General features: G+C 37.7%; 125 protein-coding genes (2 of these 125 only partly in view). 82 read left to right on the top strand and 43 right to left on the bottom strand.

Going from position 1 to position 115,343, the window contains the following annotated elements:
• On the top strand, positions 1-4,905 hold the 3' portion of the coding sequence (locus BCL90_RS10245; RefSeq protein WP_121283889.1) for an alpha-2-macroglobulin family protein. 1,443 nt of this gene lie to the left of the window's left edge; only the last 4,905 of its 6,348 coding nucleotides appear in the window; its start codon lies off the left edge, out of view; the stop codon is at positions 4,903-4,905.
• Between the two features lie 240 nt (positions 4,906-5,145).
• Here the strand turns inward: BCL90_RS10245 and BCL90_RS10240 are convergent, their stop codons facing one another.
• Together BCL90_RS10240 and BCL90_RS10235 are read right to left on the bottom strand one after the other, a co-directional pair.
• A complete protein-coding gene (locus tag BCL90_RS10240; RefSeq protein ID WP_121283888.1) occupies positions 5,146-5,820 on the bottom strand; it encodes a LytR/AlgR family response regulator transcription factor in 675 nt (224 codons plus the stop codon).
• A 213-nt stretch (positions 5,821-6,033) separates the two neighbouring features.
• A complete protein-coding gene (locus tag BCL90_RS10235) occupies positions 6,034-7,572 on the bottom strand; it encodes a sensor histidine kinase (RefSeq protein ID WP_208529790.1) in 1,539 nt (512 codons plus the stop codon).
• Positions 7,573-8,291: 719 nt separating this feature from the next.
• On the opposite strand from BCL90_RS10235, the gene BCL90_RS10230 reads away from it, so the two are divergent.
• From BCL90_RS10230 to BCL90_RS25680, 8 genes are all read left to right on the top strand, one after another.
• Positions 8,292-8,639, top strand: a complete 348-nt coding sequence (locus BCL90_RS10230) for a Spx/MgsR family RNA polymerase-binding regulatory protein (RefSeq protein ID WP_121283887.1) — start codon at positions 8,292-8,294, stop codon at positions 8,637-8,639.
• 68 nt (positions 8,640-8,707) lie between these two features.
• Positions 8,708-9,448: a carboxypeptidase-like regulatory domain-containing protein gene (locus tag BCL90_RS10225; protein ID WP_121283886.1), complete on the top strand. Its 741-nt coding sequence runs from the start codon at positions 8,708-8,710 to the stop codon at positions 9,446-9,448.
• 116 nt (positions 9,449-9,564) lie between these two features.
• The gene (locus BCL90_RS10220; RefSeq protein WP_121284592.1) at positions 9,565-11,550 is read left to right on the top strand and encodes a M1 family metallopeptidase; all 1,986 of its coding nucleotides are present in this window, start codon (positions 9,565-9,567) and stop codon (positions 11,548-11,550) included.
• Between the two features lie 210 nt (positions 11,551-11,760).
• A complete protein-coding gene (locus BCL90_RS10215; RefSeq protein WP_121283885.1) occupies positions 11,761-12,168 on the top strand; it encodes a RidA family protein in 408 nt (135 codons plus the stop codon).
• Between the two features lie 307 nt (positions 12,169-12,475).
• Entirely contained in the window at positions 12,476-13,084 is a 609-nt protein-coding gene (locus BCL90_RS10210) for a class I SAM-dependent methyltransferase (RefSeq protein WP_121283884.1), read from the top strand.
• A 23-nt stretch (positions 13,085-13,107) separates the two neighbouring features.
• Positions 13,108-13,329, top strand: coding sequence for a VF530 family protein (locus tag BCL90_RS10205; protein WP_121283883.1), 222 nt, complete (start codon positions 13,108-13,110; stop codon positions 13,327-13,329).
• Between the two features lie 140 nt (positions 13,330-13,469).
• Positions 13,470-13,868 (top strand): hypothetical protein, encoded by a 399-nt coding sequence (locus BCL90_RS10200; protein ID WP_121283882.1) that lies wholly within the window; start codon positions 13,470-13,472, stop codon positions 13,866-13,868.
• A 78-nt stretch (positions 13,869-13,946) separates the two neighbouring features.
• A complete protein-coding gene (locus BCL90_RS25680; protein WP_165902645.1) occupies positions 13,947-14,117 on the top strand; it encodes a hypothetical protein in 171 nt (56 codons plus the stop codon).
• Positions 14,118-14,440: 323 nt separating this feature from the next.
• Here BCL90_RS25680 and BCL90_RS10195 read toward each other — a convergent pair whose 3' ends face one another.
• A complete protein-coding gene (locus BCL90_RS10195; RefSeq protein ID WP_121283881.1) occupies positions 14,441-15,346 on the bottom strand; it encodes a prohibitin family protein in 906 nt (301 codons plus the stop codon).
• A 761-nt stretch (positions 15,347-16,107) separates the two neighbouring features.
• Between BCL90_RS10195 and rpsL the strand changes: the two genes are divergently transcribed.
• From rpsL to BCL90_RS10160, 6 genes are all read left to right on the top strand, one after another.
• On the top strand, positions 16,108-16,521 hold the full coding sequence (rpsL, locus tag BCL90_RS10185; RefSeq protein ID WP_029278631.1) for a 30S ribosomal protein S12: 414 nt from the start codon (positions 16,108-16,110) through the stop codon (positions 16,519-16,521).
• A 17-nt stretch (positions 16,522-16,538) separates the two neighbouring features.
• Positions 16,539-17,006, top strand: a complete 468-nt coding sequence (rpsG, locus tag BCL90_RS10180) for a 30S ribosomal protein S7 (protein WP_056097505.1) — start codon at positions 16,539-16,541, stop codon at positions 17,004-17,006.
• A 129-nt stretch (positions 17,007-17,135) separates the two neighbouring features.
• A complete protein-coding gene (gene fusA / locus BCL90_RS10175; protein WP_121283879.1) occupies positions 17,136-19,250 on the top strand; it encodes an elongation factor G in 2,115 nt (704 codons plus the stop codon).
• Between the two features lie 137 nt (positions 19,251-19,387).
• Positions 19,388-19,693 carry a 30S ribosomal protein S10 gene (gene rpsJ / locus BCL90_RS10170; RefSeq protein WP_008244591.1) on the top strand — a complete coding sequence of 102 codons (306 nt, stop codon included), beginning with the start codon at positions 19,388-19,390 and terminating at the stop codon, positions 19,691-19,693.
• Positions 19,694-19,793: 100 nt separating this feature from the next.
• Positions 19,794-20,036: a hypothetical protein gene (locus BCL90_RS10165; RefSeq protein WP_134380457.1), complete on the top strand. Its 243-nt coding sequence runs from the start codon at positions 19,794-19,796 to the stop codon at positions 20,034-20,036.
• Between the two features lie 126 nt (positions 20,037-20,162).
• Positions 20,163-20,438 carry a hypothetical protein gene (locus BCL90_RS10160; protein ID WP_134380460.1) on the top strand — a complete coding sequence of 92 codons (276 nt, stop codon included), beginning with the start codon at positions 20,163-20,165 and terminating at the stop codon, positions 20,436-20,438.
• 428 nt (positions 20,439-20,866) lie between these two features.
• Here the strand turns inward: BCL90_RS10160 and BCL90_RS10155 are convergent, their stop codons facing one another.
• Both BCL90_RS10155 and BCL90_RS10150 read right to left on the bottom strand, forming a co-directional pair.
• Positions 20,867-21,061, bottom strand: coding sequence for a YtxH domain-containing protein (locus BCL90_RS10155; RefSeq protein ID WP_121283876.1), 195 nt, complete (start codon positions 21,059-21,061; stop codon positions 20,867-20,869).
• A 10-nt stretch (positions 21,062-21,071) separates the two neighbouring features.
• Complete coding sequence (locus BCL90_RS10150; protein ID WP_121283875.1) at positions 21,072-21,434, bottom strand: hypothetical protein; 363 nt, start codon at positions 21,432-21,434, stop codon at positions 21,072-21,074.
• Between the two features lie 190 nt (positions 21,435-21,624).
• On the opposite strand from BCL90_RS10150, the gene BCL90_RS10145 reads away from it, so the two are divergent.
• Positions 21,625-24,234 carry an MGH1-like glycoside hydrolase domain-containing protein gene (locus BCL90_RS10145; RefSeq protein WP_121283874.1) on the top strand — a complete coding sequence of 870 codons (2,610 nt, stop codon included), beginning with the start codon at positions 21,625-21,627 and terminating at the stop codon, positions 24,232-24,234.
• Positions 24,235-24,355: 121 nt separating this feature from the next.
• Positions 24,356-25,699: a deoxyguanosinetriphosphate triphosphohydrolase gene (locus BCL90_RS10140; RefSeq protein WP_121283873.1), complete on the top strand. Its 1,344-nt coding sequence runs from the start codon at positions 24,356-24,358 to the stop codon at positions 25,697-25,699.
• A 225-nt stretch (positions 25,700-25,924) separates the two neighbouring features.
• Here BCL90_RS10140 and BCL90_RS10130 read toward each other — a convergent pair whose 3' ends face one another.
• Positions 25,925-26,536, bottom strand: coding sequence for a hypothetical protein (locus BCL90_RS10130; protein ID WP_121283871.1), 612 nt, complete (start codon positions 26,534-26,536; stop codon positions 25,925-25,927).
• 173 nt (positions 26,537-26,709) lie between these two features.
• On the opposite strand from BCL90_RS10130, the gene BCL90_RS10125 reads away from it, so the two are divergent.
• The 35 genes from BCL90_RS10125 (at position 26,710) to BCL90_RS09955 (ending at position 49,263) form a co-directional block, all read left to right on the top strand.
• Positions 26,710-27,966, top strand: a complete 1,257-nt coding sequence (locus BCL90_RS10125) for a prephenate dehydrogenase (protein WP_121283870.1) — start codon at positions 26,710-26,712, stop codon at positions 27,964-27,966.
• A gap of 9 nt (positions 27,967-27,975) precedes the next feature.
• The gene (locus tag BCL90_RS10120) at positions 27,976-28,563 is read left to right on the top strand and encodes a hypothetical protein (protein WP_121283869.1); all 588 of its coding nucleotides are present in this window, start codon (positions 27,976-27,978) and stop codon (positions 28,561-28,563) included.
• A 195-nt stretch (positions 28,564-28,758) separates the two neighbouring features.
• Positions 28,759-29,592 (top strand): sulfite exporter TauE/SafE family protein, encoded by an 834-nt coding sequence (locus tag BCL90_RS10115; protein WP_121283868.1) that lies wholly within the window; start codon positions 28,759-28,761, stop codon positions 29,590-29,592.
• Positions 29,592-29,987: a DUF1634 domain-containing protein gene (locus BCL90_RS10110; protein ID WP_121283867.1), complete on the top strand. Its 396-nt coding sequence runs from the start codon at positions 29,592-29,594 to the stop codon at positions 29,985-29,987. Before BCL90_RS10115 ends, BCL90_RS10110 begins: the two co-directional genes overlap by 1 nt.
• Before the next feature lie 19 nt (positions 29,988-30,006).
• Positions 30,007-30,390 carry a hypothetical protein gene (locus BCL90_RS10105; RefSeq protein ID WP_121283866.1) on the top strand — a complete coding sequence of 128 codons (384 nt, stop codon included), beginning with the start codon at positions 30,007-30,009 and terminating at the stop codon, positions 30,388-30,390.
• Between the two features lie 279 nt (positions 30,391-30,669).
• Positions 30,670-31,287: a 50S ribosomal protein L3 gene (rplC, locus tag BCL90_RS10100; protein WP_121284591.1), complete on the top strand. Its 618-nt coding sequence runs from the start codon at positions 30,670-30,672 to the stop codon at positions 31,285-31,287.
• A gap of 4 nt (positions 31,288-31,291) precedes the next feature.
• Complete coding sequence (gene rplD / locus BCL90_RS10095) at positions 31,292-31,921, top strand: 50S ribosomal protein L4 (RefSeq protein ID WP_121283865.1); 630 nt, start codon at positions 31,292-31,294, stop codon at positions 31,919-31,921.
• Between the two features lies 1 nt (position 31,922).
• Positions 31,923-32,213 carry a 50S ribosomal protein L23 gene (gene rplW, locus BCL90_RS10090; protein WP_025145221.1) on the top strand — a complete coding sequence of 97 codons (291 nt, stop codon included), beginning with the start codon at positions 31,923-31,925 and terminating at the stop codon, positions 32,211-32,213.
• 20 nt (positions 32,214-32,233) lie between these two features.
• Positions 32,234-33,058 (top strand): 50S ribosomal protein L2, encoded by an 825-nt coding sequence (gene rplB, locus BCL90_RS10085; protein ID WP_121283864.1) that lies wholly within the window; start codon positions 32,234-32,236, stop codon positions 33,056-33,058.
• Positions 33,058-33,324 (top strand): 30S ribosomal protein S19, encoded by a 267-nt coding sequence (gene rpsS / locus BCL90_RS10080; protein WP_010599906.1) that lies wholly within the window; start codon positions 33,058-33,060, stop codon positions 33,322-33,324. Before rplB ends, rpsS begins: the two co-directional genes overlap by 1 nt.
• A 7-nt stretch (positions 33,325-33,331) precedes the next feature.
• Positions 33,332-33,694, top strand: coding sequence for a 50S ribosomal protein L22 (rplV, locus tag BCL90_RS10075; protein ID WP_121283863.1), 363 nt, complete (start codon positions 33,332-33,334; stop codon positions 33,692-33,694).
• A gap of 7 nt (positions 33,695-33,701) precedes the next feature.
• Complete coding sequence (gene rpsC, locus BCL90_RS10070; RefSeq protein ID WP_025145218.1) at positions 33,702-34,553, top strand: 30S ribosomal protein S3; 852 nt, start codon at positions 33,702-33,704, stop codon at positions 34,551-34,553.
• A 40-nt stretch (positions 34,554-34,593) separates the two neighbouring features.
• Complete coding sequence (gene rplP, locus BCL90_RS10065) at positions 34,594-35,016, top strand: 50S ribosomal protein L16 (RefSeq protein ID WP_010599903.1); 423 nt, start codon at positions 34,594-34,596, stop codon at positions 35,014-35,016.
• 73 nt (positions 35,017-35,089) lie between these two features.
• The gene (rpmC, locus tag BCL90_RS10060) at positions 35,090-35,302 is read left to right on the top strand and encodes a 50S ribosomal protein L29 (RefSeq protein WP_025145217.1); all 213 of its coding nucleotides are present in this window, start codon (positions 35,090-35,092) and stop codon (positions 35,300-35,302) included.
• 13 nt (positions 35,303-35,315) lie between these two features.
• Positions 35,316-35,570 carry a 30S ribosomal protein S17 gene (gene rpsQ / locus BCL90_RS10055; protein ID WP_010599901.1) on the top strand — a complete coding sequence of 85 codons (255 nt, stop codon included), beginning with the start codon at positions 35,316-35,318 and terminating at the stop codon, positions 35,568-35,570.
• A gap of 1 nt (position 35,571) precedes the next feature.
• Positions 35,572-35,940: a 50S ribosomal protein L14 gene (gene rplN, locus BCL90_RS10050; RefSeq protein ID WP_010599900.1), complete on the top strand. Its 369-nt coding sequence runs from the start codon at positions 35,572-35,574 to the stop codon at positions 35,938-35,940.
• A 1-nt stretch (position 35,941) separates the two neighbouring features.
• A complete protein-coding gene (rplX, locus tag BCL90_RS10045; protein ID WP_029278653.1) occupies positions 35,942-36,283 on the top strand; it encodes a 50S ribosomal protein L24 in 342 nt (113 codons plus the stop codon).
• Positions 36,280-36,846 carry a 50S ribosomal protein L5 gene (gene rplE, locus BCL90_RS10040; protein ID WP_086547740.1) on the top strand — a complete coding sequence of 189 codons (567 nt, stop codon included), beginning with the start codon at positions 36,280-36,282 and terminating at the stop codon, positions 36,844-36,846. Before rplX ends, rplE begins: the two co-directional genes overlap by 4 nt.
• A complete protein-coding gene (gene rpsN / locus BCL90_RS10035) occupies positions 36,846-37,115 on the top strand; it encodes a 30S ribosomal protein S14 (protein ID WP_025145214.1) in 270 nt (89 codons plus the stop codon). The genes rplE and rpsN overlap by 1 nt, the downstream gene beginning before the upstream one ends.
• A 155-nt stretch (positions 37,116-37,270) precedes the next feature.
• On the top strand, positions 37,271-37,669 hold the full coding sequence (gene rpsH / locus BCL90_RS10030; RefSeq protein ID WP_010599896.1) for a 30S ribosomal protein S8: 399 nt from the start codon (positions 37,271-37,273) through the stop codon (positions 37,667-37,669).
• Between the two features lie 18 nt (positions 37,670-37,687).
• Complete coding sequence (rplF, locus tag BCL90_RS10025) at positions 37,688-38,245, top strand: 50S ribosomal protein L6 (RefSeq protein ID WP_121283862.1); 558 nt, start codon at positions 37,688-37,690, stop codon at positions 38,243-38,245.
• A 5-nt stretch (positions 38,246-38,250) separates the two neighbouring features.
• A complete protein-coding gene (gene rplR / locus BCL90_RS10020; protein WP_090501109.1) occupies positions 38,251-38,604 on the top strand; it encodes a 50S ribosomal protein L18 in 354 nt (117 codons plus the stop codon).
• A 17-nt stretch (positions 38,605-38,621) separates the two neighbouring features.
• Positions 38,622-39,140 (top strand): 30S ribosomal protein S5, encoded by a 519-nt coding sequence (rpsE, locus tag BCL90_RS10015; RefSeq protein WP_010599893.1) that lies wholly within the window; start codon positions 38,622-38,624, stop codon positions 39,138-39,140.
• 4 nt (positions 39,141-39,144) lie between these two features.
• Positions 39,145-39,324, top strand: coding sequence for a 50S ribosomal protein L30 (gene rpmD, locus BCL90_RS10010; protein WP_010599892.1), 180 nt, complete (start codon positions 39,145-39,147; stop codon positions 39,322-39,324).
• A 104-nt stretch (positions 39,325-39,428) separates the two neighbouring features.
• Entirely contained in the window at positions 39,429-39,875 is a 447-nt protein-coding gene (rplO, locus tag BCL90_RS10005; RefSeq protein ID WP_121284590.1) for a 50S ribosomal protein L15, read from the top strand.
• Positions 39,876-39,882: 7 nt separating this feature from the next.
• A complete protein-coding gene (gene secY / locus BCL90_RS10000; RefSeq protein WP_121283861.1) occupies positions 39,883-41,223 on the top strand; it encodes a preprotein translocase subunit SecY in 1,341 nt (446 codons plus the stop codon).
• Positions 41,224-41,231: 8 nt separating this feature from the next.
• Entirely contained in the window at positions 41,232-42,017 is a 786-nt protein-coding gene (gene map, locus BCL90_RS09995) for a type I methionyl aminopeptidase (RefSeq protein ID WP_121283860.1), read from the top strand.
• A 71-nt stretch (positions 42,018-42,088) separates the two neighbouring features.
• Positions 42,089-42,307, top strand: coding sequence for a translation initiation factor IF-1 (gene infA / locus BCL90_RS09990; protein WP_010599888.1), 219 nt, complete (start codon positions 42,089-42,091; stop codon positions 42,305-42,307).
• Position 42,308: 1 nt separating this feature from the next.
• Positions 42,309-42,425, top strand: coding sequence for a 50S ribosomal protein L36 (gene rpmJ / locus BCL90_RS09985; RefSeq protein WP_010599887.1), 117 nt, complete (start codon positions 42,309-42,311; stop codon positions 42,423-42,425).
• A 68-nt stretch (positions 42,426-42,493) separates the two neighbouring features.
• Positions 42,494-42,871, top strand: a complete 378-nt coding sequence (gene rpsM / locus BCL90_RS09980) for a 30S ribosomal protein S13 (RefSeq protein WP_010599886.1) — start codon at positions 42,494-42,496, stop codon at positions 42,869-42,871.
• A gap of 152 nt (positions 42,872-43,023) precedes the next feature.
• On the top strand, positions 43,024-43,413 hold the full coding sequence (gene rpsK / locus BCL90_RS09975) for a 30S ribosomal protein S11 (protein WP_121283859.1): 390 nt from the start codon (positions 43,024-43,026) through the stop codon (positions 43,411-43,413).
• 61 nt (positions 43,414-43,474) lie between these two features.
• On the top strand, positions 43,475-44,083 hold the full coding sequence (rpsD, locus tag BCL90_RS09970) for a 30S ribosomal protein S4 (protein ID WP_029282720.1): 609 nt from the start codon (positions 43,475-43,477) through the stop codon (positions 44,081-44,083).
• 85 nt (positions 44,084-44,168) lie between these two features.
• Entirely contained in the window at positions 44,169-45,161 is a 993-nt protein-coding gene (locus tag BCL90_RS09965; protein ID WP_025145205.1) for a DNA-directed RNA polymerase subunit alpha, read from the top strand.
• 94 nt (positions 45,162-45,255) lie between these two features.
• Positions 45,256-45,780, top strand: coding sequence for a 50S ribosomal protein L17 (gene rplQ / locus BCL90_RS09960; protein ID WP_121283858.1), 525 nt, complete (start codon positions 45,256-45,258; stop codon positions 45,778-45,780).
• 513 nt (positions 45,781-46,293) lie between these two features.
• A complete protein-coding gene (locus BCL90_RS09955) occupies positions 46,294-49,263 on the top strand; it encodes a glycoside hydrolase domain-containing protein (RefSeq protein ID WP_121283857.1) in 2,970 nt (989 codons plus the stop codon).
• A 306-nt stretch (positions 49,264-49,569) separates the two neighbouring features.
• Here the strand turns inward: BCL90_RS09955 and BCL90_RS09950 are convergent, their stop codons facing one another.
• Together BCL90_RS09950 and BCL90_RS09945 are read right to left on the bottom strand one after the other, a co-directional pair.
• A complete protein-coding gene (locus BCL90_RS09950; protein ID WP_121283856.1) occupies positions 49,570-50,202 on the bottom strand; it encodes a gluconate 2-dehydrogenase subunit 3 family protein in 633 nt (210 codons plus the stop codon).
• A gap of 10 nt (positions 50,203-50,212) precedes the next feature.
• Positions 50,213-51,949, bottom strand: a complete 1,737-nt coding sequence (locus BCL90_RS09945; protein WP_121283855.1) for a GMC family oxidoreductase — start codon at positions 51,947-51,949, stop codon at positions 50,213-50,215.
• A 288-nt stretch (positions 51,950-52,237) separates the two neighbouring features.
• Between BCL90_RS09945 and BCL90_RS09940 the strand changes: the two genes are divergently transcribed.
• The gene (locus tag BCL90_RS09940; RefSeq protein WP_121283854.1) at positions 52,238-53,425 is read left to right on the top strand and encodes a class I SAM-dependent methyltransferase; all 1,188 of its coding nucleotides are present in this window, start codon (positions 52,238-52,240) and stop codon (positions 53,423-53,425) included.
• A 186-nt stretch (positions 53,426-53,611) separates the two neighbouring features.
• Here the strand turns inward: BCL90_RS09940 and BCL90_RS09935 are convergent, their stop codons facing one another.
• Positions 53,612-53,971, bottom strand: a complete 360-nt coding sequence (locus tag BCL90_RS09935; protein ID WP_121283853.1) for a DUF1304 domain-containing protein — start codon at positions 53,969-53,971, stop codon at positions 53,612-53,614.
• Positions 53,972-54,424: 453 nt separating this feature from the next.
• Here BCL90_RS09935 and dnaK point away from each other — a divergent pair, with 453 nt between their 5' ends.
• On the top strand, positions 54,425-56,335 hold the full coding sequence (gene dnaK, locus BCL90_RS09930) for a molecular chaperone DnaK (protein WP_121284589.1): 1,911 nt from the start codon (positions 54,425-54,427) through the stop codon (positions 56,333-56,335).
• 1,097 nt (positions 56,336-57,432) lie between these two features.
• Here dnaK and BCL90_RS09920 read toward each other — a convergent pair.
• The 4 genes from BCL90_RS09920 to BCL90_RS09905 all read right to left on the bottom strand — a co-directional run bounded on the left by BCL90_RS09920 (position 57,433) and on the right by BCL90_RS09905 (position 61,321).
• Complete coding sequence (locus tag BCL90_RS09920) at positions 57,433-58,332, bottom strand: nucleotidyltransferase family protein (RefSeq protein ID WP_121283851.1); 900 nt, start codon at positions 58,330-58,332, stop codon at positions 57,433-57,435.
• Positions 58,333-58,446: 114 nt separating this feature from the next.
• Entirely contained in the window at positions 58,447-60,021 is a 1,575-nt protein-coding gene (locus BCL90_RS09915; RefSeq protein ID WP_121283850.1) for a helicase HerA-like domain-containing protein, read from the bottom strand.
• A 98-nt stretch (positions 60,022-60,119) separates the two neighbouring features.
• The gene (locus BCL90_RS09910) at positions 60,120-60,419 is read right to left on the bottom strand and encodes a chaperone modulator CbpM (RefSeq protein WP_121283849.1); all 300 of its coding nucleotides are present in this window, start codon (positions 60,417-60,419) and stop codon (positions 60,120-60,122) included.
• Between the two features lie 5 nt (positions 60,420-60,424).
• Positions 60,425-61,321 carry a DnaJ C-terminal domain-containing protein gene (locus BCL90_RS09905; RefSeq protein WP_121283848.1) on the bottom strand — a complete coding sequence of 299 codons (897 nt, stop codon included), beginning with the start codon at positions 61,319-61,321 and terminating at the stop codon, positions 60,425-60,427.
• 763 nt (positions 61,322-62,084) lie between these two features.
• Here BCL90_RS09905 and BCL90_RS09900 point away from each other — a divergent pair.
• The 4 genes from BCL90_RS09900 (at position 62,085) to BCL90_RS09885 (ending at position 64,938) form a co-directional block, all read left to right on the top strand.
• Positions 62,085-63,161, top strand: a complete 1,077-nt coding sequence (locus BCL90_RS09900) for a PAS domain-containing sensor histidine kinase (RefSeq protein WP_121283847.1) — start codon at positions 62,085-62,087, stop codon at positions 63,159-63,161.
• Between the two features lie 39 nt (positions 63,162-63,200).
• On the top strand, positions 63,201-63,851 hold the full coding sequence (locus BCL90_RS09895; RefSeq protein ID WP_121283846.1) for a response regulator: 651 nt from the start codon (positions 63,201-63,203) through the stop codon (positions 63,849-63,851).
• Positions 63,852-63,972: 121 nt separating this feature from the next.
• A complete protein-coding gene (locus tag BCL90_RS09890; RefSeq protein WP_121283845.1) occupies positions 63,973-64,491 on the top strand; it encodes an RNA polymerase sigma factor in 519 nt (172 codons plus the stop codon).
• Positions 64,492-64,560: 69 nt separating this feature from the next.
• Positions 64,561-64,938: a response regulator gene (locus BCL90_RS09885; protein ID WP_121283844.1), complete on the top strand. Its 378-nt coding sequence runs from the start codon at positions 64,561-64,563 to the stop codon at positions 64,936-64,938.
• A 147-nt stretch (positions 64,939-65,085) separates the two neighbouring features.
• Here BCL90_RS09885 and BCL90_RS09880 read toward each other — a convergent pair whose 3' ends face one another.
• Together BCL90_RS09880 and BCL90_RS09875 are read right to left on the bottom strand one after the other, a co-directional pair.
• Complete coding sequence (locus BCL90_RS09880) at positions 65,086-65,580, bottom strand: hypothetical protein (RefSeq protein ID WP_121283843.1); 495 nt, start codon at positions 65,578-65,580, stop codon at positions 65,086-65,088.
• Entirely contained in the window at positions 65,570-66,028 is a 459-nt protein-coding gene (locus BCL90_RS09875; RefSeq protein ID WP_121283842.1) for a sigma-70 RNA polymerase sigma factor region 4 domain-containing protein, read from the bottom strand. The genes BCL90_RS09880 and BCL90_RS09875 overlap by 11 nt, the downstream gene beginning before the upstream one ends.
• 148 nt (positions 66,029-66,176) lie before the next feature.
• Here BCL90_RS09875 and xth point away from each other — a divergent pair, with 148 nt between their 5' ends.
• Positions 66,177-66,953 carry an exodeoxyribonuclease III gene (gene xth / locus BCL90_RS09870; RefSeq protein WP_121284588.1) on the top strand — a complete coding sequence of 259 codons (777 nt, stop codon included), beginning with the start codon at positions 66,177-66,179 and terminating at the stop codon, positions 66,951-66,953.
• A 757-nt stretch (positions 66,954-67,710) separates the two neighbouring features.
• Here the strand turns inward: xth and BCL90_RS09865 are convergent.
• The 6 genes from BCL90_RS09865 to BCL90_RS09840 all read right to left on the bottom strand — a co-directional run bounded on the left by BCL90_RS09865 (position 67,711) and on the right by BCL90_RS09840 (position 73,039).
• Positions 67,711-67,977: a hypothetical protein gene (locus tag BCL90_RS09865; protein WP_121283841.1), complete on the bottom strand. Its 267-nt coding sequence runs from the start codon at positions 67,975-67,977 to the stop codon at positions 67,711-67,713.
• Positions 67,977-69,092, bottom strand: a complete 1,116-nt coding sequence (locus BCL90_RS09860; RefSeq protein WP_121283840.1) for a M42 family metallopeptidase — start codon at positions 69,090-69,092, stop codon at positions 67,977-67,979. The genes BCL90_RS09865 and BCL90_RS09860 overlap by 1 nt, the downstream gene beginning before the upstream one ends.
• A 106-nt stretch (positions 69,093-69,198) precedes the next feature.
• Positions 69,199-69,606: a GNAT family N-acetyltransferase gene (locus BCL90_RS09855; RefSeq protein ID WP_244095000.1), complete on the bottom strand. Its 408-nt coding sequence runs from the start codon at positions 69,604-69,606 to the stop codon at positions 69,199-69,201.
• Between the two features lie 2 nt (positions 69,607-69,608).
• A complete protein-coding gene (locus BCL90_RS09850; protein WP_121283838.1) occupies positions 69,609-70,211 on the bottom strand; it encodes a hypothetical protein in 603 nt (200 codons plus the stop codon).
• Positions 70,212-70,225: 14 nt separating this feature from the next.
• Positions 70,226-71,365, bottom strand: a complete 1,140-nt coding sequence (locus BCL90_RS09845; protein WP_121283837.1) for an MFS transporter — start codon at positions 71,363-71,365, stop codon at positions 70,226-70,228.
• A 132-nt stretch (positions 71,366-71,497) separates the two neighbouring features.
• Positions 71,498-73,039 carry an acyl-CoA carboxylase subunit beta gene (locus tag BCL90_RS09840; RefSeq protein WP_121283836.1) on the bottom strand — a complete coding sequence of 514 codons (1,542 nt, stop codon included), beginning with the start codon at positions 73,037-73,039 and terminating at the stop codon, positions 71,498-71,500.
• Positions 73,040-73,699: 660 nt separating this feature from the next.
• Here BCL90_RS09840 and BCL90_RS09835 point away from each other — a divergent pair.
• The 3 genes from BCL90_RS09835 (at position 73,700) to can (ending at position 76,420) form a co-directional block, all read left to right on the top strand.
• Positions 73,700-74,002 (top strand): hypothetical protein, encoded by a 303-nt coding sequence (locus BCL90_RS09835; RefSeq protein ID WP_235526092.1) that lies wholly within the window; start codon positions 73,700-73,702, stop codon positions 74,000-74,002.
• Positions 74,003-74,153: 151 nt separating this feature from the next.
• A complete protein-coding gene (locus BCL90_RS09830; protein WP_121283834.1) occupies positions 74,154-75,761 on the top strand; it encodes a SulP family inorganic anion transporter in 1,608 nt (535 codons plus the stop codon).
• A gap of 2 nt (positions 75,762-75,763) precedes the next feature.
• Positions 75,764-76,420 carry a carbonate dehydratase gene (gene can, locus BCL90_RS09825; protein ID WP_121283833.1) on the top strand — a complete coding sequence of 219 codons (657 nt, stop codon included), beginning with the start codon at positions 75,764-75,766 and terminating at the stop codon, positions 76,418-76,420.
• 63 nt (positions 76,421-76,483) lie between these two features.
• Here can and BCL90_RS09820 read toward each other — a convergent pair whose 3' ends face one another.
• The 8 genes from BCL90_RS09820 to BCL90_RS09790 form a co-directional block, all read right to left on the bottom strand.
• Complete coding sequence (locus BCL90_RS09820; RefSeq protein WP_121284587.1) at positions 76,484-76,744, bottom strand: hypothetical protein; 261 nt, start codon at positions 76,742-76,744, stop codon at positions 76,484-76,486.
• 183 nt (positions 76,745-76,927) lie between these two features.
• The gene (gene pruA / locus BCL90_RS09815) at positions 76,928-78,562 is read right to left on the bottom strand and encodes an L-glutamate gamma-semialdehyde dehydrogenase (RefSeq protein WP_121283832.1); all 1,635 of its coding nucleotides are present in this window, start codon (positions 78,560-78,562) and stop codon (positions 76,928-76,930) included.
• Between the two features lie 232 nt (positions 78,563-78,794).
• Positions 78,795-79,520, bottom strand: a complete 726-nt coding sequence (locus BCL90_RS09810; protein ID WP_121283831.1) for a LytR/AlgR family response regulator transcription factor — start codon at positions 79,518-79,520, stop codon at positions 78,795-78,797.
• Positions 79,517-80,380, bottom strand: a complete 864-nt coding sequence (locus BCL90_RS09805; RefSeq protein WP_166792113.1) for a sensor histidine kinase — start codon at positions 80,378-80,380, stop codon at positions 79,517-79,519. The genes BCL90_RS09810 and BCL90_RS09805 overlap by 4 nt, the downstream gene beginning before the upstream one ends.
• A 266-nt stretch (positions 80,381-80,646) precedes the next feature.
• Positions 80,647-82,068 (bottom strand): S41 family peptidase, encoded by a 1,422-nt coding sequence (locus BCL90_RS09800; RefSeq protein WP_121283829.1) that lies wholly within the window; start codon positions 82,066-82,068, stop codon positions 80,647-80,649.
• A 75-nt stretch (positions 82,069-82,143) separates the two neighbouring features.
• Positions 82,144-82,320: a hypothetical protein gene (locus BCL90_RS25675; protein WP_166792114.1), complete on the bottom strand. Its 177-nt coding sequence runs from the start codon at positions 82,318-82,320 to the stop codon at positions 82,144-82,146.
• 132 nt (positions 82,321-82,452) lie between these two features.
• Positions 82,453-83,262 (bottom strand): S41 family peptidase, encoded by an 810-nt coding sequence (locus tag BCL90_RS09795; RefSeq protein WP_121283828.1) that lies wholly within the window; start codon positions 83,260-83,262, stop codon positions 82,453-82,455.
• Positions 83,263-83,310: 48 nt separating this feature from the next.
• Entirely contained in the window at positions 83,311-83,865 is a 555-nt protein-coding gene (locus BCL90_RS09790; protein ID WP_121283827.1) for a hypothetical protein, read from the bottom strand.
• Positions 83,866-84,144: 279 nt separating this feature from the next.
• Between BCL90_RS09790 and BCL90_RS25670 the strand changes: the two genes are divergently transcribed.
• The 12 genes from BCL90_RS25670 to BCL90_RS09755 all read left to right on the top strand — a co-directional run bounded on the left by BCL90_RS25670 (position 84,145) and on the right by BCL90_RS09755 (position 91,519).
• Positions 84,145-84,309, top strand: a complete 165-nt coding sequence (locus tag BCL90_RS25670) for a hypothetical protein (protein WP_166792115.1) — start codon at positions 84,145-84,147, stop codon at positions 84,307-84,309.
• Between the two features lie 29 nt (positions 84,310-84,338).
• Positions 84,339-84,530 (top strand): hypothetical protein, encoded by a 192-nt coding sequence (locus tag BCL90_RS09785; RefSeq protein WP_121283826.1) that lies wholly within the window; start codon positions 84,339-84,341, stop codon positions 84,528-84,530.
• Between the two features lie 52 nt (positions 84,531-84,582).
• Entirely contained in the window at positions 84,583-84,723 is a 141-nt protein-coding gene (locus BCL90_RS25665; RefSeq protein ID WP_166792116.1) for a hypothetical protein, read from the top strand.
• Between the two features lie 654 nt (positions 84,724-85,377).
• Positions 85,378-85,542: a hypothetical protein gene (locus tag BCL90_RS25660; protein WP_166792117.1), complete on the top strand. Its 165-nt coding sequence runs from the start codon at positions 85,378-85,380 to the stop codon at positions 85,540-85,542.
• 17 nt (positions 85,543-85,559) lie between these two features.
• Positions 85,560-85,727 (top strand): hypothetical protein, encoded by a 168-nt coding sequence (locus tag BCL90_RS25655; protein WP_166792118.1) that lies wholly within the window; start codon positions 85,560-85,562, stop codon positions 85,725-85,727.
• 41 nt (positions 85,728-85,768) lie between these two features.
• Positions 85,769-85,909 carry a hypothetical protein gene (locus tag BCL90_RS25650; RefSeq protein ID WP_166792119.1) on the top strand — a complete coding sequence of 47 codons (141 nt, stop codon included), beginning with the start codon at positions 85,769-85,771 and terminating at the stop codon, positions 85,907-85,909.
• A 196-nt stretch (positions 85,910-86,105) separates the two neighbouring features.
• The gene (locus tag BCL90_RS09780) at positions 86,106-87,266 is read left to right on the top strand and encodes an HlyD family secretion protein (protein ID WP_166792120.1); all 1,161 of its coding nucleotides are present in this window, start codon (positions 86,106-86,108) and stop codon (positions 87,264-87,266) included.
• Between the two features lie 64 nt (positions 87,267-87,330).
• A complete protein-coding gene (locus tag BCL90_RS09775; RefSeq protein ID WP_121284586.1) occupies positions 87,331-89,532 on the top strand; it encodes a peptidase domain-containing ABC transporter in 2,202 nt (733 codons plus the stop codon).
• Between the two features lie 15 nt (positions 89,533-89,547).
• Positions 89,548-89,871 (top strand): helix-turn-helix domain-containing protein, encoded by a 324-nt coding sequence (locus tag BCL90_RS09770; protein ID WP_121283824.1) that lies wholly within the window; start codon positions 89,548-89,550, stop codon positions 89,869-89,871.
• Between the two features lie 75 nt (positions 89,872-89,946).
• Positions 89,947-90,126 carry a hypothetical protein gene (locus BCL90_RS09765; protein WP_121283823.1) on the top strand — a complete coding sequence of 60 codons (180 nt, stop codon included), beginning with the start codon at positions 89,947-89,949 and terminating at the stop codon, positions 90,124-90,126.
• 62 nt (positions 90,127-90,188) lie between these two features.
• Positions 90,189-90,371, top strand: coding sequence for a hypothetical protein (locus tag BCL90_RS09760; protein ID WP_121283822.1), 183 nt, complete (start codon positions 90,189-90,191; stop codon positions 90,369-90,371).
• A 56-nt stretch (positions 90,372-90,427) separates the two neighbouring features.
• Positions 90,428-91,519 (top strand): peptidase associated/transthyretin-like domain-containing protein, encoded by a 1,092-nt coding sequence (locus BCL90_RS09755; protein ID WP_121283821.1) that lies wholly within the window; start codon positions 90,428-90,430, stop codon positions 91,517-91,519.
• Positions 91,520-91,560: 41 nt separating this feature from the next.
• On the opposite strand, the gene BCL90_RS09750 is transcribed toward BCL90_RS09755, so the two are convergent.
• The 8 genes from BCL90_RS09750 to BCL90_RS09715 all read right to left on the bottom strand — a co-directional run bounded on the left by BCL90_RS09750 (position 91,561) and on the right by BCL90_RS09715 (position 98,439).
• On the bottom strand, positions 91,561-92,025 hold the full coding sequence (locus tag BCL90_RS09750; RefSeq protein WP_121283820.1) for a 4'-phosphopantetheinyl transferase family protein: 465 nt from the start codon (positions 92,023-92,025) through the stop codon (positions 91,561-91,563).
• A complete protein-coding gene (locus BCL90_RS09745; RefSeq protein WP_121284585.1) occupies positions 92,015-92,275 on the bottom strand; it encodes an acyl carrier protein in 261 nt (86 codons plus the stop codon). Before BCL90_RS09745 ends, BCL90_RS09750 begins: the two co-directional genes overlap by 11 nt.
• A complete protein-coding gene (locus BCL90_RS09740; protein ID WP_121283819.1) occupies positions 92,268-93,545 on the bottom strand; it encodes a beta-ketoacyl-[acyl-carrier-protein] synthase family protein in 1,278 nt (425 codons plus the stop codon). Before BCL90_RS09740 ends, BCL90_RS09745 begins: the two co-directional genes overlap by 8 nt.
• Positions 93,538-93,984, bottom strand: coding sequence for a 3-hydroxyacyl-ACP dehydratase FabZ family protein (locus BCL90_RS09735; RefSeq protein WP_121283818.1), 447 nt, complete (start codon positions 93,982-93,984; stop codon positions 93,538-93,540). Before BCL90_RS09735 ends, BCL90_RS09740 begins: the two co-directional genes overlap by 8 nt.
• Positions 93,985-94,014: 30 nt before the next feature.
• Positions 94,015-95,067: a type III polyketide synthase gene (locus tag BCL90_RS09730; protein ID WP_121283817.1), complete on the bottom strand. Its 1,053-nt coding sequence runs from the start codon at positions 95,065-95,067 to the stop codon at positions 94,015-94,017.
• On the bottom strand, positions 95,064-95,777 hold the full coding sequence (locus BCL90_RS09725) for a methyltransferase domain-containing protein (RefSeq protein WP_121283816.1): 714 nt from the start codon (positions 95,775-95,777) through the stop codon (positions 95,064-95,066). The genes BCL90_RS09730 and BCL90_RS09725 overlap by 4 nt, the downstream gene beginning before the upstream one ends.
• Positions 95,778-96,908: an NAD(P)/FAD-dependent oxidoreductase gene (locus BCL90_RS09720; protein ID WP_121283815.1), complete on the bottom strand. Its 1,131-nt coding sequence runs from the start codon at positions 96,906-96,908 to the stop codon at positions 95,778-95,780.
• A gap of 391 nt (positions 96,909-97,299) precedes the next feature.
• Positions 97,300-98,439 carry a sterol desaturase family protein gene (locus BCL90_RS09715; protein ID WP_121283814.1) on the bottom strand — a complete coding sequence of 380 codons (1,140 nt, stop codon included), beginning with the start codon at positions 98,437-98,439 and terminating at the stop codon, positions 97,300-97,302.
• Positions 98,440-98,921: 482 nt separating this feature from the next.
• On the opposite strand from BCL90_RS09715, the gene lpxK reads away from it, so the two are divergent.
• Genes lpxK through BCL90_RS09700 form a run of 3 tightly spaced genes read left to right on the top strand, consistent with a single transcriptional unit; the run spans position 98,922 to position 102,778 of the window.
• A complete protein-coding gene (gene lpxK / locus BCL90_RS09710) occupies positions 98,922-99,983 on the top strand; it encodes a tetraacyldisaccharide 4'-kinase (RefSeq protein WP_121283813.1) in 1,062 nt (353 codons plus the stop codon).
• Entirely contained in the window at positions 99,955-100,770 is an 816-nt protein-coding gene (locus BCL90_RS09705; protein ID WP_121283812.1) for a purine-nucleoside phosphorylase, read from the top strand. The genes lpxK and BCL90_RS09705 overlap by 29 nt, the downstream gene beginning before the upstream one ends.
• Before the next feature lies 1 nt (position 100,771).
• The gene (locus BCL90_RS09700; RefSeq protein WP_244095001.1) at positions 100,772-102,778 is read left to right on the top strand and encodes a putative porin; all 2,007 of its coding nucleotides are present in this window, start codon (positions 100,772-100,774) and stop codon (positions 102,776-102,778) included.
• A gap of 70 nt (positions 102,779-102,848) precedes the next feature.
• On the opposite strand, the gene BCL90_RS09695 is transcribed toward BCL90_RS09700, so the two are convergent.
• Together BCL90_RS09695 and BCL90_RS09690 are read right to left on the bottom strand one after the other, a co-directional pair.
• Positions 102,849-103,556 (bottom strand): porin family protein, encoded by a 708-nt coding sequence (locus BCL90_RS09695; protein WP_121283811.1) that lies wholly within the window; start codon positions 103,554-103,556, stop codon positions 102,849-102,851.
• A 284-nt stretch (positions 103,557-103,840) separates the two neighbouring features.
• Complete coding sequence (locus BCL90_RS09690) at positions 103,841-105,022, bottom strand: asparagine synthetase B (RefSeq protein WP_121283810.1); 1,182 nt, start codon at positions 105,020-105,022, stop codon at positions 103,841-103,843.
• A gap of 233 nt (positions 105,023-105,255) precedes the next feature.
• On the opposite strand from BCL90_RS09690, the gene BCL90_RS09685 reads away from it, so the two are divergent.
• Positions 105,256-105,717, top strand: coding sequence for a peptidylprolyl isomerase (locus BCL90_RS09685; protein WP_121283809.1), 462 nt, complete (start codon positions 105,256-105,258; stop codon positions 105,715-105,717).
• A 143-nt stretch (positions 105,718-105,860) separates the two neighbouring features.
• Positions 105,861-106,403, top strand: coding sequence for a DUF5606 family protein (locus BCL90_RS09680; protein WP_121284583.1), 543 nt, complete (start codon positions 105,861-105,863; stop codon positions 106,401-106,403).
• A gap of 58 nt (positions 106,404-106,461) precedes the next feature.
• Here BCL90_RS09680 and BCL90_RS26115 read toward each other — a convergent pair whose 3' ends face one another.
• Entirely contained in the window at positions 106,462-106,590 is a 129-nt protein-coding gene (locus tag BCL90_RS26115; protein ID WP_262707550.1) for a hypothetical protein, read from the bottom strand.
• Between the two features lie 83 nt (positions 106,591-106,673).
• Entirely contained in the window at positions 106,674-107,147 is a 474-nt protein-coding gene (gene rlmH, locus BCL90_RS09675; protein WP_121283808.1) for a 23S rRNA (pseudouridine(1915)-N(3))-methyltransferase RlmH, read from the bottom strand.
• A gap of 111 nt (positions 107,148-107,258) precedes the next feature.
• Here rlmH and BCL90_RS09670 point away from each other — a divergent pair, with 111 nt between their 5' ends.
• The 3 genes from BCL90_RS09670 (at position 107,259) to BCL90_RS09660 (ending at position 111,149) form a co-directional block, all read left to right on the top strand.
• Positions 107,259-109,073 carry a MutS-related protein gene (locus BCL90_RS09670; protein WP_121283807.1) on the top strand — a complete coding sequence of 605 codons (1,815 nt, stop codon included), beginning with the start codon at positions 107,259-107,261 and terminating at the stop codon, positions 109,071-109,073.
• 252 nt (positions 109,074-109,325) lie between these two features.
• Positions 109,326-110,663: a GH1 family beta-glucosidase gene (locus BCL90_RS09665; protein WP_121283806.1), complete on the top strand. Its 1,338-nt coding sequence runs from the start codon at positions 109,326-109,328 to the stop codon at positions 110,661-110,663.
• Between the two features lie 54 nt (positions 110,664-110,717).
• On the top strand, positions 110,718-111,149 hold the full coding sequence (locus tag BCL90_RS09660; protein WP_121283805.1) for a putative signal transducing protein: 432 nt from the start codon (positions 110,718-110,720) through the stop codon (positions 111,147-111,149).
• A gap of 757 nt (positions 111,150-111,906) precedes the next feature.
• Here the strand turns inward: BCL90_RS09660 and BCL90_RS09655 are convergent.
• Together BCL90_RS09655 and BCL90_RS09650 are read right to left on the bottom strand one after the other, a co-directional pair.
• Entirely contained in the window at positions 111,907-114,189 is a 2,283-nt protein-coding gene (locus tag BCL90_RS09655; protein ID WP_121283804.1) for an aconitate hydratase, read from the bottom strand.
• Between the two features lie 191 nt (positions 114,190-114,380).
• A protein-coding gene (locus BCL90_RS09650; protein WP_121284582.1) for a bifunctional aconitate hydratase 2/2-methylisocitrate dehydratase crosses the window boundary here: on the bottom strand, positions 114,381-115,343 show its final stretch. The gene runs 1,803 nt beyond the window's last position; 963 of the gene's 2,766 nt are visible here — the last part of the coding sequence; its start codon lies beyond the right edge, outside the window — the gene reads right to left on this strand; the stop codon is at positions 114,381-114,383.

Raw genomic sequence — 115,343 nt, 5'->3', positions numbered from 1 at the left:
ACGGCAATGGCGGTTATTAACAGGCGCAATATTGATAATCATGAATATTTTGTTAGTCAGTCGAATAATGGTGCGCCTTTAAAAAACGTAACGATCAGGCAACGGAGATATGATTACAATACGCGTAAATATATTGATGGTGAATTGTTAACTACAGATGGGAATGGTTACGCCAGTACCGCCGAAACCCAGTCTGGAATGAGTGCCGCATTATTAAAGCTTGGTAATGATGAATTGCAGATCAACATTAACAATTATAATAGCTACCGGGATGACGAAGATGAAGAACGTGTAATTCTATTTACCGACAGACCGATCTACCGCCCGGGACAAACCATTTATTATAAAGGATTGTGTTTGAACATCCTGAATGGAAAGAATAAAATTGCCGTAAATAGGGCCGTTGATATTTCCTTTAATGATGCCAATGGAAAAGAGATTACCAAAACGAAATTGATGAGTAACGATTACGGCACATTTCAAGGTTCGTTTACCATCCCGATGGGCATATTGAACGGTCAGATGGAAATTGAAACCGAATATGGCCGCATTGCTGTACAAGTTGAAGAATATAAACGGCCTACTTTCGAAGTGGTTTTTGATAAACCCAACAAACACTATAAGCTGAATGATAGCATTAAAGTAGAGGGTAAAGCCAGTTCTTTTTCAGGCTATTCGGTGAGCAACGCGAAGGTAAACTATAAAGTTTTCCGGAGAGTGATGGATGATTACAGGCTCAGCTACGAACAACGGAGTGTTATTTATGGCTCAAGGATGTATGCTGAAAGAAAACAGGTAGCCATCGGCAAAACAAGCACCAAAGCAGGAGGTAAATTCGAGATTACTTTTTTTGCAAACGTTACGGATACCAGAGCAAATTATAGCTACGAAATTGTGGCTGATATCACTGATTTAAATGGCGAAACCCGTTCGAAGACGACTACTATAAATGTTGGAAAGAAAGATATAACACTTAATATCAATGCAGAGCAAGTTGTGTACTTGAGCAATAAAACAGATAGTATCTCTTTTTCGGTTACCAATTTAAACAATGAAGCCATTAAGGCTGATGTTAAAGCAGAGTGGAGTTTATTGGAGGCACCATCAAGGCTGATGAACAAAAGTCCTTTTTATCCCGAAAATTATGCCATGAGCAAGGAAGATTTTATTAAGAACTTTCCCCATGATGATTATAACAATGAACTCGAAGTAGCCAAATGGCCTGTAAAATCAGTAGAATTTAAACAAAACCTTAGTGCCAAAAATGGACGTGGAAACTTAAGTTTTAGTCAGAAAGACCTGAAGCCAGGTTATTATAAAATCAGCTTAACGGCTGTAAATGGGCAAAATGATACGGTTACTGTAGATAAATACCTGGTGATTTATCATGCAGTACCTGCGGTAATACAATCAAACATCGAATGGATTACACCAGAAGTTACGGTGGTTAAACCAAACGAAAGCGCTGTATTCCGTTTGGCAGGTTTGGCAGAGAACAGCAAGGCTTATTACGAAGTTTATTATCGCGATAGCATAGCCGAAAAAGTGTGGATCAATTTATCACCAAAACAAACCATTGTTAAAATACAACCAAAAGCCAATTACGAGGATGGTTTTGCAGTACAGTTTACCATGGTGCATCAAGGTACTGTTTACAACTCCATGCAACAGGTTAAAATTGTTGATCCGCAGAAAGAACTGAACATCCGCTTTTTAACCTTTCGTAATAAATTACAGCCCGGTGAAAAGGAAAGCTGGAAACTGCAGATCAGTAATAACAAGGCAGAAAAACAAATGGCCGAAATGGTAGCCACACTTTATGATGCCAGTTTGGATGACCTTAGGCAGATGAACTGGAATACCAATTTGCAAACCAGTTTTAATTATGGTTCTTATAACTGGAATTTCAATGCAAACAATGTTGCTAACCCAGGTTACCTATGGTTTTTAAGACAGGACAGAGATTATAGCGTAATTAACCGGGGCTATGAAAACCTTAATCTGTTTGGTTATAACTATTATGGCGGATACAACTCTGGTTACCGGAACTACATTAGCAATTTACAAAGGGCTAAACAAAAAGACTTATCTAAGGAAGGGTTAAAAAAACTGGCGGAGTTAGAAAATGGTAAACTAATTTATGGGGTGGTGTTCGATAGTCAGGGCGAAATACTGCCGGGCGTACAGGTTAGCGTAGGTAAAATGGTAACTACCACCAATGTTTTTGGCATTTACACCATTAATGCCAAAGCAGGGGAGACACTTAATTTTTCTTTTATCGGCTTTAAGCGCTATTCTATAAAAATAGGCAGTAAAAAACGGGTTGATGTAACGCTGAAAGAAGATGGGAATGCTTTAAATGAAGTGGTGGTTACTGGATATGCTACACAAAAAAAGCAAAATATGACTGGTTCGGTTGTTCAGATTAGGGGTGTTGCCACTTTACAAAGTGCCCCAGTTGCGGCCAATGCAATTTATGGTAGCAGATCTGCCGATGGGATGATCTTTCCAATGGCAGCTGAAGATAAGTCAGCAACGCTACGTCAGGAAATTGAGCCAGTTAAAAACACAAACGTAACCCCACGCACCAACTTTAACGAACTTGCATTTTTTTATCCGCGGTTGTTAACTGATGCAAAGGGCGAAATCAAGATCGAGTTTACCATCCCCCAAAGTTTAACACGCTATAAAATGATGGGTTTTGCACACACCAAAGATTTAAAAACGGCATCTATCACTAATGAATTGGTTACCCAGAAACAATTGGCCATTGCCATAAATGCCCCACGCTTTTTCAGGGAAGGAGATACGATTTTATTAAGTGCCAAGCTGAATAACCTTGCTGGTAAAAAACTGTCTGGCAATGCCAGTTTAGCACTTACCGATGCCTTAACAGGAAAACCGATTCAGATTTTTGGTTCAAGTGATAAATCGGAAAAAACTTTTGAAGTGGATAATGAGGGCAATACCTTTTTAAAATGGATATTAATTATTCCATCAGGCATTAGTGCTGTTACCTATAAAGTTTTAGCGCAAAGTGGCAATTTTAGTGATGGTGAAGAAAATACCATTCCGGTCTTAGCAAATGCCATGTTGGTTACCGAAAGTATGCCCATAAATGTGCGCGGCAACACCACCAAAACTTTCGACTTTGAGAAGCTGGAGAAATCAGGCACCTCAAAAACCTTACGCAATCAAAGTTTAACCTTTGAGTTTACCTCAAATCCGGTTTGGTATGCGGTGCAGGCCTTACCTTACTTGATGGAATATCCGTACGAGTGTGCTGAACAAACTTTTAGCCGCTTTTATGCCAATAGTTTTGCAACGGGAATTATTAATTCGTCGCCAAAAATTAAAACGGTTTTTGAACAATGGAAAAACACCAATAACGGCGAAGCATTGTTATCTAACCTGGAGAAAAACCAGGAATTGAAATCGATTTTGTTAGAAGAAACTCCCTGGGTACGCAATGCAGATAATGAAAGCGAACGTAAGAAACGTTTGGCTACACTTTTCGACTTAAACAGAATGACCTATGAGTTAAAAGCCAATTTTGAGAAGTTAGAAAAAATGCAGTTTAATAATGGTGCTTTCCCATGGTTTAGTGGCATGCGGGAAGATCGTTACATTACCCAGCACATTGTTTTAGGCATGGGCCAGTTAAAAAAGCTGAAAATGGTTGATGAAAAGGCTTATCCGAAATTTAATGCTATGCTCAATAAAGCCATTATTTATTTAGATGCGGAATTCGTTAAGGACTATAAGGATGAAGTGAAGGGGAAACGCTCTGGCTACTTGCCGTTACACTATCTTTTTGCCAGAAGTTATACCAATCAAAAAAATACTACTGCCGATTTTACAAAAGCTAAAGATTTTTACCTCAAAAAATTGGTTGCCAACTGGAAAACCTTTGATACTTATCAACTGGCACAAACAGCATTGGTTTTAAATAGAAACGGCAATAATGTAGAAGCGAAAAAAATCATTACGCTGTTAAGTCAAACCGCACAACAAAACGACGAACTGGGAATGTACTGGGCTAACAACAAAGCAGGTTGGTGGTGGTACCAAAGTCCGGTTGAAACGCAGGCTTTATTAATTGAGGCTTTTGATGAAGTGTCCAACGATACCAAAGCGGTAGAGGAAATGAAAATCTGGTTGCTCAAAAATAAACAAACCAACGATTGGCAAACCACAAAAGCTACTACAGCTGCCTGTTATGCATTATTAATGAAAGGTACCGATTTATTAAGCGAAAGTAATGAACCAGAAATCACCATTGGCAGTCAGAAATTAGCAGAACTGCAGCAACCCAATGCTACAAAGGAGGCCGGAACCGGTTATCAGAAAGTAAGCATTGCAGGTGTGGATGTTAAGCCTGAAATGGGTAGGGTAGAGGTTAAAAATAATAATCAAACCATAGCCTGGGGTGCCTTATACTGGCAATATTTTGAGAAATTGGATAAAATCACATCGGCCAATACCGGGGTCCAAATCAAAAAACAATTATTCATCCAGAAAGCCAGCGATAAAGGCGATTTGTTAACGCCGCTTACTACCAGCAATGTTTTGGCACCAGGTGATTTGCTGAAAGTACGCATAGAAATTTATTGCGATAGAGATATGGAATACATTCATTTGAAAGATATGCGTTCATCAGGTTTCGAGCCCGTAAATGTGATCTCCCAGTATAAATATCAGGATGGTTTGGGTTATTATGAAAGCACTAAAGATGCTTCAACCAATTTCTTTATCAGTTACATGCCAAAAGGAACTTATGTATTCGAATATCCTTTAAGGGTTACTCATGCCGGCAATTTTTCGAATGGGATTACCAGTTTGCAAAGTATGTATGCGCCAGAGTTTACCACTCACACTGCAGGAATCAGGGTAAATGTAAAATAAATGGGTTACAAACCTACAGATTACTTAGATGCACTCAGGTGACTTAGGGGGTTATCTTTTTTGGAAAGCAGGGTTTGGAGTACTTGGGTTATTAAAGTCCTGCTATCCGCTTCAAAGCCTCGGTTCGTGCCTCACCTTCGGGTTTTACGCTACTATCAGGTTTATTTAACAATGGTTCTGAGTTTCATATCGCTGTTCCAGACCTTACAGGTGTCCAAAGACTTTAAGGTCTAAATCGCATTAAGTAAGTTGTATTCCACCATAGGTAGCCCCAATGGGTATAATTTTATCTCCTATCCAAATTTGGCTGCGGTCAAATTTGGATACTTTGTTTTTAGCCACAATAAAAGCCCGGTGACAGCGGATAAAATCTGTTTTTGGCAACAGCTCAGCAAGGTCATTTATGGTAATGCGTGAGCTCAGTAATTTATCCTTAAGCTGGATCTGCGTGTAATTTCCCGAGGCTTCCACATAACAGATTTCGTCTAAATTAACCTTAATTTGTTCATAACCATCTTTTACAAAAATGTATTCCGTTTTAGCTTCCTGTTTCTGGTTACGCAGGTTAAATAGTTCGTGTGCCTTATTGCAGGCCTTCAAAAAACGCGAAAGTGAAAAAGGTTTTAACAAATAATCAACAGCGTCAAGTTCAAAACTTTGCACCGCATGTTCGGTATAAGCTGTTGTAAAAATCACCATCGGGGGCTTGCTTAAACTCTTTAAAAAATCAATGCCACTGATATCGGGCATTTTAATGTCGAGAAAAATCAGGTCAACCTTATTATGCTGAAGATAAGTGATGGCTGCAAAAGCATCAGTAAAGGTTTCCTGCAAGGTGATAAATGGAACTTTTGAGGCATGCGATTTTATAATGTCTAATGCAATTGGTTCATCATCTATAGCAATGGCAATCATTTTTGGTTGGTCTATTTGTTTTTTCTGTCATGCTGACGAAAGAAGCATCTCTAGTAGTTCAAAGGCGATCGTTTCGACAGTAGCGGAGAAATCTTTTAAACATGGGTCAAAGATTTCTCCATTACGCTGCGCTCCAGTCGAAATGACGAATCGGCCAAATTTATAAATTTAAATTATTTACTCGTTTATTTGATTTCTGAAAGATACATATCACTAATCCAACGTCAAAGTCAAATGAACAAAAAACTCGTTTGCACTTTCACGGATAATTAATTCGTGTTTTCCATAATAAAGTAATGATAAGCGTTGTTTAACATTTTCGAGCCCAATGCCACTTTTTAATTTTTCAGGATCATTATCGGCCTTGATGTAAATGCTGTTGCTTACATCGAAATATAAAGTCTTTTCTTTTGTCTGCAATGTAATTTTGATATACGATGGCTGTTGCAAACTGATCCCATGTTTAAATGCATTTTCGATAAAGGGTATCAACAACATTGGCGTAATCTGCAAATTGTTTAATTGTTCTTCAATATGGGTATCAATCCTGATATCCGCAGAACGCGAGGTACGGAGCTTTTGTAAATCAATGTAATTGTTCAGGTATTCTACTTCCCGGGTTAGCGAAATTTTATCCTGCGTATTTTCGTGGAGCATAAAACGCATCATATCACCCAGTTTTTGAATACCCTCGCCCGTTCTTTCTGCATTTTCCTGTAAAGCGGTTCCAAAAAGGGTGTTTAAAGCATTAAACAAGAAGTGTGGGTTAATCTGCGATTTTAAGAAATTCAGGTTTGCATCCGATTTGCCCAGCTCTGTTTTCAGCATCTGGATTTCGCTCAGTTTTTCAAATTTATGTTTGTAAACATACCAGGCAGATGGTGTGGTCATGCAGATTAAACAGATTGCATTTAAAATTAAGGTAATTGGCACAACTTCGCCATTGCGCATAAAAGGAATAAGAATGATTAAGAGCAAAAGTGAAACAATAATGGTTAAACCTACATTGCCCCAAAAATACCGGCCAAAGCCTTTAAAATCCTTTCTTAGGTTTGGAATGATGTAATAAATGGCACAAAAGGCAATAAAAATATTTACAGGTGGCACAATAATCCAGATCACCAATAACTCATAATCTATCTTAACAGAAAGTACCGCGGTGAAAATCATGAGCGTAATCAGCCAGATTTTTGTACTCACAAATATCTCTGAAACAATATTCTGGTTGTAACTCTTTAAAAAAAGAATTTTATTAAAAAGCTCCATGCCACGCTCATTAAAATAGGCATAAGCGTTAAAAAGCAAGTAAATAAAAAATATATAGGTAAAAGCTTCTCCAAAAAACATGTCGTAACCGCGGTCTATATCATCATATTCCACAAGGCGGTAAGCTTCGGAATAGGTGTTGGCAATCATCCATCCAATAATAGAAAACCCAGTAACCGCAATGGTCATGATCAGGTTCATGGTTACGTTACGGCCCTTTGCCAATTGAGGCATAGAAACAAAATTGAAAAGCAAAAAACTGAAGTAAATGATACTGATCTTGAATATTTCGGGAAGAAAGAAATTCGCCATGATGCTATACTCAACCGAATTTTCAGAAAAACGGTAAGATCCGCCAGAACCATAAGTGGTCTGCGTGCAGATGCTGATCAATGCAAGGATGTATAATGTAGTAGAAATCCAAAACTCAAGCTGGTTGATGTTTTTAGATTTGATTGCAGATGAATTACCTGAAAGAATTTCCATTTTGTTTTAATTAATGGTACAATTTTACAAAGAGAACTGCTCACAATATTTAAAATGTGATGGATGGGGCAAAAAATGTGACGAATGATCAGAATTTATAGAATTGCAGGATTTTAAGGTCGGTTTGACAAGCCAATAATTGAAGCTATATCATAAGTGTAAAATTATCATCCTGAGGGTTAATTAATTGTTTAAAATCAATATGAATGACGTAAAATTGTTTTCTCTTGTCCTACGGCGCAGTCTTGCCTCGGCTCACCGCCGCCGAAGGGCTCTTTCTTTTTGGCATCAAAAAGAAACAAAAAATGCCGGCTGAAAATTTTTCTTTTGAAGGCAGTTCTGCAGCAAGAACAGTGCAGCCCGAAAAATTTGTTAGGCCGGATTTAAGTAGAACGGGGATACAGTGCTATGGCCTAGCTGGATGGAAATGCGAAAGCAGTTAAAATGCTGATTAATAATAATTTAAAAATAACGTCAATGGTAGCTTGTCGAAGGACCTCTAGTAAATGTATTAAAGGCGTTTCGAAAGGCTCAACGTGACAAATTCGATGGGAAATACAATTTATGAGACAGCCTCGTTCGCGAAAATCAATAATTCAACTTTGTGTCGGATAGTAATATCCAACACCACAGATAAACAATTTTATTATCTTTGAAACGGATTGCTGGATTGGTTTTTCCATCGTCCATTATACATTTTCTATCTTACATTATTCAATATGACCGTTTACGGAATTCCAAATTGCAATACAGTTAAAAAGTCGCTTGATTGGTTAAAAGCACATCAGATTGATTTTGAATTTCACGATTTTAAGAAAAAAGGCATTACCAGCGAAAAGTTAAACGAATGGTGTAATACTTTCGGCTGGGAAACGGTTTTAAACCGTAAAGGCTTAACCTGGAAGAAACTGACTAAAGAGGAACAAGCCAAAATTGATAACCAGGATTTGGCGATCGCTTATTTAAAAGAAAATACCAGCGCCATAAAACGCCCGATTATTGAGCAAAACAACAAAGCCATATTAATTGGATTTGACGATGAAAATTATTTAAAAACACTAACCTGATTCATTTGTTCTAATGTTAAAGTTTGTTAAATGCAGCTTTTAAATGTCGAACTAAGTTACTTTTGAGTATGTACAAACTGATCATTTTTCTATTGCTTGCCTTGCCAATTGGCGTTTTTGCACAAACGGTAACTACAGGTACAGTTTTCGATTATTCGAAAAAAACACTCTCACTGCCTGGCGTTTCCATCAGAAACCTGAACAGTAAAAAATCTACCAGTACCAATAAAGAAGGTAAATACACCATTGCAGCCAACATTGGCGATCTGATTGAATTTTCGGCAGTAGGGTATCATACCGACACGCTTTATTTAACCAATCTGCTAAACAGGACCATCTACCTTCCGGTAAAATCGAACAGTTTAAAAGATGTCGATATTACTGCGGTCCGCATGAATAGCCAGGTAACTGACGCTAAAGATCCCCTGGCAGAAAAATACACCTTGCTTAATACCGGGGGCAACCTAAACCGTAAGCGTATGAAAGATAAGGTGGGTGGCTTGAACCTGAATTTGGGTTATGGTAAATATAAAAGACAGCAGCGTAAAGAAGCCGATTTAGAAGAAAAGGAAATGTATCAGGATGAAATCGACGAAAACTTTACGCCAAAGGCCATCACTGATCTTACCAAACTGGAAGGTGAAGACCTTAAAAATTTTATGATCATTTATAGACCTTCAATAGAAGCTATAAAGGCTGAAAGACCTTTTCGTTATTCTTTTTACATCTCACGTGCTTTTGTAGCATGGAAAAAATTAAGCCCGCAGGAAAGAAAATTGCAGGATTTGCCGAAATTAAAGGCTAATTAAGTCTCTTTACAGATATTAATTACATTATAACCGTTATTGGTAACATTATAACCATATATAAATCTATATGTGGTTATTTTTTATATTTACCGCAGTATTACAACCTTATTATGATCATGAAATTGACTAAACTGATTAATTTTGGTTTGGTTTGTTGTGTTTTTGCTTTTTCAGCATCAGCCCAACAAGCTACAACCCCTTCACCAGCAAGTAACTATAATCCCGCTGAAGCATTTGGACCACTATTTTATACCCAAAACGGAAATGAATTCCGCTCGGCAATTGGAGCGCCAGGACCAAAATACTGGCAAAACCATGTTGATTATAACATTACCGCCAACCTGGATGAAACCAAGAACATGGTTAGCGGAACAGTTACCATTACCTACAAAAACAACAGTCCCGATAAATTGCCTTATTTATGGTTGCAGTTAGATCAGAATACTTTTAAAGAAACTTCACGTGGTTATGCCGTTACCGCTTCACTTAGCCGTTATGGCGCACAGGGCGAAAAATTTGATGGTGGCTATAAACTCCAGAACATCAGCGTAGCTCAAAAAGCAGGAGCGGTAAAATTCACTTCTATCGTTGAAGATACCCGTATGCAGATCCGTTTGGATCAGCCTTTGGCCGCTAATGGCGATTTGATAACCATTAAAATGGATTATTCATATATTGTACCTAAAGAAGGATCGGACAGAACAGGTCATTTAACTACAAAAAACGGTGAAATTTTTGCCATTGCGCAATGGTTTCCGCGCATGTGTGTGTATGATGATGTAATCGGTTGGAATACTTTGCCATATTGGGGCGGGGGAGAGTTTTATTGCGAATATGGCGATATCAACTTTGCCATTACTGCACCGGCGAGCCATATCGTAATGGGTTCGGGCGAGTTATTAAACCCTGCCGAAGTTTTTACGCAAGAGCAGTTAAAAAGATGGAACGCGGCTAAACTGAGCGATGCTACTGTTCACATCCGGAGCGAAGCAGAAGTAACCGATCCGAAATCACGTCCGGCGAAAGATAAATTAACCTGGAAGTTTAAAATCACCAATGCACGCGATGCGGCCTGGGCTTCATCAAAAGCATTTGTATTAGATGCCGCAAGGTATAAACTGCCAAGTGGCAAAACAGGTTTGGCAGTTTCTGCACAACCGGTAGAAAGCAATGGTATTGATTCTTATGGCCGTGGAGTGGAATATGTAAAATCAACTATCGAACATTATTCATCGAAATGGTTCGAATATCCTTATCCAATGGCTGTTAACGTAGCGACCAATATTGGTGGTATGGAATATCCTGGTATTGTTTTCTGTGGATGGACTGCTAAAAAGGCCAGCGCATGGGGTGTAATCGATCACGAATTTGGGCACACCTGGTTCCCGATGATTGTAGGTTCTAACGAGCGTAAATACGGTTGGATGGACGAAGGTTTTAATACTTTCATCAACGGTATTTCTAAGAAAAACTTTAATAATGGCGAATACGCGGGCCCTCCGGCTGATTTGCACAGAATTGGTAAAATTGTGATCGGTAACCCGATTTATGAAAATATTATGCAGATACCTGATGGTATGGCTGAAAGAAATATCGGTGTTAACTTATACAGTAAGCCGGGATGGGGGCTGGATATTTTGAGAAACCAGATCTTAGGCGAAGACCGTTTTGATTATGCTTTCCGCCAGTACATTAAAAATTGGGCATTTAAACACCCAACACCGTTCGATTTCTTCCGTTCAATGGAAAATGGAGCGGGCGAAGATTTGGCCTGGTTCTGGAGAAGCTGGTTTTTAAACAGCTGGAAAATGGATCAAGGCATCGCTAGCGTTGAGGCCGTTAAAAAAGACGATAAATTGGTAGGCTACAACATTAAAGTGGTAAACTTAGAGAAAATGCCGATGCCAATCATTCTTCAGGTTAAAACCAAAAGCGGAAAAACTGAAACGGTAAAAGTTCCGGTTGATGTTTGGATGAAAAATACAAGCTGGCTGGTTCGTTTCCCAACAACTGAAGAAATTGAATCGGTTACTTTAGATCCGGATAAAGTATTGCCAGATTCAAATCCTGATAACGATACGTGGACCGCTACAGGCAACTAAGCCAATGTTATTAAATTAAGTGCTGCGGTTGTCAGTCTGAGCGTAGTCGAAGACTTCTTGAGTTTTACCCTTTTAGCTTAATGGGCAACCGAGCTTACATTAAATAAATTCCAGACCTCCTGATTTTAAAAGATCAGGAGGTTTTTTATTGCAAACTGCCGACGATTTACGGGAAACTATCAGATAATTTAGCAGTATAAAATTACAGATATGGCAGAACCTATTTTAGAAATTACCAATCCCGAAGGTATATACGATCCCCGTCCACATGGTTATTCTCACCTTGCCTCCGTTCCGGCTGACCGTCAGCTGGTATTTGTTGCAGGTCAGGGCGGCAGTAGAACAGACGGCATTTTAAGTGATGATTTTAGGACACAAGTTGTTATTGTATTCGAGAATATTGCTTTAGCCTTAAAAAGCAGAAATTTAACCATGGCCAACATTGCAAAACTGACTACTTTGGTGGTAGATTACGATGATGCCAAACATGAGATCCTGATCGAAGAATCGAACAAAATATGGCCCGACCAAAAATTCCCGGTAAACACGCTTATTCCTGTACAAAGATTGGCCTTAAATGGCATGTTAATTGAAATTGATGCTACGGCTGTTGGTTAATTTATAAACCCGTTTACGATTGTTGTTAAACTGGTATTGTTTTGGAAATTAAGGGTTCAATATCTTTCGCTCCATTTTAGGAAGCAGGCCGTTCATCTTAAACCTGATAGTAGCGGGCATTCCGTCCCGATTTTATATCGGGATCAAGAGGGATAAAGCGGATGGCAGGGCTGCATTTGCCAAGTACCATTGTACGCTTGTTTCCAAAAAAAAATGATTAATTTGTTGTTACTAAAGCATGAGGTGATGGATATTTTAAATCCCTGAATTAAAAATTAACATCAATAATAATCGAAAATTTATACGGATGGAAAAAGGAGAACGCAAAAACGTTTACAAAGTTTACAACAAGATAGGCAGCTGGTTTGCCGAAAACCGTTATGTTGATTTGGTAGAAAAAACTTATTTAAATGATATCCTCCAGCACCTTGCAACAGATGCAAAGGTTTTAGACCTGGGCTGCGGTGATGGAAAACCCATATTGGAATATTTTATTAACAATGGGGTAAATGTTTTAGGGGTTGATGCCAGCAAGCAAATGATTGAGCTGGCCAAAATCAATTTTCCATCTACCAGGTTTCTGTTAAAAGATATGCGTGAACTCGATCTCGACGAAAAATTTGATGCGATTATTACCTGGCACAGTTTTTTTCATCTTCCTGCCGATGATCAGCCGGATATGTTTGCAATTTTTAAACGTCACCTTAAACCTTACGGTATTTTGCTGTTTACCTCTGGAACGGAGAGGGGAGAAGCATGGGGCATGAATGGTGGCGAAAATCTTTTTCATGCTTCTTTGGATACCGCTGAATATCAAACCCTGCTTCAGGCAAATCAATTTGAAGTGCTTAGGCACAAAGTAAACGATCCCGATTGCGGGGGTGCAAATGTTTGGATGGCCCAGTACAAACCCTGATAATTTTGCCTTAACTTTGCTCCATGGCCGAACAGCAAAAAAATAATCCTTTACACGGTATCACTCTGGAAAAAATAGTAACCGATCTGCAAACGCATTACGGTTGGGAAAAACTGGGATCATTGATCAGGATCGATTGTTTCAATAACAACCAAACCATAAAATCGAGCTTAAAATTTTTAAGAAGAATGCCCTGGGCCAGAAAAAAGGTTGAAGATTTATACCTTGATACGTTTAATAAATGATGGAATGAGTGCGTTTAGAAGGAGTGAATGGCTAGTCTAATCCAATGTCTCTCATTCAATCATGCTTTTATTTAATCATTTCTCTTTCCTTTGCAACCTTTTCTCTAAAGCCATCGTCATCTTGATCTAAACCATATCAAATGAAAAATATTATCTGTTCTTTTTTGCTGGCGATCATTTTAAGCAGTTGTGCTTTATCAACCGCGACAACCTTCTATTCCATGTCGCGTGGTAAAATAGATATTCCTCAGAAAGAAACTTATAGCGTAGTGTATCAGGCAAATTTTGGAGATGGTTTAATGGCCGATATGGCTTACACCACTGAAAGTGGAAAACAGACAGAACTAAAAGAAATTAACGGTGCATGGGAAAGGACTGTAACCTTAAAATCAGGAACACATGTTCGGCTTACAACTTTTGCTACTGCTAAGCATAAATCTAAAGGCGAATATAAAATCCTAGTTGACGGAAAGGTAGTTTCTGAGTATGTATTGAGTGGAAGAAAGCTAGAATATACTTTTGCTTTCGATCTGCCATAATTCATTAAATCTTCATTTTGCTTTTCGAGATTTAATAAAAAAAATAACAAGGTTTATTCATTATTAATCAACTTGAAAATGAAAGCAATTAAAGTTTTAAGCATCGCTTTATTAGCCATGTTTACCTTTGCAACGGTTAATGCGCAAACTGCAGCACCTGCAAAACCAACTACAGAAAAATCTATGACTAAAAAAAGTCATAAAAAACATCATCATAAAAAACACACAAAAAAAGTAGCTAAAGCTTAAAAAAGGAAAGTCTTTCAGGTAAAACTGGAAGACTTTTTTGTTTCAGTTCGTGAAAGCGCCATCTTAAACCTCAAAACTTTAAAGGCAATTGTATACGGGCAAACTATGGTACCTTTCTCTTCAGCCATTTTTAAAAATGCTGGTAAATCAATGAGCTTACTTTTGCGATGGGCTTTAACCTCAGGTATGAGTTTCTCGTAAGCATCAAAACCTACATCGGCCTTTCTTTTAATAGCTGAAGTGGGTTGTGCATTACATAGGTATGCAATGCTACAAATATGATGGTGATGATTTTTGTTTTTATTTTTTAGAACGTTTGAAAGTTAATTTCCACCTAAAATAATCGGTGCACTTTTGCCATTACCCATAATAATAACCTTGGTATTAGCCGATTTTGCAATTTCTTTCTGAGCCAATATAGATTCGTATTGAAGCTGGCGATCGCTTAAGCCTGTTGAAAGGATACGCTGATAATCGGCTATCCCCTGTGCTTCTACTCTTTTCCGTTCTGCTTCCTGGCGTTCTTTTTGGAGCACAAAAGTCATTTTTTGTGCATCCTGTTCTGCGTTTATTTTCGATTCGATACTTGCTTTTACCGATGCAGGTAAAGTGATATTACGCACCAAAAGTTGTTCTAGTTCTAAACCTCTTTTTGCAAAACTTTTCTCTATGGTATTAAATATTTTAGATTGAAATTCATCCCGTTTGCTTGAGTACAATGCAACGGCATCGTAAGCAACTGCATTATCGCGTATAGCGGTACGTGAAACCGGGCGGACAATCTTCTCCAGATAATCAGTTCCTATTTCTCGTAAAATATTTGGAGCGGCACTTCCTTTTACCCTGAATAGTACCGAAAGATCAATAATAACCTCTAGTCCGTCTGCAGATAAAACACGTAGTGCATCATCCGTCTGTTTATTGCCTTCATCATGCACGCCAGACATGGTGTAGTTTTGGGTTTTAACGTCAAAAGGCGTAATTACCGCAATAGGATTAGTTACGTTTAAGCCACTATATAAAACGTCCTTATCTACTTTTCCAAAAACTGTTTTAACGCCAACCTGGCCAGCATCAATAACTTTAAATATGGAGAAGGATAGGCCAATGATGACCAGCACTACACCAATAATTTTGGTAATAGTGCCGTAGCGACCAATAACGTTATTTTGGTTTGATACTGCAAAACCAACAAAAATGATAATAATCCCGATGATACTTAAGAACATAATTTAGATTTTTATTAAAGATAAAGTATTTAACACAATGGTGTGAAAAAACAGTCATATATTTAACCCTTTACTACAAACGTAACTTCTGTGGTAGTGTCAGAGTAGCCCATGAAATTATGAGATAATAAATTAAATTTGCTTTGTTACCATTTTGGTAATGAATGTATTTGTGTGTGCAGATTATTGCTAAAAGACACTTGTTGAATATTAAAAGAAGCGCAACACCGCCAGGGCTGGTTTAGAGGTCGTTTCTGGTTATTAAAATCTCCTTCGCTTGCAGGTCCCAATGTTGCAAAAACTGGAAGGCAAATTGATCTTCTTTAAACTTTGCAGGGAAAACATTAATATTAGAAGCCTACTTTGCCACCTAAACCCGATATACGTGGAAAGCGAGTTCTTCACGAGCTTGTAACATTAGCGGGGCCGAACCCAGCCTAAGGATGGCTGAAACTGCTTTCCAAATAATCGTATAATAATGATGAAACAATGCCTGGGTGGCTTGAATGTTTAAGGTGAGAAAGATTGCTTCATGCCACTATCATTGCCTTCGCTTCAGTTTTCACTGACGACAAGAGAAAGGAAGAACTGCAACTCCTTAATCTTCAACTGAAAACTGATAAGTGCCAACTGAAAAATTTTTACGCTAACCCCTTGATTTTTAAAAAGAATTGTTCTACTTTTGCAGTCCGTTTTATGGGCTATCTGCAAGGATGCCGGGGGAGCGGTAAATTTTTTAATAAAAAACAAAAAAAAGCACAATGCCAACCATTCAACAATTAGTTAGAAAAGGTAGAGTAGCACTGGAGTTCAAGAGTAAGTCTCCAGCGTTGGACAGTTGTCCACAGCGAAGAGGTGTATGTACACGTGTGTACACCACTACCCCTAAAAAACCAAACTCAGCAATGCGTAAAGTAGCCCGTGTTCGTTTAACGAACGGTAAAGAGGTGAATGCTTACATTCCTGGAGAAGGTCACAACTTACAGGAGCACTCAATCGTATTGATCCGTGGTGGTCGTGTTAAAGATTTACCAGGTGTACGTTACCACATCATCCGTGGTGCATTAGATACATCAGGTGTGGCTGGTCGTAACCAACGTCGTTCTAAATATGGTACTAAACGTCCTAAACCAGGACAGGTAGTTGCGGCACCAACAAAAGGTAAAAAGAAATAATCGGGAGGAAATAAGAAATGAGAAAGTCAAAACCAAAAAAGAGAATTATTCTTCCTGATCCAAAATTTAATGATGTTCAGGTAACTCGTTTTGTAAACAATATGATGTACGATGGAAAAAAATCTATCGCTTATTCAATTTTTTATGATGCTGTTGAAATTGCTGAGAAAAAAGCAGGTGAAAACGGGTTAGAGATATTCAAACGCGCATTAACTAACATTATGCCAGCTGTAGAGGTTAAATCTCGTCGTGTTGGTGGTGCTAACTTCCAGGTTCCAACTGAGGTTAGACCAGAGCGTAAAACAGCTTTAGGTATGAAATGGTTAATTTTATACGCTCGTCGTCGTGGTGAAAAAACCATGAAAGAGAAATTAGCTGGTGAAATCGTAGCTGCTGCTAAAGGTGAAGGTGCTGCTGTTAAGAAGAAAGAAGATACGCACAAAATGGCTGAGGCTAACAAAGCGTTCTCTCACTTCAGATTCTAATTTAGGATTAACAGATTAGTAAGATTACACAGATTTAATTAGAAGATTATACTGATTAGATAAATTGCACCGATTTGTTTTAACATAATCGGTGTAATCATTTAAAATCAGATAAATCAAAAACATAACATGGCAAGAGATTTAAAATTTACAAGAAATATTGGAATCGCGGCTCACATTGATGCGGGTAAAACTACAACAACTGAGCGTATCCTTTATTATGCTGGTGTAAGTCATAAAATTGGTGAAGTGCACGAAGGTGCTGCAACAATGGACTGGATGGCACAAGAGCAAGAGCGTGGTATTACCATTACTTCTGCTGCAACTACTGTTGATTGGAATTACAGAGGTCAAAAGTATCACGTTAACGTGATTGATACTCCGGGGCACGTGGATTTTACCGTTGAGGTAAACCGTTCACTACGTGTACTAGATGGATTAGTATTCTTGTTTTCAGCTGTTGATGGTGTTGAGCCTCAATCAGAAACAAACTGGCGTTTAGCAAACAACTACAGTGTGCCTCGTATTGGTTTCGTTAATAAAATGGACCGTTCCGGAGCAGACTTTTTAAAAGTTGTTAAACAGGTTAAAGAAATGTTGGGTAGTAATGCAGTTCCATTACAATTACCTATCGGATCTGAAGACGGATTTAAAGGTGTGGTTGATTTGATCAACAACCGTGGTATTGTTTGGAATGAGCATGATAAAGGGATGACCTTTACTGAAGTGCCAATCCCTGATGATATGATTGATGAGGTTGCTGAGTGGAGAGAGAAATTACTTGAATCGGTTGCTGATTATGATGAGTCGTTAATGGAGAAATTCTTCGAAGCGCCAGAAACCATCACAGAACGCGAAGTTTTAGATGCTTTACGTGCAGCTGTTTTAGATGCTAAAATTGTACCTATGGTTTGTGGTTCATCTTTCAAAAACAAAGGTGTACAAACGATGCTTGATTATGTGATGGAATTATTGCCTTCACCTATGGATAGTGAAGGTGTTATTGGTACAAACCCAGATACTAACGAAGAGGTTTTATTAAAACCAAGTATTACTGAGCCATTTGCAGCTTTAGCTTTTAAAATTGCAACTGACCCATTTGTAGGGCGTTTATGTTTTATCCGTGTTTACTCGGGTAATTTAGAAGCTGGTTCTTACGTTTATAACACACGTTCAGAAAGTAAAGAGCGTATTTCCCGTATCTTCCAAATGCATGCTAACAAGCAAAATCCTGTGCCAAATGTGGCTGCTGGTGATATTGCTGCGGTAGTTGGCTTTAAAGATATCAAAACAGGTGATACACTTTGTGATGAGAAAAACCCAATCGTTCTTGAGTCAATGGATTTCCCAGAACCAGTTATCGGTTTAGCTATTGAGCCTAAAACTCAGGCTGACGTTGATAAATTAGGTATTGGTTTAGGTAAATTAGCTGAAGAGGATCCTACATTTAGAGTGCAAACAGATCAGGAAACTGGTCAAACTGTTATCTCTGGTATGGGTGAGTTACACTTAGATATTTTAATTGACCGTTTAAAACGCGAATTTAAAGTAGAGGTTAATCAAGGTGCACCGCAGGTAGCTTACAAAGAAGCTATTTTCGGTTCAACAACACACCGCGAAACATACAAGAAACAATCAGGTGGTCGTGGTAAATTTGCTGATATTTCAGTAATTATCTCACCAATTGATGCTGATTTCGAAAAAGGTGGTTTGCAGTTTGTAAACGAAATTACAGGTGGTTCAATTCCTCGTGAGTTTATCCCTTCAGTAGAAAAAGGTTTTGCTGCTTCTATGGCAAATGGTGTATTAGCTGGTTATCCACTTCCTGATATGAAAGTTCGTTTAACGGATGGTTCATTCCACGCGGTCGATTCAGATGCTTTATCATTTGAGCTTGCTGCTAAAATGGCATACCGTGAGGCTTTACCTAAATGTAAACCTACTTTGATGGAGCCAATCATGAAAATCGAAATCTTAACCCCTGAAGAAAACATGGGTGATGTGATCGGTGATATGAACCGTCGTCGTGGTCAGTTATTAGGTATGGATACCCGTAACGGATCTCAGGTAATTAAAGCAACTGTGCCTCTTTCTGAAATGTTTGGTTATGTAACGCAGTTACGTACCATCACATCAGGCCGTGCAACTTCTACCATGGAATTTGACCATTATGAAGCTGCGCCTAAAAACGTACAGGATGAAGTAATTGCTAAATCTAAAGGCAGAATAAAATCTGAAGACTAATTAGTATTAAGATAAAAGTATCAAGTATCAAGATGGATCATCAGTCTTGATACTTGATACTAAATACTTGCTACTAAAATGATAAATCCGGTTTCTGTTGTTAATAGCTCTAACAGGAAACCATAATTAAAAATAAGATGAGCCAAAGAATCAGAATTAAATTAAAATCTTACGATTACAATTTAGTAGATAAATCTGCTGAGAAAATCGTAAAAACTGTTAAACCTACAGGTGCAGTGGTAAGTGGTCCGATTCCACTTCCTACAGAGAAAAAAATCTTTACTGTTTTACGTTCTCCACACGTAAACAAAAAAGCTAGAGAGCAATTTCAATTGTGCGCTTACAAACGTTTATTGGATATTTATAGCTCTAACTCTAAAACAGTTGATGCTTTAATGAAACTTGAATTGCCTAGCGGTGTTGAAGTTGAAATCAAAGTTTAATTGATTTTAAAAAGAACAGAAAAGGTCTCGATGCAAATCGAGGCCTTTTTTTATGCATTCAAATTCCAAAACAAAAGCTGTGCAGACTGGTTGTACTAATATGACTAATAAGGATAAGGAACAGGAAGAATTACCAATTGAGGGACAGGATTTTGCCGACCCAAAGGAAGAACTAACAAATAAACCTTCTTCACATGGGGAAGTGGCCAATCAAAAAGGTGGTGATTTTTCAGAACTGGAAAAAAGCAGAATGGAAAATCCACCAAAACATCGTGATGAAAATGGATCAACCAAAGAAGATTTGGATAGTAGTACAGAGATTGATCAAAGTGAAGGTGTATAGTAACTGCAATTGACTGGCGGATCGGTAAGAAGAGATGGAAAGACTGGGCAATATATAATGGGATCTGTTAAACTTTTTTTATTGTACCAATGTTGTTAAAGGAGACTATCTACAAATAAAATGGCTATGGAAAGTAATGAAAATAAAAATATTGATCCTAATGGCGGGGTTAATCAAAATGACGAGCACATAGAATGGGATAATGGTGAGGCTACTTACGGCCATAAACGCACTGATTTTAAACGTAAGGATGAACCAGAGGCATCGCATTTATTGAAAACAGAAAATGATCCTAATCATGCTGTAAATGAAAATTTAAATAATTCGAATTTAAGCCAGGGTGAAGACATTGGAAACAGAAACAAGAATAATGAGAAGGGTTTAAGTGGGAAAGATTTATGATTTAGTTATAAAGAGACTATTCTTATTGAATAATCCCTTTACAAGACTTATGCATTTTCCGGTAGATGGAATTTATTTAGGATCCGACAACTGTAATGCGTTAATTAAGTAGCAAATGCCCTTAAATAGTTAGTTAATGATTTTTTAATCTTTGTCGCGAATCCTACAGTACAGCAAATTTCAAGAACTTATGGTAAATTCACAAAGAATCCGGTTTTAAGATATTGATATATATCAATTTTGTGTTTGGGTAATGTGCAATGATTAAGCCCAAACCTGGATTAATAAACTGCCTTTAAAAATCTGGTAAATACATTCAATTTCTCAGTACTTGCACTCACCTGTGCAGCGGAAAACTCCGTATTAAATCTGGCCTTAAGCGGGTTTACCTAAGGTAATTTAATTGAGTGATAATCTAATAAACATTATTAATATAACTCGCTGGTTTGCCGGTAATCCTGCCTTATTTTTGAGGCGTAATTATTAATTTCATCTATATATTCCGGAACTCTTTCCTTAAAGTCATCAATTAAAGATTTTCCATCAGTTGCACGCTTTTTTGTGGCATATTTAAAGCCATATACAGCTGCTGCGCCTAAAATTGCATATTTTAATAATCCCATAACCGTCTCTTTATATTCCTGTATTTAATGCATGGTTTTCATCATCCTCATTGATGCCGGCATTTGTTTTAAAATCTTCAGATGAACTTCCGGTATGGCTTTCAGCACTCTGTATGGTTGGGTTTTTATCAGCACTGTTATATGCATCATCGCTAAGCGAATCTTTACCCTGTGTACCAGAATTATCGAAACCATCTTTTGCTAAAGGATTGCCTTTAATCAGTTCGCTTGGTTCCTTTCCATAAGCGGTTACAACATTGGTATCTTTACCCTCTTCGTAAGCTTTCTGCACATCAGATTTTTCTTCCTTTCCACCATCTGGTCCTACGTAACCCTCAGTGTGTTCTTCCTTATTATAGATGCTCGTTTTCATATAAATAAATTAAATCTCATTTAAACAACGTTTCTGAAACCAAAAGGTTTGTATTTTATTATTGAGTTCGTGACTTAAAACTTAGAATATATTTACTTTAATCATGGATATTTAACTTCATATTAATAAGCTGAAAGCTAACTGGTAATTGGTATAGTTTTAGCAATTGGACTATAGCTAATATTTAAATATGAACAAGGCAGAGCAAAATCGGATTAATCAACAATATGCCAATCAAAAAGCATGGCTTAAGTGGGGACCATACCTTACTGAGCGACAGTGGGGAACTGTGAGGGAAGATTATAGCCCCAATGGAAATGCCTGGGATTTTACAACGCATGATACAGCGAGGAGTAAAGCCTTTAGGTGGGGTGAGGAAGGATTAGCGGGCATAAGTGATGATCAGCAACTGCTTTGTGTAGGATTAGCTTTATGGAATGGCAAGGATGCTATTTTAAAAGAACGGCTTTTTGGTTTGAACAATTCAGAGGGTAATCATGGAGAAGATGTTAAAGAACTTTATTATTATTTGGATAATACGCCCATGCATACCTATATGCAAATGTTGTATAAATATCCACAGTCTGCTTTCCCTTATGCTAAGCTTGTAGATGAAAACGCCAAACGATCCAGACAGGAACCCGAATTTGAATTGATGGATACAGGTATATTTGATGGAGATAAATATTTTGATGTTTTTATCAATTGTGCAAAAAATGATGTAGATGATTTGCTCATTAATTATACCATTTTTAATAGAAGCAATGAAGATGCCAATCTTCATATTTTACCACAGTTATGGTACCGTAACAACTGGAGTTGGGATGGCGCTACAGCTAAACCTGCAATTAGCAGTATTGGACAAAATAAATTGCTTTTGCATTCAGAAAAGCTAGGTAAATTTTATTGTTATGCAGATGGTAAACCTGAATTTTTATTTACCGATAATGAAACCAATAATGAATGTTTATATCAATCAGCCAACGCATCAGATTTTGTAAAGGATGGTATAAACGACTATTTGATAAACGGAAATAGAAAGGCCATAAATCCTGCCAAAACAGGAACCAAAGTCGCAGTTCACTATACCAAGCTTATTCCTGCAAAACAAAGCATCAGCATAAAATTAAGATTAAGCTGTAACCAGTTAGAAGCACCATTTGAAGATTATGATCAGATTTTTGAAGTGCGTAAAAAAGAAGCCAATGAGTTTTATGCAGATAAATACGCTGTGGATTGCAGTGATGAAGAAAAAATGCTGCAACGGCAAGCTTGGGCGGGTATTTTATGGAATAAGCAGTATTATAATTATGATGTAAATGCCTGGTTAAAGGGCGATGCGGGTTTACCTAAACCAGCACAAGAAAGAGCATGTGGTAGAAATTACCATTGGAGCCATTTTACGGCTAAAGATATTGTTTTAATGCCTGATAAGTGGGAATACCCTTGGTTTGCTGCCTGGGATCTTGCTTTTCATTGCATAGCGCTTGCGCCTGTAGATCCCGATTTTGCCAAACAGCAATTGCGATTGTTATTAAACAATAGTTATATCCATCCAAACGGACAATTACCCGCATACGAATGGGATTTTACAGATGCAAATCCGCCGGTGCATGCGTTGGCTTCTTACAAGGTTTACCTGGTAGATAAGAAAATTAAAGGAACCGGTGATTTAAAGTTTTTAGAAGAGGTATTTCAGCGCCTACTTCTCAACTTCACCTGGTGGGTTAATCAAAAAGATAGCGAGGGGAACAATATTTTTGAAGGTGGCTTTCTGGGGCTTGATAACATCGGGGTGTTTAACCGCAGTGAGCCCGTTCCCGGCGGTGGTTTTTTGGAGCAAGCCGATGGCACCAGCTGGATGGCTATGTATGCTTTGAATATGCTTCAAATAAGTATAGAACTAGCCTTACACGATCCGTTATATGAAGATATGGCAATAAAATTTGCACAACATTTTTTATTTATTGCCGGATCAATTGATAATATGGGCGATCATCACATTGGATTATGGGATGATCACGATGGTTTTTACTACGATTTATTACGTAATCCCAATGGAGGTTGGGATCGGTTACGCCTTCGCTCTCTTGTTGGTTTGATCCCCATGTTCGCGGTAATCGTTTTTAGCGATAAAGATTGGAAAGACTTGCCAAAACTTAGGTCTCATTTGGAAGCTTTTATGCTTCAACGACCTGATTTGGTACAGCTAGTGAGCCATTGGGCAGATAAAAGTGGAAATGATAAACACTTGTTTTCGCTTTTGCGTGGCCATAGGATGAAAATGCTTTTGCGCAGAATGTTGGATACTACCGAGTTCCTCTCTGATTTTGGTATTCGATCGGTTTCTAAAATTTATGAAACACAGCCTTTTAGTTACTGGTTAAATGGAAGTGATTATTCTGTAAAGTACACACCTGCAGAAAGTGATACAGGTATGTTTGGTGGAAACAGCAATTGGCGCGGACCAATTTGGATGCCTTTAAACTATTTATTGGTTGATGCCTTAAAACATTTTCACGAATACTATACAGATGATTTTAAGGTAGAATATCCAACAGGTTCCAACGAATATTTCTCACTGAATGAAATTGCAGATTTGTTGAGCAAAAGGATGAAAAATTTATTCCTTAAAAATGATAAAGGTGAGCGTGCGGTATTTGGAGGCTATCCCAAATTAAATCACGACGAGCATTTTAAAGATTACATTTTATATTACGAGTACTTTAACGGTGACAATGGAAAAGGCCTGGGCGCTAGCCATCAAACCGGGTGGACTGCTTTGATTGCCCTTTTATAGACGTAAAAATTGTTCATACCATATATTACACTCTATAGGCTTAAAAAATCAAAGGTTTTAAAAACGAATCTTTTTATTAAAGCACTTGAATCATTAACTTCGCCCAAAATTAATTGAACGCATGGAGTGGAAATATTTACTATCAAATAAAAGGTACGGACAAGAACAGTATGGTGCCAGTACCGATCGTGCGCGTTCTGATTTCCAGCGTGATTATGACCGGTTAATTTTTTCATCTCCATTTAGAAGATTGCAGAACAAAACCCAGGTTTTCCCCTTGCCGGGAAGTGTTTTTGTTCACAATCGCCTTACGCATAGTTTGGAGGTGGCAAGTGTGGCCCGTTCAATGGCAAATATATTTTTAAAAAGTATAGAAGAACATCAGCCGCAACTCATTAAAGATGTTCCTTTAATTAATGAAGTTGGTAATATTGTCGCGGCGGCGGCTTTAGCACACGATTTGGGTAACCCGGCTTTTGGCCATTCAGGAGAAGCAGCCATCTCGCGCTATTTTACCGATGGTGATGGTAAGGTTTACCAGAAAGAAATGAGCGAAACACAATGGCACGACTTGATTAATTTCGAAGGAAACGCGAATGCCATCCGCATTCTTACTCATCCGCTAAAGGGAAAAGGAAATGATGCTTATGCGCTTACTTATTCTACTTTGGCCTCTATAGCTAAATATCCATGTGCCTCGATTGCCGGTAAACAAAAAGGCCTTTTGCACCGTAAAAAATACGGTTTCTTCCAGTCAGAAGAAGAGAGTTTTAAAAAGATTGCAGCCGAACTTCACCTGGCGCAGGAAGATAATGAATACCTCATTTATAAACGCCATCCTTTGGTTTACCTGGTAGAAGCTGCTGATGATATTTGTTACAGCATCATTGATCTGGAAGATGCACACCGTTTAAAAATTCTGTCGTATGAAGAGGTGAAAAACTACCTGTTACCTTTTGCCAATTCAACAACAATAGAAGAACGTTTAAAAAACGATTACGAAGACGATGATGCCAAAATTGGTCTGCTCCGTGCTAAAGCGATTAATACCTTAACCAACCAATGTGCATCCATATTTTTTAGAGAACAAGAAAAACTACTAAAGGGTGAACTTAACCATAGTTTAACCGATTTACTACCCGAGCCCTACATTTCGGCCTGGAAAGCTGTTGAAAAAATTTCCGTAGAGCGCATATACAATTTCTCTTCAGTTATACAGAAAGAGGTGGCAGGTTACAAAATTATGGCTGGTTTATTAGAAGAGTTTGTTCCTGCACTTATTCATAATAATACACACTATTACAAAAAACTGGTTAAACTTATTCCTAAGCAATATCATACCGATTTGACCGATATTTATTCTATTATACAGAGTGTGCTGGATTTTGTTTCTGGAATGACAGACCTATATGCTGTAGATTTATACCGGAATATTAAGGGAATATCTTTTCCGTCAGAAACCTAAAGCTATGGCTTTTAGGTAAAATATTCCTACACACATACAATTTTGCCAATTGAAAGGAACTGGTATCTCGCTTCGGTCGGCTTATGTGGCCAAATGTCGCTACTATGTGTTTCAGTGGTGTCAGATGTTGCCATCTGACACTCATTCAATTTGAACAATCTGGTCATTGTGCCAGATACAAGCAATTTCTCCGTGTTGATCTGTGCATCTGTGGCCAGATTTTTTTTATCTTCCTCTTCCATCATCCCATTTATTCCGTTCGTCCTGAAGCTCACGGGCAAGTTTCATTTCTTTATCTTTTGCCTTTACTTTATGCGCCTGAAATTCATCGGCTACTTCCTGGTAAAGCGATGTTCTGTACTTTGCTTCGTGCCTTAATTTGCCAGATTGGAAAATAACAAAGGCCAAACCTATACCTAACAGAATAATAATTGTCCACACAATGGTGTTATAAGTGCCTTTATCAAAGGAAATTCCTAAAAACTTAATTTCGTTAACCGAAGCGGTAGCATTGGCCAGCGAACTCTCTTTTCCGGTTACTTCTCCTTTTAAACTCGAAATATTGCCAGCCTGTGCTTTAATTTCCTGCCTGGCTTCCTGCAATTGCTTGCGCTCCTTTTTCAGCGTATCGTTAACACTTTTCCATAAAGATGATAACCTTGAAGGATTGATCAATCTTGCGCCATACAAACTTTTAGATTTTTTTAACATGAACTGATACTGTCCATTTAGAGATGGATCAGTATTCTTTGTCGTGTCTGGCTTAACTTGCCCAAACGCAACGTTTAAAAATAGCATAGCGCCTAAAAACAATAGGGTGTGTTTAATTTTCTGCATAGTTTAAATATAGGTGTTTGAATGTAAAACTACATTTTTATCTATTTCCCTGTTTAATATTTTTAAGTGAAGTTTAGGAAGAATAGATCAAAGATGTTTGTGTTTAACATGTTAAATAACAATTTTATCTAAGTTTTATTATAAAATTATTTGCGATAGGTTACATTTGTTTCATGCAAATAGGAATTATTGGTTTAGGCGATATGGGCAAATTGTACGCTGTATCGTTTGTAAATGCAGGTTATAAAGTATTTGGGGCAGATATGCCCTTACGTTTTGCAGATTTAAAAAATGAGCTGGAGCCAAAAGGAATCGAAGTTTTAATTGATGGCCATGAGGTAGCGCGTAAATCTGACTTTATCATCTATTGCGTTGAAGCCGAAAAAATTGATGAAGTGGTAGCTGTTTTTGCACGATCTACTAAATATGGTGCAATTGTTTCGGGTCAAACATCGGTTAAACATCCGGAAATTGCTGCTTTTGAAAAATACCTTCCAAACGATACCCAGATTGTAACCTGCCATTCTTTGCATGGTCCTGCTTTTAGTCCTGAAGGGCAAACACTTGTGGTGGTGCGTCATCGTGCTACAGATGAGGTTTATGCACAGGCCCTCGAGATTTATAAATCTTTAAAATCGAACATTATTGAAATGGACGATTACAGGGAACACGATCGTATTGTGGCCGATACACAGGCTGTAACGCACATGGGTTTCGAGAGCATGGGTTCTGCCTGGAAAAATGCTGGTTTCTTCCCATGGGATAACCCTGCCTATGCGGGTGGAATTGATAATGTAAAAATATTGACGACACTAAGGATTTTTAGTTATAAATCTCACATTTATGCAGGTCTGGCTATTTTAAACCCTTATGCACAAAAACAGGTAAAATATTATGCCCAGGCAGAATCTGAACTGTTTAAGCTGATGATCTGTGAAAATGAAGCTGAGTTTAGGGAAAAGATTTACGCGGCCCGCGATTTTGTTTTTCATGAAAGCAGGTCACTTTTGCTATTGGACGATAATATCATGAAAGAATTCAGTCTATCGGATGCCAGTCATAAGCAAAAACCCAATTCACATTTAAGTTTGTTGAGTATGGTATATGCCTGGTATAAAATGGGCGTAAATCCTTACGATAATCTGATCTGCCAAACGCCTCCTTTTAAATTGAGATTGGGTATTGCCGAATATCTTTTCAAGAATGAAGAAATGCTCGAAGAATCGATTCATACCGCTTTATATGATAAATCTATTCGCGGCGACGATTTGGAATTCCATACCGCTGTGCACGAATGGGCATCGATTATTGGTTATGGTGATTTAAAAGGATACAAAGAACATTTCGAAGCTGCCAAATCATTTTTTGCCAACCGTTTAAATGATGGTAGGGATTTGAGTGCAGAAATGATTAAGCGATTGGGTAAGTAACCACTGAGGATGAAAACCATTTTAAATAAATATGAACTGGTTTCGCAGCTGGAGCGAGAACTAAAAGAGATCGAAATACTTTGTGGTGAGTACGATAACGGAAACGAATCTGTTATCTATCCGATTGCAGAGCGAATCGTGGTGATATTCCATAACTCTGATCAGGCAAAAGCATTGGTGAGTCAGCTTAAATTAAGTCATCTTGATCTGTATTGTAGTTCTGAGATTTACAACTCCAAAAGCCTCACCAATTTTATCGGTTTGTTAAAACTGACACATCGTGCCGGAAAGGGGTGGAGATATTTGGCCAAATTAGATCGTTCTGCTTTAACAACCGTATCGCAAGAAAACTGGTGGAACAATAAAAAAGTGATTGTCGATTCGGATGGTTTGCCTTTTACCAGAGCTAAAATAATTAAATCGCTGGCTAATTCCAGTTCATTGTTGCTTAACACTTCAGGCTGGACGGTTAAAGATGCCGAAGGCAACAAATCAACTATTTCTCCAATAGCCGAAACAGTAAGGCAAATTGCTTTTGAACTACTTGAAAGTTTTTGGGGTGTTGATTTGAGTAAGGAAAGCAAGCTTTATAAGTAATTATGGAATGAGAGAATAATTGAATTTTGAATGAATCAATTATTGAATGAGTAAACGCCTATTCTTCTCTATTATAAAACTCACCTACTCAATCATTCACTCATTTAAAATTCTATTTATCCATATAACATATAGACTTTATTTTATTCGCTTAATCTTTCGTTTCCCCAAAAACAGTGCATTATATTTGCCCGCATGTCGGTATTGCTGTTTACGATTATCGTTTTATTAGGTGCCTTTTTAGCCGGATTATTAGGTTCGCTAACAGGCTTAGGCGGAGGGGTAATTATTATTCCATTACTTACTTTAGCCCTGGGTGTAGATATTCATTATGCCATTGGTGCATCTATTGTTTCGGTAATTGCTACCTCTTCAGGCTCGGCTGCAGCTTATGTGAAGGAGGGCATCACTAATATCCGGATCGGGATGTTTTTAGAGATCGCAACCACAATAGGGGCGGTGTGCGGGGCAATTGTAGCCGTTTACCTCAATGCCAATTACATCGCCATTCTTTTTGGCTGCATTCTCATCTTTTCTGCCATCATGACTTTAAAGAAAAAGGTAGACCATAGCACTTTGGATGATACCGATAAATGGGCCAAATTTTTTAAACTGAACGGGTCTTTTCCCGATAAAGGTGTTGATCATCCTTATGCTGTAAAACATGTGCCAGGCGGTTTCCTGATGATGCTTTTTGCAGGAACATTGTCGGGTTTGCTAGGTATTGGGAGCGGGGCCTTAAAAGTAATCGCGATGGATAACATTATGCGTTTGCCCTTTAAGGTATCAACCACCACCAGCAATTTTATGATGGGTGTTACCGCTGCAGCAAGTGCGGTGGTGTACCTGCACCGCGGGCAGATTGATCCTGGTATTGCCATGCCAGTCTGTATCGGGGTTTTAACAGGCGCTTCTTTAGGCTCTAAAGTTTTATTAAAGGCAAAAACAGATAAACTGAAAATTGTATTTGCCGTAGTGGTTGCCTTTTTGGCTCTGCAGATGATTTATAAAGGAATAAGCGGATTATAATGGGGACAGCAAAAAAAGAAAATCTGAATGATAAAGATATCCAGGTAATTCTGGGGACACTTTTGCGTGCAGGCGTAATCATTTCAATGAGCATTGTGTTAATCGGTGGCGCCATTTTCCTCATCCATAATAAAGGGGCTGTTACCAACTATAAAGTTTTTAAACCCGAGCTGAACAATTTTTCTTCCATCGCTGCGATATTTAAAGGTGTATTAACCTTTCAGGGTGATGCCATTGTACAGTTTGGGATTCTGATGCTTATTTTTACGCCGATTGCCCGCATTGTTTTTGCTATTTTTAGCTTTTTAATAGAGCGCGATTACCTTTACGTACTCATTGGGGTAATTATTTTAACCATCATAACCATCAGTTTAAATGGTGGGATAGCACATTAATTTTCGCTTAATATTATTATTGCAATATAAAGTAATAGGACTTGATGGAAAGGCCGATGCCATAGCTACAAAGGGGATACAGCTTTTTCCTGATTTCTTATATTTAAGGTTTTATGTGGCCCATGCTGCAATGGTTGATGGTGAGTTGGAAAAGGGCTTAAAGTTATTGAATAAAAAGTATAACCTTGGTGAAGCATTTCCACAGCGAACAGCATTTGCCAAAGGTGAGTTTATGCTTTTTTATGCTGCATTGTGCCAATATTTTATGGCTAATGACAGTTTAATTGATGCCATCACCTGTAGCGATGCACTGATTATTGAAATTTATAAATACGCATGTAGTGAAAATGCGATACTTGATCTTTTACAGCTTATAAAAGCCAGACTGGGAGACGTATACTAAAATGCGAATGTTGATCAGATTAAAGCATTTTTAAACCAGGAATATGATCTAAATTGCTTTCAGTCAAATATATAGCTATGGCTTTAAACGCTCCAATAGCCCATTAACCTTACTTTTCAGGTTAAATCCCATTATATCAGCAATTTATTTGAAAAAATATTTGGCTAACTATTTGAAAATTAATAATTCTTGCCTATCTTTGCCGTCCCTTTCGGGGGATGTACAACCACCTTGAACGAAGCCCTACTGCTTCGATGGGTGTTAAAAAGAAAAGATAAAATGTCAGGAATTATTGGAAAAAAAGTAGGAATGACCAGTATCTTTGATGCCGAAGGAAGAAACATTCCTTGTACGGTAATCGAGGCTGGACCTTGTGTAGTTACACAGGTAAAAACCGAAGAAGTAGATGGTTATTCATCAATCCAACTGGGTTACGATGAGAAAAAAGAGAAAAACACAACTCAACCATTGAAAGGCCATTTCGCGAAAGCAAACACAACTCCGAAACGCAAGCTGGTAGAATTCGATTCGTTTACAACTTCACTTAATTTAGGTGATGTAGTAACCGTTGACGCATTCGCAGAAGGCGATTTTGTTGATGTTGTAGGTACCTCAAAAGGTAAAGGTTTTCAAGGTGTTGTAAAACGCCACGGATTTGCCGGTGTTGGTATGCAGACTCACGGTCAGCATAACCGTTTACGTGCCCCAGGTTCATTGGGAGCATCGTCATTCCCTTCACGTGTATTCAAAGGAATGCGCATGGCTGGAAGAACAGGTGGAGACAGGGTAAAAGTTCAGAACTTACAGGTTTTGAAAGTTTATGCTGAGCAAAACTTATTAGTAGTTAGTGGTTCCATTCCAGGAGCTAAAGGTTCTTACGTAATCTTAGACAAGTAATCAGATGGAAGTTAAAGTATTAAACATTTCAGGTAAAGAAACAGGTGCCAAGGTGCAACTTCCTGAATCGGTATTTGGTATCGAGCCTAACGACCACGCGATTTATTTAGATGTAAAACAGTATTTGGCTAACCAACGTCAAGGTACTCACAAATCTAAACAACGTAATGAGATTGCTGGTTCAACTCGCAAACTATACAAACAAAAAGGTACAGGTGGTGCCCGTGCTGGTAGCATTAAATCTCCGTTATTTAACGGTGGTGGTCGTGTTTTCGGTCCTCAGCCACGTGATTACAGTTTTAAATTGAACAAGAAATTAAAATCATTAGCACGTAAATCTGCTTTAGCTTATAAAGCAAAAGATAACAGCGTGGTAGTTTTAGAAGATTTCAACTTCGATACGATTAAAACTAAAAACTATACAAGTTTATTGGCTGCGTTAAACGTAGGTACTCAAAAAACTTTATTGGTTTTACCTGCACAAAATAATAATATCTATTTATCAAGCAGAAACGTTCAGAAAACTAAAGTGATTGCTGCAGCAGATTTGAATACATATGATGTATTAAACGCTGGTGTGCTTGTGTTAACTGCTGATTCTGTTAAAACTTTGGAGGAGGCATTTGCCAAATAATATGGAAATTTTAAAAAAACCAATATTAACCGAAAAAGCTTCAGCTTTAACTGAGAAATCTAACCGTTTCACGTTTAGCGTTAACCATAAGGCTAACAAAATCCAGATTAAAGCAGCTATTGAGAAATTGTACGGTGTAACTATCGTTGCAGTTAACACAATGGTTGTTGATGGAAAAGCTAAATCACGTTACACTAAAGCAGGTTTTGTATCTGGCCGTAGCCCGAAATACAAAAAAGCAATCGTAACGTTGAAAGACGGCGAAACAATAGATTATTACGCAACCCTTTAATTTAATAATTCATTATAACTATGGGCTTAAGAAAATTTAAACCAGTTACTCCAGGTACCCGCTTCAGAGTTGGTGCCAGTTTCACGGAGATTACAGCAACCACGCCCGAAAAATCATTGGTTGTATCATCAAAAAAGTCTGGTGGACGTAATAACACAGGAAAGATGACTATGCGCTACATGGGTGGTGGTCACAAAAAATCATATCGTTTAATCGACTTCAAACGCGATAAATTCGATATTCCTGCAACAGTAGCTACTGTTGAATACGATCCAAACCGTACTGCCCGCATCGCATTATTACATTATGCAGATGGCGAGAAGCGTTATATCATTGCTCCTGAAGGATTGCAAGTTGGTTCGGTATTATTATCGGGCGACACAGCAGTACCAGAAGTAGGTAACACTTTAAAATTATCTAACATTCCATTAGGTTCTATCATCCACAACGTGGAGATTCACCCTGGAAAAGGAGCACAATTGGCTCGTAGTGCAGGTGCTTATGCACAATTAGCTGCCCGCGATGGTAAATATGCTACTTTAAAAATGCCTTCAGGCGAAACCCGTTTAATCCTGACTACTTGTCTGGCTACTATCGGTGCAGTATCTAACTCAGATCACGCAAACGAAGTATTAGGTAAAGCAGGTCGTAAACGTTGGTTGGGCCGTCGTCCGAGAACTAGACCGGTAGCGATGAACCCTGTCGATCACCCAATGGGTGGTGGTGAAGGTAGATCATCAGGTGGTCATCCACGTTCAAGAAATGGTGTTTTAGCTAAAGGCTTCAAAACCAGAGAACTTAAAAAATATTCTAATCGTTACATCATAGAGAGAAGGAAGAAATAATGGCTCGTTCGATAAAAAAAGGACCTTATATTGACCATAACGTAGAGAAAAAAGTAAACTCTATGAATGATTCAGGCAAAAAGTCTGTAATCAAAACTTGGTCTCGCAGATCAATGATATCACCAGATTTCGTGAATCATACATTTGCTGTACACAATGGAAATAAATTTATCCCTGTGTACGTTACAGAAAACATGGTTGGTCACAAGTTGGGAGAATTTGCTCCAACCAGAACATTCAGAGGACACGCTGAAAAGAAAAAATAATTAGACAATGGAAGCAATAGCAAAATTAAACAATTGTCCAACCTCACCGCGTAAGATGCGTTTGGTTGTAGATCTTATCAGAGGTGAACGTGTAGAGAAAGCATTAAGCATTTTAAAGTTTACCAATAAAGAAGCAGCAATAAGAGTTCAGAAATTATTATTATCTGCTATCAAAAACTGGGAAGCTAAAAATGAAGGCACCAGTGCTGAAGAAAACCAACTTTTTGTAAAAACAGTAATGGTTGATGGTGGCCGTCAGTTAAAACGCTTACGTCCGGCTCCTCAGGGACGTGGATATAGAATTCGTAAACGTTCTAACCACGTAACGCTGATTGTAGATAGTAAAAGTACAGAAACAACTCAAAACTAATTAGGAAATGGGACAAAAAGCAAATCCAATAGGTGCCAGGTTAGGAATTATCAAAGGATGGGATTCTAACTGGTTCGGTGGCAACAACTACTCCGATAAATTAGTTGAAGATGAGAAAATAAGAAAATATCTTTCTGCCCGTATTGCAAAAGGCGGTGTTGCAAAAGTAGTAATCGAGCGTACGTTAAAACGTATCACGGTAACTATCCACACAGCTCGTCCGGGTATCGTAATCGGTAAAGCAGGTGCTGAGGTTGATAAAATCAAAGAAGAGTTAAAGAAATTGACTAAAAAGGAAATTCAAATTAACATCTTTGAAATTAAACGCCCTGAACTTGATGCACAATTAGTTGCAGAAGGTGTTGCAAAACAATTAGAAGCAAGGATCTCATTCCGTAGAGCAATGAAATCTTCTATCGCATCAACCATGCGTATGGGTGCTGAAGGTATCAAAATCATGACTTCTGGTCGTTTAGGTGGTGCTGAGATGGCACGTACTGAGCAGTACAAAGAAGGAAGAGTGCCTTTGCATACATTCCGTGCTGATATCGACTACGCTTTAGCTGAAGCCTTAACTACTTATGGTAAAATAGGTGTTAAAGTTTGGATCTGTAAAGGTGAGGTTTATGGAAAACGTGATTTGTCTCCAAACATTGGTGCAACAAACAACGGTCCAAAAGGCGCATCAGACAAACCAGCTTTCGGTGGAAGAGATAACCGTGGTGGTGGAAGAGATAACCGTGGCGGTGGTAACGACAGACGTGGTGGAAACCAAGGCGGTGGTCGTGGTCCAGGTCAAGGTGGTCCCGGAGCAAACAGAGGTGGTGGCGCAGGCGCTAACAGAGGTCCTCGTAAATAATTGATTTATTAACATCGTTTAACGATTAGAACAAAATAAAATGTTACAGCCAAAAAGAACGAAGTTCAGGAAGATGCAAAAAGGCAGAATGAAGGGTTTAGCTTCTCGTGGAGCTGAGTTAGCATTCGGATCTTTCGGTATCAAATCTCTAGAAGCTACTTGGATCACAAGTCGTCAGATAGAGGCTGCCCGTATTGCCGTAACTCGTTTCATGAAACGTGAAGGCCAAGTATGGATCAGGATCTTCCCGGACAAACCGGTAACTAAAAAACCTGCTGAGGTACGTATGGGTAAAGGTAAAGGTGCTCCTGAGTATTGGGTAGCAGTTGTAAGACCTGGACGCGTAATTTTCGAAGCTGAAGGTGTGCCTTTAGAAGTTGCTAAAGAAGCATTACGTTTAGCCGCTCAGAAATTACCGATCCAAACCAAATTCGTAGTACGTAGAGATTACGTAGAAGCATAGTAAAGTGTTGAGGTGAATGTTGTAAATACTTGTTTATTATAACCGCTACACTCAACGTAAAAGAAAAAGAAAAATGAAAAATTCAGAAATCACAGGGCTTTCAAAAGAAGAATTAGTAGCTAAGATTGCGGAAGAAAAAGAGAACTTATCAAAATTGAAGTTCGCTCACACTATTTCAGCTATCGAAAATCCTTCACGTATTGCAAAAGTAAGGAAAGACATAGCCCGTTTAAACACTGAGTTGACTAAAGTGAAAAACACTGAGTCAGCTACTGAAACTAAATAATTTGAGAGTCGACATGGAAAGACAATTAAGAAAAACAAGAACCGGGTTAGTGGTAAGCAACAAGATGGATAAATCTGTTGTAGTGAGCGTGGAACGTAAAGTAAAACACCCGATTTATGGTAAGTTCGTAAAGAAAACTACCAAATTTATGGCTCACGACGAGAAAAACGAATGCGGTATTGGTGATACAGTATTGATTATGGAAACTCGTCCTTTGAGTAAAAACAAGAACTGGAGATTGGTACAAATTTTAGAAAGAGCTAAATAAGATGGTACAACAGGAATCGAGATTAAACGTTGCTGATAACAGCGGCGCAAAAGAAGTATTGGTAATTCGCGTGCTAGGTGGAACCGGCAAACGTTATGCTTCAATTGGTGATAAAGTAGTTGTTACCGTAAAAAGCGCGTTACCTTCTGGTAACATTAAAAAAGGTACAGTTTCTAAAGCAGTTGTTGTAAGAACTAAAAAAGAAATCCGTCGTAAAGATGGTTCTTATATCCGTTTTGACGATAATGCTGCTGTATTATTGAACGCACAGGATGAGCCAAGAGGTACACGTATCTTTGGCCCGGTTGCGAGAGAACTACGTGAAAAACAATTCATGAAAATTGTATCATTAGCACCGGAGGTATTATAAAATGGGAAACAAAGTAAATACACCATCAAAACTTAAAATCCGCACAGGAGATTTAGTTAAAGTCATTGCTGGCGATTCAAAAGGTCAACAAGGAAAAGTACTTTCAGTACTTATAGATAAAAACAGAGCCATTGTGGAAGGCATTAACTTAGTATCTAAACATACTAAACCAAATGCTGCTAATCCAAACGGTGGTATTATTAAAAAAGAAGCTGCTCTTCACATTTCTAACTTGATGTTGGTTGATCCAAAATCTGGTAAAGCTACCCGCGTAGGTCGTAAACTTAACGCAGATGGTAAATTAGTTAGAGTTGCTAAAATTTCAGGGGAGGAGATTAAATAATGGCTACACCTAGATTAAAAAGCAAATACAAAGAAGAAGTTGTAAATGCACTAAAAGAAAAATTTCAGTACAAAACTGTAATGCAGGTTCCTAAATTGGAAAAAATCTGTATCAATCAGGGTGTTGGTCGTTTTTCTGTTACAGATAAGAAAATTATGGATACCACTATCGTTGAGTTGACTACCATTACTGGTCAGCAAGCGGTTCCGGCTAATTCAAAGAAAGATATCTCTAACTTTAAATTACGTAAAGGTATGCCGGTAGGTGTACGTGTTACTTTACGCGATAACAACATGTACGAGTTCTTAGATCGTTTGATCTCTGTGGCTTTGCCTCGTATCCGTGATTTCAAAGGTATCAATGATAAAGGATTTGATGGAAAAGGTAACTATACATTAGGTGTTACTGAGCAAATCATCTTTCCTGAGATTAATATCGATAAAATCAATAAAATTTTAGGTATGGATATAACTTTCGTAACTTCGGCAAAATCTGACGTTGAGGCTCTTGAGTTATTGAAACAATTCGGATTACCATTTAAAAATCAAAAAACAGCAGAATAATGGCAAAAGAAGGTGTAAAAGCACGCGAAGTTAAGCGCCAAAAATTGGTAGCTAGATACGCTGAAAAACGTGCAGTATTAAAAGCTGCAGGAGATTTCGAGGGTTTAGATAAATTACCTAAAAACTCATCTCCGGTACGTTTACACAACCGTTGTAAATTAACTGGTCGTCCTCGTGGATATATGCGTACCTTTGGTATTTCAAGGGTAACGTTCCGCCAGATGGCACTAGACGGTAAAATACCAGGTGTTAAAAAGGCATCTTGGTAATATAATTAGTATAAAGTATTTAGTATCAAGTAGCAAGAAACCAATTTGGTCTTGATACTTGATACTTATATCTATTTACTAAAAAAAGAATTTTAACCGGTAGCAGGTCCCACAGCTGGGTAGCAGAAGGAAACCACTATCAAAAACAATAAAAAATGAATACAGATCCAATAGCAGATTATTTAACAAGAGTAAGGAATGCCATTAAGGCCAACCACCGTGTTGTAGAAATTCCTGCATCAAACCTTAAAAAAGAAATTACTAAAGTTCTTTTTGACAAAGGTTACATCGCGAACTACAAGTTTGAAGATACTACAGTTCAAGGCACCATTAAAATTGCTTTGAAATACAATCCAATTACTAAAGTTCCTGCTATTCGTACATTAGTGCGAGTAAGTAAACCAGGTTTGAGAAACTATGCTGGTGTTGAAAATATGCCAAGAGTATTAAACGGTTTAGGTATCGCAATCTTATCTACTTCTAAAGGTGTAATGACCGATAAAGAAGCAGCCAAATTAAACATTGGTGGTGAGGTATTGTGTCACGTTTATTAATATTAGGAGAACAGCACAATGTCAAGAATAGGAAAAGCCCCAATTACAATCCCTGCAGGTGTTACAATTACCGTATCAAAAGATAACGTAGTAACTGTAAAAGGTCCTAAAGGTGAATTAACACAAGCAGTAGATTCAGATATCACTGTAAGTCAGGAAGACGGAATTTTAACAGTTCAACGTCCTTCAGAACAAAAGAAACACAAAGCATTACACGGTTTATATCGCTCATTGCTTAACAACATGGTTGTTGGTGTTACAGAAGGTTATAAATTAACTCAGGAATTAGTAGGTGTTGGTTACCGTGCTACAAACACAGGTAATACATTAGATCTGGTTTTAGGTTATTCTCACCATTATGTATTCCAGTTACCAGAAGAAATTAAAGTAACTACATCATCAGAAAAAGGTCAGACTCCTAAAATCATTTTAGAGAGTACTGATAAACAACTGATCGGTCAGGTAGCAGCGAAAATCCGTTCGTTACGTGCACCAGAGCCATACAAAGGTAAAGGTATCAAGTTTGTAGGTGAAGTGTTAAGAAGAAAAGCAGGTAAATCAGCATCTAAAAAATAGTAATCATGGCAGGTAAAAAATTATCAAGAAGAGATCGTATTAAAAAAGGGATCAGAAAAAGACTTACCGGTTCAGAAGAACGTCCAAGGTTATCTGTATATAGAAGCAATAAAGGGATTTATGCGCAGGTAATTAACGATGTAACCGGTACAACAATAGCATCAGCATCATCATTATCGAAAGATTTTACTGGTACTGGAAACAAGAGCGATCAATCAGTTGCAGTAGGTAAATTAGTTGCCGAAAAAGCAATTGCAGCAGGTGTTAAAGAAGTTGTTTTCGATAGAAATGGCTATTTATACCACGGTCGTGTAAAATCGTTGGCAGAGGGTGCCCGCGAAGCTGGTTTAGTATTTTAATCTGAAGAAAAAGTAAGATGTCAACTATTAATATAAAAAGAGTAAAAACCACCGATATCGAATTAAAGGATCGTTTGGTTAGTATACAACGCGTTGCCAAAGTAACCAAAGGTGGCCGTACTTTCAGCTTCTCAGCAATTGTTGTTGTAGGTGATGAAAACGGTGTTGTTGGTTTCGGTTTAGGTAAAGCGAAAGAGGTAACTGAAGCAATCGCTAAAGGTGTGGATGATGCTAAAAAGAATTTAGTAAAAGTGCCAATTTTAAACGGTACTGTTCCTCACGAGCAAATCGGTAAATTCTCAGGTGGTTTTGTTTTAATCAAACCAGCTGCAGTAGGTACCGGAGTAATTGCTGGCGGTGCAATGCGTGCGGTATTAGAGAGTGCTGGTGTACACAACGTATTGGCAAAATCTAAAGGATCATCTAACCCACACAACGTGGTAAAAGCAACTGTTGATGCATTAACTAAAATGCGTGATGCTTATACGGTAGCTCAAACCCGTGGTATAGATTTAAACAAAGTATTTAACGGATAATATTATGGCTAAGATCAAAATAACACAAGTAAAAAGCGTTATCGACAGAAGCGAGCGCCAAAAAAGAACCGTTCAGGCTTTGGGTTTATCTAAAATGAACCAAAGTGTTGAGGTTGAGGCTACTCCACAAATTATCGGTATGGTTCGCAAAGTGAACCATTTGGTAGCAATCGAAGCAATCTAGTAAAAGTTTTAAAGGTAATATTGGGTAAAACCGGTATTACCTTTATATATGTTTAATCGTTGTACCTGTTTAGTGAAAGCGAAGGGCAACACAAATTCAAAAAAATGAATTTAAGTAATTTAAAACCTGCAGTAGGTTCTACAAAAAACAGCAAAAGAATTGGTCGTGGTACAGGTTCTGGTCGTGGCGGTACTTCAACTCGTGGTCACAAAGGTGCGGGTTCTCGTTCAGGTCACAAAACTAAAATCGGTTTTGAAGGTGGTCAAATGCCTTTACAACGTCGTGTGCCTAAAGTTGGTTTCAAACCAATTAACCGTACTGAGTATGTTGGTGTAAACTTAGATGTTTTACAAACTTTAGCTGAAAAACACAGCTTAACAACTATCGATTTTGCTGCTTTACAAGCACATGGTTTAGCTTCTAAAAACGACTTAGTTAAAATTTTAGGTCGTGGTGAAGTTAAAGCAAAGCTAGAAATTACAGCACATGCGTTCTCTGCAACCGCACAAAAAGCTATTGAAGCTGCAGGTGGTTCTATTGTAAAATTGTAATTATTAAATGAAGAAGCTATTTACTACTTTAAGTAATATCTGGAAAATTCAGGAATTAAAAGAGCGTATATTGTTTACGCTCTTAATTCTTTTGGTATACCGTTTCGTATCTCACGTGGTTTTACCAGGTGTAGATCCAACTGCTTTAGGCAATAACGAAAAATCAGGAATCTTAGGCTTACTAGATATGTTTGCCGGAGGTTCTTTCTCTCGTGTGTCTATTTTAGCATTGGGGGTAATGCCTTATATCTCTGCGTCTATCGTGGTGCAACTATTAGGTATTGCTGTTCCTTCTTTCCAAAAAATGCAGAAAGAGGGCGAAAGTGGTAGAAAGAAAATGAACCAGATTACCCGTTACCTAACGGTAGCGATCACAATCGTTCAATCTGTTGGTTACGTTAAAACGCAAGTTCCTGCAGAAGCTATTTTGTTGCCAAATACTTTATTTTTAGTGTTATCTACGTTTGTATTAACAGCAGGTACATTATTTGTAATGTGGTTAGGTGAAAAAATTACAGATAAAGGTATTGGTAACGGTACATCGCTAATCATCATGGTTGGTATTATTGCCCGTTTACCAGTTGCAATTTCTCAGGAGTTTAGTGCACGTGTAGGCTCATCTAGTGAAGGTGGAGGCCCGGTTGCATTGGTTTTAGAGATTGTTGCTTTATTTGCAGTGGTAATGTTTACCATTTTAATTGTTCAAGGTGTACGTAAAGTACCTGTACAATACGCTAAAAAAATCGTTGGTAACCGCCAGTTTGGTGGTGTTCGTCAGTACATTCCTTTAAAGGTAAATGCAGCTGGTGTTATGCCGATCATTTTTGCTCAGGCGTTAATGTTTATTCCAGGTGCTTTAATGCAGTTTGTTCCTTCATTACAAGGTTCTTGGTTAATCCAGTTCAGCAACACAACTTCGTTGGCTTATAGCTTAACGTTCGCATTTTTAATTATCGCATTTACTTTCTTCTATACTGCCATTACAGTTAATCCAACTCAAATGAGTGATGATATGAAGAAAAACGGTGGTTTTATCCCAGGTATTAAGCCAGGTTTTGCAACATCAACTTTTATTGATGATGTAATTTCTAAAATCACTTTCCCAGGTGCGGTATTTTTAGCGATCATTGCTATTTTACCTTCTTTAGCGGTTAAGTTCGGTATTAAGCAAGAGTTTGCACACTTTTTCGGTGGTACTTCTTTATTGATTTTAGTTGGTGTTGTATTGGATACTTTGCAACAGATCGAAAGTTATTTATTGATGCGCCATTATGATGGTTTGATGAAAACGGGTAGAGTTACTGGCAGAACAGGAGTTCCTGCTGCAAGTAGCAACGCAGCGTTGTAGTGTAACGGATGTCTAAAATTTATTACAAATCTCTTGAGGAGATCGAGTTAATAAGAGAAAGTTCCATGCTTGTTTCTAAAACTTTAGCCGAAGTGGCCAAGGTGATAAAAGCAGGCATGACTACTATCCAGTTAGATAAACTAGCCTATGAGTTTATAAGTGATCACGGAGCGATTCCGGCATTTTTAAACTATAATGGTTTTCCCAATTCTTTATGTATTTCGCCAAACGAGCAGGTTGTTCATGGTTTTCCAAGTGAATACGTAATCCAGGAGGGCGACCTGATTTCAGTTGATTGTGGTGTAATTAAAAACAATTATTTTGGTGATTCGGCTTATACTTTCTCCATCGGGGAAATTGATGCAGAAAAGCAGAAATTGATTGAGGTTACTAAACGGTGCCTGGAATTGGGTATAGAAAAAGCTGTTGTTGGTATGCGGATCGGCGATATCGGTTTCGCTGTTCAGCAATATGCAGAAGCTAACGGATTTGGCGTAGTAAGAGAACTTGTAGGACATGGTGTTGGTGTAAAACTTCATGAGAAGCCGGAAGTTCCGAATTATGGGAAACGTGGTGCAGGACCCAAACTTGAAGAAGGAATGGTAATTGCGATAGAACCCATGATCAATGCAGGCGTAGCCGGTGTTAAATTCCATAACGATGGATGGACGGTAACCAGTAAAGACAATAAACCATCGGCACATTTTGAACACACAATAGCCGTAAAAAAGGGCAAAGCAGATGTTTTATCAACGTTTTCTATAATAGAAGAAGTTTTACAACAAAAAAAATAAATAATTAAAATTTTTTATTTAATTTTGCAACCCTGTTTAGAAGCAGCTAATTAAGTAACAATCAATAAAATATGGCTAAACAAGCCTCAATTGAACAAGACGGAGTAATAAGAGAAGCATTATCCAATGCCATGTTCCGGGTAGAACTAGAGAACGGGCATGAGATTATTGCGCATATTTCAGGAAAGATGCGGATGCACTACATCAAGATTCTTCCTGGAGATAAGGTTAAATTGGAAATGTCTCCTTATGATTTAACAAAAGGACGCATTACTTATAGATACAAATAAAATGAAAGTTAGATCATCAATTAAAAAGCGTAGCGCTGATTGCAAGATTATTCGCCGTAAAGGAAAACTTTACGTAATCAACAAGAAAAATCCTAAATACAAGCAACGTCAAGGGTAATTAAGAATATTGTAATGAACCGCACAACGGTGGCCCGCCGTTCGGAGTTACGTAAAACATAAATAAATATGGCAAGGATTTCAGGTATTGATTTACCAAGAAACAAAAGAGGTGAGATCGGTTTAACCTATATCTACGGAATTGGTAGAACAACTGCTCAACGTATTTTAACTACGGCAGGTATCGATTTAAACAAAAAAGTACAAGATTGGTCTGATGATGAATTATCAGCAATCCGTACAATGATTAACGATGAGATTAAAGTAGAAGGTGCTTTACGTTCAGAGGTTCAGTTAAACATCAAGCGTTTAATGGATATTGGTTGTTACCGTGGTTTACGTCACAGAAAAGGTTTACCTTCTCGTGGTCAACGTACTAAAAACAACTCACGTACTCGTAAGGGTAAGAGAAAAACAGTTGCTAACAAGAAAAAAGCTACTAAGTAATAGATAGATAGGAGAAGTGAGATTTTAGATATGAGCATCATGTCTTTAAAATCTGCTCAAATCTGGAATAAAAGATAAAAAGTAGGATACTGAGTATCGGGGTAGAGAAAGTCTCATATCTCAAGTCTCATATCTAAAATCTAAAAGATAAAATGGCTAAGAGTAAAAAAGTAACAAAAAAACGTATCGTTGTAATTGAGCCTGTTGGTCAGGCACATATCAATGCTACCTTCAACAACATTATCGTTACCTTAACAAACAACAACGGACAGACTATTTCATGGTCTTCTGCTGGTAAAATGGGCTTTAAAGGTTCTAAAAAGAACACCCCTTATGCAGCTGGTCAAGCAGCTTCAGATTGCGGTAAAGTTGCGTTTGATCTAGGTTTACGTAAAGTTGAAGTATTTGTAAAAGGTCCGGGTTCAGGTCGTGAATCTGCAATCAGAACTTTGCAAGTAGCAGGTATTGAGGTAATGTCTATTAAAGATATCACTCCACTTCCTCACAACGGATGTCGTCCTCCTAAAAAGAGAAGAGTTTAATTAATTTTAAAGCTAAGAATCTCCAGCTTCAGGTTGGATGATACTTTAAAACAGAAAAAAAATGGCAAGATATACAGGCCCAAAATCAAAAATTGCACGTAAATTCAGAGAACCAATCTTCGGTCCTGATAAAGTGTTAGACAGAAAAAATTATCCTCCTGGGCAACATGGCTCATCAAAAAGAAGAGGAAAACAATCTGAATATGCTATCCAGTTAATGGAAAAACAAAAAGTAAAATACACTTATGGTGTATTGGAAAAACAATTCAGTAACTTGTTTAAAAAAGCATCTTCTCGTGCTGGTATTACAGGTGATAACTTACTTCAATTATTAGAAGCACGTTTAGATAACACAGTTTACCGTTTAGGTATTTCAACAACCCGTTCTGGTGCACGCCAGTTAGTTAGCCATAAACACGTAACTGTGAATGGTGAAGTTGTAAATATCCCTTCATATCAGTTAAAAGCTGGTGATGTGGTTGCTGTTCGTGAAAAATCTAAATCTTTAGAATCAATTAGTAACTCAGTTGCAGGTAGAACTATTAATAAGTTTGCCTGGTTAGAATGGAATGCCAGTGAATTAACCGGTAAATTCTTAACCTACCCTCAACGTGATGAGATTCCTGAAAACATCAAGGAAAACTTAATCATCGAGTTGTACTCAAAGTAATAAATGAGCTAGTTAATTACCTCAAAAGGGTAATTAACTTTTTTCATGTTACTATATATTCAATAACGAATTTAAAAAATTATAAATGGCAATTTTAGCATTTCAGAAACCAGACAAAGTGATCATGCAGAAATCAACTGATTTCGATGGCACATTTGAATTTCGTCCTTTAGAGCCCGGTTTCGGTGTAACAATTGGTAATGCCTTAAGAAGAATTTTACTTTCTTCATTAGAAGGTTATGCTATTACTACTATTCGTTTTTCAGGCGTTTCTCACGAATTTTCTACCATGAAAGGTGTTGTAGAAGATTTAACTGATATTATCTTAAACTTAAAACAAGTGCGTTTTAAGAAAACAGGTGATTCAGGTGATTCTGAAAAAGTTTTCATCATCGTTAATGGTCAAGACCAGTTCAAAGCTGGTGATATCACTAAATTCTCTAACAACTTTACAGTTTTAAACCCTGAGCATGTAATTTGCAATATGGATAAATCTGTTACTTTGGAAGTGGAATTAACCATCAATAAAGGACGTGGTTATGTACCTGCTGAAGAAAATAAAGTTGCTGATGCTGTTGTAGGTGTAATCGCAATCGATTCGATTTATACTCCAATGAAAAATGTAAAATACACGATCGAAAACTTTCGTGTTGAGCAAAAAACGGATTATGAAAAATTGGTTTTAGATATCTCTACTGACGGTTCAATTCATCCGGAAGAAGCATTAAAAGAAGCGGCTAAGATCCTGATCCAACACTTTATGTTATTCTCTGATGAGAATTTAGTATTAGAATCTCAAGCTAAAGAAGAAACTAAAGAAGTTGACGAGGAAATTTTACATATGCGTAAAATCCTTAAAACTGAATTGGTAGATATGGATCTTTCAGTTAGAGCATTAAACTGCTTAAAAGCTGCTGATATCCGTACTTTAGCTGATTTAGTTTCTTATGATGTTGCTGATATGTTAAAATTCAGAAACTTCGGTAAGAAATCTTTAACAGAGATCCAGGAATTAGTAAAATCAAAAGGTTTATCATTTGGTATGAACCTGTCTAAATTTAAATTAGACGAAGAATAAGCGCAAGGCGCTTAGCGCCTTGCGAAATAAACTATTAGTTCACAGTGTATAATTCCCTCTGAGACAGAGACGGTATATACTTAATCAAAAAAAAATGAGACACGGTAAAAAAGTAAACCACTTAGGTAGAACCGACAGCCACAGAAAAGCGATGTTAGCTAACATGGCTACATCACTTATTAAAGCAAAAAGAATTACTACAACTTTAGCTAAAGCTAAAGCTTTACGTACTTATGTTGAGCCATTAATCACTAAATCGAAAAATGACACTACTCACTCACGTCGTACAGTTTTCTCTTACCTACAGGATAAAGAAGTAATCACTATTTTGTTCCGTGAAATTGCTGAAAAAGTTGCTAACCGTCCAGGTGGTTATACTCGTATCATTAAATTAAACAATCGTCAGGGTGATAACGCTGAGATGGCTTTAATTGAATTGGTAGATTACAATACAGTTTACGGTAAAGATGTAGAAGTTAAAGAAGAGAAGAAAACAACTCGTCGTGGTAGAAGTAAAGCTACTGCTGCACCTAAAGCTGCTGAAGCGAAAGCTGAAGTTGCCGAAGAAGTTGCTCCTGCTGAAGAAGCTCCTGCTACTGAAGAACCAAAAGGAGAATAATTTTATTCACCTTAAGATTAAGAGAGTCCTGTTCGAAAGAGCAGGACTTTTTTTATGCCCTTTTGTGCCGTCAGATGTTACCATCTGGCGGTTCCGTATATTAATAATCTCATTTGGGTAATATTTATTTATACTGACCGATTTTAAGCCTGTGAAAACTAGCGCGATCGTCATGCTGAATTTATTTCAGCATCTTTCTTGCTAGATAGACCCTGAAATAAATTCAGGGTGACGGCTATGAGTGAAAATGTCTGCAGCATACCTTTAAAGGAATATTAATATAGAATTGAGGTTAATGGAATGGAATTAAAGGGGGGATTAAGTTTTTGTGTCAGATGGTAACATCTGACACCACTATAAATCTATGGAATAAACTCCATAGGCGACATGCTCTCACCTAATGAACCATTGACCAATGACTAATGAACCAACAAAGCAAACTTTTGTCTCATTTTTTTACTACATAGCTTTATTTCAGTCTGCTATACATAAATTAGCTAAAACAAATTTGAAATGAAATTCAGGCTTTTTCTATTACTCTCTCTTTTCGGACAACTATCTCTTTGCGCGCAAACACTAAAATATACCAATGGCAACAATGCATGGAACCCAGATTCGTTAGGTAACCATAGAGTTGTTGTTCAATTTGCAGGTACAGGTAAAATCGCGCATGCAAAAATTGATTGGCGTAGGAGGGATGAACATCCGGAATTAAAAGGGATCATCATTCTGGATGCCAATGGGAAAACTGTTTCGGTTGTGGGTTCGGATAAGTTAACCAGAGAAAGTGCTAATGTTTATTTCGAAACTTCTGGCGCTGGAAAATATTATGTGTATTACCTCGCTCATAAAAATGATGGGAGAAGCAATTATCCAAAAGGTGTTTACATAAAACCTAAACAGATTGATCAGAACTGGTTATATAGGGCAAAACGGGTTAAAGTAAATATCGCTGTGATAGAGATCCAATCTATTGATGCTTTCAACTCTTTTTATCCAATGGAAGTAATTGCTACAGCCAAAGAAACATCGGCTATAAAAGCCAAGTATGCTTCGGAAGCTTTTGTCGTTTTTCCCGAAGACAGAATGTTTCCAATTAAAATGCAGAACGATTTACCTTATCGTTGGATACAAAAGGGTGCTGCAAATACTTTTACAGGTTCAGCAAGTAAAGGCGAAAATTATGCTTTACAACTGGGTGTATTTGCTTTGAAGGATCTAAATAACCTAACAGTAAGCTTTGGGGATCTAAAAACCTCCACCGGAAAAGTAATCTCTTCGAAATACATCAACTGTTTAAATACCAATGGTACCAGTTATGATAACAAAGCCTTGGTTGAAATGGTAAATGTAACGTCTGGTAAGATACAACCAATGTGGATCACAATTAATATCCCTAAAAATACGGATGCAGGTGTTTATGCCGGTAAATTTACGGTTAAAGCCAATGGAAAAGCTAAAGAAATTGATGCCAGAATTACTGTTGGTAACGAAGTGTTAGCTGATGCTGGTGTAGGAACGCCAAATAAACAGACCCGTTTAACATGGTTAAATTCTACTTTGGCACAGGCCAATACCGTAGTGGCTCCTTATACGCCATTAACTGTTGAAGGTAATGTAATTTCTCTTTTGGGAAGGAAATTTGAAATCAATGCAGATGGTTTTCCTAAACAGATCCAGACTTTCTTTAATGCTGAAATGACCGCTTATAGCGAAAAACCAAATAATATCCTGGCAGAACCGATTCACTTTCACTTCTTTAATACGCCAAAAACGCAAGAGAAATTTGTACCAGGCAATTTCCAGATTACCAGTAAAGAAGCTGGAACAGTAAAATGGTCGGCGACTAATACTTCTGAAAACCTGAAAATGGATTTAGAAGGTGCTTTAGAGTTTGATGGTTATGTACATTATGTAGTTAAGGTTACCGCTTTAAAAGATGTAGAATTCAGTAATGTTGATTTTCACATCCCTTTTGATAAAGGGTCTACTAAATATTTAATGGGCTTAGGAGAGAAAGGTGGTGTTAGACCGGATACCGTAAAATGGAAATGGGATGTAGCCAATAAAAACCAGGATGCCGTTTGGATTGGCAATGTAAATGCAGGCCTATATTACAATTTAAGAGATGAGAACTATGTTCGCCCTTTGAATACCAATTTCTACCTTCAGAAGCCTTTATTATTACCTAAATCGTGGGGTAATGGAGATAAAGGAGGGATCCAGATCAATGTAAAAGGAAGTTCGATGCTGGCCGATAACTTTACAGGTGCCAGAAGCATGAAAAAGGGGGACGTGCTTTATTATAATTTCAATTTACTGATTACTCCTTTCCATTTACTTAACACCGATTTTCAATGGGATAACCGCTTTTATCATAAATATGGCGATTTAGATTCTATTAAATTGACAGGAGCAACAGTAGTGAATATTCACCATGCTACACCAATTAATCCCTGGATCAACTATCCATTTATCGAATGGAAAAAGATGAAAGGTTATATTGATAACGCACATTCAAAAGGCTTAAAGGTGAAGATTTACAACACTGTTAGGGAATTATCCAATCATGCTTATGAATGGCCTGCTTTAAGAAGTCTGGGTACTGAAGTCTATTCGCCTGGCAAGGGCGGTGGTTTTAGCTGGTTACAGGAACATTTAGATTCGAACTATATTGCTGCCTGGTTTGTGCCTGAAATTAAAGATGCTGCTGTAATTAACAGTGGAATGAACCGTTGGCATAACTATTATGTAGAAGGAATGAATTGGCTGGTAAATAATGTGGGCATAGATGGCGTGTATTTAGACGATGTGGCCTTCGATCGCGTAACCATGAAGCGGATTAAACGTGTACTGACACAGAATAACCATCCGGGCATTATCGATCTGCATTCAGCAAATCAATACAATAAAAGCGATGGTTTTAACAATAGCACCATTTTATATCTGGAGCATTTTCCTTACCTGAACCGTTTATGGTTTGGCGAATATTTTGATTACCAGAAAAACAATCCTGATTTCTTTTTAACCGAAGTAAGCGGTATTCCATTCGGTTTAATGGGAGAGATGTTGCAGGATGATGGAAACCCCTGGCGTGGTATGATTTATGGCATGACAAGCCGTTTGGGCTGGTCTGACAAAAGTGATCCAAAACCGCTGTGGAAAGCCTGGGATAATTTCGGTATTAAAGGATCTGAAATGATCGGTTATTGTAGTGAAAACTGTCCGGTTAAAACAGATAATCCTAAGGTATTGGCAACAGTTTATAAGCAAAAAGGTAAAATAATGATTGCTTTAGCCAGCTGGGCAGAGAGCGATGTAAAGATTAACTTGGCGATTGATTGGGTTAAACTGGGTTTAGATGGGGCGAAAGCTAAAATTACTGCTCCGGCAATTGATCAGTTTCAAAAGGCGGGGAATTATGCTGATGGGAAATCGATTCTGGTTGAAAGGGGAAAAGGTTTGATTTTGATAGTGGAATAGAGAGAAGCTATAGTCCCCCGTTTGCAACGGGGACTATTGAGATACACATTTGTAACGAGGACAATGTTGAGTCTTTATTGCAATAAATAAAAGAAGTCAAGTTTTTAAAACTTGACTTCTTTGGTATAAGATTATATTTTCAATGTGCTGTGGTTCGTGTCTTCACGAGCCATGTCATTTTGCATTGGTCGTCATTGCGAGGAGGAACGACGAAGCAATCTTACAACGATCGCTACTAGCTAGCGCTTTAAGATTGCTTCGTCGGCTGAAAAAGCCTTCTCGCAATGACGAATTTTTCGCATACAATTATACCTTCACATTTTCCATTCCATACTGCTTCAGTACATCAGCAGGAACTCCGGCCCATTGGTTTGGCGCATTACCCACATAACCAATGTCTTTTACGCCTATTTCTGTAGTGTAAAAACCTGATGCCGTTAAATTTCTCATTCTATTGAAAAAAGTTACCCCTGCCTGCATTTCTGGCCTGGCTTTTTTAGGGTAGGCAATTTCATCTACAATCGAGATCTGCTGATCTCCCGAAGCTTCAACAAAGGGTTTTTGGAATTTATTAAAGCTATACAAATCGAGCCATTTCAGGCCGCCCCGCATCGGTACTTTATGTTCAGTAATATCTTTTACTATAAATTCGATAAACTCTGGCACTTTGGCATCGGATGCACTGCCCGAAACATCATCTTTAGGAATAATGATATCGGCCAAAACCGTAATCGTAGCCATTTCATGTTTAGTGAAAAAGGTTTCTGATTTCAGATTTTTATCGCGGTCTAATTCCCATTGCTCCCTTCCTGCTTCTTTTGCGCTTTCTTCTGGTGCGGCAACTTCGGTTTTTGTTTCGGGCTGTTTACAGGCATCAAGCAGCACGCTTGTGCTTATTGCTGTTAAACCTAATGCTTTTAGTGAATCACGTCTGTTCATATGGTAATTCTTAAATGTTTTGTTTTTTCTTTTGGGCTAAAATATATTCTGCAGTGCGCATCGAAAGGGCTAAAATCGTCCAGGTGGCATTTTTGTCACCCTGTTGCACAAATGGCCCTGCATCTACCACAAATAGATTTTTACAGTCGTGTGCCTGGCAGTATTTATTTAGCGCCGATTTTTTAGGATCATCACCCATGCGGATGGTACCCACTTCATGGATGATTTTTCCAGGGTTGAGTAAACCATAATTGGTATCTGCGCCTTGAATTTCAGAAGTAACCACAGCACCCATTTCCTTCATAATCGAAAGAAAGGTTTCCTGCATGTGTTTAGCCTGTAGAATTTCATCTTTGTCCCATTTGTAGTTAAATCTTAAAACCGGGATACCGTATTTATCTACTGTGTTCGGGTCGATTTCGCAATAGTTACTTTCTCTGGCAATTGCGGTACCACGGCCAGCCATGCCAACACCAGTGCCATAAAACCGGCGGTAATCATCTTTTAATGATTTTCCATAACCTCCGGCTTCTTTCATTTTACCATCTCTGCCAGGCACCATTCCGTTCATTTGAGCCACACCACCACCAAAACCGTAAGCAGGCATGCCCATTCCGCCCCAATATTCGATATGGTAACCACGTGGGAAATTCAATTTTCTGTTGTCTAACCACCATGGCGAATAAATGTGTACACTGCCTACACCATCTTCATTATAACGTTTCCTGTCCATCAATTGTGGCAGGAATCCTGAAACACTTGCGCCTGTGGAATCGTGCAGGTATTTCCCAACCACTCCACTGCTGTTTGCCAGGCCATTTGGATGTGAAGTTGATTTTGAATTCAATAAAATACGTGCTGATTCGCAGGCACTGGCGCCTAAAATAACCAGTTTTCCATTTACCTGGTATTCTTGCAAATCTTTACGGTTTACATAAGAAACACCTTTAGCCGTACCATCTTTGTCCGTAATCACTTCTCGCACCATTGCGTCGGTAATTACAGTCAGGTTTCCTGTTTTTACTGCAGGGTTTACCAAACATGATGAGGATGAAAAATCGCCATAAACCTTACAGCTTCTGCCACATTGGCCACAGTAAAAACAAGGTGCGCGATCATTGTTATTCTGCAAAGCTTCTGTTAATACAGACCCGCGACCGGTAATTACTTTTACCCCGGCTTTTTCTGCTCCTTTTTTGATGAAAAGCTCGTTTAACCTGGGTTTTGGTGGTTTCATAAAGATGCCATCAGGTTCATTTTCTAAACCTTCAGCTGTTCCGTAAATACCGATCATGCGGTCAACTTTATCATAAAATGGTTTTACATCGGCATAGGTTATTGGCCAGGCATCGGTTAAACCATCTTTAGGTTTAAAATCGTCAGGACCCATCCGCAAAGAAATCCTTCCCCAGTGATTGGTACGGCCACCGAGCATGCGCGAACGGAACCATTCGAATTCACTTTTGTTTTTCTGTGTATAAGGCTCGCCTTCTAATTCCCATCCCCCGTAAGAAGCATCAAAATCTCCGAATGGACGAACAGTACCTGCCCCACGGCGTGGCGACTCCCATGGCCATTTTAATTGATGTGAATCTAAACGTGGATCGAAATTTTGACCAGCTTCAAGTAATAAAACCTTTTGACCAGCATGCGCCAGAACATAGGCTGCCATCCCGCCACCGGCTCCTGAGCCAACAACAATGGCATCATAAACAGTAGGCGATTTTTTTATCTGAAAGTCACTCATGTATTGTGATTAGCTATTTAAATATCCTAATCTAGAATTTAATTTTCTGAAAAAAAAGCGTTGTGCTACTTTGGAATCAATATAGATAATGGTGCCTTTTTGTATTTCTAAATCGTATTATGTCATTCATTTATTTAAATCAATACCAACGATTTTTCTGCTTGAAAATGGCTGTCCATATTACATTTTAACTCTTCCGTATTTTTATATGGTCGCTCTATTGTTACATTATCATAGGTATATGCCGCTCCAGATAAACTTGATTATCTTTGTATTTTAAATTTATAAATGCCAGTGTCGGAATATATAGAACAATTTATCACAGCTTTAAAAGAAAGCCTGAATGTAACAACATTTGTAAAAGTTTCTTTGGGGAACTACAAAGGAGCAGAGGAAGCCTTAAAACAATTGCTGATCCGTAAGGTGGTGATCAAACGCGAAGATAAACTGGCTTTTACCTATCGTTATAAAACACGCGATGTGGTGAAAAACTATGCCATTGATGAGGCAATCGATTTAATTGTGGGTTATCTGGAGAATGGATTTAAAATAGCTACGCTGTTTACCACAGAAAATGACCTGATATTGGAAGAACTGAACAATGGAAAAATTGTATTGAGGAAAGGTAAAGCATCAAGTGCAATAGCGCCATCTTCCTACCATGACAAAGAAAAAACCAGGTTGATCAAACCTGATTCGAAATCATATTTAACTGAATTAAAAATTACCGGCACAGACGGAAAGGTTTTTAAAAATGCGCAGGATAAATTCAGGCAGATTAACCATTATATTGAAATTTTAAGTTCTTTAATAAAAGAACTGCCAGAAGGGACGATTAAAAAAGTGGCTGATATGGGCTCTGGTAAAGGTTATCTAACTTTTGCACTGTATGATTACCTGCATTCGGTTTTAAAACTGGAAAGCGAGGTGACAGGAGTAGAGTACCGTCAGGATATGGTTGACTTGTGTAACCAGGTTGCTGTTAAATCTGCTTTCGATAAATTGAATTTTGTACAGGGAACCATTGAAGATTATCAGGCTGAGAATGTAAATCTTTTAATTGCATTACATGCCTGCGATACAGCAACCGATGATGCCATTTATAAAGGGATTAAAGCGGATGCTGAACTGATTGTGGTTGCACCATGTTGCCATAAACAGATCCGCAGGGAAATAGAGAAAAGCAAAGTGAAAAACGATGTTTCTTTTTTAACCAAATATGGGATCTTTTTAGAACGTCAGGCCGAAATGGTTACGGATGGAATAAGGGCTTTGATTTTAGAGTATTTCGGTTATAAAACAAAGGTTTTTGAATTTATCTCTGATGCACACACGCCAAAAAATGTGCTTGTAGTGGGGGTAAAGGGCAAGGCGCATAGCGCAGAGCGAAAAGCAGAGATTTTACTCAGAATTAAAGCAAGCAAGGAGTATTTTGGGATTGGTTACCATCATTTGGAACGGTTGCTGGAGTTGTAGATTTTTAATGCGGCCGTCATGCTGAATTTATTTCAGCATCCTTCACGATAAGACCCTGAAACAAGTTCAGGGTGACGATCGAATTGTTAAGTTGATCACTAAGAGCGGATAGCTTATGCATATAATATTAATGGCGCCAGGAATTTACCATATTGGTTGGTGTGACACCAACCAACAGAATGGAACTTACAGGTGCAATAAAATCAATGCGATTAATGCCGGGATGGATTGCACATAAAGGATTTTTTTACTGGCTGTTGCGGCGCCATAAATTCCGGCAATAATTACGCAGGTTAAAAAGAATATGGCCACATAAAGTTTCCATTGAGGGTCGCCGATACATAACGACCAGATTAAACCTGCTGCTAAAAAGCCATTGTACAAGCCTTGATTGGCAGCCAATGTTTTTGTTGGTACGAATAAATCTTTCGGGATGGTTTTAAAAACTTTTGGTGCTTTGGTGGTCCAGGCGAACATTTCCAACCAAAGGATGTAGATGTGGATAAAGGCGACTAAGCCGATTACGATTTGTGCTGCTATTTGCATTTTTTTGGTGATTATAAGGGTTTTTAGGTGATTACAAAGATTTAAATGATTGCACCGATTGATTGTAATTTAAATATATAAAACTTTGAGGGCATTTAGACGATCACTTACTATTTCTGCTTGTGTTTTTATCACCGAAGCACAAAAAAACGCTGTTCAATAAACCCGATAATAGCGAACACGAGTGAAACGAAGTTAAGCGGTTAGCGGGGCAGGTGCTGCCGAAGAACTGCTGACTTTTATTTTCAAATCATTTTAAGGAATCTGCAATTGCTTTAGTCTTTAAGCTTTAGCCTTTTAGCTTATTTCTGTCATGCTGTCAGTAAACTATAGCCTCTTTTTTTACATTTTAACAGTCTTTTACCTATATTTTCTGCCAAAAACCAATTGGCACAAGCATTGTTTAATAGCAGTAGAAATTATAATACTTTAAAAAGAGAAATTAAAAATACAATGGGAAAAATTATTGGAATAGACTTAGGAACAACAAACTCTTGCGTGAGCGTAATGGAGGGCAACGAGCCTGTAGTTATCGCAAACAGTGAGGGTAAACGTACTACACCGTCTATTGTTGCTTTTGCAGAAAACGGTGAGCGTAAAGTTGGCGAGCCTGCTAAACGTCAGGCTATAACCAACCCAACAAAAACGATATATTCGATTAAACGCTTTATGGGTAACAGCTACGACGAAAGTGCGAAAGAAGCTGGGCGTGTACCTTATAAAGTGGTTAAAGGTGATAACAATACACCACGTGTTGAAATCGACGACAGAAAATATACTCCACAAGAGATTTCTGCAATGATTTTGCAGAAAATGAAAAAAACTGCTGAAGATTTCTTAGGTCAGGAAGTTACAGAAGCCGTAATTACGGTACCAGCTTATTTTAATGATGCACAACGTCAGGCTACTAAAGAAGCTGGTGAAATTGCAGGTTTAACTGTAAAACGTATCATTAACGAGCCTACTGCTGCTGCTTTAGCCTATGGTTTAGATAAAGCACACAAAGACATGAAAATTGTTGTGTTTGACTGTGGTGGTGGTACACATGACGTTTCTGTATTGGAATTAGGCGATGGTGTTTTCGAAGTAAAATCTACTGATGGTGATACACACTTAGGTGGTGATGACTTTGACCACATTATTATCGATTGGTTAACTGAAGAATTTAAATCAGAAAACAGCATGGACCTTGCAAAAGATCCAATGGCTTTACAACGTTTAAAAGAAGCTGCTGAGAAAGCTAAAATTGAGTTATCAAGCACCACTTCGACAGAAATTAACTTACCATACATTACTGCTGATGCCAGCGGCCCTAAACACTTAGTGCGTACATTATCTCGTGCTAAATTTGAGCAATTGGCTGATAGTTTGATAAAACGTACTATCGATCCTTGTAAATCTGCTTTGAAAAATGCTGGTTTAAGCACAAGCGATATCGACGAAATTATTTTGGTAGGTGGTTCAACCCGTATCCCTGCAATCCAGGAAGCGGTTAAAGCTTTCTTCGGTAAAGAGCCAAGTAAAGGTGTTAACCCTGATGAGGTTGTAGCGATTGGTGCTGCTATTCAGGGTGGTGTGTTAACTGGTGATGTGAAAGATGTATTGTTATTAGACGTTACTCCTTTATCATTAGGTATCGAAACTATGGGTGGTGTAATGACTAAATTAATCGAGTCTAACACAACTATCCCAACTAAAAAATCGGAAACTTTCTCAACTGCAGCTGATAACCAGCCTTCAGTAGAAATCCATATTTTACAAGGTGAGCGCCCAATGGCTGGCCAGAACCGTACAATTGGCCGTTTCATTTTAGATGGTATTCCACCGGCACCTCGTGGTGTGCCTCAGGTTGAAGTATCGTTCGATATTGATGCCAACGGTATTTTACACGTAAGTGCTAAAGATAAAGCGACTGGTAAAGAGCAAAAAATCCGTATCGAAGCATCTTCAGGTTTAACTGATGCTGAGATCAAAAAAATGAAAGAAGAAGCTGAAGCTAATGCAGCAGATGATGCTAAGCAAAAAGAAGAAGCTGATAAAATCAACGGAGCCGATGCTTTAATTTTCTCAACTGAGAAACAATTAAAAGAGTTTGGTGATAAATTATCTGCGGATAAAAAAGCGCCAATCGAAGCTGGTTTAGAGAAATTAAAAGCAGCGCATTTATCACGTAACTTTGCAGATATCGATGCAGCACAAGCTGAATTGCAAAATGCATGGAACGTAGCATCAGAAGAAATGTACAAAGATGGCGGTCAGCCTCAAGGTGGTGAACAACCACAAGCTGATGGTCAACCTCAAGGTGGTGGCGATAATGTTACCGACGTTGATTTTGAAGAAGTAAAAGAAGACGATAAGAAATAGTCTTAAAGTCGGAGGTCCGTAAAGTCCGAAGATTTAAATATAGAAAGCGTTCCGGTTTAAAATCGGAACGCTTTTTTTTGTGGGCTAAATGTCTCGCGGGAGTTCAAAAAAGGCTTATATGTTCTTATATGTCTTATATGGTTCAAAATATTTTGGAAATGAATGTTCCGGTACTTTTCGGGAACTGCAGTCCCGCCATTCGCTACAATCTTTTAAACTTCTGTCATGCTGAGAACGAAGCATCTTTTCCATCTGTTGCAATTGCTTTGTATTAAGGCCATACTTTAAAAAGTATTTTCGCTGCTGTCGGGTTTATGGAGGAGGACTTGTTGTTTATGGCAGGTGTTTTAAACCTCGCAGATTTTCAAAACATGCGAAGGTTTGGAAAAGTACTTATATGACCTTAAATGTCTTATATGATCATAACCTGGTAGTTAATTTACTCAATATAAAAACAATTCGCTCAGTGAAAAAACCATAAAACAAACAATTGATCAATAGTCCAAAGAAGAAAATAGGACCATTCATAAATTGAAAAAACAAAGTATGTGTAGGGAAACGGAAAATATAATATGCTTTAGCTATTGCTTGTACAGTTGAGCTGTTTCCATCGGCCCCTTCATCAACCAATCCAGATGCAATGAATGTTATGAAAGTAAAAAGGACAAAAAGGAGCGAAGCGAAAATAAAAAGCCAGACTTTAAAATTATTGATTCCCATGTTCTTCTTTTTTGTTTGGCGTATTTGCATCCCACGCTACTATTAGACTTATTAAATGAAAACGTATTTGGCACAAAAGGAAGCCATACGCCCGTGTTTGTTGTAAAGGTAGGCCATTTCTTCGCTGAGTTGTCGAAACCTATTTCATAAAAAGGTAATCAGCATAGGTAAAAGCAAGATAAAGCGATTGGTCTGAGGTTATTTGCAATAGCTTGTGGCGATTTAAATACCTGATTATTGATGTTTTGAGGAATATTTTTTTTCTTCTGCTAATGGAGAAAGCAAATAGGTACGGTTAATTAAACCCGTACCTATCTGCGTAATTTTTGTATTTTCTTTAGCGTATCCTTAGGCTTTTAAAACTTCAGAATTCTAAATTAGTTCCATAGTTTTTCCGGATATGTTCCGTTTTTAACCAATTGGTCAATACTATCCTGAACATAAGGCTTGTCTTCTTTGTAAGTTACACCGAACCATTTGTTTGAGGTTGGTACTACTTTAAAGGTTGCTGTATTGCTTTTTACCAGGTTTTCGCCGATTAATGGAATAAAAAATTCTGCTTTAGGTTTATCTTTGTTCGCCTGGGCAAATTCTCTAAAAAGATCTTCTGTAATTTTGAATACTGCTGGTGTAAAGCCCCAGAAATTCATCGATACAGGCGTTTCAAATGCCAATGGAAATTCTTCGCCATTTTCTTCGTAAAAGATACTACCGTCTTTAGGATAAACTTTTGTGCGTTCTACAATTTCTTCCAGGTTGCCGGCTGCATCTACTTTACAAACACCGCGGGAAACAGCGCCAAACTCAGATAAAGTTTTGCCAATTTCGTAACCGATAATTGAATAATTGCTATCCGTCACTTCCGTGGTTAAGAAATCAACCATTTTTTTAAAGGCATCGAAACCATAATAATCATCAGCGTTAATTACGCAAAATGGTTCTTTAACTACGTTTCTACCCGATAGGATTGCGTGTGCAGTACCCCAGGGTTTTTCTCTATAAATTTCTTCTTCTATTCCGAACTGTTTTAGATCGAAATTTTGGAAAACATAATCTGTTTCTATTCTTCCTGCAAGTTTAGGTTCAAAAATAGCTTTAAAATTATCTACAAACTCTTCTTTAATGATAAATACAACTTTGCCAAAGCCAGCATTAATTGCATCGTATATTGAATAATCGATAATCGTTTCGCCATTTGGGCCAAAACCATCTATCTGTTTCATACTTCCATAACGGCTTGCCATACCGGCTGCCAATATTAATAGGGTGGGTTTCATTTATTACTTGTTAATTTTTGTTAGTGCCGAACTTTTTGATGATTAATGGAGTAACCTCTCTGGTTCGTATCGCGAAATTAATAATTTGAGCGTTTTAAAAGTTAAATAATTTGTTTAGAATCCAAAAAGTCCACCACCGGTTTTTGATCGTGTTTTCTTTCCGGTGAGCATGCCAAAAATGCCGCGAACAATTTCTTTACCAATTTGGCGGGTTATTGTCGCGCCCATTACCTGCTCAACAAGGCTCTTTTCACCCGGTTTAGGTTTGCTTTCCTTCTCAGCTTGTTTTTGAGCCTCAGCTTCCTGATTTTCCTGTTCTGCTGCTACAGTTTGTTCATTAATGCGCTGGGTTAAAATTTCGTAAGCACTTTCCCGATCAATTGCATCTTTATATTTAGTGTACATCGGACTGGCGTGAACCACCTGATCAAAATCTGCAGAAGTTAACGGTCCCATTACGGCTCTTGGTGGGGTAAGCATGGTTGCCGAAACCTCAGTTGGAATACCTTTTTCATTTAAAACGGTAACCAAAGCCTGTCCCGTACCCAATGAGGTTAATATTTTATCGATCTCATAAAAATCTGATTTCGGGTAGGTATTCACTGTCTTTTTCAGTGCATCTACATCATTTGGAGTAAAAGCCCTCAAAGCATGTTGCACGCGGTTGCCCAACTGACCTAAAACACTTTCCGGAACATCGGTAGGTGCCTGTGTACAAAAGAAAACACCAACACCTTTAGAACGGATGAGCCTGATAATGGTTTCTATCTGTTCTAAAAATGCTTTAGAAGAATTTTTGAATAATAAATGGGCCTCATCAAAAAAGAATACCAGCTTTGGTTTGTCTAAATCGCCAACTTCGGGCATGGTATTAAATAATTCAGCCAATAAGCTTAATAAAAATGTAGAGTATAATATGGGCTGGTTTTGAACATCAGAGATATTTAACAGACTAATGGTTCCTTTGCCATCAACCCGTTCGGAAAGATCTTCTATATCAAACGATTTTTCGCCAAACATACCACCTAATCCTTGTTGTTCTATGGCAACTATTTTCCTGAGCATGGTACCTGATGTTGCAGTAGAAATACTGCCATAACTGCTTTTAATTTCGGCAGCACCAGCACCTTCTGAAAGATATGAGACTAGTTTTTTTAAATCATTTAAATCGATTATTGGTAGTTTATTATCATCGGCATATTTGAAGATAACTGCTAAAACACCTGCTTGTGTGTCGTTTAAATCTAAAATTTTTGATAATAGCGTAGGGCCAAATTCCAGCACTGTTGCACGCATCTGGGCGCCCATTTTACCTGAAAGTGAGTAAATCTCAACAGGGAAACCGGTTGGCGAAAAAGTTTTGTTGAGTTGTTGTGCTCTTTCTTCTATTTTCGGGTTAACGGAACCTGGTTGGTTTAAGCCTGATAAATCGCCTTTAACATCCAGCATAAACACTGGAACACCAGCATCTGATAACTGTTCTGCTAATAATTGCAGGGTTCGTGTTTTTCCGGTTCCTGTTGCTCCGGCAATTAAACCGTGTCTGTTCATCATTTTTAGTGATAAATTAACTTCGGCTTCGCTGTAAACTTGTCCGTCTAAAATTCCGGCGCCTAAATAAATGTACGACCCCGAAGGGGCATAGGATGATTTTATTTTTTCGATGAATTTTGAAGAAAGATCGCTCATTTTTTAAAATTAGATTGCCAATTTAAGAAACATATCTTAGAAGGTTATGTTTTTGCTGGCACTTTTAATCTGAAATACCTCACAATGGTTGTTTAGTATTACTGGTTAAGTTGCTTATAATAATTTAGTTCGTTCTGAAGCACGGTTATTTCCTGTTGCATATTTTGCAATTGATTAAGCAGATGAGAAACGGCGTGAATACCTTCCAGATTAATCTGCAGATCGTTTGCCAAACGAAGGTATTGCTCCAGCTTAGATAATTCATCGACAGGCAAAAAGACAGATTGCTTTTTAACGGTGGTACGGATCAGGCCAAAATCTTCAAGAGAATGGATAAAGTTGATTTCTACATGGTGATAAGAGCAAATTTCTTCTACAGGTATTAGATAGGTTTCCATAATGGTTAGAATTTGGAAAGTTTTTCGAATAATTCTTTTTGTTCAGCATTTAGATGGGTGGGTATTTTAACCTGCCATTTAATATACAGATCGCCGAATTGGTTATCTTTTTTGTAAACCGGAAACCCTTTGCCTTTTAATCTTAAAGTAGCATCTGGCTGTGTTCCTTCAGGTACTTTAAGTTTGACTTTGCCATTTAAGGTTTCTACAATTTTTTCGCCACCCAAAATGGCGGTATACAGATCTATTTCCTCCTGGATATAAATGTCATCCCCTTTCCGTTTGAATTTGGGGTCATCGGTAATATTGAATTTTATGAACAGATCGCCTGGAGGGCCGTTATTAACTCCAGGAGCACCGTAGCCCGGAAGTTTGATCTTTTGTCCGTTTTCTACACCAGCTGGAATGGTAATGCGTACCTGCTTGCCATTAACAGTTAAGGTTTGTTTGTGGGTGGTATAGGCATCAAGTAGGTTTAACTGTAAATCAGCATTGTAATCCTGGCCTTTAAAAGGTGAATTTCTGCTGCTTCTACCACCACCGCCACCAAACATGGAAGAAAAGAAATCAGAAAAATCTTCGCCACCAAAACCACCGGAATAGCTATTGCCACCATAACCCTGGCCTTGCGACTGGTATTGTCTTTGCTGCTGTTGCTGCGCATCAAGCTGATCGGCATGCTGCCAATCTTTGCCATATTTATCGTATTTCTTCCGTTTTTCAGGATCGCTTAAAACTTCGTTAGCTTCATTAATTTGCTGAAATTTTTTATTGGCTTCTTCATTGTTGGGATTGAGATCCGGATGATGTTTTCGGGCTAATTTTCTATAAGCTTTTTTAATATCCTCAGTGGGTGCATCTTTTTTTAAATCGAGGATTTTATAATAGTCTATGTAGTCCATGATGGTTTAACAAATTAATAAAGGGAATGTTCAATTTTATTGTATAAATGTAAGATTTTAGGACGGGAATGTGGAAAGGACTTTAGGCAAAGCGCAAAGTAAATTGGCAGTATTAAGCTATTATCAACTGACTGGTGAAGTTTAAACTATTGCAATCCAAAGGAAAACAAAAGATAAGTATTAAGTATAAATACCTGAAAACACCAAAAAAGAAGCGCTATCGTAACTATAAAATTGTCATCATGAGGGATAATTGATTTCTTTTGTCATACACACGAGATTACCCCGGCCAGTCGCCTATGGAGGTCTCCTCTACGGCTTGATTCATGTGCCGCAGAATGATTTATTTCATCGTGAATTTTAATTGCTGTGAAGAAATCAGCTCAACAGGTAAAATGTTTTTTAATTGGCTTGATGTAAAACAAAATAGCCACCTGTGCGATGGCTATTGGTAAGAAGAATTGTAGCTTCTTTTATGGTGTGCCTGCCCTCCGCGGATCTCCCACTCACAGGACTTTTTTATCTTTTCTTTATGTTTAACAATTTAGGTAATAGTTAGTTTTAATGCATCAAATAATTTTAAACATCGTGTGGAAAATGTTAATATCTCTGAAGGTGGATCAACAGCTATGTACGTGGTCTTATGCTAAGTAATTAAACCCATTCTTTTTTGAATAAAACATTTTTACTCCTATAGTGTTTCAAGTGTGACTGCTGATTCATTATTTATATCGTTTAGTGGCAAATTATCAAACATTAAATCATGGTCGAATTAAATAAAGAGCTTTTTTGTAATCTTGGTGACCGCTCTCTTGATGGTTATTTTATTTTCAACTATACTGCGCAAAATTTTTCATATCTAAATAAATCGATAGGTAATATTTGGGAGCTTGATCCTGATGAAGTGATCACTAATCCACAGCTACTTCTGGAGCGTGTACACCCTGAGGATGTAAGCCATGTGATGTCATGCTGCAAAGAATGCCTTGAAGCGCGTACGGATAAAAAATATGAATTCCGTTTGCTGTTTGCCAATAAGGAAAAATATGTACGTGTAATTGTATTTTCTGTTATTGATGGAGATGTTAAGCATTTGGTGGGTACGGTAGAAGACACCACAGTGGCACGCCATAATAAAATTCACATCGAACAAATAAATGCCCGAAAGAATATAACACTGGAAGTATTGGCGCACGATTTAAAAGAACCGCTGGGCATGATGAAATTAACGGCTTCATCCATGAAAGAGGATATTTCAAAAACGGGCGATGAGCAGATGATAAACTCGCTGGCTTTTATTCAGGAGATGTGTGAGCGAAACCTGCTTTTGGTACGCAGCATGATTAATCGTGAATTTTTAAAATCATCAGTAATTGAAATTGGGAAGGAGCGGGCAGATTTGGTTTGGGAACTTAGAGATGTGGTTCGTTTTTATAAACGATCAAAACTGGGGAAAATGAAAAACATTAAGTTCACCAGTCCGGCAGAGCAGATTTATCTGAACCTGGATAGCATGAAATTTTTGCAGGTCATCAATAACCTCATCTCAAATTCCATAAAATTTACTCCTGATTATGGAAATATTACTTTACATGCCGAAGAATATGAAAGTTCCGTTTTAATTACTGTAGCTGATGACGGGATCGGTATTCCGGAAGAGCTGCAGGCAGGCCTTTTTGACCAATTACCTGAAACCTTAAGGCCAGGTCTTAAGGGTGAAGAATCTGGAGGATTTGGTATGGGCATAATCAAGGCAATTGTTGAGTTACATCAGGGGAAAATCTGGTTTAAAAGCAAAATTGGTATCGGAACTACCTTCTACATAGAGCTGCCTAAGTAGCCGTTTTAATTTTAAAATGGCGTAAGTTATATTTGAATTATGATTAACATTATTCTTGCGGATGATCACCATATTATCCGGACCTCTATTAAAGCGCTTATAGAAAAACACGAAGGCATCAATGTTGTTGCAGAAGTACCAGATGGCTTAGCCGTTTTGGAGCTTCTTGAAAAAGGAACAAAAGCTGATATCATTTTATCAGATATTGTAATGCCAAGGCTTGATGGAATAGCTTTAGCCAATACTATTAAAGAGCGTGGATACAATACAAAGGTAGTGGTTTTGTCTATTTTAGAAGATGAAAAATATGCATCAAATGCTTTAATATCAGGTGCTTTTGCTTACCTGTCAAAAGATATTGAAGAAGATGAATTGCTGTTTTGCCTAAAGCACGTAATGAAGGGAAAACGGTATCTTTCTTCTAATATATGCATTTCCATTTTAGAGCGTTTTAATACGCAGCTGAATATGCTTTCACGAAAAATGAATACCGATATCAACTTCACAGAGCGCGAAATTAATGTGTTAAAACTCATCGCTGATGGGTTAACGAATCAGGAAATTGCCGATAAATTGTACTTAAGCAGGCGAACAGTGGAGAGTCAAAGAGAAGCTTTAATTAGTAAAACTGGTACAAAAAACTCCGCATCTTTAGTCCGTTTTGCCATGCGAAATGGTTATGTAGACTAGTGTTTTTGGTCGTTTTAGCGGCTTTTTTGAGCGATTTAAATAAACCGTAAAAAATCGGGTATTTTTACAAATAACATAAGGTATTGCTGTTTGTTGAATAATTACATCAGCCTTAACTAATATGGATACCTTAAATTTCAATTGCGACATCTACCAGTACAAACAACCACTTTTCGATCGCGCATTAGCTTACACACATGACGAAGACGACGCTGCCGATTTAGTTCAGGATACCTTTATGAAAGCATTTAGGTTTTCGGCTAAATTTGAAATGGGAAGCAACGTGCGGGCATGGCTTTTTACCATCCTGAAAAATACCTTTCTTAATCATTACTATAAGGTAAAACGTAAGAATGAAATGATCCAGCAGGAAGAAGATTTAACTTCCATCCAACTGGTTCCAAGTGCATCATCGAATGGTGGTGCCACAAAGTTTATCATGGAGGATATTCAGAAATCGCTAAATGCTTTGCCTGAGGATTGCCGGTTTTGCTTTTGCCGTTATTTTGAAGGGTATAAATACCATGAAATTGCTGCCGAGTTAAACATTCCCCTTGGCACTGTAAAAACGAAAATACACGTGGCCAGAGGCTTGCTGAAAAAAATGCTTAAAAATTATAAGTCTGGTTTAGCTGCCTAATATTTATTCGGTAAATTCGGGTATAAATACCTAGTATGAACTAAGCCACTTAAACTAGATTTGCTGCAAATGAGCAACACGCTAGTTAAGAAAATTCTTATAGTTGATGATGATGAGAACATTCATGATATTATAAAATTAATTTTCGAGGATGAACATTATCATATAAAAGGTATTTTAAATGCTGGTAATTTAGAAGAAACAATCGCTAATTTTTTACCAGATATTATTTTATTGGATATACTTATTGGTCAGTATGATGGCCGGGAAATTTGCAATAAGTTAAAGCATAATCCTAAAACAGCATACTTGCCAGTTATATTGTTTTCGGCTTTGAATATGGATAATCTAAGCTGTTCGCCCAATGATATCATCGAAAAACCTTTTGATATTATCAATCTGCAAGAGAAGGTGAAGGCATTGCTGAATAGCAATAAACTTGTTTGAACATAAAAAAGGGATAGACCAACAGCCTATCCCTATATCTAAACTCAAAACATGCGCTCAAACATGAATGAATCTTAACAACTAAACATTTCAGTTTAGTATTGGTTTTAAAAAAGACAGGTTTTATCTGTTAAATTCAGCATAATTTTACCTGATCTTTTGTTTTAGTTCTATTTTCAATTCTTTGATTTGTTCTTTTGCCTGTCTGTTCTCCAGATAAAAATAAATGGCACACGCTAAAAATACTTTTCCTAATACAAAGACTGCAATAAATACCCATTTCCAGGCTTTATTTACACGCATTTGGTTAGATTCTGATTCTACCTGTATATATTTTTCCTGCCTGCTTTCCCCATTAGATTTTTCCTGCCTGTATTCGGGCTCGAAAGTGGTTTGTAGCGCCTGGTTACGACGTTGGATTTCACTGATCTCGTGTTCAATTTTAGACAAAGTGCTGGCCGGTGGCTCAATACTCATGCTTTGTGCCAGTACTTCCATATCATATTCGAGAAGTTCCAAAGCTTCTTTGAATGCCGGATATTCTTTTTTTAGCGATAAAACTTGCTGTACCTCCTCTTCGGTGGCAATTCCCATTACATAGGTCTCCATTAAACCGCTTTCAATAATTTTATTAATTTCCACTTGTCCTCCTCATTTTATCGATTGATAATTTTAACTGATTGCGGATTTCGCTTTCATCACAGCCAATTGCCGCCGCCAGGTATGAAACTGATTTTCCATGGTAATATATTGCACAGAATATCCGTTTCTGTAAATCATCTAATAAATCCAGCCTTCCCTTGTTTAATGAGGGGTGAGGTTTTAACTGATGATCTTTTGCCGCAAACAAAGTTAATTTACTTTGTGCATATTGGCGCAGTTGGAGCCAGTTATTTAACCTGCATTTTTCCTGCAAAATAACAACGTCCTTAACAAATGAAGTAAGAATAGCAACCAAATGATCTTCTGGTTTTTGATGATCTTGCACGATGCCGTTGATATAGCCAGGCAGCATGGGTGCATACTGATCATAAAACCAACGGATGTCTTTTGATTCGGCAGAAGGATTGTTTGAAACTGCTTTGAACATGGGCTGTTTGAACCTGTGCTAAATGAATTGCAAGATAAGTCCAAATTTTTAAATTATCTGAATTATTTGACCAAAATGTGGCCTAATATTTAAGATCAAAAAATGCAACAATCTTCTATTTTTGGGTTTTAATGTTGAGCTTTATAAAATGAAAATAGCTACTTATAATGTAAATGGTGTAAATGGCCGCTTGCCTGTACTGTTACGTTGGCTGGAAGAAACCCAGCCAGATGTAGTGTGCCTGCAGGAATTGAAGGCACCGCAGGAAAAATTCCCTGAACAGGCGATTAAAGATGCAGGTTATAATGCGATCTGGCATGGACAGAAAAGCTGGAACGGAGTAGCTATACTGGCCAGAAATTTAGAAATAACAGAATTAAAGCGTGGTTTGGATGGAGATCCTGAAGACCTGCAGAGCAGGTATATAGAGGCAATGGTAAATGGTGTAGTAATTGGCTGTTTATACCTGCCAAATGGAAATCCGGCACCTGGTCCTAAGTTCGATTATAAAATGCAATGGTTTGAGCGTTTTGCTGCACACACTGCAACGCTGTTAGCTCGTGATATACCTGTTGTTTTAGCGGGCGATTATAATGTGATTCCGACCGAACTGGATGCCTATAAACCTGAGCGGTGGGTTGAAGATGCTTTATTCCGTCCGGAAACACGTTTAGCATTTAAAAATTTACTTGCCCAGGGCTGGACAGATGCCATCAGAAAATTATATCCTACCGAAACTATCTATACCTTTTGGGATTACTTCCGTAATGCTTATGGCAGAAATGCCGGATTAAGAATTGATCATTTTTTACTAAGTCCTCAGGTAAGCGATAGCTTAAAATCAGCAGGAGTAGATATGCACGTTAGGGGATGGGAAAAAACAAGCGACCACGGACCTGTTTGGATTGAACTGGATGAGCTGTAATTCAGATTAAGATTGTTTTAAATCGGTAACATCTAATTTGTTCCAATTAATTTTAACGATTCCCGGTCTGTTGGGATAGTATTTCATGACTTTAATCCATCGGGTTTATCCGTCAAGCCCGGCTCGGAGAAAAAAAGGATGCATCATAAATATAGATTGGTCATCCTGAGGGGTAATTAATTGTTTAAAATCAATATGAGTGACGTACAATTGTTTTCTCTTATCCTACGGCGCGGTCTTGCCTCGGCTCGCCGCCACCGAAGGGCTCTTTCTTTTTGGTGTCAAAAAGAAACAAAAAACACCGGCTGAAAATTTTTCTTTCGAAGCCGGTATGTTGGCTTAGGCAGTGCAACCCGAAAAATTTGTTAGGCCGGATTTAAGCAGAACGGAGATATCGTGCTATGGCCTAGCTGGGTGGAAATACTAAAGTAATTAAACTGCTGATTAATAGTAGCTTGTAGGACAACGTCAATGGTAGAGGGTGATTTATTGGGTAAAAATCAATAGGAATGACAGATAATTTAGCAAATTGAAAGGCCAAGAGGCATCGTCATTGCGAGAAGGCTTTTTCAGCCGACAAAGCAATCTTACAACGATCGCTACTAGCGTGCGCATTAAGATTGCTTCGTTCCTCGCATCCGATAGCTATCGGATGACGATTTTTCTATTGGAGTCTGTCAATGGTAGCTTGTCGAAGGACCTTTTATACGCTATAAGGTGTTTCGACAAGCTCAACATGGCATCATCTGAGGCGAAATTAATGCTGACTGGTGTTTTTTGACTTTTCCATCAGTTGTTTTTGATCGGTTAAATCTTTATAATAAAAATAACCGCCAAATCCTAAAATGAGGATGATATTACTTATTTTAAAACTATGATCAAGCCAGTAATTAAGTGGTGGTATATTACCACTAAAACTCTGTTTGATGTTTGGCCATGAGTTAAGAATGATAATAACAACAATCATCAGCAAAACCTTTAACAAGGTGCTGATGATAATTTTCTGGAGGTTTACTTTTTCCATTATTTAAATTCCCTGAAATCCTGACCGTTGGTGATGTTCAATAAACTTTCATAAATCAGGCTGATCACATTGTCAACGTCCTCTTTGTGTACCATTTCTACGGTTGTATGCATGTAGCGTAACGGCAGCGAAATTAATGCAGATGGTACGCCGCCATTCGAGTAGGCAAACGCATCGGTATCAGTTCCGGTAGAACGTGAAGATGCCTGGCGTTGGAATGGAATGTTATTTTTCTCAGCGGTTTTAATTAATAGTTTATTTAAATTGGTTTGTACAGCCGGGGCATAAGAAACCACCGGACCTTTACCGGCCGATAAATCGCCCTGAATGTTTTTATTAATCATTGGCGTAGTGGTATCGTGTGTTACATCGGTAATGATGGCCACATTTGGTTTAATGCGCTGGGCAATCATCTCGGCACCGCGTAAACCAATTTCTTCCTGTACAGAGTTAACAATGTATAAACCGAACGGAAGTTTTTTCTTGTTCTCTTTTAATAAACGGGCAACTTCGGCAATCATAAAACCACCCACACGGTTATCTAAAGCACGGCCAACATAGTAGCGGTCGTTCAAAACCATAAACTCATCTTCGTAGGTAATTACACAGCCTACGTGGATACCTAATTTTTCTACTTCTTCTTTTGATGTGCAACCACAATCTAAAAAGATGTTTTTTAACTCCGGAGCCTGTTCTTTCTCCCCATGGCGCGTATGGATAGCTGGCCAGCCGAATACTGCTTTAACCAAGCCATTCTCGGTATGGATGTTTACACGTTTAGAAGGTGCAATCTGATGGTCAGAACCGCCATTGCGGATCACATAAATTAAACCATCGCTGGTGATGTAGTTTACATACCATGAAATTTCATCGGCGTGGGCTTCTATAACTACTTTAAAATCAGCTTTAGGATTAATAACACCTACTGCGGTGCCGTAATTATCGATAAAATGTTCGTCGATATAGGGTTTTAAATAATTTAGCCAAAGTTTTTGTCCTTCCCATTCGTAACCGGTAGGAGCAGGATTGTTGATGTATTCTTCCAGAAACTGCAGCGATTTTTTAGTAACCACAGCAACATGTTTTTTCTTTTCGTCGTCTTTTTTCTTAGCCATTTTATTATTCTATAATTATTCGTCATCCTGAACTTGATTCAGGATCTGATTAATGAGATGCTGAACTAAATCCGATAACTATCGGATCAGCATGACGGTTGGTAATTTAAAGTTCTTTTTCCATTACTACAAAATCGTAACCATCTTTAAAAAAGGTTTTATCTGTTTCGTGGAAGCCAAATTTAAAATAAAATTCCTTAGCATTTACACGTGCGTTGCACCATAGTTTTGTCGCTTTTTGAATTTTACAAAAATCAATGATATAGTCCATTAGTTGTGAGCCGTAACCTGCATTTTGAGTATCGGACAGAATGGCAAGTTTACGAAACTGATAAACATCCCCATCATGAAATAGGGAAACTACTCCGGTTAATTTATGATCGAGGTATAAACCAAAATGGATGCCGTCAAAATCATCGGGAAGTTTAACCATATCAAAAGGTAACTCCGGATACATCGCCTCATGCCTGATCCGCCAGGTTAGTGAGGGGAATATTTGCTCAATCTGAACCATATTTATAATAAAAAGCTAAAGCCTATCCTTCCATCAACGCCATAATAGGTTTGATATTTATTAATACGCATATTTGGACCCAATGAAAGCTCAAAATTTGTTTTCTTGCCAATGCTGCGTTGAAACCCCCATTGTGGGGTGATTCCGATCTCCCAATTTGCCACATTGTATTGATTGAGATTGCCACCTTTAATTAACGGAGAAAAATAACTGCTTACATCTAGTCCAAAATAATTAGAAGCGTTATTAATGGTTTTTTTTCCTTTTTTAATCCTGTTTTCAAAATGATAGTATTTTCTGATTCCTGCGTAAAGGTTTGGTGCCAGATCAAAGTAGGTATTGGTTTTACCTCCAGCGATGTAATTATAATTGTATTCTATTAGAAAAGTACCAGCCAATCCGGCACCTCCATAAACTGTGGTGAGTTTTCCTATTTTTTGTTCCCGTTCATAATGTAGTGAAAGAAGACTCAGTCTTATTTTATTAAGTGACTTTACTTCAGTTGGCTGTTCTACTTTGGTGCTGTCCTGAGCTTTTGCTTTGCCTAAAATGGCCAGGCAAATCAATAAGATTGAAAGTGTTTTGATTGCGTTTTTAGCTTTCATAAAATTTATAGTGGTTATTTAAATTGTGATTTTTTCTTTCCGTAAAACTGATAAATTGAAATATTAAGGACAATTATACCCGTCATTCCATAACAGAATAATTCCCATCCACCCTGGCCCCAAAGCCACAAACCCAGAGCAGAGCCACAGCTTGCGCCAATAAAACTAACCGACATAAAAATGGTGTTTAGTCTGTTTCTGGCTTCTGGTATTAAGGTATAAATTCGGGTCTGGTTGGTTACATGGATGGCCTGCTGACCAATATCGATCAATACAATGCCGATTACAAACAAATATAAGTGGCTGCCAGTAAAATAAAACAAGGCAATACTAACAATTTGTAATATAAAACCAATCATTAAGTTTTTGCGTGGATTGTTACCATCGCTTAATTTTCCAACTAACGGGGCTGCTAATGCACCTGCAGCCCCCGCAATTCCAAATAACCCAATCTGTAAAGTCTGTAAATTAAAAGGTGGATTAGCGAGAAATAATACCATGGTTGTCCAGAATGCACTAATAATGGCGAATGCCAGGAAATTAATAATAGAGGTTTCCCTTAAGGCAGGTTGGGTTTTGATATAACTGAACATCGAACCCATGAGTTCCTTGTAACTTCCTTTAAAAGCAGGATAACTTTGTGGAAAACGTTTGGCCATTAAAAAAATAAGCAAGCCACAAATAGCTGCTGCCATATAATAAACAGCTCTCCAGCCCAGCCAAAAGCCAATACTGCCACTTACTGCGCGTGAGGCTAAAATCCCAACCAGCAAACCACTCATAATCATCCCAATGTTGGCTCCGCGATTCTCATCGGTACTTAAATTAGCCGCTAAGGGCAAAATCAATTGGGGTACAATAGAGCAGGTACCAATTAAAATTGATGCAACTTCCAGTACAAAAAAGGTATGCGAAACCGCGGCAACCAGTAAGGCGAAGATTGCAAGTCCGGTAATGATGAGGATCTGTTTTTTACGCTCGAACATGTCGCCTAGTGGTACTAAAAGAAAAAGACCTAAAGCATAACCGATCTGGGTGAGGTAGGTAATTTTTCCCGCATCGGTTTCGGTAAGATTAAACTCTTTTGCAATTAAGATTACCAAAGGTTGGCAGTAGTAAATATTTGCAACAATCAGGCCTGTGCAAAAAGCCATGAGCAAGATGTCAGTCCGGGATAGTTTTTGAGTAATCTGCATGTGAGTCTTGAGTCGGAGGTCCACAGTCATGAGTCTTAAGAGGCGAGTTGATTACTATCTGACTATGGACTAATGACTATGGACTATTTTCTACAAAGGTATATTTCCATGTTTTTTTTGTGGATTATTCACCACCTTATTTTCCAACATCTTAAAGGCTTTTATCAACTTTATACGGGTTTGAGCTGGCTCAATCACTTCGTCCACAAAACCACGTTCTGCAGCACGATAAGGATTGGCAAAGATATCTGAATATAGTTTTTCTTTCTCCAGCCATTTTTCTTCAGGGTTTTCTGCTGAAGAAATTTCCCGTTTAAAAATAATTTCTGCGGCACCTTTGGCACCCATTACTGCAATTTCTGCACTTGGCCAGGCGTAGTTCATATCTGCACCAATATGTTTGCTATTCATCACATCATAAGCGCCACCATAAGCCTTTCTGGTAATTACAGTAATGCGTGGTACAGTGGCTTCACTAAACGCATACAATAATTTTGCACCATTGGTGATAATGCCATTCCACTCCTGATCTGTACCTGGTAAAAATCCCGGCACATCTTCAAATACCAATAATGGAATATTAAAGCAATCGCAAAAGCGGACAAAACGTGCGGCTTTGGTAGAAGAATTGCTATCTAAAACACCTGCCAAATAAGCAGGCTGATTGGCTACGATACCGATACTTCTCCCTGCAAGGCGGGCAAAACCCACCACAATATTTTCTGCATAAGCGGCATGTACTTCTAAAAAACTATCATTATCGGCCACGGCAGCAATTACTTCACGTATGTCGTAAGGCTGTGAAGCATTTTCGGGCATAAAAGTATTGAGTGCTGGCCGACTTTCATCAACTGCTTCGTAAGGTAAATGGCCGGCAATCTCTTCACAATTTTGCGGCATGTAACTCAGCAGTTTCTTTACATGGTTAATAGCCTCAATTTCATTGGCACAGGCAAAATGGGTAACGCCTGATTTTGTGGCATGTGTACTGGCACCTCCTAATTCTTCTGACGTTACTTCTTCGTGTGTTACTGTTTTAACCACATTTGGGCCGGTAACAAACATATAAGAAGTGTTTTCTACCATCAAAATAAAATCGGTAATGGCTGGCGAATAAACAGCTCCACCTGCGCATGGACCCATTATGGCCGAGAGCTGTGGAATTACCCCCGAAGCCTGTACATTTTTATAAAAGATATCGGCATAACCGCCCAAAGAAACAACACCTTCCTGGATACGCGCACCGCCACTATCGTTTAACCCTATAAACGGAGCTCCGTTTTTCATGGCCATATCCATAAGCTTGCAAATTTTCTCTGCATGGGTTTCAGAAAGTGAACCGCCAAAAACGGTAAAATCCTGGGAGAAAACATAGGTTAACCTGCCATTAATTGTTCCATAACCCGTTACCACACCATCGCCCAGGTATTTTTCGCGTTCCATGCCAAAGTCGGTGCTTCGGTGGGTTACCATCATGCCAATTTCTTCGAAGCTGCCTTCATCCATTAAAAAATGGATCCGCTCGCGGGCGGTAAGTTTACCTTTTTTATGCTGACTGTCGATACGGGCCTGTCCGCCACCAAGATTGGCCTGGTTGATTTTATCTTTGAGTAATGCTATTTTTTTATCCATTGCAATGCGATGAGATTTTAAAATTAAAAATTACTGGTGGTAATGCAAGGTAAGCGAGGTATTATTTTATCAAAGCACTCGATGTTGAGTAAAGCAAATGGCGGGACTACAGTACCTATGAAGTACTGACCGTTCATTTCCTAAAAAGAAAAAACATTTTATAAATATTTGGAAACGGTTGGTTCTTTGCTTTTGGCGGGTTTGGCCCCGCTTTTTGGTACGAGTTCCGATGAAGGATCGGAAGCTCTTCCCGGCAATCGGGTTTATTTAACCTGGGTTTGGTGCACGATACTCAAATCTTTCATCTGCCTATAGGTAAAATTTGTGGTTTGCAACAGGCTTTTGTTAAAAAAACTGAAGGAGCGGTATCATTTTTGGCTTTGTTTAACGTTAATTTGGTAATTGATGTTGCCTAAAAAGATTTAGTAGGTGGCAAGGCTGAAATGACCGATAATAATGAAAAAACCGTTTTTAAAACTTATAAAGAAACCTGTCTTTGCCTAAATGATGCCTGCATTTTACTTAAATTACATTTTTTTTACAGCCTAAAGTATTGAAAAACCAATTATCCGTTTATTTTTGTAGACGTTAGTATTAAAACGATATTAGAATCAGTAGATGTTTTTAAGGAAATACAAGTATATAATCGTTATCGCATTCATGTTCATCTTCATGGCGAAGATGGGTATATCTGGTGCGCCGGTATTTTGTACGAGTATTGACAAGGAAATTATGAATGCGGTAATCATGCAAATTGAGTTAGAGCATGATGGCGGGAAGGATACCGCCAAAGACACCGCAAAATTTACCGATTTTAAACTTGTAGAACTTAATCATCCTATCTTTTCTTACGAGTTCTCTTCAAGCCATTTCTTTTTGAAGAGCAGTTTTATAGAACATTTTAAAAGATATGTAGACCCATATCATCCTACTGTTCCAACACCTCCGCCTAACTTTATTTAGTCTTTATTATTTGGGGTAAAAATTACCTGCTCAATGGTATTGTATGTTATTGCTATGTTTAAATGATGTAGTATGTAGTACTATACTTTCTGTAGTTTGATTTTACTCCCGCGATTCTATTCGTTAAAATTTACCTGATAATTATATCGTTATGCAAAAGTTTAACCCGGCCTTTTCAGGCTCGGATGTGAAGAAATATATTCTTAAAAAGAATTTAAAGAAAGATTTACCTGCAAGCATTGTAGTGTTTTTAGTAGCATTGCCATTATGTTTAGGTATTGCACTAGCCTCAGGCGCGCCATTATTTGCCGGTTTAATTACAGGTATTATCGGAGGGATAGTCGTAGCCTCTTTTAGCGGCTCGCAATTGAGTGTGAGTGGCCCTGCAGCAGGTTTAACAGTTATTGTTTTAGGTGCAATAACCTCATTAGGAAGCTATCCTACATTTTTACTTGCTGTTGTATTGGCAGGGGTATTCCAGATGATTTTAGGCCTGGTTAAAGCCGGAACCATTGGTAATTACTTTCCTTCGAGTGTAATTGAAGGAATGCTTGCTGCCATCGGACTGATTTTAATCTTAAAACAACTACCGCATGCATTGGGCGTTGATACCGATTTTACTGGCGATGAAGGTTTCTTTCAACAAGATCACGAAAATACTTTTTCTGCGATCACTGCAGCAATGGGCCATTTTAGTCTGGCTGCGGTAGTTATCAGTCTATTATCAATAGCTATTCTGATTTTGTGGCCTAAGTTTCCAAAACTGGCAGTTGTACCTGCTCCGTTATTGGTGGTAACCTTAGGAGTTCTGGGAACTATACTTTTTGCAGGTACAGATCATCCTTTACGTGCTGATCAGATGGTGAAAATCCCGGTAGTAAATGGTTTCGGCGAATTTTTGGGGCTATTTACGACCCCTGATTTTTCTCAGCTGGCCAATAAAAATGTGTATATAGTGGCTATAACCATTGCTGTTGTAGCGAGTTTAGAAACTTTACTCAGTATTGAGGCTGTAGATAAAATCGATCCGATTAAACGTGTATCGCCAACAAACAGAGAGTTAATTGCCCAGGGTTTAGGTAATATTACCAGTGGTATGGTGGGCGGTTTGCCTATGACATCGGTAATTGTACGGAGTTCGGCAAATGTAGGGGCTGGTGGCAGAACCAAGATGTCGGCTATTTTTCATGGCTGTTGGTTATTGCTTTCACTTTTGTTTATCCCTGGATTAATTAACATGATTCCATTATCGTGTTTGGCCGCAATTCTTTTGGTAACGGGATACAAGTTAACCCGGATCAGTTTATTTAAACACATGTACCACAAAGGCTGGGATCAGTTTGTACCATTTGTGGTTACAGTATTGGCGGTATTATTTACCGATCTGTTAAAAGGTGTGGCTGTGGGTATGTTGGTTTCGGTTTTTTATTTATTACGTACCAATATGCGCAACCCCTTTTTTTACAGAATTACAAACGAAGGCGACAAAAAGAATATCAGGATTAAACTAGCAGAAGAGGTTTCTTTTTTAAATAAAGCAGCGATACAGGTAGTTTTAACGAATATCCCTAAAGAAACAAATGTAATTATTGATGGTTCGAATGCCAGGTATATCGATCCTGATGTATTGGAAACCATTTACAATTATAAACACAATGCTTATACAAAAGGTATTATCGTAACCTTGGAGAATATCCAAAAACATTACACAGTACCAAAATTAAATATAACAGTAGAAGAAGACATTAATAAATTATAGTTATGTGCGCAAAAACATTAGATACAAAAGATATAACTTACGAGAACTTATTACAGGGTAATAAAGACTGGGTTAAAGATACAATAGACAGCGACCCTACATTCTTCGATAAACTTTCTGAAGGTCAAAGTCCACCAGTATTATGGATTGGTTGCTCTGATAGCCGCGTGCCTGCAAACCAGATAACAAACACTAAACCGGGCGATATTTTTGTACATCGAAATATTGCCAATGTGGTTGTGCATACGGATATGAATTTACTTTCAGTACTGGATTATTCTGTTAATGTATTAAAGGTTAAACACGTTATTGTTTGTGGCCATTATGGTTGTGGTGGTGTAAAAGCGGCTTTGGGTAACAAACAAGTTGGTATTATCGACAACTGGTTAAGAAATATCCGCGATGTGTATCGGACACACGAACGCGAGATGGCTACAATCAAGGATCCTGATCAGAGATTTGATCGTTTAGTAGAGTTAAATGCCATTGAAGGCGCTGCAAATGTAACCAATACTTCGATTGTGCAAAGTGCCTGGGCAAATGGTCAGGAATTAGCTGTACATGCCTGGGTTTATAGCCTGAAAACAGGAATCATCAAAGACCTGAAGGTAACTTGTACTTGTCTTGATGATGTTGCCCCTGCGTTTAAGGTAGGATAAAACACCCCATAGGTGTTATTTTTTAGTTGTTAGGGAAAGCTTCCGGTTTTACATCGGGAGCTTTCATTTTTCTGTACTGTTCGGCATATTGCCGGCATGACCTTTATTGCCTTTTTCGGCATCTTCTCTGGCTTCTTCGGATCCAAAATCGCCTCTTCCAAAATTTCTACCCAAGTTACCGGCATCGCTTTCTACCGTATTTTTCTTTTCGTTATCGTTGCTGCGGTGGCGGGGTACCAATTGATCGGGCATATTGCTTTTATCGGCAGTATTTTCAATGTCTTTATTTTCGAGATTTTCGTTGTTTTCTTTTTTGTTTTCCATGGTCTTATTTAAGCTATTATATAGAACAGTAAAAAAGAAGATTGGTTTTACATCTTTAAATTGGTAGATCGTGTCTTTGATAAATTTATGTGATGCAATCGCTTTTCTCCCCAATCCCATTTGTAAACGAGGATCATACACATCAAAAAGGCCAGACAATGATGTCTGGCCTTGTATTTAATATTAATCTTCTGCTAAGAATGGATAACGGTAATCAGTTGGGGGATTAAAAGTTTCTTTAATGGTACGTGGAGAAACCCAACGCAATAAATTAATCATTGCCCCGGCTTTATCGTTGGTACCTGATCCTCTTGCTCCACCAAATGGTTGTTGCCCAACTACGGCACCTGTACATTTGTCGTTAATGTAAAAATTACCAGCTGAGTTGCGTAAGGCATAACTGGCTTTTTCTATAGCATATCTATCTTGTGATAAAATAGCTCCCGTTAAGGCATAGGGTGAAGTGGTGTCGATTATTTCTAAAATCTGGTCAAATTCCTGATCTTCGTATACGTAAACAGATAATACCGGGCCAAAAAGTTCCTCACACATGGTGGTATATTTCGGATCATCAACCACTAAAACAGTAGGCTCGATGAAATAACCTTTGCTCTTATCATAGTTGCCACCGGCAATAACTTCTACACCTTTATCTTTTTTAGCCTGATCGATATATTTAGCCAGTTTATCGAAAGAACGCTCATCAATAACGGCATTAATAAAATTGCTGAAATCTTCAGTTCCGCCCATCTTAAATGAAGCTAAATCTCTGATCATTAATTTTTTAATCTCAGGCCAAAGACTTTTTGGGATATAAGTACGGCTGGCCGCAGAACATTTTTGTCCCTGATATTCGAATGCCCCCCTCACAATTGCAGTAACCGAAGCAGCAACATCTGCACTTGGGTGAACCAGAATGAAATCTTTACCACCAGTTTCGCCAACGATGCGAGGATATGATTTGTATTTATGGATGTTTGTTCCAATTGTTTTCCAAATTTCCTGAAAAACTTTTGTTGAGCCTGTAAAGTGAATGCCTGCAAAATCAGGATGATTAAAAACCACATCGCCAACTTCAGGACCATCTGCAAAAATAAGATTAATTACGCCGTCAGGTAAGCCTGCTTCGCGGAAAACATTCATAATTACATTAGCCGCATAAACCTGGGTATCTGCAGGTTTCCACACCACCACATTACCCATCATGGCTACACAAGCAGGTAAATTACCAGCAATTGCGGTAAAGTTGAAAGGTGTTAAAGCAAATATAAATCCCTCTAAAGGACGTTGTTCTGTTCTGTTCCACATACCATTTGGCGATACCGGCGGCTGTTGGCCATAAATATCCTGCATATAACTTACGTTAAAACGCAAGAAATCTACCAGTTCGCAAGCAGCATCAATTTCAGCCTGATAAGCATTTTTACTTTGCCCAAGCATGGTTGCCGCATTAATTTGGTAGCGGTATTTTGTAGCAAACAAATCAGCAGCTTTCATAAAAATAGCAGCTCTGTGTTCCCATGCTAAAGCTTCCCAATCTGCCTTGGTAGCCAAAGCAGCATCTATGGCTTGTTTTACATGGCTTTTATCGCCATAACTAAAGGTAGCCAGTACATGTTGATGATCGTGTGGAGCTACTACTTTCTTTTTATTTTGAGTATGTACCTCTTGTCCGCCAATAAACATCGGAATATCCAATTGTTTAGCACGCGCTTCGGCAATAGCCTCCTTTAAAAGAGAACGTTCTTTTGTACCTGGCGCATAGCTGTTAATGGGCTCGTTAACCGGGGTAGGTACGTTAAAAAATCCTTTAAGCATATTTTATTTTTTATGATTTGTGCAAAGATAGTGCTTTTTGGGGTAGGCAATTCTATTATTCTGTAAAGAAAATAGGGCAGAGGTTTGACCGCAACAGTTCCTAGATAGAAGTCTGAAGGCCTAAGCCAATGAGCAGATAATTTTAAAGAAGTTGCGGTTAAAATCCGGGTAGTTAGGCTTTGCAGGTAGAGTTGTCAACTTTAACAGGGCGGCAGGAATTTGTAAACTCTGGTTATAAAAGCAGCTTTTGCTTCATCATATCCAAAAAATCTCTCCGATAGGTTTCGCCAATTAATATTTCAGCCGAAATACCTTTTAAAATAATCCTGTTCCCATCTATTGAAGTGATTTTATTAAGTGCCACTATAAACGATTTCTGCACCCGGATAAATTGTGTTTTGGGTAATCTTTCCTCTACATCCTTCATGGTTAGGAGCGCAAGCGTTCTCATCCCATTATGGTGAAAAGCGATATAATTTTTCATTCCTTCAACAAAATCAATTTCAGCGATATTAATTTTAAGCATTTTACCTTTAGCCTCTGTTTTAACCATAAAATAATCATCATCCTGCTGCTTAGCCGGTATATTGGCTTTTTTAGAGTGAATTATCTTTTGAGCCTTGTTTATTGCTTGTAAAAAACGCGGCAGCGGGATAGGTTTAACTAAATAATCAACCACATCAAGATCAAAACCAGCGGTAGCAAACTCTTTATAGGCAGTAGTAAGTATCACCTGTGCGTCTTTGTTATTCATCGTTTGGATAAAATCAATTCCTGATATTCCTGGCATATGAATATCTAAAAAAATGAGATCTACCGGATTGCTACTCAAAAAGCTTAATGCATCAATCGGATTGATAAATGTTGCGGTGATCTGTATGGCAGCAACTGATTTCAGGTAATGTTGTATTACTTCAATGGCATGGTCTTCGTCATCAACAATAATGCACTTAATCATGAGGTATATGGTTGAGGTTTAATTTGTGGTATCTTGAAATGTTCCAAAAAGCCTAAATTATCAAATGAGCTTGGTTTTTCCTGGTGATCAGTAACCTTATTGTAAGGCAAAGTTAATTCAAGACTGTAATCAATCTCGGTTTCATTAATATTTAATGCAACCCCTTTTTTGTAATGATTTGCGAGTCTTTTCTTTATGTTTTCCATACCTATACCACTTGACAGTTCTTTAGGGCCATTTTTCTTTTTATTCCAGGTGGTTAGACAGATGTTATGATCGATTTCGTTAATGTTTAAAGTAATTTTAACAGGGTGCAACTTATCTGTGCAATCACCATGTTTTAAGATATTCTCTACAATGGTGATTAGAATTAATGGAATCAGTCTTACATTATCAGTCTTACCATTCACATTAAAATCGATCTGTAATTTGTTATTGAAACGAAGCTGATTAATTTTAATTACATTTTTAATATGCTCAATTTCCTCGTCTATTAAGGTCATGCGGTCATCTTTATCCATTTCCAGGGAATAGCGCATAATTTTACTGAGGGTCATAATGCCATCGGCAAGCTCCTGAGATAAGGGTAACGATTTTGCGAAAAAGAAATTCAGCGTGTTGTTTAAAAAGTGAGGATTAATCTGTGCGCGGAGAAAGGCATATTCTGCTTCATGTTTTTCTTTTTCAATGAGGCGCAGTTTTCGTTCACGTTTAATTCCTTCAGAGGCAAAATGGTAGCCGATACCTATAATTGAATACCGAATAAAAACCAAAAGTACAGCTGCCCCGTAATTTATAAAATTGAATGGGGGTGGAGTTGATCCATTCGCATTAACATAGGGCCTAATATGATAAGTCATAGTATACCATAGGAGGTAAGAGAACGCGAAAACAATAGTGATTCCTAAGAACAAGGGAAATGGTTTTAGCGGGTTGGTATATTTTCTACATGCTAATATGCATAAATATACAGTACAAATATTCGGAATTTGAAAGATAAAAATGTCTCCAATATTGAAAATATAGCTTTTAGGATCTTGAGCATACGTCAAAATATTATTTAGTAATATATAAATCACCCAAAATATTAAGTGATATGTAACTACTCTATAGTTATGCTTTATCATTAGTTACTTTTATAGTTTTTTACATAGTCGACCCAATCAACTTCTTGATTAGGAATAATTACATTTGGAGTTATTCCTATATTATCTAATGGTCGTTTTATGGCGTGTAGTGATTTTGCTACTGGATAAACAAGAGTGAAAAAGCTACAAGGAGGATGAGTGATTACCATTTCGCCATAATCAACGCTTCCAGCAGTATTTTGTCCAAATAAAGTTACTTTTTTACTTTGTTCTGCTCTTAAAATAAATAATTCTCCACTGCTTGCTGTATTCCCGTTAATTAGAATTGAAACACGTTCGGGATTTTTTAATGTTTTCGATAGTTTCAGTGTACTGGATTTATAAAGTGGGTAAAATTTATTTAAATTAGCTCTCAATTTTTTTGCACTCTTTTTTAATTCTTTTTTTGAAGCTGCTGATGCATATGGATAATCTTTTTCATAACAATCACGAATATTGTCATCTGTAGCTAATACGATACCACCATCAATATGTATGGGGTTAGTATATAAATAAGGTATTATTTTTTCAAAACAACCCGTTGTTCCTCCAGAATTGTTACGAACATCAATAATTAGATGTTTAGTATTAGCTAAATTATCTTTATTTCTCTCGATTAAACTATCTATTCTTGTTTTATACTTTGAATTGAAAGAAGGAAGTGAAAGGAGAATTGTTTGGTCATCTAATTTTTTTAAACTGGCCATTAAATCAGGTTCAATGTATGCAGCAGGGGGGATAGTTTTAGCTTTTCTTTCTCCTCTTACCCATTTTCCTAAAAAACCAAAATCTAGTACGTCATTCTGTTTAATTAAAGCTGGGTAATTAACCGAATGATCACCCGCGCTGTAGTAAATAGTTTTATACTGATTGTCAGTCTTCGCGATTTTAAATTTTATTTGTTGTGGTATCCATCGTACGCTATCTGCTTTTATCACAAAACCAATAAATTCAATATTTTTTTTGGTGTTATCTTTAACAACTCCAATTTCATACATCCCATAATTCCAAATTCCTTCTATACTATCTAGAGTTTTATTATTTTCTTGCAAGTAAGATTTAAAACGCTTTTCTGTCCAAGTTGTTTTTTCTTCATTAGCAAAAAAACTTCTTACAGAAGCTGGATCCAATTTATCAAATTCCATCCCAAATGATATGTGTTTATCTTTGAAAAAATCTAACCATTCTCTAATTAAGCTTAAACACCTATAAGGATTAGAAACAGAAGCAATGTGTTGTAAACTATCAGTGAATTTTTGAAATTGTAACTGATTTGAAGAATTTACCTTATCAGGATAACCAATATAATTTTTTTTGATTTTTTCTGCTAAGAAGCGAAAATTATCATCACAGTTACAATTTTGGGCACTTAAATTAAGAGTAAATAAAAATAAGCAAAGAAAACAAACTATATATTTCATTATTAATAAATAGGAAGATATTAAATAGGTAGTAAATGGGAAATATAACCCAGCTCTAAGTTGTTTTTAGCACCCCTATTCGCTAACTGTTTGGTTTACTGTTCTTTCTGGGCAAGTTACTCCTGCTGAAGGATCATTGCCGCCAGTAGGACCACCTCCATTAATTCTCGTCATTTGCTCTTTCGTCAAATTGGTCAAGTTGTTCTTCTTAAAAACAAATAAAGTCTTTTTTTCTAATTTTTTGTTTTTCATAATTGTAATGTTAGATGGTTAAATAAATGTGCTTAAAGGTGTTATTTCTTAATGCGATAGCCAAAAAATATACACCAAACGGCTGTTTATATATATCAAACCAATAGATTGTAAGGCTTAAGTACAGAGCCGTTATTTAGTTTTATACTTCTTTACAAAATCAATCCAATCGGTAACATCGGCAGGTATTGTTACATTAGGCTTGATACCAATATTATCTAAGGGATAATCTGGTAATCTTAAAGATTTACAGGTAGGGTAATAAAGCGTGTAGAATTTACATGGCATTTCTACTTTAACAAATTCAGTGTAGTCTACAGCTCCAGATGAATGTTCACCATAGAGTTTCACTTTTTTACTTTGTTTAGCTTCCAGTAAAAACATTTCAGCAGCGCTTCCCGTACCCCGATTAACAAGAAATGAAACACGTTCAGGGTTTTTTGAAATAGTTTTAAACTTGATGGTATCTATTGGATATAGCTTATACATTTCTCCCTGGTGAGCTTTTAACTCGGTCAGGTATTTTTTAAAAACGTTTCTTATGCTGTCAGAGGTTTCGGGATATTCTTTAGCGTAACCGCTATCTTTAATGTTTTCTGGTGTTGCCAGAACATATCCGCCTTCTTTTAGTATAGGGTTGGTATAAAGGTAGGGCATTAACTTTTCGTATACCAGAACAGATCCACCGCCATTATTTCTTAAATCGATAATTAAATGTTTGGTGTTTTTTAATATGTTTTCATTCTTTTTAATTAATGCAGCTGTTGGGGCTACATATTCTAGTTTGCCAAAAGATGGCATTTCAAATAATGCGGTTTCATGGTCCAAAACCTTAAATTTTGGCGAAAGGTCAATTTCTTTTTTAAGTGTAGCAGGGAGTAGTTTGGGGCTCCTCATCCACTTTCCGAATATTCCGAAATCTAAAACATCTCTAGTTTTCAAAAGTATTGGGTGTTGCTCTGAATGATCCCCTCCAGCAAAGAAAATGGTTTAATATTGATTATCCTTTTTTGCCAATCTAAATTTGATCTGTTGAGGCATCCATCTTACAGAGTCTGCCTTTAGTATAAAACCTATAAACTGATCGGACTTTTTGTCTTTAACAATCCCAACTTCATATATGCCAACGCTCCAAATTCCTTCAATGCTATCCAGGGCTTCTTTATTTTGTTCAAGATAGGATTTAAATGTGCTCTCTGTCCAAGTGCTTTTTTCTTCATTAGCAAAAAAACTTCTTACAGAATCTGGATCCAATTTATCAAAATCCATCCCAAATGATATGTGTTTATCTTTGAAAAAATCTAACCATTCCCGGCATAAACTTAAACACTTGTATTGGTTGGCCTGATTGGCTACCTGTTGCAGACTATCTGTGAATTTTTTAAACTGTTGGCTATTTGCAGGCGTTACTTTATCGGCATAGCCAACATAATTTTTTGTTATTCTATTAGTAAGATAATTAAAATTATCACCGCAATTACAGTTCTGGGCTTGTAAATTATAAAACGGGAATAAGAGCAATAAGTAGAAGATAATTTTTTTCATAGTTTTAATTACAATTATAGTAGATATTTATCCACAAAGTATGAACTATTTTAAAATACATATTTGTATTGTCTTATCTTGAGGGAAATGTAATATCTATTGGCACTGATTTAAACTATTTCTGATGTTATATCTCTTTTTGTCCTTATAAAAGGGCTTTTAGTGTATCTTTTTTCTGAGTCGAATTTTAAAATTAGATACTTGTTTCATGCTAGGCCAACATAGACGGAACCTGAAAAGCCTGAAAAGAGTAAGAATCAAAAATTTAAATTAAACGAAATGAAAAACTTAGAATTAGAAAGATTTGATGTTAAGGAGATGGATGCTAAAGAGATGGTTGAAAAAAATGGAGGGATGCTAGGATTGCTTACTCTTCCAATTACTGGGTGGATTTCGGGCTTCATTTATGAAAAAGCACTGCAGGCTATTAAAAGTCATGGTTAAAAAAATTAAACAAATAAAATTGACATATTATGAAATCTTTAAATAAAATTAGTAAATTGAATTCAATAAAAATTGATAATCTTAAAGAGTTATCAGAGCAAGAAATTATTGAAACAAATGGAGGCATACTTGGATTATTAGGTTTAGTTGTTGGTGCTACAGCATTAAGCTACCAGCTGTTTAAATTTGGTTGGGATGCAGGTGTAGCTGCGGCTAAGTAAGTTTTTGTATGCAACAATTGGTAAGATAGGTAACTAGCATAAATTTAATATTATGAATCATTCAATTACAAAAGAAGACAGGATTTACCTGTTTGTGTTATTTCTTGTACTTCTTACTTATTTATCATTTGAGCTGTTTAGGTTTGGTTTTGAACATGGGAAAGATTATGCAGTTGCTGCACTATCCCTCTAATCACTCTTCCTTAAAATAGCGTTTAAATAGTTAACCGATAGATGTTATCAATACGTCTATCGGTTTTTATTTTAAAGATCAAAAGCCTTTTCATCCCTACAATACACCATTTCGTGTATCTTTTTTGCTCTATAAATTCTAAAATTAGATACTTGTTTTATGTTATGCTCAGGTAGACAGAATCTGAAACAAGTAGGAAGCCATGAAATCAAAATTTAATTAAAACAACTCATCTCAAAATCCTATGAAAAATAACCTTTTGCTATTTATCTTTCTAGCTTTTGCCCTAATAGGAATAACTTATTTAGGTGGTTATTTTATTGGTAAGGCGGCATATTATGTTAGCCACTAATAAAGGTTAGAATGTTTCCATTAATTACAATTGAGTTTAATGCGTGTATGAAATAAATTACCGGCATTTAGCTCATGAAGTGTGTAAATCCCTATCATTCATTGCTGGTAGGCTTTAGTTTTCATGGTGAAATTCATTACCAACTCTCTTAATCCAGCCTTTTCATCACTAGAATAACCCTTTTAGTGTATCTTTTTTCGGAGTCGAATTTTAAAATTAGATACTTGTTTCATGTTAGGCCAACATAGGCGGAACCTGAAAAGCCTTTAAAGAGTAAGAAACAAAAATTTAAATTAAACGAAATGAAAAAATTAGAATTAAGCAATTTTGGTGTTCAGGAGATGGATACTAAAGAGATGGATAAAATAAGTGGGGGTAATGTTCCAATTTGGCTATATTTTATGGCACCCGGTTCTGCCTACCTAATCGAGAAATTTGAAAAGGGCTGTCAATGTAATGCTTTATAAAAAAAAATAGATATAAAATGAAAGTAGATTTTAAAAAATTAGAAGTTAAAGAATTAACTTTGGTGGAAAAGAAAAATATAGTTGGAGGAATTTGGCAGGTTTTTGCAGCAATTGGTGGACTTGTTTATCTAGCCGGAGAAGTGGCAGAATCAGCAGGAAGAGCTTATAGGAAAGAATTTTTGTAAAAAAAATAGAATTTTTAAAGTACGTTTTAATTTTAGGCAATATGAATAATATTATTAAAAAAAATGCAAAAGCACTATCTACTGTAATTGCTATTGTTTTGCTTGTTTTTGTGTTGGGCGAAATTACTGAATCTTTTGGGCGGAGTTTTGCTAAAGACTTTAACATTAGTATAAAAAAGTAATTAATTGTTAAATATTGCAATATTTCTAAAATAGTATTTAAGTAGTTAACCGATAGATGTAATTAGTACATCTATCGGTTTTTTTATTTTCTAAAGATCAAAACAGATTCATCCCTACAATATCCCCTTTCGTGTATCTTTTTTCTGGTATAAAATAATAATCACAAACTTGGTCTTAACCAAGCCATTGATGATTATGCCTTTTACAGAAGATGCGAATTTCGAAGATAACGCCATCATTTTTTTACACCATACTAAGGTACGTACGCAAATTATTTATTCTGCCACCATATTATTCATTCTTGTCGCTTTTACGGCCCTGCCTTTTATTTATACCACAGTAAGCGTTAAGGGGAATGGTTCTTTGCAGAGTAATATCGAAAGGGCAGAACTGCTGGCGCCAGTGGCCGGGAAAATTACCTTGATTAATTTAACCGATAACAAAAAAATAAAAAAAGGACAGCTCCTTTTAAATATTGATCCTACCGTACCCGAAACACAAAACGTGATTTTGAATACCCGCTCGCGGGAATTAAAAGATTTATTAAATGATGCGCTCCTTCTCTTAAAATTGGTCGATTTAAGCAATGCCGGGCAACCTGCATTGCAGACCGGCCTGTATGCCGCAAGCTGGCAACAATACGCAGAGCAGATTCAAAATGCATTAAATGCGCGCGAACAGGCCTACAAAATTTATAAAAGGTATGAGATTCTTTTCAGTAAGAGGGTAGTTACCGAAGCAGAGTATGAGCAATATAAATTTAATTACGAACAGGCACTTTCCGATTTTAAAATGGTTGCCAGGAAATATAAAACACAGTGGCAAACCGAATCGAATCAATATAGAAAAGAACTCAAAGATCTGGATAGTCAGAAGATCCAGCTTACCGAGCAGGAGAAACTATATCACTTAACTGCAGGGATTTCTGGCACGGTACAAAATCTGTCGGGCTTACAATTGGGTTCTTTCATTTCTGCCAATCAGAAAATAGGCGAAATATCGCCAGATAGTGCTTTACTTGCCATTTGCTATGTTAAACCTTCAGATATCGGTTTAATTAAAACCGGGCAAACCGTCAGGTTTCAGATCGATGCTTTTAACTATAACCAATGGGGTTTGCTTGCTGGTATAGTAGCCGATATTTCAGACGATATTATATTGATTAACCAGAGTCCTTATTTTAAAGTGAAGTGTAAATTGGATAGGGATTATTTGAAATTAAAAAACGGTTATAAAGGCCAGGTAAAAAAAGGTATGACCTTTAATGCACACTTTACTATTGCCAAACGAAACCTATATCAATTGCTTTATGATAAAGTTGATGATTGGTTAAACCCGAATGGAGCTAAAAGCTAAAAGACTAAAGCAGAAAAAATTCAAATTTCATATCTCCATTCTTACATCTTACATCTCACCTCTAATGCCTACACTAATAAAACAACGCGATATTACCGATTGTGGTGCTGCGTGTTTGGCATCTATAGCTGCATTTTATAAATTGAAAATGCCTGTTGCGCGGATCCGCCAATTGGCCAGCACTGATCAAAAAGGAACCAATGTTTTAGGTTTGATAGAAGCGGCAAATAAACTGGGTTTTGAAGCAAAAGGGGTAAGGGGCAATTTAGATAGTCTTTCTAAAATTCCACTACCGGCAATTGCTCATGTAGTAGTAAATAAGCAATTGCAGCATTATGTGGTTATTTATAAGGTAACGGATAAATACGTCGAAGTAATGGATCCCGGCGATGGAAAAATAGACCGCAAAACCATTGATGAATTTACAAGCGAATGGACAGGTGTACTGGTGCTGTTATTGCCTGATGAAGGCTTTAAACAAGGCAATGAAAAGGTTGATACTAAAAGCCGTTTTTGGAACCTGATTAAACCACATAAAAGCATTGTAACACAGGCACTTTTTGGTGCTTTGATTTATACCATACTTGGGCTATCTACCTCTGTTTTTGTTCAAAAAATAACTGATCATGTTTTGGTAGAAGGTAACCGGAACCTGCTTAATTTAATGAGCTTAATGATGGTAGCCATTTTAGCGCTGCAATTGTTTATAGGCACCGCTAAAACTATTTTTACCATCCGTACGGGGCAACAGATAGATGCCCGCTTGATCTTGGGTTACTATAAACATCTCTTAAAACTGCCTCAACAATTTTTCGATACCATGAGGGTGGGCGAAATTATTTCGAGGGTTAACGATGCGGTTAAAATAAGGGCTTTTATAAACGATGTTTCCATTAACCTGGTGGTAAACGGCTTTATTGTGGTGTTCTCTTTTATTTTAATGTTCAGTTACTATTGGAAACTGGCCTTAATGATGTTGGCTGTTATTCCATTGTATTTATTGATTTATTTCATTAGCAATAAATTAAACAAAAAAATGCAGCGCAGGTTAATGGAGGGATCGGCCGAGTTAGAATCGCAATTGGTAGAGGGTTTAAATAATGTAGCCACAATTAAAAGATTTGGCTTAGAAAGATTTACAAATGAAAAAACAGAGACTCATTTTATAGGTCTGCTCAGAACAATTTATAAATCTGGATTAAACTCTGTTTTCTCTGGCACATCAACCGAGGTTATTGCCCGTATGCTTACAATCGTTTTACTTTGGGTGGGTGCCGGTTATGTTTTAGACGGCGAAATTACCCCTGGTGAATTATTCTCTTTCTATACATTAATCGGTTATTTTACTGGTCCTGCTACTTCCTTAATTGGAGCAAACAAATCTATTCAAGATGCCATGATCGCCTCTGATCGTTTGTTTGAAATCATGGATTTGGAAATTGAACAAAATTCATCTGGCGTTTTCCTCACCAAAGAATTAATGGGCGATATCAGATTTGAACATGTAGCCTTTAGATATGGGAGTCGCGTTAATGTGTTTGATGATCTAAATCTAATGATTAAGGCCGGAAGTTTTACCGCTATTGTTGGGGAGAGTGGATCCGGTAAATCTACCTTAATGTCTTTGCTACAAAATATTTATCCCATACAATCAGGCAATATTTTTATTGGTAATCATGCGCTTAAGTATTTGAACAATGCCTCTTTAAGAAATTTATTAAGTGTTGTGCCACAAAAAATTGATCTTTTTGCAGGAAATGTAATCGAAAATATTGCCATTGGCGATTATGAGCCAGATATGCAACAGATTATTAGTATTTGTACACAATTGGGGATTATCGATTTTATTGAAGCTTTGCCAGAAGGTTTTCAGACTTATTTAGGTGAAAACGGTGCCTCTTTATCAGGTGGACAAAAACAACGGATCGCCATAGCGAGGGCACTATACCGTAATCCTGAAATTTTAATTCTGGATGAAGCTACTTCCTCTTTAGATTCAGCTTCAGAGCAGTATGTGCAGCGAACAATCGATTTGCTAAGGATGCAAAAGAAAACAATCATCATCATTGCGCATCGGTTACCTACGATTAGAAAGGCTGATCAGATTATAGTATTAGATAAAGGAAAGGTTGTAGAAGAGGGGAGCCATACTGAAATGATGATGGCAAATGGGTATTATGCTAATTTATGGAGACAGCAATTTGGCGATGATGACCTACCAAGTCTGATAACACCCTCACTTGAATTTGTAAGAGATAGCATTTAATCATCCGCCTGTACTATGAAACTATTAGAATACATCGATCGCATTAAGATCATTCACAAATTGATAAAAGAAAGCCGTACAGGTGCTCCTGAAAATTTAGCAAGAAGATTATCAATTTCTACCTCGCGACTATACGTGGTATTAGATGAGTTGAAATTAATGGGCGCTCCGATAGAATACTCGCGACAGTTACAAACATATTATTATACCCAGGCATTCGAAGTAAATATTAGGGCCGATTTTACGGTTTTAAAGCCTCAGGAGTTAACGGATATAAATGTTGGTTTTTTTTATCAGCAAAATTATCCACTCCTTTTTTTGTATAGTGAGCAAAAGTAATTTAGTACCGTTGCAACAAAAAGGCGTATACCGAAAAGCCTTTAACGAGTAGGTGAAATCAATAAAATCTAAATTGTGAAAAAATTAAATCTAGAGAACTTAAATGTTCAGGAGATGAGCTTCTCAGAAATATCTCTTGTTGAAGGAGGCAGCTGGATTGGCAGGGCGTGGAATTCGATAAAAGAGTTTGTTTTGGATGTAGTGCATGAAATTGTTACCGATGTGGTAGGCGCCGATCCAACCTCAAACCTATAAATAACTAAAATATAAACCGGATGGTCTAAATAGCAGGCCTAAAACTAATTAAAAAATACAATATGAAAAATCTTAAAAAATATGAGGTTGAAGAATTATCTTTAACAGAAATGAAGTCAATTGATGGTGGAAGCTGGTTTAGCAGAGCATTTGAAGCAGTTGGTAATGCTTTGGATGACGCTTATCATTGGTTACAGGATAATATTGGACTTACCTTAGGCTCAGATGGAGCACATGGAAAATAATTAAACGAAAAGAGCAGGGCAAATACCTGCTCTTTTACTTCACTTACAACCATCTTATGTTTAACTATATATGTAACGCTAAAAATGTTTTTTTAGCGATTTTGTTTTTTCTATTTTCTGTTAATGTTGATGCACAGTCATTTTACCTTACAGGGTATGTTTTTGATGGTAAAGAACCTTTAATAGGTGCCTCAATAATAATTTCCGGCAAACATGTTGGCAATTGTGATGCATCTGGTTATTTTGAAGCCAGTGCCAAATTTGGTGATACATTGGAGGTAACTTTTCCTTTTTATGAAACTTCCGCTGTTGTTTTAACTGATTCCTTGCAGAAAAATATCGTTTTAACAGCAAAGACATTCCAATTGGATGATGTTCAAATAAGTTTTAACAAACGAAAAACAATTGATTCATTGTTGAGCGTATCCTTTCTGCAATTAAATCCAAATGCTTTCAACGCGAAGGTTTTTTTGAGGCAGTCTGTTGTTCGGAATAACGAAAAGGTTATCTTATTAAACGAAGGCTTATTAAACCTGAACTGTCCTGATTTAGAAGGTCTTATTATCGCTGGTAGCAGTAAAAAAGTAAAATTAAATATTGATTACGCTTGTAATCCGATTAATTCAAATAGCCGTCCGAAGGTAACTTATGGGAGTAATCCTCAAATTAAATTGCGTTTGGGGTTATTGCCAAATCATTTCTATGAGCTCGTAAAGTTAAATATTACAGAAGAAAGTATTAAATCTGATAGTATTAATACCGTTATTAATATTAAAGGAAATCTTTCTGCCAATGAAAAGCTTTTGGTTTCTTACCTATGGATTTTGGATAAAAAAACTAATTCATTGAAACAATCCCGGTATTACGAACAATATGTAAATAAAAAGCATTTTTTATTTTATGATTATTCTTATCTAAATAATGAACTCTTTTCTGGATCTATAAGTGCAAAACAAATAATTGGCAGAAATTCCTATTCAACAAATGATGAAATATTTGTATTCCGTCAAATAGGTGCAGATATAGATAAATGGAATTTTGATGTTAATAAATGTGGATTAGAAAAATACCCCGAACAAACTGGGAGTTGTGATGAATTGAGCGAATTTAAAATTAAGCATCAAATATCATTTCATAAGCTCTTTTAGTTTATCAGGTCAGTCTTTTTAACCTTTAAAACATAAGCTTATTAATATACTAAAGCCAAATATTGTCCATGGTGACTAATTGAGCCTGGTTTAGTGCGTTTATAATCATGTGGATGATTTGGTAACTCGTAAATGGCTACTTTAATTTCTTCCAGTCTGCTATAAACAGGAGCAGCAATGGTATGAATATATTGTAACTGAATGTCACTTTTAGTAAAGTAAGTATCGTTATCAATGCTTACCTTACCTTTTATCTCACTAGCGCTGGCATAAACGGTACAGTTTAAACTTTTAGGGGCGAAATTCCGGATGCCTGTTTTTCTGTTATGAATTTTATAGGCCGATTCTTTCATGCTCCACAACAGCCATACCACTTCATCGGGTTTTTCTGCTGAAGTAATCAATAGCTGTTCTTCCGCTGTGAAAATTTTATTGAGGTAGTTTTTACGCCTCCAGTTACTTTGGATTTTAGCCAGGTCCAGATCAACGATGTCGTTACCCAGCATGTGCTTCAAGCTTCTGGGCAATAATTTCGGTTGTGGCTTTTACGTTGAGCATTTTAGCCATCGAATCATTGTCTATTTCGATGTTAAATTTCTCTTCAATATCCAGGACAATATCAACCAGGTTAGCCGAATTTATTTTCAAATCATTAATAAAATCGGTGTTTTCGTCAATCTGTGTCAATGCTGTTGACTCTTCGCTGTAAGGCTGAACAATTGTTTTTAAGGCTTCGATGATCTCTTCTTTATTCATGGGTGTATTTTTTAAAAATAATGCAGGCATTAATATCGCCAAAACCAAAACTTGCTTTAGCTAAGATATTAAATGGTTGATGAATTACTGTTTGTGGAATGCATTTCGCATCAATTAAAGCCGTAATTTCAGGGTTTAAGTCTTCGCAATTAATATTGGGAAATATAAAACCCTCCGAAAGTTCTAGTATTGACGCAACACATTCTATACTCCCTGACGCTGCAATACAATGACCAATCATACTTTTCAAAGAATTGATGTATGGAAAATCATCAGTGGGTAATTGCAGGGCCGTTTTCCAGTTTTCTATTTCGAGCGCATCTTTAGTTGTTGCGGTAAGGTGGCCGTTAATTACATCTATTTCGTGTGCTTCTATACCTGCATTTTGTAAAGCAGCCTTTATGCAACGCTGTACTGCAATGGGGTTAGGGGCTGTCATGGTGCCTAAACCCCGCTGACCACCAGAATTGATATGTCCGCCAAGTACCTCGCCATAAATTCTGGCTTTTCTTGCCATTGCACTTTCGAGCGATTCTAATACCAAAGCACCTGCACCGCTTCCAGGTACAAAGCCACTTGCTGTTGCACTCATTGGACGGCTACCTTTTTCCGGTTCGTGGTTATGTTTAAAAGTGCAAACCTTCATGGCATCAAAACCACCCCAAATATAAGGGCCACTGTCGCTGGTGCTCCCTGCTAACATCCTTGTGGCCTGACCGGTTTTAATTCTTTCATAAGCCAGCAATATACTTTCGACTCCTGTTGCGCAGGCAGATGAATTGGTGCTTACCTGGTTTCCTAAGCCAAGTTTCCCACTAATAAAAGCGCTTACGCCGCTGGCCATGGTTTGTATTACGACTGAACTGCCCAGTTTTTTAATTTCAAGCGCATCTATCTTGTTAATTGCCCATCTAAATTTATCTATCCCGGATGTGCCGGTTCCGAAAATGGTACCGCTATCCCAGTCGGGTTCGTCATTGTTCTCGATGTTCAAACCCGCATCCTTCCAGGCATCCAGTCCGGCAATAACACCATATATAATTCCGGTACTATTTAAGTTTCGTAATTCAAGTGGTGTAAAATATTCGTTGATGCGCTCGTCGCTAAGTACTGGTTTGCCTGCTATCTGGCAAGAGAAGTTTAAGGCTTCCAAATCGGGCTGATGACTGACCCCGGAGAGTCCTTTTTTTATGGTGTCAGAAAACTCAGCCAGGGTAACGCCATTAGGTGAGCATACGCCTAAACCTGTAATTACAACTCTGTTATTCATTTTCTTTCGAAATTAACATTCCGGAAATATTTCCTTTGCAAACCATCTCGCCTGCTGCATTTTCCATTTTTACCTTGCAACTCAGTTTATTAAACCTGAAATATATTTTCTCGCTCGTTACGGTAACTTTTTCTTCCGGTGTTACCGGTTTTAAAAAATCGATAGCATTTGATGTCATGGCAATGGCTATGTTTTGATCAGTTTCCATGTTTTTTAACAGGTAGATGCCTAAACAAACCAAACCAATCTGTGCCATGGTTTCGGTAAGGATTACTGCGGGGGTAAGAGGACGGTTTTTAAAATGACCTTCGTAAAATGGTAGATCCTTAGCATAAGTATAAGTACCTTTTGCTCCATTTTCATCAACGTGCAATAACTCATCAACAAAAAGAAAAGATTTACCGTAAGGCAGTTTATCTAATATTTCTTGTGGATTCATAGTTGAATGATTGATTGAATTATTGAATGGTTACCATTGTAAAAGTATGCGTTGTGCTGAAAATCCCGGGCCGAAGCTTAACATCAGCCCTTTTTCTCCCGGCATTGGCTTTTTGTCCATAATCCGTTCTAAAACATAGAGAACTGTTGCGCTGCTCATGTTTCCATAGAGCCTTAAAACTTCCTTTGTTTCATCTATGTTTTTACCAAGTTGTCCAAATAATTCTTCAACAATCTGGATAATCTTTTTTCCTCCCGGATGGAAGATCAAATGGTCTATATCGTTAATCTGAAATCCGTTTTTTGCCAAAAATGGATGGATGATATTGGGGAAATGATTGGCAATGGTTTCAGGAACGGCCACATCCAGTACCATTTGCAGCCCGGTATTGGTAAGTTTAAATCCCATCATCTCTTCAGCATCATAAAAATGGTACATTTCTTCAGCCAAAATCTCTGGTCCGCCATCATCTTCATTCGAACTTAACAGTACACAGGCAGCCCCATCGCCAAATATTGCGGCACTTACAATGTTGGCCATCGAAAAATCGTTTAATTGAAAAGTTGCCGTTGGCGATTCTACTGCAATAACTGCTGCCCGTTTGCCTGGATTGGCTTTTAGAAAATTCTTTGCGTAAATCATGCCTGATACACCTGCTGCACAACCCATTTCGGTAACCGGCAGGCGCACGATATCTTGGCGAAGCTTAAGTAAGTTGATCAGATAGGCATCTAAAGAAGGGATCATGATTCCCGTACAGCTTACCGTAATAATGTAATCTAAATCCTGAGCTTTCCAATTGGCTTTTTCGAGTGCAGTTTCCAAACATTTAGCACCCAGCTTTATCCCTTCTCTTACATAAATGTTATTTCGCTCTTCAAAACTTAAATCACTAAAAACCTCTTCGGGCGACATGATCGAGTACCTTTTATCTACTGCTGCGCTTTCAAAAATCTTTTTTACTTTTCGGATAAAACGATCGTCCTGATCTTTTAGCCAAATATCCAGAAACGGCAAAATTTCATCGGTTGACCTCCAAAACTCGGGCAAGGCTTTACTTACTGCTTTTACGGTTACGCTCATATTGTTTTAATTATCCATTGGTAGCGGAAAGCCCATTTCCATTTTATTGAACTCGATTTTAGCTTTAATTGTTTGCTGTATTTAAGCAAATCTGCCCTTTTAAACCCACGCAGAATGGACACTAAACCATCTTCTCTCGACATATCATTTAAACGGAAAACATAACACAATGCTTTAAACAGGTAATAGGCTACTGCACTTCTTTGCAGGTCGTTTATCACAATACCCATTTTTGCCGATCGTTTAAAATTGTTTAGCAAATCAATAATTTCTTCATCTTTAAAATGATGTAACGTCAATGTGCAGAGCATAATGTCGCAGGGTTCATCTTTAGTTAAATCCTCAAAAATATCGCTACAGGCATAGGTGATATTCGGGTAGTTTGCAGATAAACTTTCTGCATGATTTATGGTGAATTTATTGGCATCTATCCCTTTTAAAATAAAATGTAAACCTTGTTTTTTTGCATAATCGGCCAGGGTCCGTAACATATCTCCATTTCCACAACCGATATCGGTAATACGTATAACCTGATCAAATGGTTTGCCCTTGATTAAAGTTTTAACTCCATCGAGCGTAACATTATTACCACCAAGGAGTTGGTTAATGCTGGCTATCTTGTCTAATGCATCGCGTAATATTTCACCTTCCATGGCGAAATCATCCATAATTTCTGGTGCTGTGCTTCTAAATGTGGTATCTACTGGCATTTATGATGAAGTTGTAATGGGTTTGCCATGTGTTTTTTTAATTATTTTATGGAGCAGAAAGGGCATTTTAGTCAATGCATTCATGGCTAAACTTTCGAATTTAGGATTTCTCAGCAAGGAAGATAACATTCTCCCCGTTTTTAAGCGGCTTTTAAATTCCCTGTTCCAATATGCGATGTAATTTTTTTCCAGTGCTTCACGCGAACTGATGTGGCCTTCGATTCTTTTATGCAAAAGTTCTGAAACAATTTTGGCACTATGAATGGCCATGGCCATGCCGTTTCCACAAAGTGGATGAATCAAACCGGCAGTATCGCCAATCATTAAAATATGGTTATTTACAGGTTCTTTAGCCTCAAAAGAAATCTGACTGATGGTTAACGGAACATCGAATAAACTTGTTGCATTTTCGAAAATAGATTTCAGATACCTGTTTTTATAGAGCACGTTTTCCTGGAAGGCAAGCAAGTTTTTATGCTTTTTAAAACTTTCGTAATTGGCCAGATAACAGATATTCAGCCGGTCATTTTCAACTTTTGAAACGCCGCAATAACCACCTTCGAAATTATGCAGGCTAACCACGTTATTCGGGAAATCGGCTTGGTAATGTGCTTTAACTGCCAGATAGGGTGATTGTTTATTAATGAAACTCCGGTTTAGCTTAATGTCGATGGCCGATCGTTTTCCATAAGCGCCAATAACATAAGCAGCAACAAAAGTGTTGTTAGCAGTTTCTACTGTAAATTGATTATGGGTGAATTTTATTTCTACAACGCGATCATGAACGATGTTTACTTTTCTCCTCATTAGTTCGGTATACAAATAATAATCGATGGTATATCTGCTTAGACCAAAACCACCGAGCGGTAATTTTATTTGTATACTTTTACCAAGGTTTGAAGTGAAAAGCAGGTCGCTGATGATTGCAGGGGCAAGGTTTTCGATATCCAGGCCGAGCCATTCAAAATAAGGTAGTACCTCGTTCGAAATATATTCGCCGCAAACTTTATGGTGTGGATAAGTATCTTTCTCGATCAATGTAACCTTTAACCCCACCTTATTCAGGTGAAGTGCGGCTGTTAAACCTGCCAGTCCACCACCAATAATTAAAATTTCTGTTTCGCTCTGCATATTCTAAGATGGAACGCTAATATAACGTTTTAATAAGGCGTTTGTTCCATTTAAGCTTCTTTAACCACAGAGGCCACGGAGAGAAAAACACAGAGATGCCAAGTTGGGTATGCCAGGTGCTGTCAGATGTTACCATCTGACAGTTTCGTTTGCGCTCGTTTCCAAACGAGCGCAGAAATAGTTATACGATTCCCTCGTTTAGCGTGCTGTCAGATGTTGCCATCTGACAGGAATGTTATCAGTTTGGGTTCAAAACCTTCAATAATAGCACAACCAGTTTTGATTAAGCGGGAGAGCCCGACTAACGTTGATAATACTTGCAGACATTGCTTTCCTAAAAACCTTTATGCAATATGATCCTTACCTGCGTTAGTTTTCAAACCAATTTACCTTATCTATCGCTTCTTTCTTCCATATTCAAATCGGTATCAAACGGACTTTTAGTAAAGGGATAAATAGATTGTTTAACAAAACCTTTCGGATAAGAGGCTTCATGTACACCTGTTCCGGCTGGCCATTCTTTGCCTGGTAAATGATAGGTGCCGAATATCATATCAATAAAGGGGAATATTGAAGCGAAATTATGTCCATAATATCTAGGGTCTTCGCAGTGGTGCCAATGGTGATATTGAGGGGTAGTGAATATGTATTTTAATGGGCCAAAATTAACCCTGGTATTGGCATGTATGAGTACCGCATGGATGGCAATAAATATAATGTACACATTGAAAACGGTAGATGAAAAGCCCAGCACATAAAGCGGGATGAAAGTCATAGCCCTGGTAAAAAAGATGTCGATAAAATGGGTACGGCTTCCGGCCAGCCAATCCATATTCTGTGTAGAATGGTGTATGGAGTGGAAACGCCATAAAGCTACCCTTGTATGGAAGAAACGATGTGCCCAATACTGAAACAAATCGGTACTGAAAAAAGCTAAAAACAGCGCCACTATAAATGGGAGGCCCTGCACCCAGCTATGCAATTTATCTAATCCCATCCAGCCAAAAAATAATACGGCAGGCTTTTGCGTAATGATACCGAAAAATTGTATGAACAAATGGCTGATGACAAAATAGGTTAAATCGGTACGCCATTCTTCGTGGAATTTGGTTTGTCCATTGTTTTTTGGAAAGAATAATTCTAAGGGTACAAAAATAGCCACCATTAAAAGAAGATCTAAAATCATCCAATCCAAGCCAAAATGCCAGTTCGATTTGGCTACATCTCTACCTTCTACACTTAAAGCGCCGAATATTACGGCAAAAGCGCCAAGCACAAAGCCTGGCCAGGCCCATTTTAGTTTTTTACTGAGGATTAAGCTTAGTAATGAAAAGAAGAAACAGCCTATAACACCACCAAGCATTAAAACCTCCATGCTGTTTTTCGTGTATATTTCACGGAATTCTGGCGTGGTTAATTTCTCTGGATAATGAAAACAGAGAATACCCAACAAGGCCAATACAGCTAAAAAAATAGAAATATATCCACTGATCTGGCCCTGGCCCACTACTAATCTTTTGTTCGGTGACATTAAAATATGTTTTGGTAGATAACAATGATAATAATAAAAAATAAAATATGGTTGAATAAATTTTGTTAGTTGGTCATGGCTAACTGACCCCAAGCTCCCTGCGCCGAGTGCCCAACTTAATTCAGTATATTTTTGTAATTTAAAGAGATATCCTAAAAAGAATGATGTCGGGTTTTGGGCAATACTCTATCAAAAGCATAACTTAACGATTCCGAAAGTAATTGTCCAAACCTATAAATCGGATCAAGATATTTTGGAACAATTTTAAATTCATCGGTTCATTCGTTAATTATACGCCAAACGCCTAGCTTCAAACTCTCACTTAGTTTCGATTATAGATCACTGGAAACTGATTATTGGTCATTCCATCTTCCATTTTACATCTTTCCAAACCATTTCCCTCGCCCGGTGGTTGCTCTATTGGGCATCAGACCAAGTTATGCCTTTCTTTTTTAAATAATCAGTATTTTTGAACCTACGATATGCTACTTAACTATCTGCGCCTTTTACTGCTTCCTTTTTCAGTCATTTATGGAATGGCCATTATGCTCCGTAAAAAACTTTACGACTGGGGAATTATGCGTGCCACAAAGTTTGATTTACCAGTAATCTGTGTAGGCAATTTAGCCGTTGGCGGATCAGGTAAAACACCAACAACAGAATATTTAGTAAGGTTGTTGGCCGATTATAAAATAGCCATACTGAGCAGGGGTTATGGCCGTAAAACGAAAGGGTTTATAATTGCCGATAATACTGCAACTGCCGAAACGATAGGCGATGAACCTTTACAGTACCATCAAAAATTTGCAGCTGTTACCGTTGCCGTTTGTGAAGACCGTGTGCATGGGATTAAACAGTTGAAAAAAAATCATGATTTAATTATCCTTGATGATGCCTTTCAGCACCGCGCGGTAAATGCTGGATTTAACATTTTGCTTTTCGAGTTTAGAAAGTTGGGTACTTTACAGTTTTTATTGCCAGCAGGAAATTTAAGGGATGTTTTCTCCTCACGCAAAAGGGCCAATATATTGTTGGTCACAAAATCGCCGGTTCCGTTGTTACATGTTGCGCAACAGGCCTCAATAAATGAACTACAGCCAAATAGCAATCAACCAGTATTACATTCTTATTTAAAGTATGGTGATCTTATCCATTTATACCGTAACGAAAGTCGCGCGCTTGAGTCGATTAAAGATTTTGAAATTTTCCTGCTCACCGGAATTGCAAATCCGGACACTTTAATAGAAGAGCTTGAAAAATATGCTGAAACCATTAAACACGAAGAATTTCCTGATCATTATGCTTTTAAAAATGATGATATTAAAAAGTTTAAATCGGTTTTTATGGCCAGTACTAAAAAAGATAAAATCATTATCACAACAGAAAAGGATAGCAAGCGTTTAAGAGCTACCGGATTTGAAGATTTACTGCTAGATTTACCTGTATATTATTTACCCATTGAGGTTGAATTATTTGAAGAAGATAAGATTACCTTTGACGAACTCATTTTAAACTATGTTAAGAGCAATAGAAGAAACCGTTGAATACATAAAACGTAAAACAGAGAACTTTAAGCCAGAAATAGGCATTATTTTAGGTACTGGTTTGGGTGGCCTGGTAAAAGAAATCGAAATAGAGCATCAGCTGATGTATTCTAATATCCCAAATTTTCCAATTTCTACTTTAGAGTTCCACAGTGGGAAATTAATTTTTGGAACATTGAACGGGAAGAAGATTATTGCCATGCAGGGGCGCTTACATTATTACGAAGGTTATAGCATGCAACAGATCACCTTCCCGGTTAGGGTGATGAAAGGTTTGGGTATTGAAAACTTAATTGTATCAAATGCTGCGGGCTCATTAAATCCTGAGTTTAAAAAGGGCGATTTAATGATTATTGACGATCATATTAATCTGCAACCAGATAACCCATTGCGAGGCTTAATTGAGAGCGAATTAGGGCCACGTTTCCCGGATATGAGCCAGCCCTATAAACGCGATATCATAGCCAAAGCGCTGGAGATCGCTAAAGGTGTTGATATTAAGTGCCATAAAGGGGTATACGTCGCGGTTTCTGGTCCGAATTTAGAAACCAAAGCCGAATACAAATACCTGCGTTTAATTGGCGCTGATGCCGTTGGCATGAGTACCGTGCCTGAAGTTATTGTGGCCAACCATGCTGGTTTACCTGTTTTTGCCATCTCCGTATTAACGGATGAAGGTTTTCCGGAAGACTTGCAGCCTTTTAATTTAGATGAAATTTTAGAAGCAGCGGCTAAGGCAGAGCCTAAAATGACTGAGATTTTAACCCGCTTAATTTCTGAATTATAAGATGCATCAAGCCGTTAAAATCTGTTTTTTTCTGTTCCTGCTGCTAGGCATCAACAAAGCATTTGCACAAGATTTAAAGACGAGTGTTGGTACCAATAAGGAACTCGATTCTGTTCGGAAAAAATTAGATTCGGGAAAGGACTCAGTTGTTTTTACCGCAAAATATATCCGGTTTACAAAGTTATCACTAAGTAAAGATAGCATTGTATTGCTGCCCTTAGATACCTCCACAACAAATATTCAGAATTATAGTCCGCTTTTACAACCCCTGCACCCAACCATTAGCAATGGTAATATGGGCTTGGCAGCGAGGCCTTTATTGTACGAGCCGAGTAAGAGGATTGGATTTGATGCAGGATTTCACTCGCTTGATTATTATGCCTTAACGCCAGAAGATATTATTTACTATCAGGCCAGAACCCCGTTTACCAGTTTATATTTTGTGAGTGCAGGTCAAAAAGAACAGCTTTTTAGGGCGATTCATACACAGAATATTAAAAAAAACTGGAACGTTGGGGTTAATTTTAACCGTGGCGATTCTAAGGGTTTTTATGCCAGGCAGCGGGGCGATAATCTGAATGTCGCTGTATTTTCCTGGTACCAATCGCCGAGTAAACGTTATAATATGTGGGCATCGGCAATTTTTAACACCATGCGTGCCTACGAGAATGGTTCTACAGTAGCTACAGGTTTATTCGATCCAGGCTATTCTAAAATTGACAGAGAAGCAGAGCCCATAAATTTATCAGACTCAAGAAATCTTTACCGTAAAAATACCATTTTCTTAAAGCAAACCTATTATGTAGGGAGGATAGATACCTCTGCGAATGTGAACAATGCGGTTTTGCCAACCAATAAGGTTTCGTATACCTTTGAGTATAATAACGACAGTTTTGATTTTTACAAAAATGGAACTGATGTTAATAATGTGCTGCCTCCCGGTATTGCGAGTACAGTATTTACCAATGATTCGACCCACGTAAAACATATTAAAAATGAATTTATTTATAGTTTCTTCTTAAGACCCAAAAATAGTTCGGTGATTAAAAATGAATTAAAGGTTGATGCAGGCATAAGGCACGATTATTACAAACATGAATATCTTGGCATAAAACAAGATGGAACCAATTACGAACAAAGTAGATTTGCTTATCAGAACATTACCATTTTAGGTGCAGCAGGTTATCGGTTCTCTAATAATATCGATTTCAATTTAGATGTACAACAAATTTTGCAAGGTGAAAATGCCGGCGATTATTTATATGAGGCAAAGAGTAAAATCCTTTTAGGTAAAACCATCGGAAGAATTGAATTGGGGGCATACGCGCAAAACCAAACGCCGGCGGCTATCTTTAATTACTATCACGGCAATCATTACCAATGGACAAACAGCGATTTTAAGAATACTAAAATAGCCAATTTATCATTCAACTATATCAATGATAAATATGGTTTTACCGCAGGAGCCAACTATTACTTAACCAGTAACTATGTTTATTTTGCTGCTGATCAGACCAATAATACAACTGCTATTTTACCAAAACAAGCTACGGCGGATATTAGCTTAATCAGGTTGGATGTATCAAAGAAAACCAGGTTTGGTAAGTTTGTGATGGAAAACTATATCGCTTATCAAAAAACAGATAAAAATGCGTTATTAAGAACACCGGAACTTTATACTTATAACAGTATATATTTTAATAATACGTTTTTCAAAGTATTAAAAGCTAATGTGGGATTTGATGTGAGGTATAATTCAGAATATGCAAATTACTTATATTCACCGGCAACGGCTCAGTTTTATATTGATGAGCAAAATCCAGTAAATCTGGTCTCAAGACCAGTAATTGATGTCTTTTTTAAGGCAAATTTAAAAAGAGCTAATATTTTTGTGAAATATGATTTTATAAATCAGGGTTTATTTCAACCAGGTTATTATACCGTAAACAGGTACCCTATGCAAGATGCCTTATTAAAATTTGGGGTAAGCTGGAATTTTTACGACTAAAATAATAAAGCATAAAAAAGCCTCCCAGATTTAAAAAATCTGGGAGGCTTTTGCTTTTAAGGCCTTTCGCTTAGAACGAATAACCAACTGAGAAACCTAATACGCGGTTAGTTAATTTACCATCACCAGATCTAGAATCTTTGGGTACCAAGTTTGATAAACCTAAACCATAATTAGCACCCACTAAAAATCCTGAGTTGGTACGATATGCTAAACCAAAGTTGGCACCAAACTCTGTAGACGAATAGTTTTTATCGGTAGTTGAACCAAATTTTAAATCATTTTCATCAGACATTGTTCCTGTAGCAGCGCCACCATTTGTAACTGTTTCGAATTTGTTTTTTCCTGATATGTTAAATCCAACATAAGGGCCTGCTGAAATTTGTACAGCACCGGCATCACCTGTAGGAATTCTGAAAACTGCATTTACAGGTACTTCAATAGCCATCAAATTTACTTTGTTAGTGGTTGTATTGGTAATGCCACCAACTGTTGTTGTTTCCTCAAATTTGCTACCTTTATTCTGCAAGGATACTCCAGGTTGAATGAAGAAATTGTTTCCTACACCGAAATCAGCAAATGCGGTAACATTAAAGCCTACATTGTCCTTTGCATTGTCGTTGAATGACGTACTGCCATCAGTACCGCTTGCGTGAAATCTTGCCAAGTTTACTCCGGCTTTTATTCCAAATCTCGCATCACTACCAGTCATGTTGTTTTGAGCAAAAGCACCTGTTGCCAATAAAATGATCGATGCGCTTAATAGTAACTTTTTCATGATATTTTTCTTTTATAAAAATCTTGTTTAAAATTTTCAGGTTTTATCCTGCTTGTTAATTGTCCATGCTAATCCAAAAGCTGTGCCAAAGTATCAAACGTGTTACAGTTTGTTGGCTAAAATATTGGTTACCAGTATGATTCTTGTACAGATTAAGTATGGTTATGATCTGGCTCAAAAATGGTATGAGGAGCCATTTAGTGTATACATAACAGGAATATAGCGGAGAATTAACAATTTTTTAAACTCAAAAGGAATAATGCCAGGAGTTAAATTCTGATTGTTTATGTTTTTTGAGGTTTCTTTTTTGCCGCCGGGAAAAGTACATTGTTTAAAATTAAACGGTAACCCGGAGAATTAGGATGAAGATTTAAATCTGTTGGCGGATCGCCTACAGCGTGCTGATAATCTTCCGGATCGTGCCCGCCGTAAAAAGTAAACTGGCCTTTGCCAATTTCTCCATGTAGATATCTTACCTCTGCAGCGCCTTTATTTTCACCTAAAACAGTTACACTTGTTTTTACTAAGCTTTTTTTAAATGCTGTGGTTTGTCCCATAAAACCCTTAATTACCTTATCATGATCCTGGGTAAGCATGGTTGGAACAAGATCCCACTTGGCAGAAAAATCAAATAAAGTAAAATAATCATTAGTCTGGTTCAGTGTACGGGTTTGGGTAACATCTATATCCGAAAACTCATAATTCATCGGGTTGTTGTCTAACTTAAAATTCTGGAAAGCCAGTGTTTTGTTAAAATCCAGTTTACTTTGTGCATTCGGATCTGCGGCATCGCCATCAAACATCTGGGCACAAATATCTACCCCATCGGCGGCAACGGCTATGTCGAAACTATCAGTACCAGAGCACATGGCAAACAAAAAACCACCACCGGCACAGTATTCTTTAATGTGTTTGGCAACGGCTAGTTTCATTTCAGAAACCTTTTTATATCCCATGCGTTTGGCTAAATTTTCCTGGTTTTTTACATCTTCCTGGTACCAGGTTGCATACCTGAAATTAGCCCAGAAACGCCCGTACTGCCCGGTAAAATCTTCGTGGTGTAAGTGCAGCCAATCGTATTTGCTCAGTTTGTCCTGAAGGATATCGTCATCATAAATTACCTCATAAGGAATTTCGGCGTAAGTTAAAACGAGTGTAACCGCATCATCCCAGGGTAATTTGCTTTTTGGAGAGTAAACTGCAATTTTTGGTATTTTTTCCAGTTTAACCATTTCCATATTTACGGCAGGATCGCTGATTTCGTTTAAAAGATTGGTTACCTTTCCATCGGCCATTACTTCGTATGATACCCCGCGGATTTTAAGCTCATCTTCAACTGTTTTATTGTATTTAATTAAAAAGCTTCCTCCACGATAGTTTAAGAGCCAGTCAACCTCCAATTGTTTGCTAATCGTCCAATAAGCTATACCATAAGCTTTAAGGTGGTTTTTTTGGTCTTCATCCATATAAATTAACAGAGAAGAAGCCCTGAGTCCAAGGGAGCAAAGCAGGCAGATGAACAGGATATAATATTTCTTTATCAAATCAGTATGCTTAAAACACTAAAATACCGCATTTAAACTGTATAGAAAAATTTAATGGTGTTATAAGTTATACAATTTTGTTATTTTTGCCCTCTATTAAAAAAATATGAAAGTTTTTTAGGGGAAGAAAATTTAAAATTAGTACCGATATTGATATGAGTAAAGCAATAATAAAAACAGACAAAGGCGATATGACCGTAGAATTCTACGAAAATGATGCGCCAAAAGCCGTTGCAAACTTTAAAAAACTAGCTAAAGAAGGCTTTTATGATGGTGTAACTTTTCACCGTGTAATTCCTAACTTTATGGTTCAGGGCGGATGTCCAAATTCAAAAGACCCAGCTAAAGCACATTTGGCAGGTACTGGTGGCCCAGGTTATAAAATTGATTGCGAATTGGACGGAGAAAATCAATACCACGATCGTGGTGTTTTATCTATGGCCCATGCTGGCCGTAATACTGGTGGTTCTCAATTTTTTATCTGCCATAGCAGAACAAATACCGCTCATTTAGACCGTAACCATACCTGTTTTGGTAAAGTTATCGAAAATGTAGATCTTGTTGATGATATCCGTCAGGGCGATAAGATTGTAAACATTGAAGTTTTAGAAGATTAGTGCGCAAAGCGTTTGGCGATAAGCGGTTAGCGCTGATGCCAATTGCTCAATATTGAGGTTTTAAAACACTAGAAAACGCGATGCGTTTGGTGGGTGCGTATTATACGCTAAACGCCAAACACCAACCGCTAAACACACATAATATGAATTTAAGAGGAATTGTTGCCGTATCCGGCAGACCAGGTTTATTTAAACTGGTTGGACAAAATAAAGTAGGTTACATTTTAGAGGGCTTAGATGCTCAAAAAACTAAGGTTGTAGCCAACATCACCAACACAAAATTAGCTTCATTAGAAGATATTACCGTGTATGGTGAAGATGAAGAAATTAAACTGGCTGATATTTTTGCTAAAATTTCTGCTAAAGGATCTACTCCTGATTTAAAAGGTGATTTACGTGCTTATTTCCTTGAAGTAGCTCCAGGTCACGATCAGGAGAAAGTTTATGCTTCAGATATGAAGAAAATTATTACCTGGTATAACTTATTAAAAGATCTGCCTTTGTTTACTGAAGAAACTCCGGAAACTCCGGGTACACCAGCAGAAGTTAAATTATCAGAAGAAAAAGCAGCTTCAGATAAAAAACTAAAAGCTACAGGATCTAAAGCTTCGGCAAGTGCTAAAGCGACTACTAAAACCTCAGCTCCAGCTAAAAAAGCAAGCATGACAAGTAAAAAAGGCGTTTAAGCTTTATTTAATTATTATAGAGAACACCAGGCTATATGTCTGGTGTTTTTTTATGGGTTTAATCTAAGAAATACCAAAGCAAAGCTACAATCACTAAAGAGGCAATAATGCTGATCCATAAGTATTTATTGTTGCGGTTTTGGTTGCTTTTATATCTGTATTCCCGTTTGTATTTATCTAATATCATAATTTCTTTTATTTAATGATGATTTTAATTCGTCTTTTCCATATCTCATTCAGATAGTCCATCTTACTCAAACATTTCCATCTCTAAGCGTGATGATAAGGTTCTCCTTTTAAAATACTAAATCCCCGGTAAAGCTGCTCTACAAAAAACAATCTGATCATCTGATGAGAAAAGGTCATATCAGATAAGGAAATTAAACCATTTGCTCTTTTGTAAATGGTTTCATCAAATCCGTATGGGCCTCCAATGATAAAAATTAAATGTTGTATACTGGCCACCATCTGTTTATTCAGGTAGTTTGAAAATTCTACAGATGAATATTTTTTTCCTTTCTCATCCAACAAAATAACAACATCCCCATTATTAATTTGTTTGTGCAGGAGTTCTGCTTCCTTTGCTTTTTGTTGCGCCTCACTCAGGTTTTTAACGTTTTTTACATCAGGTATGGCCAAAAAACTAAAATTAATATAATGTTTCAGGCGGTTGATGTATTTATCAATCCCTTCAATTAAATATTTATCTTCTGTTTTGCCAATCGCGATCAGGGTAATCTTCATTTAATATTTTGCCTATCTTTAGAATTTCGAGATTCAAACTTAGATAAAATTGTAACAAAAACTACAATCTATCCATCTGATCACTTCGGAAACATATACTAAATAAAAATCATGCTGAAACAACAAGAAGAAATAATTGCCGGTTACCAGGATAAAATAAAAGAGGTTACTACAGATATAGATCAAACAAAAAAACTAATCGATCAACTTTCCTTCCTTCGCATAGGTTTGTTTTTGGCAGAAATTTTATTTTTCGTTTTGCTGCTTCGCTCGGCAGACGACAGCCTGCGCACATTAATCCAAATTTGTTTGTTACTGCCGGTAATTGCTTTCGTCTTTATTGTGCGCAGACAAAGCCAGCTCGACCGCGATATCGACTATAAAAAACAACTTTTATGGGTTTACCAGAATGAATGGAACATATTGAATGGTGCTGCGAACGGATACGACCATGGTCAGGCATTCGAATCAGAGCTGCATCCTTACACTTCCGACCTTGATATTTTTGGTGCCGCATCACTGTTTGCCCTGATTAACCGCTGTAGTACCAAAAGTGGGAATAATATTCTGGCTAAAAATTTCGCAGAAAAATCGACGAGAGATACGATATTACGCCGCCAGGAAGCCATAAAAGAAATAAAAGATAAGATAACAGAAACGTATAGCTTTAGGGCTAATCTGCATGGTTACGACCCCGATAAAATAGAGCAGATTAAAATACAGCTTAAACACCAGTTGGGTGCTCAACTGGAATTTGTAAAGGGTAGTTTTTTGAGGTTTTACGTCAAGCTGGTACCGTATATTTCGGTAGGTTTAATTTTAGCGGCAATTCTTATTAGCAGTGTTTTTTGGAAAGTACTGGCACTTTTATTTATAATCCATACGGGATGGAACGTTTTATTAGGTTCAAAAATCAATAAGGTTTTTTACACTTTCGGTGGAAGTTCGAATCTGTTAAATGGTTACGCCAGTGCTATTTTGTGGACGGAAAATCAAAGCTGGAAAAGTTCGTATATTTTGAGTTTACTGGACTCAAAAATCCCGGTAAGCAAAGAAATTAAAGGGCTATCTAAAATTATCCAGAATTTTGATGCCAGGCTGAATATTCTCGTTGGAGGTATATTGAATGCACTTTTGCTCTGGGATTTAAAATGCTGCATCAGTTTAGATCGTTGGTATAAATCTTCATCAAAGGATGTGATTTCGGCCCTTGACCATTTAGGCGATTTTGAAGAACTGATCTCGTTAGCGACGACTGCCTATAATCAAACTGATTGGGTTTTTCCGGTGCTTGCCGATCAGTTTGCATTAACCACCACACACATTGGTCATCCGCTTATTAACGGGCAAGTAAGGGTAAACAACGATTTTCATTTGGAGGCAAAACCAACGGTTGATATTGTAACGGGCTCTAACATGGCCGGCAAAAGTACTTTTTTACGTACGCTGGGTATCAATATGGTATTGGCTTATGCCGGTGCGCCGGTATGTGCCAAAACGATGCAATTATCTGTTTTTTCGATCAATACTTATATGCGGATTAAAGATTCGCTGAACGAAAGTACCTCTACTTTTAAGGCAGAGCTCAACCGTTTGAAGATGATTCTGGATAATGTTGTAAAGGATAAAGATACTTTTGTATTGATTGACGAAATGCTGCGGGGTACAAATAGCCGGGATAAATATTTAGGGTCAAAAGTTTTTATACAAAAGCTGATTACCGAAAAAACTCCTGCACTCTTTGCCACTCACGATTTGCAATTAGCAGATCTGATTGTAGATTACCCCGAAACCGTCCGTAATTTCCATTTTGATATCCAGATTACGGAGGGAGAAATGAGATTTGATTATTTGCTAAAATACGGACCGTGCAAAACTTTTAATGCAGCAATCTTATTGAAAGAAATAGGATTGACTTTGGATTGATAGTTAGTGATATGTAAGAGGTGTTAGATGTTACCATCTGATACTATAAAGAAATGTCTATTTTTCATTCAATTTCATTAATCCGTAATTGTTGAATTAATATTTGGTTGTTTTAAGATTTTAAGTTGTTTAATACTATTAAGGGCAGAGGTCTCGTTTTCTTTTTAAAATGATAAGATCTTTAAATTAAAATTTAGCGCTTAATGATTTGTTAATATTAAACTCGCAACTTATGGCAAATAATGGATAACAATGGTTAAGGCAAGCGATTTTGGTCAGGATTTTTTATGGGGGGTGGCTACTGCTGCTGCGCAGATAGAAGGCACAGCAACCCAGTACGGTAAAGGCCCTTCCATTTGGGATACTTTTACGGCAAAAAACGGCAAAATAAAGAAGAGTCACAAATTAGATCCTGCCTGCGATTTTTATCACCGATATACCGAAGATATAGCTTTAGTAAAATTACTAGGCTTTAAAGTTTTTAGGTTTTCTATTGCCTGGTCTAGGATTTTGCCCAGCGGAAGGGGAGAAATAAATCAGGAAGGTATCCGTTTTTACCACAATCTTATTGACGAATGTTTAACACATGGAATTACACCTTATGTTACACTTTATCACTGGGATTTACCGCAGGCACTGGAAGATGAGGGCGGCTGGACAAGCTTTAGCATCAATGCTGCCTTTAATGCCTTTGTGAGCATTTGTGCATTAGAATATGGAGATAAAGTAAAAAACTGGATTGTATTGAACGAGCCTTTTGGTTATACATCATTAGGGTATATGCTTGGTATTCATGCTCCCGGGAAAACAGGTTTGAGCAATTTTTTCCCTGCAGTATTACATACGGCTTTGGCACAGGCAGAAGGTGGTAAAATTTTACGTGCAGAAATTAACAAGGCCAATATTGGCACTACTTTTTCCTGTTCGGAAATTATCCCTAATACACAAAGTGATAGCGATATCCTCACCGCTAAACGCGTAGACTGTCTCATGAACCGTTTGTTTGTAGAACCTACACTAGGCATGGGCTTTCCTACAGCAGATTGGGATGTGTTGGAGAAATTTCAGATCGAATATGGCACCTGGCGACTGCAGGAAAGGATGAAATTTGATTTTGATTTTATCGGACTTCAGAATTACTTTCCTTTAGTAGTTAAGTATAATGCTTTTATTCCGGTAATTCAGGCTTGGGAAGTAAAGGCCAAAAGCCGGAAAAAGCCACACACTGCGATGGGCTGGGAGATTAATGCCGATAGCTTTTATAATATTGTAAAACAGTTTGCTGCTTATCCCAATGTTAAAAATATCATGATTACTGAAAATGGTGCAGCCTATCACGATAAATTGACAGATAAAAGGGTAGAAGATCCGGAACGGATTGAATATTTTAAACTTTACCTGGGCGCGCTGCTAAAACTCAAAAATGAAGGGATAAATATTACTGGCTACATGGCCTGGACACTTATGGATAATTTTGAATGGGCAGAGGGTTTTACAGCAAGGTTTGGACTGGTCTATAACGACTTTAAAACACAAGAGCGTACCATTAAAGATTCGGGCTATTGGTGGAAAGAATTTCTGAAAAGTTAGTTAATCGTTTACTGTTTTCATGTTCATCATTAAACAAATTCTTATGTTTGGAATATGAATGATAGAACAGTAGTGTACAGCACTTATTATAATCCAATGGAGGCCAATATTATTAAAGCTAAATTGGAAGATAGCGGATTTGCCTGTTTCCTGGCCGATGAAAATGTTGCAACACTAAATCCGCTTTACAACCAGGCCATTGGCGGTGTTAAACTCATTGTTTTTGAAAGAGACGTGGAAGCCATCAATGCTTTACTGGCTGAAGACAATAGTTTAGCTTTTGAATCATCAGATCAAGTTGTTGATGAAGAAGCAGCAGATAAAACAGTTTGTGAGAAATGTGGATCTACCAATGTGGGCTATGGAATGGCTACTGATAAAAAATATAGTATTTGGGCAACTATACTTGCTTTTTTAACACTTACTACTCCAATTAAAGCCAATAAATGCAACCATTGTTACGATTGTGGTTATGAGTTTAAGTAGATAAATTTTACATTTTTTGAAGCGCAAGATCAGAGGCAGCTATTAAGGCTTGTTCCCGTTCTTCGCTGTATCCTTACGCTGCGCTTCAGGGATGCCGCTGCGCCCGGGGCTAAAAAGCCTCTTTGCTGCTATTAAGGTGAATTTCCCCTCACAATTGTCATCCTGAGCATAGTGGAAGGACTTTTAAAACGATTTTATGGGATTTAGAATGAAATCTATCTTGATAGATCTCTCCGTTTCGTTGCACTTCAGTCGAGATGACGACTCTTTATTAAAAAAAGCATTTTCGCTATAAAAATTCCCGTTCTGAATTAACAAAACGGGAATTCAATATGTAGACTCTAGGCTTCGGACGTCCGCCTCAAGACTATTACTGTCTTTGCCATCTAAACCCGATATACGCGAATGCTGGTTTTTTTCTAACCAGCAGCAGAATTAGCGGGGCCAGCCCAACCCTAAGAACTATTGTAACTGCTTTCCAAAAAAATAAGGAAACTATTTATTTTATTTTTTGAAGCGCAAAGGCAGGAACCACTATTAAAGTTTGTTCCCGTGCTGCGCTGTATTCTTGCGCTACGCTTCAGGGATGCCGCTGCGTTCGGGGCTAGAAAGTTAATTTTCTGCCATATAGACCCTGAAATAAATTCATGGTGACGCCTCTCATATAATTTGTGTAATGGGTAATTGTAACGAAAAATCCCGGTCTGAATTAACAGAACGGGATTGATATTTTAGACTAAAGACTTCGGACTCAGGACTAACTAAGCCCTGCCTTAGCCGCTGCCTCAGCTCTGATGATATTTAATGCACCACCAGCCTTAAACCATTCAATTTGTTGATCATTATAACTGTGGTTAACCGCAAACTGTTCGGTAGAGCCATCAGAATGATGTAATACCAATGTTAATGGTTTATCTGGAGCAAATTCTGTTAAGCCTAAGATATCGATGGTATCATCTTCTAAAATTTTGTCGTAATCATCTTTATCTGCAAAGGTTAAACCTAACATACCTTGTTTCTTCAGGTTGGTTTCGTGGATACGGGCAAACGATTTTACCAATACCGCGCGAACGCCCAGGTGACGTGGCTCCATGGCTGCATGCTCACGAGATGAACCTTCGCCGTAGTTTTCGTCGCCTACTACAATTGATCCTAAACCAGCAGCTTTATAATCACGTTGGGTAGCCGGAACAGGGCCATATTCGCCAGTTAATTCGTTTTTAACATTATCGGTTTTATCGTTGAAGTAGTTAACTGCACCAATTAACATGTTGTTAGAGATGTTATCCAGGTGACCACGGAATTTTAACCACGGACCAGCCATTGAGATATGATCTGTTGTACATTTACCTTTAGCTTTGATTAAAAGTTTTAATCCTTTAAGGTCTGTGCCTTCCCATGGGGTAAACGGATCTAATAATTGTAAACGGTGTGAGGTTGGAGAAACCAAAACCTGAACTGATGAACCATCAGCTGCTGGTGCCTGGTAACCCGCATCTTCTACAGCGAAACCTTTTGTTGGCAATTCAAAGCCGGTAGGTGGATCTAATTTAACCTGTTCGCCTTTATCGTTAGTTAAGGTATCCGTTAATGGATTAAATCCTAAATTACCCGAAATGGCAATAGCAGCAACCATTTCTGGCGAAGCCACAAAAGCGAAAGTATTAGGGTTGCCATCAGCACGTTTAGCAAAATTCCTGTTAAAAGAGTGTACAATGGTGTTTTTTTCTGCTTTCTCTGCACCTGTACGATCCCACATACCAATACATGGTCCGCAGGCATTGGTAAAGATTGTTGCGTCTAAATCTTCGAAAGTTTTTAAGAAACCATCACGATCTGCCGTGTAACGTACCTGCTCAGATCCAGGGTTGATACCGAAAGCAGATTTGGTTACCAAACCTTTTGCAATTGCCTGGTTGGCAATAGACGCTGCCCTTGATAAATCCTCATAAGAAGAGTTGGTACAAGACCCAATTAAGCCCCACTCCACTTTTAATGGCCAGCCATTTTTCTCTGCCTCAACTTTCATTTGAGAAACCGGAGTAGCTAAATCTGGTGTAAAAGGACCGTTTAAGTAAGGCTCTAAAGTATCTAAATCGATCTCAATAACCTGATCGAAATAATTTTCAGGATCAGCATATACTTCGGCATCGCCGGTTAGGTAAGCCGCAATTTTGTTTGCTTCATCAGCAACTTCATTTCTGCCGGTAGCGCGTAAGTAACGCTCCATGCTCTCGTCGTAACCGAAAGTAGAAGTGGTTGCACCAATTTCGGCACCCATATTACAAATGGTACCTTTTCCGGTACAGCTCATTGAAGTGGCACCATCGCCAAAATATTCTACAATAGCACCGGTACCACCTTTTACAGTCAGAATACCAGCCACTTTAAGGATTACATCTTTGGCTGCAGTCCAGCCATTTAATTTACCGGTTAGTTTTACACCGATTAACTTAGGGAATTTAAGCTCCCAAGGCAAACCTGCCATTACATCACACGCATCAGCACCACCAACACCAATCGCAACCATACCTAAACCACCAGCATTTACTGTGTGCGAGTCGGTACCAATCATCATTCCACCCGGGAAAGCATAATTCTCTAAAACTACCTGGTGGATAATACCAGCCCCTGGTTTCCAGAAACCAATACCGTATTTATTGGATACAGAAGATAAGAAATCAAAAACTTCGGCACTTTCTGTTTTGGCATGTGGTAAATCTATAGCAGCGCCTTCTTTAGCCGTAATCAGGTGATCGCAGTGAACTGTTGAAGGAACTGCAACTTGCGGACGACCCGCTTGCATAAACTGCAATAAAGCCATCTGCGCAGTAGCATCCTGCATCGCTACGCGGTCTGGTGCAAAGTCTACGTAATCAGAACCACGCTTAAACGCCTTTTTAGGATCTCCATCCCAAAGGTGTGCATACAATATTTTTTCAGATAATGTTAAAGGTCTGCCAACAACTTTACGCGCAGCCTCTACGCGGCTACCAAAGTTTGCATACACCTTTTTAATCATGTCTATATCAAAAGCCATACTTTAATTTTTTATAATTATTGTCAATAAGGTACTATCTAAATTAAACAATTTTAAACAGATTTATTTTTGAGATTTGTCATAATATCTTATTTAAAACCATTCTATGCAACTATTCTGCAAAATAAAAGGCTACCAGATCTCTCGGATAGCCTTTTATAAGGTTTAACAAATAATATGTTTTTTTGTTCTTATTGTTTTGTAGAAATAGGAGTAAACTTGGTTAAGTTAATCCCTTCTACTGCCAATTTATATTCTTCAATGCTCGGAATACGACCCAGGATAGCTGAAAGAACCACTACCGGGGTTGAAGCCAGTAAAGACTCTCCTTTTTTACCATCTTTATCTTCTACCACACGACCCTGAAATAAACGGGTCGAAGTAGCCATTACCGTATCGCCTTTAGCCGCTTTCTCCTGGTTACCCATACAAAGGTTACAACCCGGACGCTCTAAATACATGATGTTCTCATATTCGGTACGCGCTGCAGCTTTAGGTAACGCATCGCTGAACTCAAATCCAGAATATCTTTGTAAGTATTCCCAATCACCTTCTGCTTTCAGTTCATCAATGATGTTGTAAGTAGGGGCTGCAACTACCAATGGCGCTTTGAATTCTACTTTACCGGTCTGCGTCTCTATGTTTTTTAACATTTGAGAAACGATTTTCAAGTCATCTTTATGCACCATGCATGAGCCAACGAAACCAAGATCTACTTTTTTATCGCCACCATAATAAGTTAAATCTCTGATGGTATCGTGTGTATAACGTTTAGAAACATCTGCGTTATTCACATCCGGATCGGCAATCATTGGTTCTTCAATTAGATCAAGATCGATTACAACCTCAGCATAATATTTAGCATTATCGTCTGGCATTAAAGCTGGTTTAATACCAGTTTTAATTTCCTCAATACGTTTGTTTGCTTTATTAATCAAACCTTGTAAAACCTGGTTATGGTTGTCCATACCTTTGTCTATCATGATTTGAATACGGTTTTTGGCAATTTCTAACGATTGGATTAAAGTATCGTCCTGCGAAATACAGATAGACGCTTTTGCTTTCATTTCAGCAGTCCAATCGGTAAAGGTAAAGGCCTGATCAGCTAATAAAGTGCCGATATGTACCTCAATGATACGGCCCTGGAATACGTT

Source organism: Pedobacter alluvionis, from assembly GCF_003664035.1.
Classification (GTDB): Bacteria; Bacteroidota; Bacteroidia; order Sphingobacteriales; family Sphingobacteriaceae; genus Pedobacter; species Pedobacter alluvionis.
Note: the sequence above shows the minus strand (reverse complement) of the source record. Positions and strands in the feature narration are given on the sequence as shown.

Bases quoted from the DNA above. Each gene is read 5' to 3' on its own strand.
- BCL90_RS09810 (WP_121283831.1), bottom strand. From the start codon at position 79,520: ATGATTAAGTGCATTATTGTTGATGACGAAGACCATGCCATTGAAGTA.
- BCL90_RS09910 (WP_121283849.1), bottom strand. From the start codon at position 60,419: ATGGAAACCTATCTAATACCTGTAGAAGAAATTTGCTCTTATCACCAT.
- rpmC (WP_025145217.1), top strand. From the start codon at position 35,090: ATGAAAAATTCAGAAATCACAGGGCTTTCAAAAGAAGAATTAGTAGCT.
- BCL90_RS10155 (WP_121283876.1), bottom strand. From the start codon at position 21,061: ATGGGATTATTAAAATATGCAATTTTAGGCGCAGCAGCTGTATATGGC.
- BCL90_RS09875 (WP_121283842.1), bottom strand. From the start codon at position 66,028: ATGTTCAAAGCAGTTTCAAACAATCCTTCTGCCGAATCAAAAGACATC.
- BCL90_RS10225 (WP_121283886.1), top strand. From the start codon at position 8,708: ATGTACAAACTGATCATTTTTCTATTGCTTGCCTTGCCAATTGGCGTT.
- BCL90_RS09940 (WP_121283854.1), top strand. From the start codon at position 52,238: ATGCCAGTGTCGGAATATATAGAACAATTTATCACAGCTTTAAAAGAA.
- BCL90_RS25670 (WP_166792115.1), top strand. From the start codon at position 84,145: ATGAAAAACTTAGAATTAGAAAGATTTGATGTTAAGGAGATGGATGCT.
- BCL90_RS09725 (WP_121283816.1), bottom strand. From the start codon at position 95,777: ATGCCAGTAGATACCACATTTAGAAGCACAGCACCAGAAATTATGGAT.
- BCL90_RS09780 (WP_166792120.1), top strand. From the start codon at position 86,106: ATGCCTTTTACAGAAGATGCGAATTTCGAAGATAACGCCATCATTTTT.
- BCL90_RS25680 (WP_165902645.1), top strand. From the start codon at position 13,947: ATGAAAGCAATTAAAGTTTTAAGCATCGCTTTATTAGCCATGTTTACC.
- BCL90_RS09955 (WP_121283857.1), top strand. From the start codon at position 46,294: ATGAAATTCAGGCTTTTTCTATTACTCTCTCTTTTCGGACAACTATCT.
- BCL90_RS10125 (WP_121283870.1), top strand. From the start codon at position 26,710: ATGCAAATAGGAATTATTGGTTTAGGCGATATGGGCAAATTGTACGCT.
- BCL90_RS09820 (WP_121284587.1), bottom strand. From the start codon at position 76,744: ATGGAAAACAAAAAAGAAAACAACGAAAATCTCGAAAATAAAGACATT.
- lpxK (WP_121283813.1), top strand. From the start codon at position 98,922: ATGCTACTTAACTATCTGCGCCTTTTACTGCTTCCTTTTTCAGTCATT.
- BCL90_RS09900 (WP_121283847.1), top strand. From the start codon at position 62,085: ATGGTCGAATTAAATAAAGAGCTTTTTTGTAATCTTGGTGACCGCTCT.
- BCL90_RS25665 (WP_166792116.1), top strand. From the start codon at position 84,583: ATGAATCATTCAATTACAAAAGAAGACAGGATTTACCTGTTTGTGTTA.
- BCL90_RS25660 (WP_166792117.1), top strand. From the start codon at position 85,378: ATGAAAAAATTAGAATTAAGCAATTTTGGTGTTCAGGAGATGGATACT.
- rpmJ (WP_010599887.1), top strand. From the start codon at position 42,309: ATGAAAGTTAGATCATCAATTAAAAAGCGTAGCGCTGATTGCAAGATT.
- BCL90_RS09865 (WP_121283841.1), bottom strand. From the start codon at position 67,977: ATGGAAAAAGTAAACCTCCAGAAAATTATCATCAGCACCTTGTTAAAG.
- secY (WP_121283861.1), top strand. From the start codon at position 39,883: ATGAAGAAGCTATTTACTACTTTAAGTAATATCTGGAAAATTCAGGAA.
- pruA (WP_121283832.1), bottom strand. From the start codon at position 78,562: ATGCTTAAAGGATTTTTTAACGTACCTACCCCGGTTAACGAGCCCATT.
- BCL90_RS09860 (WP_121283840.1), bottom strand. From the start codon at position 69,092: ATGGCTAAGAAAAAAGACGACGAAAAGAAAAAACATGTTGCTGTGGTT.
- BCL90_RS10240 (WP_121283888.1), bottom strand. From the start codon at position 5,820: ATGATTGCCATTGCTATAGATGATGAACCAATTGCATTAGACATTATA.
- rplO (WP_121284590.1), top strand. From the start codon at position 39,429: ATGAATTTAAGTAATTTAAAACCTGCAGTAGGTTCTACAAAAAACAGC.
- BCL90_RS09905 (WP_121283848.1), bottom strand. From the start codon at position 61,321: ATGGACTACATAGACTATTATAAAATCCTCGATTTAAAAAAAGATGCA.
- BCL90_RS09805 (WP_166792113.1), bottom strand. From the start codon at position 80,380: ATGACTTATCATATTAGGCCCTATGTTAATGCGAATGGATCAACTCCA.
- rpsE (WP_010599893.1), top strand. From the start codon at position 38,622: ATGTCAACTATTAATATAAAAAGAGTAAAAACCACCGATATCGAATTA.
- BCL90_RS10150 (WP_121283875.1), bottom strand. From the start codon at position 21,434: ATGAAAACGAGCATCTATAATAAGGAAGAACACACTGAGGGTTACGTA.
- rplQ (WP_121283858.1), top strand. From the start codon at position 45,256: ATGAGACACGGTAAAAAAGTAAACCACTTAGGTAGAACCGACAGCCAC.
- BCL90_RS10205 (WP_121283883.1), top strand. From the start codon at position 13,108: ATGGCCGAACAGCAAAAAAATAATCCTTTACACGGTATCACTCTGGAA.
- BCL90_RS25675 (WP_166792114.1), bottom strand. From the start codon at position 82,320: ATGAAAAACAAAAAATTAGAAAAAAAGACTTTATTTGTTTTTAAGAAG.
- rpsS (WP_010599906.1), top strand. From the start codon at position 33,058: ATGGCTCGTTCGATAAAAAAAGGACCTTATATTGACCATAACGTAGAG.
- BCL90_RS09740 (WP_121283819.1), bottom strand. From the start codon at position 93,545: ATGAATAACAGAGTTGTAATTACAGGTTTAGGCGTATGCTCACCTAAT.
- BCL90_RS10230 (WP_121283887.1), top strand. From the start codon at position 8,292: ATGACCGTTTACGGAATTCCAAATTGCAATACAGTTAAAAAGTCGCTT.
- BCL90_RS09690 (WP_121283810.1), bottom strand. From the start codon at position 105,022: ATGGATGAAGACCAAAAAAACCACCTTAAAGCTTATGGTATAGCTTAT.
- rpsQ (WP_010599901.1), top strand. From the start codon at position 35,316: ATGGAAAGACAATTAAGAAAAACAAGAACCGGGTTAGTGGTAAGCAAC.
- BCL90_RS10130 (WP_121283871.1), bottom strand. From the start codon at position 26,536: ATGCAGAAAATTAAACACACCCTATTGTTTTTAGGCGCTATGCTATTT.
- BCL90_RS09730 (WP_121283817.1), bottom strand. From the start codon at position 95,067: ATGAGCGTAACCGTAAAAGCAGTAAGTAAAGCCTTGCCCGAGTTTTGG.
- BCL90_RS09665 (WP_121283806.1), top strand. From the start codon at position 109,326: ATGGTTAAGGCAAGCGATTTTGGTCAGGATTTTTTATGGGGGGTGGCT.
- BCL90_RS10195 (WP_121283881.1), bottom strand. From the start codon at position 15,346: ATGTTCTTAAGTATCATCGGGATTATTATCATTTTTGTTGGTTTTGCA.
- rpsC (WP_025145218.1), top strand. From the start codon at position 33,702: ATGGGACAAAAAGCAAATCCAATAGGTGCCAGGTTAGGAATTATCAAA.
- BCL90_RS09655 (WP_121283804.1), bottom strand. From the start codon at position 114,189: ATGGCTTTTGATATAGACATGATTAAAAAGGTGTATGCAAACTTTGGT.
- rpsM (WP_010599886.1), top strand. From the start codon at position 42,494: ATGGCAAGGATTTCAGGTATTGATTTACCAAGAAACAAAAGAGGTGAG.
- BCL90_RS09750 (WP_121283820.1), bottom strand. From the start codon at position 92,025: ATGCTGGGTAACGACATCGTTGATCTGGACCTGGCTAAAATCCAAAGT.
- rplR (WP_090501109.1), top strand. From the start codon at position 38,251: ATGGCAGGTAAAAAATTATCAAGAAGAGATCGTATTAAAAAAGGGATC.
- BCL90_RS26115 (WP_262707550.1), bottom strand. From the start codon at position 106,590: ATGATATTAGATAAATACAAACGGGAATACAGATATAAAAGCAACCAA.
- BCL90_RS09790 (WP_121283827.1), bottom strand. From the start codon at position 83,865: ATGAAAAAAATTATCTTCTACTTATTGCTCTTATTCCCGTTTTATAAT.
- BCL90_RS09745 (WP_121284585.1), bottom strand. From the start codon at position 92,275: ATGAATAAAGAAGAGATCATCGAAGCCTTAAAAACAATTGTTCAGCCT.
- BCL90_RS09660 (WP_121283805.1), top strand. From the start codon at position 110,718: ATGAATGATAGAACAGTAGTGTACAGCACTTATTATAATCCAATGGAG.
- rplX (WP_029278653.1), top strand. From the start codon at position 35,942: ATGGGAAACAAAGTAAATACACCATCAAAACTTAAAATCCGCACAGGA.
- BCL90_RS09965 (WP_025145205.1), top strand. From the start codon at position 44,169: ATGGCAATTTTAGCATTTCAGAAACCAGACAAAGTGATCATGCAGAAA.
- BCL90_RS09830 (WP_121283834.1), top strand. From the start codon at position 74,154: ATGCAAAAGTTTAACCCGGCCTTTTCAGGCTCGGATGTGAAGAAATAT.
- dnaK (WP_121284589.1), top strand. From the start codon at position 54,425: ATGGGAAAAATTATTGGAATAGACTTAGGAACAACAAACTCTTGCGTG.
- BCL90_RS25655 (WP_166792118.1), top strand. From the start codon at position 85,560: ATGAAAGTAGATTTTAAAAAATTAGAAGTTAAAGAATTAACTTTGGTG.
- BCL90_RS09705 (WP_121283812.1), top strand. From the start codon at position 99,955: ATGTTAAGAGCAATAGAAGAAACCGTTGAATACATAAAACGTAAAACA.
- BCL90_RS09715 (WP_121283814.1), bottom strand. From the start codon at position 98,439: ATGTCACCGAACAAAAGATTAGTAGTGGGCCAGGGCCAGATCAGTGGA.
- rpsN (WP_025145214.1), top strand. From the start codon at position 36,846: ATGGCAAAAGAAGGTGTAAAAGCACGCGAAGTTAAGCGCCAAAAATTG.
- BCL90_RS09835 (WP_235526092.1), top strand. From the start codon at position 73,700: ATGTTCATCTTCATGGCGAAGATGGGTATATCTGGTGCGCCGGTATTT.
- BCL90_RS10200 (WP_121283882.1), top strand. From the start codon at position 13,470: ATGAAAAATATTATCTGTTCTTTTTTGCTGGCGATCATTTTAAGCAGT.
- rplN (WP_010599900.1), top strand. From the start codon at position 35,572: ATGGTACAACAGGAATCGAGATTAAACGTTGCTGATAACAGCGGCGCA.
- BCL90_RS09935 (WP_121283853.1), bottom strand. From the start codon at position 53,971: ATGCAAATAGCAGCACAAATCGTAATCGGCTTAGTCGCCTTTATCCAC.
- rplP (WP_010599903.1), top strand. From the start codon at position 34,594: ATGTTACAGCCAAAAAGAACGAAGTTCAGGAAGATGCAAAAAGGCAGA.
- BCL90_RS10145 (WP_121283874.1), top strand. From the start codon at position 21,625: ATGAACAAGGCAGAGCAAAATCGGATTAATCAACAATATGCCAATCAA.
- BCL90_RS09855 (WP_244095000.1), bottom strand. From the start codon at position 69,606: ATGGTTCAGATTGAGCAAATATTCCCCTCACTAACCTGGCGGATCAGG.
- BCL90_RS09770 (WP_121283824.1), top strand. From the start codon at position 89,548: ATGAAACTATTAGAATACATCGATCGCATTAAGATCATTCACAAATTG.
- BCL90_RS09670 (WP_121283807.1), top strand. From the start codon at position 107,259: ATGCTGAAACAACAAGAAGAAATAATTGCCGGTTACCAGGATAAAATA.
- BCL90_RS10215 (WP_121283885.1), top strand. From the start codon at position 11,761: ATGGCAGAACCTATTTTAGAAATTACCAATCCCGAAGGTATATACGAT.
- rpsD (WP_029282720.1), top strand. From the start codon at position 43,475: ATGGCAAGATATACAGGCCCAAAATCAAAAATTGCACGTAAATTCAGA.
- rpsL (WP_029278631.1), top strand. From the start codon at position 16,108: ATGCCAACCATTCAACAATTAGTTAGAAAAGGTAGAGTAGCACTGGAG.
- rplB (WP_121283864.1), top strand. From the start codon at position 32,234: ATGGGCTTAAGAAAATTTAAACCAGTTACTCCAGGTACCCGCTTCAGA.
- BCL90_RS25650 (WP_166792119.1), top strand. From the start codon at position 85,769: ATGAATAATATTATTAAAAAAAATGCAAAAGCACTATCTACTGTAATT.
- rplV (WP_121283863.1), top strand. From the start codon at position 33,332: ATGGAAGCAATAGCAAAATTAAACAATTGTCCAACCTCACCGCGTAAG.
- rpsJ (WP_008244591.1), top strand. From the start codon at position 19,388: ATGAGCCAAAGAATCAGAATTAAATTAAAATCTTACGATTACAATTTA.
- BCL90_RS09845 (WP_121283837.1), bottom strand. From the start codon at position 71,365: ATGGCTTTTTGCACAGGCCTGATTGTTGCAAATATTTACTACTGCCAA.
- BCL90_RS09680 (WP_121284583.1), top strand. From the start codon at position 105,861: ATGAATTTAAGAGGAATTGTTGCCGTATCCGGCAGACCAGGTTTATTT.
- BCL90_RS10235 (WP_208529790.1), bottom strand. From the start codon at position 7,572: ATGGAAATTCTTTCAGGTAATTCATCTGCAATCAAATCTAAAAACATC.
- rplW (WP_025145221.1), top strand. From the start codon at position 31,923: ATGGAAATTTTAAAAAAACCAATATTAACCGAAAAAGCTTCAGCTTTA.
- BCL90_RS09720 (WP_121283815.1), bottom strand. From the start codon at position 96,908: ATGCAGAGCGAAACAGAAATTTTAATTATTGGTGGTGGACTGGCAGGT.
- BCL90_RS09850 (WP_121283838.1), bottom strand. From the start codon at position 70,211: ATGAAAGCTAAAAACGCAATCAAAACACTTTCAATCTTATTGATTTGC.
- rplF (WP_121283862.1), top strand. From the start codon at position 37,688: ATGTCAAGAATAGGAAAAGCCCCAATTACAATCCCTGCAGGTGTTACA.
- BCL90_RS09895 (WP_121283846.1), top strand. From the start codon at position 63,201: ATGATTAACATTATTCTTGCGGATGATCACCATATTATCCGGACCTCT.
- BCL90_RS10115 (WP_121283868.1), top strand. From the start codon at position 28,759: ATGTCGGTATTGCTGTTTACGATTATCGTTTTATTAGGTGCCTTTTTA.
- BCL90_RS09775 (WP_121284586.1), top strand. From the start codon at position 87,331: ATGCCTACACTAATAAAACAACGCGATATTACCGATTGTGGTGCTGCG.
- infA (WP_010599888.1), top strand. From the start codon at position 42,089: ATGGCTAAACAAGCCTCAATTGAACAAGACGGAGTAATAAGAGAAGCA.
- BCL90_RS09685 (WP_121283809.1), top strand. From the start codon at position 105,256: ATGAGTAAAGCAATAATAAAAACAGACAAAGGCGATATGACCGTAGAA.
- rplC (WP_121284591.1), top strand. From the start codon at position 30,670: ATGTCAGGAATTATTGGAAAAAAAGTAGGAATGACCAGTATCTTTGAT.
- BCL90_RS10165 (WP_134380457.1), top strand. From the start codon at position 19,794: ATGACTAATAAGGATAAGGAACAGGAAGAATTACCAATTGAGGGACAG.
- BCL90_RS09755 (WP_121283821.1), top strand. From the start codon at position 90,428: ATGTTTAACTATATATGTAACGCTAAAAATGTTTTTTTAGCGATTTTG.
- rplD (WP_121283865.1), top strand. From the start codon at position 31,292: ATGGAAGTTAAAGTATTAAACATTTCAGGTAAAGAAACAGGTGCCAAG.
- BCL90_RS09700 (WP_244095001.1), top strand. From the start codon at position 100,772: ATGCATCAAGCCGTTAAAATCTGTTTTTTTCTGTTCCTGCTGCTAGGC.
- BCL90_RS10220 (WP_121284592.1), top strand. From the start codon at position 9,565: ATGAAATTGACTAAACTGATTAATTTTGGTTTGGTTTGTTGTGTTTTT.
- BCL90_RS09885 (WP_121283844.1), top strand. From the start codon at position 64,561: ATGAGCAACACGCTAGTTAAGAAAATTCTTATAGTTGATGATGATGAG.
- BCL90_RS09760 (WP_121283822.1), top strand. From the start codon at position 90,189: ATGAAAAATCTTAAAAAATATGAGGTTGAAGAATTATCTTTAACAGAA.
- rpsK (WP_121283859.1), top strand. From the start codon at position 43,024: ATGGCTAAGAGTAAAAAAGTAACAAAAAAACGTATCGTTGTAATTGAG.
- BCL90_RS09915 (WP_121283850.1), bottom strand. From the start codon at position 60,021: ATGAGCGATCTTTCTTCAAAATTCATCGAAAAAATAAAATCATCCTAT.
- BCL90_RS09785 (WP_121283826.1), top strand. From the start codon at position 84,339: ATGAAATCTTTAAATAAAATTAGTAAATTGAATTCAATAAAAATTGAT.
- BCL90_RS09920 (WP_121283851.1), bottom strand. From the start codon at position 58,332: ATGAAACCCACCCTATTAATATTGGCAGCCGGTATGGCAAGCCGTTAT.
- BCL90_RS09950 (WP_121283856.1), bottom strand. From the start codon at position 50,202: ATGAACAGACGTGATTCACTAAAAGCATTAGGTTTAACAGCAATAAGC.
- BCL90_RS09735 (WP_121283818.1), bottom strand. From the start codon at position 93,984: ATGAATCCACAAGAAATATTAGATAAACTGCCTTACGGTAAATCTTTT.
- BCL90_RS09890 (WP_121283845.1), top strand. From the start codon at position 63,973: ATGGATACCTTAAATTTCAATTGCGACATCTACCAGTACAAACAACCA.
- rpmD (WP_010599892.1), top strand. From the start codon at position 39,145: ATGGCTAAGATCAAAATAACACAAGTAAAAAGCGTTATCGACAGAAGC.
- rpsG (WP_056097505.1), top strand. From the start codon at position 16,539: ATGAGAAAGTCAAAACCAAAAAAGAGAATTATTCTTCCTGATCCAAAA.
- rlmH (WP_121283808.1), bottom strand. From the start codon at position 107,147: ATGAAGATTACCCTGATCGCGATTGGCAAAACAGAAGATAAATATTTA.
- can (WP_121283833.1), top strand. From the start codon at position 75,764: ATGTGCGCAAAAACATTAGATACAAAAGATATAACTTACGAGAACTTA.
- xth (WP_121284588.1), top strand. From the start codon at position 66,177: ATGAAAATAGCTACTTATAATGTAAATGGTGTAAATGGCCGCTTGCCT.
- BCL90_RS09695 (WP_121283811.1), bottom strand. From the start codon at position 103,556: ATGAAAAAGTTACTATTAAGCGCATCGATCATTTTATTGGCAACAGGT.
- BCL90_RS10140 (WP_121283873.1), top strand. From the start codon at position 24,356: ATGGAGTGGAAATATTTACTATCAAATAAAAGGTACGGACAAGAACAG.
- BCL90_RS09945 (WP_121283855.1), bottom strand. From the start codon at position 51,949: ATGAGTGACTTTCAGATAAAAAAATCGCCTACTGTTTATGATGCCATT.
- BCL90_RS10160 (WP_134380460.1), top strand. From the start codon at position 20,163: ATGGAAAGTAATGAAAATAAAAATATTGATCCTAATGGCGGGGTTAAT.
- rpsH (WP_010599896.1), top strand. From the start codon at position 37,271: ATGAATACAGATCCAATAGCAGATTATTTAACAAGAGTAAGGAATGCC.
- BCL90_RS10210 (WP_121283884.1), top strand. From the start codon at position 12,476: ATGGAAAAAGGAGAACGCAAAAACGTTTACAAAGTTTACAACAAGATA.
- map (WP_121283860.1), top strand. From the start codon at position 41,232: ATGTCTAAAATTTATTACAAATCTCTTGAGGAGATCGAGTTAATAAGA.
- BCL90_RS10110 (WP_121283867.1), top strand. From the start codon at position 29,592: ATGGGGACAGCAAAAAAAGAAAATCTGAATGATAAAGATATCCAGGTA.
- BCL90_RS09800 (WP_121283829.1), bottom strand. From the start codon at position 82,068: ATGAAATATATAGTTTGTTTTCTTTGCTTATTTTTATTTACTCTTAAT.
- BCL90_RS10120 (WP_121283869.1), top strand. From the start codon at position 27,976: ATGAAAACCATTTTAAATAAATATGAACTGGTTTCGCAGCTGGAGCGA.
- BCL90_RS09840 (WP_121283836.1), bottom strand. From the start codon at position 73,039: ATGGATAAAAAAATAGCATTACTCAAAGATAAAATCAACCAGGCCAAT.
- fusA (WP_121283879.1), top strand. From the start codon at position 17,136: ATGGCAAGAGATTTAAAATTTACAAGAAATATTGGAATCGCGGCTCAC.